A 113,028-nucleotide genomic window follows, 5' to 3' on the forward strand; every position below is an offset into this window, starting at 1 on the left:
TCGGCCTATGCGGGCGCAGGCTCGTCCAGCAACGGCGGCACGACCATCGGCGGCTCCACCGCCATCGGCAACCAGTTGAACGTGGTGGTCCAGGGCAACCGCAACACCGTCATCGTCAACTCGACCCAGACCAACACCGGCGCGATCAACGCCGGCACGGCCCTGAACGGGAACATCAACCTGCCATGAGCCGCCGCCATCTCATCAAAGGGGGAGCCGCTGTCTCGGCCGTCGCCCTGCTGCTCGCCGGCTGCGTCAGCCCGGTCGCGGGTCCGTCGGGTCAATATGCGACCCCGATCGGCAATGCGCCGGTGACGGCCAACCCGACCCCTTATTCCGCCGCGCTCTATTGCCTGGCCGACTACGCCCGTCGCTACAACCTGCCCTCGCCGCGCATGGCCGTGGGCCGGATCAGCGACTACACCGGCACGGTCTCTTCGGATGGCGGCCGCCAGATCACCGGCGGCGCCTCCCTGATGGCCAACTCGGCCCTGGCCAAGGCCGGCGCGCGGATCGTCGAACGCTACGACACCTCGGTGTCCGAGCTGGAACTGCGCTACGCCAACAACAAGCTGATCGGCGACCAGGCTCCTGACGCCCAGGGCCCTGAGGACACCCAGTATCGCCGCATCCTGGCCGGCCAGGTGCCCGGCTCGGACTTCTATGTCGTCGGCGGCATCACCGAGGTGAATTACAACATCCGCTCGGGCGGCATCGACATCGGCCAGGGCGAGATCAACTCCGCCCGCCCCGGTTCGACCATGCTGAACCACCGGGTCTATGTGATGAACATCGCCATGGACCTGCGCCTGGTCCAGACGACCACGCTTGAGGTCGTCGATGTCGTCTCCTATCAGAAGCAGATCATCGGCCGCGAGATCTCGGCCGGCGTGTTCGACTTCCTGAACGGCAACGTCTTCGACATCTCGGCAGGCACGGGCGGGATGGAGCCGACGCAGTTGGCCGTCCGCGCCCTGGTCGAACGGGCCACGGTCGAGTTCATGGCCAACCTCTATGGCGCGCCAGGCCCCGAAATCTGCCTCAACGCCGCCAACGATCCGCTCGGCGATTCCACCGTTGGTCCGACCGGCGGTTATTATCCGGCCTATCCCACTCAGGACACGAACAATGGCCAGACCCGCGCCGATCCGTCTCGCTGGAATGATAGCCGCGACGGCGACGTTCGCCGCACTCGCCACTGAAGCGAGCGCGCAGCAGACGCCGGCCTGCGATCCGCAAGCCGGCGAAGCCTGTTCCAGCACCCAAATCCAGACCGGCGACGTCACCGGCCTGGTGGACTTGAACGTGTCCGTAGATCAGCTGACCGTCAGCACCAGCGCCCAGGGCAATTCGCTCGTCGGCGGCGTCACCGGCACGTCCGCCGGTCTGGTGTCGCGTCAGACCATGAATGGCTCTGCCCGCCCCAACAGCGTCTTGGTCGTGAACGGGGAGGCCGACGGCCAGCTCAGCGTCCAGACCACGGCACGCGGCAACTATCTGGGCGTCACCACCAACGGCGCGACCTTCGCTGTCGATGCGACCCAGTCCGCGACCGGCGATCAGGTCCGGGCCGGAACCTATGTCCAGGCGCCGGGCGGCCGCGTGCTCCAGGGCGGCTTCGCGACCAGCGCCGCCGTCGCCAACACCGTCGCCATGGGCGGCCCCTCCTCCTCACTGACCGGCGCAATTGACCAGACGGCCCAGACCACCGTCTTCGCCGAGACCGTCGCCGACGTTCAATACATCCCCGCGCCCGCGACCTTCTCGTCCCAGGCCGTCGCCAATGCGGTTCAGACCAATACGACCGGCGCCTCGCATCAGGACCTGGCCATCCGTCAGTCCAACGGCCCCTCGACGACCGAGGCACGCACCGACGTCTATGTGGACAATGCCTGGGACCTGACGGTCGGCGCAAACGCCGGCGCCAACCAGGCGATCACGGCAAACGCCGGCGGCTCCATGCTGATCGCGACGGACCAGACCAACGCCGGCCGCGTTCGCGCCGACGCTAGAGTCAAAACCCCTCTTCAGGGCCAGACGGTGCTGGCCGCCCGCAGCGTCGCCAACGAGACCGTCGCCGGCAACAACGACATCTATCTGAAGCTGGACAACACCCAGCTGAACTCCGGCGGGGTCGAGGCGAACGCGACCTACGTCGGCGTCAACGGCTACGACGCCTATGTCGGCGCCGACGCGGTCGGCAATGCCGTTACGGGCTACGCCTGTACCCAGTGCGGCGGCGGCGACGTCAACATCACCAACAACCAAACCAACAGCGGCAATGTCACCGCCACGACCAGCGCCACGGTCGCCTCCGGCCGCACCGCCGTCGTCGGCGCCAACGCCGTCGGCAACACCGCAACCTTCTACGTCAGCCGCCCAGGTGGCTGATCCAAACATGACAAGTCGGTAAGGTTTGTCCGTCCACCTTGCCGGGAAGGCAAGGTCACTTTACACATCCGACGCCGCTCCATCGGGGGTTGCGGTTTCGGAGTGATATCATGCGTTCTGCGCGCCATCTGCTGCTCGTCGCCGTCTCGGGACTGGCCCTGACCACAGGGGCGTTCGCCGCTCCTGCTTTCGCCCAGACTGCTGCTCCCGCCGCCTCGGCCGGCCAGGTCGCGCCGTCCGCCCCCTGGGCCCAGGCCGCCAGCGACATTCCCGCCGATCCCGCCGTCCGTTACGGCCTGCTGCCCAACGGCATGCGCTACGCCCTGCTGCACAATGCGACGCCTCCGGGCCAGGCCTCGTTCCGCCTGCGCATCGACGCCGGCTCGCTGATGGAGCGTGACGACCAGAAGGGTCTGGCGCACTTCATGGAGCACATGGCCTTCAACGGCACCAAGGACGTGCCGGAAAACGAGATGCTGCGCATCCTCGAACGCCTGGGCCTGGCCTTCGGCGCCGACACCAACGCCTTCACCAGCTTCGATCAGACCGCCTATATGCTGGAGCTGCCAAACACCAAGGACGAGACGGTCGATCCCAGCCTGCACATCCTGCGTGAGATGATGTCGGCGGCTCTGATGGCGCCGGACGCCATCGATTCCGAGCGCGGCGTCATCGTCGGCGAGGAACGCACCCGCGACACGCCGCAACTGCGCGTGCTGAAGACCCAGCTGGGTCTGCTGGCGCCCGGCCAGCGGCTGTCCGAGCGTCTGCCGATCGGCGACCTCGACATCATCCGCAATGCCCCGCGCCAAAGGTTCGTCGACTTCTATGACGCCTATTATCGCCCCTCGCGCGCTACCTTCATCGCCGTGGGCGACTTCGACGTGGACGCGATGGAGGCCAAGGTCCGCGCGGCCTTCGCCGGCTGGACGCCCACCGCCGCCGACGGTCCCGAGCCCGACCTGGGCGCCGTCGCAGCGCGTCAGCCCCAGACCAGCATCATCGTCGAGCCCGGCATCCAGTCCTCGATCCAGATCAACTGGATCAAGAACCCCGACCTGGAACCCGACACCGCCGCCGAACGCGCCGCCGACATCCGTCGCGGCCTGGGCCTGTCCGTGCTGAACCGGCGCCTGGGCGAGATCGCCCGCGCCGACAACCCGCCCTTCATCGGCGCCGGCGCCGGCTATCAGTCGCTGTTCGACAGCCTGGACGCCGGCACCCTGTCGGTCGCCTTCAATCCCGGCGGCTGGCAGCGCGCCCTTGAGACCGTCGAACAGGAAAGCCGTCGTCTGGCCGAATACGGCGTGACCGACGCCGAGCTTCAGCGCGAGATCGTCAACACCCGCACTGCGCTTCAGAACGCCGTGGCCTCGGCCGCGACCCGTTCGACCCCCGCCCTGGCCACCGGCCTGCTCGGCGCCGTCAACGACGACCAGGTCTTCAGCGCGCCCCAGACCAATCTCGACCTCTTCAACAAGGCGGTCGAAGGTCTGACCGTCGATCAGGTCAACCAGGCGGCCAAGGCCGTGTTCGAGGGCCAGGGCCCGCTGGTGCTGTTCAGCTCACCCGTCCCGGTCGAGGGCGGCGAAGCGGCCGTCACCGCCGCGCTGGAGGCCTCGCGCAACACCCCGATCCAGGCCCGCGCCGTCGAGGCCGAGCTGAAATGGCCCTATGACAACTTCGGCGCTCCCGCGGTCCCGGCCTCGCGCACCGAGGTCGCCGACCTGGGCGCCACCCTGGTCCGCTTCCCGAACGGCACGCTGCTGAACATCAAGAAGACGGACTTCCGCGCCGAACAGATCCTGGTCAGCGCCCGAACCGGCATCGGCGAATTGGGCCTGCCTGCAGACACCCTGTCGCCCTTGTCGATGGCCAGCACGGTCCTGACGCCCGGCGGCCTGGGCAAGCTCAGCCTGGACGAGATCAACCGCGTCCTCAGCGGCCGCACCTACAGCGCCTCGGTCAACCAGGCCGGAGACGCCTATGTCTTCTCGGGCGCGACCAAGCCTGCCGACCTCCAGCTGGAGCTTCAGGTTCTGGCCGCCTATCTGACCGATCCCGGCCTGCGCGCCGCGCCGTTCGAACAGACCAAGGCCATGTTCCCGCAGATTCTGGCCCAGCTGGGCGCCACGCCCCGCGGCGTGTTCCAGCGTGACGCCTCGGGCCTTCTGGCCAGCGGCGATGCGCGCGAGATGACCCCGACCGCCGAACAGATCGCCGCGATCCAGATCGACGACGTGCGAAGCGGCATCCGCTCGGCCCTGGCCCAGGGTCCGGTCGAGATCACCGTCGTCGGCGACGTGGACATCGACGCGGTGATCGCCGCCGTCGGCTCGACCTTCGGCGCCCTGCCCTCGCGCGGCGCCGAACAGACCCCGCCCGCCGGCTCGACGCAACGCAAGTTCCCCGCACCCGTCGCGACGCCGGTCCAGCTCTACCACACCGGCCCGGCCGAACAGGCGTTGGGCTTCGTCGCCTGGCCGACCACCGACCAGGTCACCGACCGCAAGACCGCGCGTCAGCTGTCGATTCTGTCGGACGTGCTGCAACTGCGCCTGAACGACGAGATCCGCGAGAAACAGGGTCTGGCCTATTCGCCCAGCGCCGGCTCCAGCGCCTCGGACGTCTATCCCGGCTACGGCTTCATCTCGGTGACGGCGGAAACCCCGCCGTCCGCCCTGCCGAAACTGTTCGAGACGGTGGACGCGATCGCCGCCGATCTGCGCGACAACCCGGTCAGCGACGACGAACTGAACCGCGCCCGCCGCCCGGCCGTCGAACGTCTGCGCCGCAGCATGGCCGACAACGGCTACTGGATGACCCAGTTGGCCGAGGCCCAATCCAACCCGGCCACGCTGGACCAGACGCGCAACCAGGTCGCCACGCTGGAAGCCGTCACCGCCGCCGACCTTCAGACCCTGGCCCGCCAGTATCTGAAGCCCGACGCCGCCTGGCGCGCCACCGTCACTGCCCAAGCTCCGGCTCAGTAAGCGCCCAAGAAAAAGGCCCCGGTTCTTGAACCGGGGCCAGTCATCAGGATCGTCGACGGAGAGCCGACGGTCTTGTTATCTCACGTCCCGCCTGATCGGCGGCTGAATGGACCTGTTCGGCTTCCGTTCAGAACACCCGGCCGCCGACGCCGCCGTCCAGAGTGATGACCCCGGTCAGCACGGTCGCGCTCTCGACCTGTTCCTCGCGGTATTCGGTGTATTCCTCTTCGCGGTACATCGTCAGGATCTTCACCCCGGCGCCGTAGCGACGCAGCAGCGAACGCTCGTTGCAGTCGCGCTCGGGCCTCTCGGGACGGCATTCCAGCTTGCCGCCGGGGCCGTACCACAACGCCTCGTGCTTGCGGCAGGTCAGGGTCGTGCCGTGATCGAAGCTGATGTCGCCGTTATAATCCGCGATGGTCGCCTGCAGCCAGGTGCCCGACAGGCAGCGATAAAGCTCGCCGTCGAACCCGTCCGCGATCTCGCGATCCGGCCGCACCTGCGAGGCCGGGTGCGGCACCTGGCGGTCGTCGATACATACGGCCTGGATCACGACCCGCTTCATCATGCTGCGGAAGGCGCTGTAGGGCGTGCGGATGGTCTGGGCGACAATGCCCTCGACGGCCAGGCCCTGGATCGTGGTCGGATAGGGCTGATCGACGCTGACATAGGCCGCGCCGCCGCCCCCGCCATAGCTGCCCGAGAAGCCGCCGGCCCGCGCGTTCAGAAACGACCGCGCGCCCGAGTTGGCGTTGGCGCCCGCGTTCGCATTGGCGTTTGCGCCCAGGTTCACGTTCACATTGACGTTGGTATTGATGTTGCCGTTCCAGTTTCCGCCGCCACCGCCGCCGCCAGGACCGCAGTTTCCACCGCCGTTGCAGGGCGGCGGCTCGGGCGGAGGCGGCGGCTCGCACGATGTGCAGGGCGGCGGCTCGCAGCCGGACGTGCATTGCGCCAGGGCCGCGCCGGCGCCCGCCGAGACGGCGAGGCCGGCCGCCAGGCCCAGCATCCATTTCGTGATCCGCAGCCGCATCGGCGGGAACTCCCAAACGTAGATTTCGTGTCGACCAGACAAGACGCCGGCCGATCCTGCATTCACCAAAACGACAAAAGCCTTTCGTTTCCGTTGATGCGCCGCATCCTTCGGGATGGCGCAATGCCGCATCCGTCTGCTAGACCGCCCGCATAATGACCGTCCGCGTCTCCATTCGCCTGATTTCGATTAGCCGCCCGGCGTAGCGCTGCAGGGGTCAGCCCCGCGCACGCCGGGAAGACCGCCCACCTGTTCGGGCGAACGAAGACAGCGACATAACTTTCACGACGCCGAGACTGCTCCAATGGCCGACGCCCCCGAATCCACCGCCCGCGACTATCGCGACACCGTCTTCCTGCCCGAGACGCCCTTCCCCATGCGCGGCGGCCTGCCCCAGAAGGAGCCGGTCATCCTGGAACAGTGGGGCGACCTCTACGGAACCCTGCGCGCCGAGCGCCAGGCGCAGAACGCCCCGCTGTATGTCCTGCACGACGGCCCGCCCTACGCCAACGGCGACATCCACATCGGCCATGCGCTGAACAAGACTCTGAAGGATTTCGTTGTCCGCAGCCGTTTCCTGCTGGGCTACGACGTCGACTACGTCCCCGGCTGGGACTGCCACGGCCTGCCGATCGAGTGGAAGATCGAGGAACAGTTCCGCGCCAAGGGCCGCCGCAAGGACGAGGTGTCGAAAGACGAGTTCCGCGCCGCCTGTCGAGAATACGCCGGCAAATACATCGACCTGCAACGCGACCAGTTCAAACGCCTGGGCATCACCGGCGACTTCGCCAACCGCTACGCCACCATGGATTTCAAGTCCGAGGCGGCCATCGTCGCCGAATTCCACAAGTTCAAGAACACGGGCCAGCTCTATCGCGGCTCCAAGCCCGTCATGTGGTCGCCGGTCGAGCGCACCGCCCTGGCCGACGCCGAGATCGAATACCATGACCACGTCAGCCCGACGATCTGGGTCAAGTTCCCGGTCACGGCCATGTCCGACGACCATCCTGACGACCTCCTGGCCTTCCGCTCCAGCACCCCGTCCATCGTCATCTGGACCACCACGCCCTGGACCATCCCGGCCAACCGCGCCATCTCTTACGGCCCCGAGATCGCCTATGGCCTCTATGAGGTCACGGCCATGGAAGAGGGCCTGGAGTTCGCGCCCTGGGCCAAGCCCGGCGACCGCCTGATTCTGGCCGACAAGCTGGCCGAGGACGTGTTCAAGGCCGCCAAGATCGCCGCCTGGACCCGCGTCTACGACATCAATCCGTCGGGCCTGGAGACCGCCCACCCGCTGGCGGCTCTGGACAGCGGCTACGGCTTCTCCGTGCCGCTGCTGGCCGGCGACCACGTCACGGACGACGCGGGCACCGGTTTCGTCCACACCGCGCCGGGCCACGGCGCCGACGACTTCGAGGTCTGGAAGGCCCACGGTCATCACGAGGTGCCCGACACCGTCGATCCCGACGGCGCCTACTACCCCGGCGTCCCCCTGTTCGCAGGCCTCAAGGTGCTGGAGACCGAGGGCAAGAAGACCGGAAAGTTCGGTCCCGCCAACGGCGCGGTGATGGAAAAGCTGATCGAGGCCGGCAACCTGCTGGCGCGCGGCCGGATGGAGCACTCCTATCCCCACTCGTGGCGCTCCAAGGCCCCGATCATCTTCCGCAACACGCCCCAGTGGTTCATCCGCATGGACGAGCCCCTGAAGACTGAAGGTCAGCAGTCCGGCGACACCCTGCGCGAAACGGGGTTGAAGGCGATCGACGACACGGCCTTCCACCCCGCCGCCGGCAAGAACCGCATCCGTTCGATGGTCGAGTGTCGTCCCGACTGGCTGGTCAGCCGCCAGCGCGCCTGGGGCACGCCGCTGGCCATGTTCATCGACAAACAGACCGGCCAGCCCCTGCATGACGCCGAGGTCGACGCCCGCATCGTGTCGGCCGTCGCCGAGCACGGCGCCGACATCTGGTTCACCGCGCCCGACGCCGACTTCCTCGGCGCCCACGACCCGGCCCGCTACGAAAAGGTCGAGGACATCCTCGACGTCTGGTTCGATTCCGGTTCGACCCACGCCTTCACCCTGGACCCGCGCACGGCCGAGCACGGCTACACCGGCGACCGGCCGGCGCACTGGCCCGCCGACCTCTATCTGGAAGGCTCCGACCAGCACCGCGGCTGGTTCCAGTCCTCCTTGCTGGAAGGTTGCGGCACCCGTGGCCGCGCCCCGTTCAAGGCGGTCCTGACCCACGGCTTCACCCTCGACGAGAAGGGGGAGAAGATGTCCAAGTCCAAGGGCAACACCACCGATCCCCTGACCATCATCAAGGAGAGCGGCGCGGACATCCTGCGTCTGTGGGTGTCGCTGGTCGACTATTCGGAAGACCAGCGGATCGGCAAACAGATCCTCCAGACCACGGTCGATGCCTATCGCAAGCTTCGGAACACCGTCCGCTACCTGCTGGGCGCCCTGGCCGACTTCGACGAGGCCGAGCGGCTGCCGCTGGACCAAATGCCGCCGCTCGAAAAGTTCATCCTGCACCGCCTGCACGAACTCGACGCCCAGGTCCGCACCGCCTACACGGAATATCGCTTCCAGGACGTCGTCCGCCCGGTGCTGGAGTTCTGCTCCAACGACCTGTCGGCCCTTTATTTCGACATCCGCAAGGACGCCCTCTACTGCGACCGCCCCGACAGCCATCGCCGCCGCGCCGCCCGCACCGTGATGGACGAGGTCTTCATGCGCCTGACGGCCTGGCTGGCGCCGCTGACGCCCTTCACGATGGAAGAGGCCTGGACGACGCGCTTCCCGGATGCAGGCACCAACTGCGCCCGGGTGATCCCCGAGACGCCGGTGGAGTGGGAGAACCCGGCCGAGGCCGCGCGTTGGGGAAGCATCGAACAAGTTCTGCTCGTCGTCACCGGGGCTTTGGAAGAAAAGCGTCGGGAGAAGCTCATCGGTAACGCGCTAGATGCGGACGTGACGGCTTATGTCAACAATTCCAACACACTGGATGCGTTCGAAGGGATCGACGCTGCAGAGGTTTTCCGTACCAGCGTTGCACGCATAATAGACACCGGCTCCAAAGAGTTTGCCTCCGCAGTCCGAGAGGGAAATGAACCCCGTAGAAGCGAACGTTTCGAACGTCCTGAGGTTACAGACACTCCCGTAACTGTGACAGTCGCCACCGCAAACCACCCCAAATGCGCCCGCTCCTGGCGTCGCGTCCCCGACGTCGGCTCCGACCCCGCCTACCCCGACCTCTCGGCCCGCGACGCCGATGCGGTTCGGCATTGGGACCAGACGCACGGCTGACGAATCCTTCTCCCCTCGGGGGAGAAGGTGGCTCGCGGAGCGAGACGGATGAGGGGGCTGTTTCCGCAACCTCGCTCTTGCCGTTTCGGGGTGCCTGCTCCTCGTTTTTTAGTCCGTCATCCTCGGCCTTGTGCCGAGGACCCACGGTCAGGCGAACTCGACCGTGAAAGAATGCGCGCAACGGTTCGTGCGCCACGCTCCATGATCGTGCGGCGGACGGGTGGGTCCTCGGCACAGGGCCGAGGATGACGGATATTGAGAAGCGTGAATTGCACCCCAGCCATCACAATGTCGCTGGTTCATTCTCTGCGATTTCAACCGCTTGCCGATTTATGTCCCCATTCTCCTGCCCACGGGGTCAAACCGCCCCATAATACACCCGTCTCGTCGCATGGAGGGCTCGCTTGGCCTGCGACCTTGCGGCGGCGGGAGCGGATGGAACGGGAGCGGGGGTGAAATCCCTCCGCGCTGACATCGACTCTTGGAGCGGTGTCGGAGGGTCGAGGGGGATACTCGATCGCACTCGGGACGGGGTTTCGCAGACCCCGCCGACCCGTCGCAGGCTTATGGGGTTAGGCGATAAGACCGCCACCGCTCGACGCCCCGAGCTTGCAGGCCAACCAACCGCGCGGAGCGTCATACCCTTCGTCGAAACGGTAACAACACAAATCAACTCCGGGCGAAGGCCCGGCGCTCCGCCCAGCCCTCCACCCAACTTCGCAGCGAAAGCGCGAAGATGGAGCCGTTTTCCGCCCCGCGCGACACTGCGTCATCTTGTCAAACCGCCCCTCGCGCCCCAACTGCAAAGCCTAGCCAAAATCACACCTTCGCTCGCGACAGGAGCCCTGATGCCGCATGCCGACAGCCTGATCCTCACCCTGGTCGGGGGCTTCGTCCTCGCCTTCGTGTTCGGCATGCTGGCGCATCGGCTGAAACTGTCGCCCCTGGTCGGTTATCTGGTCGCCGGAGTCGTCGTCGGCCCCTATACGGGCGGCTTCGTCGCCGACACCGAACTGGCGCCCCAGTTGGCCGAGATCGGCGTCATCCTGCTGATGTTCGGCGTCGGCCTGCACTTCTCGCCAAAGGACCTGATGCAGGTCCGCAAGGTCGCCATTCCAGGCGCCCTGGTTCAGATCACCGTCGCCACCGTGCTGGGTTGGGGTCTCGGCCGGTTCGTCCTGGGCCAGGGCGATGTCGAGGCCCTTCTGATGGGCTTCGCCCTGTCCGTCGCCTCCACCGTCGTCCTGCTGCGGGCGCTGGAGGAGCGCAAACAGGTCAAGGGCGAGATCGGGCGCATCGCCGTCGGCTGGCTGATCGTCGAGGATCTGGTCATCGTCATCGCCTTGGTCATGCTGCCCATGATCCTTGTTCCGGCCGGAACCCAGACCGACTTTGCGGCGCTGGGAACGGACGTCGGCCTGACCCTGCTCAAGGTTGTCCTCTTCGTCGTCGGCATGCTGGTCGTCGGCGGCAAGGTCATTCCGTGGCTGCTGATCCGCATCGCCCACACCAAGTCGCGCGAGCTCTTCACCCTGGGCGTTCTGGCCATCGCCCTGGGCATCGCCTGGCTGGCCTATTTCCTGTTCCACTCGTTTGCCCTGGGCGCCTTCCTGGCCGGCCTGGTGATGAACGCCTCACCCTTGGGTCACAATGCGGCCGAGCGGTCCCTGCCGCTGCGCGACGCCTTCGCCGTGCTGTTCTTCGTTTCCGTCGGCATGCTGTTCGACCCGATGATCGTGGTGCGCCAGCCCTGGGCTGTCCTGGGCGTGCTGGGCATCGTCATCGTCGGCAAGTCGGTCGCCGCCCTGGTCATCACCAAGACGTTCAAGCTGGACCGCCCGACCGGCTTCACCGTCGCGGCGTCCCTGGCCCAGATCGGCGAATTTTCCTTTATCCTGGCCGCCCTTGGCGTGTCCCTGGGCGCCATGAGCCGCGAGACCCACGACCTGATCCTGGCCGCCGCCCTGCTGTCGATCTCGTTGAACCCGTTCGTCTTCCTGTTCACCGACCGGATGGGCGGCAAGCCCAAGTCGCCCCCGTCCGGCGCGACCCGCCCGCCTGCCGCCGACGGTCCGATCACGGATGCGGTAGCCACGACCTGAACCCTTTTCGCCCCGGCCGCCGCCCGCTATCGTTCGATCATGGATATGACCGCAGCAGACCAGGCCGTTCTTCACTATGGCGACGGCGAGTTCGCGGTGCTGAAGCCCGGCCGCTTCGTGCGCTGCGCGGTGACGGACAGGCCGATCCCGCTGGAAATCCTCCGCTACTGGAGCCCGACGCGCCAGCAGCCCTATTTCGGGCCCGCCGAATTCATCGCGGCCCAGCAAGCCCCCACATGATCCCGTCGCGCCGCGCCCTGCTGACCGGCGCGGCCGCCAGCCTCATCGCCGCGCCGCTGGCGGCCCAAAACCTTCGGGAACAGGACCGCAACGCCCTGCCGCTGGCTCTGAACGGCGCCTGGCGTCAGGGCGGCTACGCCTTCGGACGCACCGCGCCGAGCGCCCTGATCTTCGTCGATGGCGAGGCCCTGACCACCGCCTCGGCCGCCGGCCTCTTCGTGATCGGCTTCGACCGCGACGCCGTCGCCAGCGTCCAGATCGAGGCCCGCGCCGGCGACCGCTCGGCCCGCCGCACCCTCGACATCGCCCCCTACGCCTTCCCCTCGACCAGCGTGAACGGCCTGCCGCCCTCGACCGTCGAGCCCAGCGACCCCGCGCTGCTGGCCCGCATCCAGCAGGAAATCGCCCTCAAGACCGAGGGCTTCGCCAGCCGCATCGACGCCGACGAATTCAAGTCCGGCTTCATCTGGCCGCTGGAGAGCTACCGCGTCTCCAGCGCCTGGGGCGCCCAGCGCATCCTGAATGGCACGCCCGCCCGGCCCCACTACGGCATCGATCTCGCCGCACCACAGGGCAGCGTGATCCGCGCCCCCGCCGACGGCCGCATCGCCTTCGTGCGACCCGACATGCATTTCGAGGGCGGCCTGACCCTGATCGACCACGGTCAGGGCCTGATCACCTGCTACCTGCACCAGTCGCGGCTGGATGTGGAACAAGGCCAGCGCGTACGGCGCGGCGATCCGCTGGGTCGCGTCGGCATGACCGGCCGAGCCACCGGCCCGCACCTGTGCTGGCGCATGAAATGGCGCGACCGCAATCTGGACCCATCGCTGATGGTCGGCGCCCGCGCCCCGGAAACGCTCGCCTGATCAATGGCTCCGCTTGCGGGACTACGCACATCCCCTTAGCTTCGGCGATCTACCTGCCGGGGCCCGATGTTTTCTCTCAAGTCGCTGAACGTCCTGCTCGTGGACGACAATCAGAACATGCGCGCCATCGCCGCCGCCGTGCTGCACTCGGCCGATATCCGCAACGTCTACGAGGCGGCCGAGGGCGCGACCGCTTTCGATCTGCTGCGTCGCCACGCCATCGACCTGGCCATCGTCGATTTCAACATGTTCCCGCTGGACGGGGTCGAGTTCACGCGCCTGGTCCGCACCAGCCCCGACAGCCCCAACACCTTTCTGCCGATCATCATGATGACCGGCCATTCCGAACGCAGCCGCGTCTATGAGGCCCGCGACGCCGGGGTCACCGAGTTCATCGTCAAACCCATCACCGCCAAGGCCGTGCTGGACCGGATCAACGCCGTCATCATGCGGCCCCGCGCCTTCATCAAGACCGACGACTACAACGGTCCCTGCCGCCGACGTCGCCAGGCGCCGGACTACGCCGGTCCGTTCCGCCGCTCGTCCGAGGCTGGACGCTCCAACGCCGCATAAACCTTGTCCGGCCAGCGCTTGTGGACCCAGAACCAGTCCACGGGACGCTCCCGCACCCGATCCTCGACGAAGCGGTTGGCGGCCTGAATCCCCGCGAGGGTATCCGCCGCCTTGTCCTCGCTTTGGCTGACGACGATCGGCTCGTGCGCCGTCACCCGGAACCGGACGCCCGGCAGCCGCACCACCGATAGTGGCAGCATGACCGTATCGAACTTCAGCGCCAGCCTCGCCGCCCCCGGCGAGGCGTTTACCGGCTGACCGAAGAACTCGACCTCCGGCCCCTGATTGTATTTCTGATCGACCAGCAGGGCGATGGAATCGCCGCGCTTCATCCCCGCCATCAGCTCGCGCGTCCCGTCGCCCTTGGGTGCGAACAGGCGGATGCCGTATCGCTCGCGGCTCTGGCGGATCAGGGCGTCGACATACGGATTGTTCGCGGCGCGGTAGGTCACCTGGCACGGCACGCCCGAGGCCATGATCACCGCCGCCATCACCTCGAAGTTGGCCAGATGGCCCGAGATCAGCACTGCCGGCCGGCCGCTGTCGCGCAGGGCGTGCAGCCGCTCCATCCCGACCACCTCGACCCGCCCGCCCTCGGGCGTCAGCCGGTCCATGACCGCCAGCTCGGCGAAGGTCCGGCCCGTCTGGTCCCACTGAGCCAGCGCGAGCGCCTCACGCTCAGTGGCGCCCATGTCGGGAAACGCGATCCGCAGATTGCGCATTACCGTCTTCTGCGTGCCGGTCAGCGGCCCCAGGGTGCGCAGCAGCCAGCCGCCCAGCCCCGACGCCCGCTCGACGCCCAGCAGGCGCAGAAACCCGAACAGCGCCTGGAAGCCGAAGGCCTCCAAGCGCCAGATCAGATCCTGCCGCACATCTTTTGCGCTACCGCCCGTCGGGCGGCTTGAGCGCGTCTCTTCACCAGGCAATCGTCAATCCACCGTCCACCACAAGCGTCTGTCCGGTCACATAGGCCGACGCAGGGCTGCACAGATAGACCGCCGTGCCCGCGATTTCATCGGGCTGCCCGATCCTTTTCAGCGGCGCGGGCTCGGTGACCGTCTTCAGCAGCTCGGGATTCTCCCACAGATATTTGGCGAAATCGGTCTGAACCAGGCCCGGCGCGATGCAGTTGACCCGCACGTTCGACGGTCCCCACTCCACCGCCAGGTTCCGCACCAGCTGCATGTCCGCCGCCTTGGAGATATTGTAGGCGCCGATCAGGGCGTTGCCGCGCAAGCCCCCGATGGACGAGATCACCAGGATCGCCCCGTCTTTCCGCTCCACCATCTGCGGCGCGACCATCTGGATCAGCCAATGGTTCGAGATGACGTTATTTTGCAGGATCTTCTCGAACTGGTCGTCGGCGATGCCCGCCATCGGCCCGGCATAGGGATTGGTCGCGGCGTTGCAGACCAGGATATCGACCTTGCCGAAGGCGGCGTTGGTCTCGTCCACCAGACGCTGCAAATCCTCTTTGGAGGCGATGTTGGCAGGAACCGCGATGGCGCGTCCCTCGCCGTACTTGCCGTTGATCTCTGCGGCGACCTCGTCGCACGGCCCGGCCTTGCGCGACGAGATGACGACCTTGGCGCCGTGTTCGGCCAGCCGTTCGGCGATCGCCTTGCCGATTCCGCGCGACGATCCGGTGATGATTGCGACCTTGCCGGTCAGATCGAACAGTTCCATTGCGTTTCCCGTGGTTCTGGCGGGGATATTTATCGTCCCGCTCTAGCCGAATGACATTGATAGCCTGATACTCGGGCGATTCCATCCGGGAGTGGCCGACCGCCAGCCGATGCGCAACGTAACAACGGGCTTTCTGTATTTCGCCTATCTGTTCCTCGGCATGACCGTGGGCGCCTTCCTGTGGCGCGCCGGTCTGGGGATCGGCGCAGGCGTGGCCGGAACGCTCGGCGCGCTGGGTCTGCTGGGCGCCTTTCACGGCATCGTCACCGGAATCGCCGAACGCCGCGTCCTGAAAAAGGAAATCGGCCAGGTCCGCGAGGCTCACCGCCTGCTGGCCGATGCGATGGAATCCACCCAAGGCGCCCTGACCGAACTGGCCCACGCCATCGAGAGCGGCGTCCTGTCCGACACCGACGCCCTGACCGGCGAGGTTCGCATGCTGGAATCCCTAGTCCAGCAGATGAGCGAAAGCATCGACGAACGCCTGTCGGCTGCGCCCCACATCGGCGTCGAGACCTTCGAGGGCCGCCGTATGGCCCAGTCCAACGTCCTGCTGCGCACCATCCATGAGGCGCTCAGCGAAGGCCGCGTGGATCTGTATCTCCAGCCGGTCGTCTCCCTGCCCCAGCGCCGGACGCTCTTCTACGAGAGCTTCACCCGCCTGCGGGATTCGACCGACCGCGTCATGATGCCGGCGGAATACCTATCCATGGCCGAGGGCGAGGGCCTGGTGCCGGCCATCGACAATCTGCTGCTGTTCCGCTGCGCCCAGATCGTGCGACGGCTGGCGCGCCAGGACCGCAAGGTCGGCGTCTTCTGCAATGTGGCCCTGACCTCGCTGGGCGACGACACCTTCTTCCCGCAGTTCCTGGATTTCCTGTCCGAGAACCGCGACCTGAACCAGGCCCTGATCTTCGAACTGGGCCAGGCCACTTTCGACGCCCGTGGCGCCATCGAGGCCCGCAACATGGCCAAGCTGGCCGACCTCGGCTTCCGCTTCTCGCTGGACAAGGTCCAGACGTTGGACCTCGATTTCGCCGACCTGCAACGCTCGGACGTCAAGTTCATCAAGGTCTCTGCCGACCTGATGATCGAACAACTGCTGGATCTGGACGGCGGCGCGCCCCTGCGCTCCATGCCCGACATCCAGGCCGCCGACTTCGCCGCCCTGACCCGTCGCTACGGCGTCGAGGTCATCGCCGAAAAGGTCGAGAACGAACGCCAGGTCGTCGACATCCTCGAACTGGACGTCGCCATGGGCCAGGGTCACCTGTTCGGCGAACCCCGCGCCATCAAGGAACAGGTCCTGGCCGAAACCGACCCCCCGGCGGAGTTCCTGCGCTCCACACTGCGCAGCGCCGAACAGCGCCGTCGGTTCAGCTAAATACTTGGCTGTCTCCTCTCCGCTTCGCGGGGAGGTGGCGCGGCGCTTCTTCAGCGCCGTGACGGAGGGGTTCTTCACCGCATCACGGCCGCCGGTGAGACTTCAAGAGCCCCTCCACCACTTTGTGGTCCCCCTCCCCACAAGTGGGGAGGAGACTTTCGCGTTGGGCCCCAAACCGCTACTTGCCTCTCATGACCCTCCCCCACGCCCTGCCTCACCTCGGCGCCGTCGCCGGCGACTACGACATCCTGCTCTGCGACGTGTGGGGCGTGATCCACAACGGCCGCGAAAGCTGGGCGGCGCCGTGCGAGGCGCTGAAGCGGTTCAACCGCGAGGGCGGTCACGTCGTGCTAATCTCCAACTCGCCCCGCCCAGCCTCGGACGTGATCGCTCAGTTGGACGGCCTGGGCGTGCCGCGCGAGGCGTGGAAGGCCTTCGTCACTTCCGGCGACGCGACCCGAGCCGAACTGGCCAAGCGCGCGCCCGGCCCGGCCTGGATCGTCGGCCCCGAACGCGACGCCCCCCTCTACGCCGGCCTGGACCTGGAACGCGCCGACAGCGCCCAGGACGCCGCCTTCATCTCCGTCACCGGGCCGTTCGACGACACGGTCGATACACCCGAGGACTATCGCGATCGGTTCGCCGTCGGCGCGGCGCGCGACATTGAACTGATCTGCGCCAACCCAGACCGCGTGGTTCAGCGCGGCGACCAGTTGATCTACTGCGGCGGATCGCTGGCCGATCTCTATGAATCCCTGGGCGGTCGCGTCGTCATGGCGGGCAAGCCCTTCGCCCCGATCTACGACCTGGCCCTTCATGAGGCGCAAACCCTGCTGGGCCGCGCCGTCGATCGCTCACGCGTCCTGTGCATCGGCGACGGCGTCGTCACCGACGTCATGGGCGCCAACGCCCAGGCGCTGGACTGCCTGTTCATCGCCCAGGGCATCCACGGCGACCAGGCCAAGGGCGAAGACGGAACCCTGGATCCCGCCCGCGCCGCCACCCTGCTGAAGGCGGAAACGACCTATGCGCGATACGCCGCGCTCGAACTCGCCTGGTAAGGCTCGCCATTTTGTCGCACCGCCGCTAAAGCCTCATCCATGGTCGAATTGGTTCAACAGCATCCGTCCGGTGGTTACATCCTGGACGAACTTCACGTCGGCATGGCCGCCGAGAAAATCGTGGTCGCGACGGAGGACCGCATCCGGCTGTTCGCCGAGGCGTCCGACGACTTCAATCCCGTCCACCTGGACGAGGCCTTCGCGTCCAAGACCGCCTATCGCGGCCGGATCGCCCACGGCCTGCTCAGCGCCTCGTTCGGCTCTGCCGTGGTCGGCACCATGCTGCCGGGCGCGGGGTCGATCTACATCTCCCAGACCCTGGCCTTCCATCAGCCGGTGCGCATCGACGACGTCGTTCGCATCCTGATCACCGTGATCGAGGTCGAGCCCGAGAGCGCGCGGGTCAAGCTCAGCTGCGAAGGCTTCGTCGGCGAGACCATGATCATGGACGGCGTCGCCGTCGTCCGCGTTCCCCGCCGGCGCAAACCCTCCCAGCGTTGATGCAGATTGCGCGTATTTGGCGCGACTGGCGCGGCCTGCCTGACGCGCTCAAGGGCGCGGCGGTCGCCGTCGGCGCCTTCGACGGCGTGCATCGCGGCCACCAGGCCGTCATCGCCGGTGCCCGTCACGCCGCCGAACAACTGGATGCGCCCCTTGGCGTCGTCAGCTTCGATCCCCATCCGCGACGCTGGTTCCAGCCCGAGGCCGCCCCGTTCCGTCTGCTGACCGCCGACCAGATGGCCGAGGCCCTTGCCCCGCTGGGCGTGGACATCCTGTATCTGCTGCCTTTCGACGCCGAGATGGCCGGTATGACCGACGCCGCCTTCGCCGAACGTGTGCTGTCCGACGGCCTGGGCATCCGCCATGCCGCCGTCGGTTTCGACTTCACCTTCGGCAAGGGCCGGTCCGGCTCGCCCGAGGGTCTGCGCGCCTATGGCGAACGGCTGGGCTTCACCGTCTCGGTCGCCGAACGCCTGGACGACGCTGATGGCTTGAAACTGTCGTCCAGCGCCGTGCGCGAGGCCTTGAAGGCCGGGGACATGGCCCGCGCCGCCGCCATCCTGGGCCGCCCCTTCGCCATCCGGGGCGAGGTGATCCACGGCGACAAGCGCGGCCGCACCATCGGCGTGCCGACCGCCAACATACCCTTGAACGACTACATGCGCCCCGCCTACGGCGTCTATGCGACCCGCAGCCGCCTGCCGGACGGACGCATCATAAACGGCGTCGCCAGCCTCGGTTTGCGCCCCATGTATGCGCTGGAGACCCCGCTGCTGGAGGTCTGGCTGTTCGACTTCGACGGCGACCTCTACGGCCAGACGCTGGATACCCAGTTGATCGCCTGGCTGCGCGGCGAGGAAACCTTCGACGGCCTCGACGCCCTGAAGGCCCAGATCGACGCGGATGCGGCAGCGGCGCGGGCGGCTCTCGCGACCTGAGGGTCAGACCGCCCTCAACTCCGCCGCAAACCGCTTCCAGTTCTGCACATAGTGCTCGGCCGACATCTGCAGCACGGCGATGTGCGCGGGATCACGTTCACGCACCACCTTGCCGGGTTGACCGACGACCAGGCTGTTGTCGGGAATGACCTTGCCCTCGGTGATCAGGGCGTTCGCGCCGATGATGCAGTTCTTGCCGATTTTCACCCCGTTCAACACCACCGCCCCGATGCCGATCAGGCTGTAATCCCCGACCTCGCAGCCGTGCAGCATGGCCTTGTGCCCCACCGTCACGCCGCGCCCCAGCGTCAGGGGCGATCCCATGTCGGTGTGCAAGACGCTGCCGTCCTGGATGTTGCTGTCATGACCCACTGTGATGGGATCGTTGTCCCCGCGCAGCACGGCGCCGAACCAGACGCTGGCGTTGGGATGCAGAATCACATTCCCTATCACCGACGCACTTGGAGCCACCCAGTATTCGCCCTCAGGCGGAAGCTGAGGTTTGCTGTCGCCCAATGCGTAAATGGTCATCAGTACACCACCTAATCTTTGAAAAATGAGGGCTTTAACGGATCGCTAACCACGATAGCATCATTCTGTTGATGCGATTCGTGGGTCGCCATTTCGGCCCCGGATCCGAAACCGGATCAAGCCCGATCCGGTCATTGTCGGGGCTTTCGCGTGGCGCGTTGGGATCCTGGTTCGGTTGTTCGGCGGCGGGCCTGTCCCGTTGCAGACGGCCCTGCTGTCGATCCGGGCGCCTGCTGCGCAGGCCGTGACCCTTTCCTCCCCAAGACCATCCAAGGCGGCGCCCATTCGGGTCCGCCTTTTTTCATGCCCTGGAGGCGTCCATGACCAAGCGTGCTGCAACCAAGCGTCAAACGCGTGAACACGGAATCCTGGATTCGCGCGACTTCATGGAGGAGTCGAAAGTTCGCCGGCTCCATGCCCCGCATAACGAACGCCATCGCGAAGGTTCAGGGGGCTGGTCGCCCAGCCCGTCAAACGACGACCGGGAACAGGGCTACCTCAAGACCCTGAAGCCGAAGTCGGAGGGCCAGATCGAAATGATGGAGGCCATCGACCACCACAACCTGGTCATGGCGCTCGGCCCCGCAGGCACCGGCAAGACCTATCTCGCCGTCGCCAAGGCCGTCGAAGCGCTGGAGGCCGGCAAGGTCGGTCGCATCGTCCTCAGCCGTCCCGCCGTCGAGGCCGGGGAATCGATCGGCTTCCTGCCCGGCGACATGGAGGACAAGCTGGCCCCCTATCTGCGCCCGCTCTACGACGCCCTGTCGGATCGCCTGTCGATGAAGCGGGTCAAGGCCCTGATGGCCGAAGGCCTGATCGAGATCGCGCCCATCGGCTATATGCGCGGCCGCACGCTGAACAACGCCTTCATCGTCGTGGACGAGGCGCAGAACTGCACCTACGTCCAGCTGAAGATGCTGCTGACCCGCCTGGGCTGGCATTCGACCATGGTGGTCACCGGCGACCCGCAGCAGTCCGACCTGCTGCCCGGCATCTCGGGCCTGTCCGACGTGTCCGCACGGCTGGAACCCGTGCCGGACATCGCCGTGGTTCGCCTGGCCGAGCGCGACATCGTCCGCCACCCTCTGGTCGCCTCGATGATCGGCGTCCTCTAGCCGCCCCACTGCCTGCGGCCGGCGTTACGAGGCGTCGGCTGCAGGTCCGTTGCACCCGGAAACCAAAAGCCATTGTCCCCATGCGCACCGCCCCGCTAAAGGTCGGCTCGCCGCTGATGAGGGATTTCGATGCGCGTAGCGATGATTGGGACGGGTTATGTGGGCCTGGTGTCCGGCGCCTGTTTCGCCGACTTCGGCCATGTCGTCACCTGCATCGACAAGGACCCGTCCAAGATCGAACGGCTGGAGCGGGGCGAGATCCCGATCTTCGAGCCGGGGCTGGACGATCTGGTCGCCGCCAACGTGCGCGAGGGCCGGCTGTTCTTCACCCTGGACGGCGCCGATGCCATCCGTAAAGCGGACGCCGTCTTCATCGCCGTGGGCACGCCGACGCGTCGCGGCGACGGCCATGCCGACCTGACCTACGTCCACGCCGCCGCTGAGGAGATCGCCGGCCTGATCGAGGGCTTCACCGTCATCGTCACCAAGTCCACCGTCCCGGTCGGGACGGGCGACGAGGTCGAGGCCATCATCAGAAAAACCAATCCGAGCGCCGACTTCGCCGTCGTCTCCAACCCAGAGTTCCTGCGTGAGGGCGCCGCCATCGGCGACTTCAAACGCCCCGACCGCGTCGTCATCGGCGTCGACGACGTCGACGGCGATACAGGGTCGCGCGCCCAGAAGGTGATGAGCGAGCTCTATCGTCCGCTGAACCTGAACGAGAGCCCGCTGCTGTTCGTCGGCCGCCGCACGTCCGAGCTGATCAAATACGCCGCCAACGCCTTCCTGGCGATGAAGATCACCTTCATCAACGAGATGGCCGACCTGTGCGAGGCCGTCGGCGCCGACGTGCAGCAGGTCGCGCGCGGCATCGGCCTGGACAAGCGGATCGGCTCGAAATTCCTGCACGCCGGCCCCGGCTACGGCGGTTCGTGCTTCCCCAAGGACACCATCGCCCTGGTCCGCACCGCCCAGCAGTACGGCGCCCCGACCCGACTGATCGAAGCCACGGTCGAGGTCAACGATGCGCGCAAGAAGGCCATGGCCGACCGTGTCGCGACGACACTGGGAACCAGCGTCCAGGGCAAGACCGTCGCCCTGTTGGGCCTGACGTTCAAGCCGAACACAGACGACATGCGCGACGCGCCCAGCCTGGACATCGCGCCCGCCCTGATCGCCGCCGGCGCCAAGGTTCAGGCCTTCGACCCCGAAGGCATGCACGAGGCCGCCAAACTGCTGCCCGACGTCGAGATGAAGGACAGCGCCTATGATGCCGTCGTCGGCGCCGACGCCGTCGTCCTGGTCACCGAATGGGACCAGTTCCGCGCCCTGGACCTGGACCGGATCAAGCTTCTTATGAAGCAGCCGGTCCTGGTCGATCTGCGCAACATCTATCGGCCCGAGGACATGAAGAGCCGCGGCTTCCGCTACATGGGCATCGGGCGCGGCTGATGGGGACGCCGATCCTCGTCACCGGTGCGGCCGGCTTCATCGGCATGCATGTCGCCGAACGCCTGCTGGACCGTGGCGAACAGGTGATCGGCGTCGATGTCTTCAACGACTACTATGATCCGCGCCTGAAGGCGGCCCGCGCCGCCCGGCTGGAAGGGCGCGACGGCTTTCGCATGGTCCGCGCCGACATCGCCGATCACGAACAGATGCGCGCCCTTGTCGCGGACGCCGGCGTCAAGCGGATCGTCCATCTCGCGGCCCAGGCGGGGGTTCGGTATTCGCTGGAGAATCCCTTCGCCTATGAGCGGTCCAACCTGGCCGGCCACCTGTCGATGCTGGAGGCCGCGCGGCACAATGGCGTGACCCACATGGTCTATGCCTCGTCCAGCTCGGTCTATGGCGACCGGTCGCTGGAAGGGTTGGGCTTTCGCGAGGATGACCCGACGGTCAATCCCGTTTCGCTCTACGCCGCGACCAAACGCGCGTGCGAACTGATGAGCCAGAGCTACGCCAAGCTTTACGGCTTTCCCCAGTCCGGCCTGCGTTTCTTCACCGTCTATGGCCCCTGGGGCCGGCCCGACATGGCCTATTTCAGCTTCACCCAGAAGATCGTGCGCGGCGAGCCCATCGAGGTCTATGGCGAGGGCCGGATGGCGCGCGACTTCACCTATATCGACGATATCGTCGACGGCGTGGTCGCCGTTCTGGACCGCCCGCCGGCTCAGAACGTGCATGAGGTCTACAACATCGGCGACAGCCAGCCGGTCGGCCTAATGGAGATGATCTCAACACTGGAAGCCGCCCTGGGCGTCGAGGGGAAGAAGGTCATGCGTCCGATGCAGCCGGGCGACGTGACAGCCACCTATGCCGACATCTCCAAACTGAACGCCCTTTGCGGCTATCAGCCCAAGGTGCCGCTGAAGGCTGGGCTGGAAAAATTCGTCGCCTGGTGGCGACAGTACGAGAACGGTTGAAGCGAAAGGCGGGGGCCGATGCGACGCGACATCCTTCCGGCCGCCGCCGCACTGGCCCTGTTCGGCGGGTCCGAGGCTTCGGCCCAGTCCCTGCGCACGGCCCAGGATCGCACGGCGGACCTGTTCGCTCGTGACCGCGCCGTCGCCGTGCGCGACCGCCCTCAACCCGCCTATGACGCCCTGGGCATCCGCACCGGCGGCTTCACCGTCTTTCCACGGCTTCAGCTCGACGTCGTCCAAGACGACAATGTTTTCGCCAGTGACGACGCGCCCCAGGCCGCCACGACTTTCCGCCTCCGACCCGAGATCGTCGCCAGGTCCAACTGGTCCCGCCATGCGCTTCAGGCCCACGGCCGCGCCGTCATCGATCGTAACCTCGACTTCGACAGCGAAAACACCACCGACTGGGGCCTGGGCGCCGCCGGCCGCCTGGACGTGGTTCGCGGCGCCGAGATCGTCGCCGGCGCCGACTACGCCAAGGCCCACGAAGCGCGCACCGCCGCCGGCGTCGATCCGATCACCCAGCGGCCCGTCGCCTTCGACCTGGCCTCAGCCCATCTCGGCGCCGAACGGGCCAGGGGACGCCTGCGCGTCTCGGCGCGAGCCGCCGTTCACCGCTACGACTACCGCGACGGCTTCAGCGAAACCGGCGCCGTGATCGAACAGGACGACCGCGACCGCACGGTCTTCACCCTGACCGGCCGCGCCGACTATGCCCTCTCCCCTGCCACGGCGATCTTCCTGCAGGTCACCAGTGACGACCGCGACTACAACCGCATCGCCGGACGTCCCCTGCGCTCCTCGTCCGGCTATCAGACCCTGGCGGGCGTGGATTTCGAACTGGGCGCCCTGGTCCGGGGCGAGATCGCCGCCGGCTATATCCGACAGGACGTCGAGGATGCCGCGTTCGGCGACCTCCACGGTTTCGGCGGCCGGGCGAAACTGTCCTGGTTCCCCACGCAACTGACCACCGTCACGGCGGCGGCGGCGCGAACCGTCGAGGATACGGGCGTCATCGGCGCGGCCGGCGCCCTGCGCACCGACTTGTCGCTCACTGTCGATCACGAGCTGCTGCGTAACCTGATCCTGACGGCCCAGGCGACCTATGCCGACGACGCCTACAACGGCCTGGCGCGCACCGACACGCGCTTCGGCGCCGGCGTCAGCGCGATCTATCGGATCAATCGCCGCTACGGCTTCACCGCCGGCCTGACCTGGCTCGACCAGTCCTCGTCCGGCGCCGCCCAAGGCCCCAGCTATCGAACCACGCGGCTCTACGTCGGCTCGACCGCCCAGTTCTAGGGCGCGCGAAGATTGACAACCTGAAGGCGACGCCGCACCACTGACACGGACGATCACCGTTCGATGGCGCGATGACACAGACGAACGACCCTGCTTTCGGGACCATGCCTTCCGACGACGACGTCGACCTCCAACGCTACGTCGCCGCCTTCCGCCGTCGCGCCGGCCTGTTCATGGCGGTAGCGGCGGTCGTCGCTCTGATCGTCCTCGCCCTGATGCTGGGCCAGACGCCGGTCTATACCGCCACCACCAATCTCCAGATCAACACCCGCAAGGAACAGGTCGTCGCCGGTCCCGCCGTCCTGTCCGCCCTCGACGCCGAGGCCGCCATCGTCGACACCGAGGTCGAGGTGCTGAAGTCGCCTCAACTCGCCGCCGGGGTCGTGGACGCGCTGAACCTGACCCAGGATCCCGAGTTCAACGCCCGACTGCACAAATCTCCCTTCACGGCCCTCACGAACCGGGTCGGCCGCGCCGCGATCCCCGACCGCGAAATCCAGCGCCAACAGGTCATCGACGCCGTCAGCCGCCGCCTGACCGTGCGACGCGTCGGCCTGACCTATTCGATGGCGGTCGGCTTCACCTCCAACAGCCCGACCAAGGCGGCCCGCATCGCCAACGCCTTCGCCGAAAGGTACCTCCAGTCCCAGCTGACGGCCAAGTTCGACGCCAACAGCCAGGCCAACGCCTTCCTCGGCGAGCGGCTGGAAGACTTGCGCCGACAGGTCGAGACCGCCGACGCCGCCGTCTCCACCTACCGGATCGACAACGGCCTGCTCAGCGCCCAGGGCGCGACCCTGACCGAGCAGGAAATCTCGGTCTATAACCAGCAACTGGCGACCGCCCGCGCCCAACAGGCCGAGCAGGACGCGCGCCTGCGCACCGCCCGGTCCCAGATGGCCGCCGGATCGAACGGCGACGATGTCGGCGAGGCCCTGACCTCGCCCGTGGTCCAGAACCTGCGCGCCCAACGTGCGGCGATCAGCACCCGCGTCGCCGACCGGTCCGTCCGCTACGGCTCCCTGCACCCCGACATGATCCGCGCCCGCCAGGAGCTGGCCGACATCGACGCCCAGATCCAGGCCGAGATCCGCCGCGTCGTCTCCAATCTGGACGCCCAGGCCCAGGTCGCCCGCCAGCGCACGGCTTCGGTCGAGTCAAGCCTGAGCACCGCACGCGGGACCTTGGCCGACAACAACGCCGCCTCGGTGCGCCTACGCGAACTGGAGGGAGAAGCCGAGGCGGCCCGCGCCATCTACCGCGCCTTCCTGGACCGCTATCGCGAAACCAGCGCCCAGACCGGCGTCGAACAGGCCGACGCCCGTATCGTCTCGCGCGCCACCTCGCCGACCTCGCAGAGCGCCCCGAACCTGATGCTCAGCCTCGCGCTGGGTCTGGTGCTGGGCATCGGCGCGGGCGCGTTCGCCGTCATCATCGCCAATACGATGCAGACCGGCCTGGGCGGCCCCGAAGACATCGAACGCAAGCTGGGCCTGGCCCCTATCGGTACGATCCCGCTCGCCTCGTCCGTCGCCGCCCTGGAAGACCGCGACCTGCATCCCATCGACCTGGTGCTGCAACGGCCGCTGTCGGTCTTCACCGAGGCGTTTCGAGCCTTGCGCACCTCGATCACCCCCATCGTCAGCGTCGTGGGCGAACCGGCGGGCCGCATCGTCGCCGTCACCTCCGCCCTGCCCGGCGAGGGCAAGACCACCGCCGCCGTCTGCCTGGCGCGTGTGGCGGCCCGGTCTGGCGGACGTGTCCTGCTGATCGACGGCGACCCGCGTCGGCGCGGCGTCACGCGGATGCTGGGTCTCGATCCCGATGCGGGTCTGGCCGAGGCGCTGCACGGCGCGGCGTCCTGGCGAAACCTTCTGGTATTGGACCCCGCATCAGGCGCACACGTCCTGCCGCTGTCGGGAGCCGGCCTGTCGGCGGACGATCTCTTCGCCGCCCCGCCCATGGACGCCCTGCTGACAGAGCTGCGTCAGGCGTTCGATCTGATCGTCATCGACACAGCGCCGGTGCTGGTCCTGGCCGACGCGCGCGTCCTGGCGGGCAAGGCCGACAGCGTCCTTCTGCTGGCCCGCTGGCGCACAACGCCCGCCCGCGCGGTCGCCGCCGCCGTCCGCATCCTGAACCAATCCGGCGCACGCATCCTGGGCGTCACCCTGACCCAGGTGGACGTCAGGGCCCAGGCCAAACAGGACTACGGCCAGGCCGGCTACGACTATCAGGCCTACCGGAAATACTACGCCGCCTGACGCCGGGTCTCAGCTCGCGTTTCGCAGGAAGGGCGCGGAGGCCAGGACCGCCTGGCTGCGGTTATTGACCTCCAGCTTCTTCAGGATGGCCGAGACATGCTGTTTCACCGTCCCCTCCGTCAGGTTCATGTCGCCCGCGATCTCCTTGTTCAGCTTGCCCTCGGCCAGCGCCCGCAGCACCCTTAGCTGAGCGGCGGACAGGCGGGCGACGCGGCGATGGAAATCGATGGCGACCGGATCGGCGGCGGTTTCGGTCGGGAACAACTGCTCGCCCCGCATGATGGCCCCCACGCCGTTGACCAGGGTCTCGACCGGCGCCGCCTTGGACAAATAGCCCTTCACGCCGAACGCCCGCGCCATCGCCACCGAATGGGCGTCAACCCGCGCCGACACCATGACGAAGTCCGCATCGGGCAACAGCAGTTGCAGGCGGAGCAGCGCATCGAATCCCGTGGCGTCCGGCAACAGCAGATCCAGCATCACCAGCTTGATCCGACCACCCAGGGTCTTGGCGCAGGCTTCGGCCTCCTTGGCCGACAGCACGCGCGCCACGTCCAGGTGGGCATATGCGGCGCGGATCGACAGCTCCAGCGCCTGGCCGATCAGGGGATGGTCATCGACGATAAGAACGGTCCAGCGCATCGTTTAGCGCCTCCAAGCTATGCCTTTGAGTTGCTACGCCACAGGTCATGATTGCAGCCCAGGAGGTTAACAGCGCGTTTGGCTTACAACCCAGGCCAGTAAACGCAGCATGCTAACGAATTCGCTCTCCGGCTATAACTTTGGTTATGTTTAGGCCGTTTTGCACGTCCGGCTTGTGGACTCCTCTGCGTTTCGGGATGATTTGGCTCTCCAACGACGACGCCCAGCCGGCGCCGTCACTCAGTTGGAGCTGATGATGAAAACGCTGATCGCCGTCGCCGCCCTCGTCCTGACCGCCGTCGCCGCTCCGGCCATGGCCCAATCCTCGGCCACCGGGTCGGGTTCGATCACCGTGATCCGCCCCCTGACCATCACCAAGACGGCCGATCTGAAGTTCGGCACAGTGGTGCGTCCCGGCACGGGCTCCGGCACGGTCGTGGTCAGCGCGGCCGGCGCGCGTTCGGTCACCGGCGGCGTGGTTGGCCTGACGTCCGGCGATACGCCTGCCGCCGCGGCCTTTTCGGTCGCCGGTGAAGGCGGTCAGTCGGTGTCGGTCACCATCCCCGCCACCTTCTCGATGGCGAACGGGTCCGACACCCTGACGGTGACGACCTCCAACAGCCTGACCGGCTCTGCCGCCAGCCAGACCCTGTCCAACGCCCTGGGCTCAGCCGGTTCGCTGGCCTTCAGCGTTGGCGGCTCGGTCCCCGTCGGTTCGACCACCACGACGGGCGCCTATACCGGCACCTTCACCGTCTCGGCCGCCTACAACTAAGACCATGTATCCGCTCCAGGTCGATTCGCCCGAGCGGACCGCGCTTAACGAAGCGGAAGGCTTGAAGGATCATCGTCGCTTCGCGCCACCGTTGCGTTGGCTCGGAGTGAAGATGTTTCGTTACCTGCTGCCCGCCGTCGCCTTCCTCGCGATCGCCGATCCGGTGTTCGCGCAGGTGGGGGCCGACCTGAACATCTCGCCCAAGCGGGTGGTGTTCGGCCCCGGAGAACGCAGCGCCACGGTCTATGTCTTCAATCAGGGCGACCAGCCCGCAACCTATTCCGTCGAACTGATCGACCGGGTGATGACGGCGGACGGCCAGATCGTGGCCGCCGCCGACCATCCCGAGACGACGCTCGATTCGGCGCGCGACCTCGTGCAGTACACGCCGCGCCGCATCACCCTTCAGCCGCGCGAGAGCCAGGCCATCCGCGTGCGCGCCCGCCCCGGCGGCGACGGCGAGCACCGCAGCCACCTGACCGTCACCGCCCTGCCGCCCGAGAACGCCGGCTTCACCGTCGACCAGGCCGCGGCCGGCGGTGACGACGTGACGCTTCAGGTCGTGGCCCTGTTCAGTGTCAGCATTCCGGTCATCGTCCGCGACGGCGCCGTGGACGCCCGCGCCGGCATCGACCGCGTCACCCTGACCAAGGATGGCGCCCAGACCCTGCTGTCGCTGGATCTGGTGCGCAACGGCGCCAGCTCGGTCTATGGCGACGTTGAAGTCTTCGTCGAGGACGCGGCCGGACGCCGTCCCCTGACCGCCGTGCGCGGCGTCGCCGTCTATCCCGAAGTCGCGCGCCGCACGGTGATCGCCGCCCTGCCGCAAGGCGTGGCGCCGGGCCAGACCCTGACCATCATCTATCGCGACGACGACGCGGAGAAGGGCCAGGTGCTGGCGACCACGACCCTGATCGCTCCGTGACGGTGGCGCGCTCCACCGGCGCGGCTCTGATGGCGTTGGCCACGTCGGGCATCGCCTGGAGCGCGACGGCCCAGGACAGCCTGGTGCGCAATCTGGTCATCGCCGCCGATCCCCAGCCCTTCAGCGCCGACGACCTGCTGTGGATGGAGGTGGACGCCGGCGGCGTCGCCCTGACCGATTCCATGAACGTCTATGCCTCTCGGGCAGGCGTCTTTGTACCGCTGGGCGAATTCTCGCGCGTGCTCGACCTCGCCGTTGGCGTCTTCCCAGCCCAGCGCCGTGCCGAGGGATGGGTGCTGGATCCGTCCAATCGCATCACCGTCGATTTGGCGACGGGCGAAGCCAAGGTCGCCGGACGCACGATCCGGTTCGGGGCGGACCAGGCGGCCATCTATGACGACGACCTCTATCTTCGCACCGACCTGATCGAACAGCTGCTGCCGGTGAAGCTGAAGGCGGACACCAGCGCCCAGATGCTGACGGTGACCACCACGCGCGCCCTGCCGTTCGAACAGCGGGCGGAACGCGCGCGTCGCCAGGCGGCCGCCGGTGTCATAGACGCCGAGGACGATGTGGTCCGCCAATCCACCCCTTATCGTCTGGCCAGCCCGCCTGCCTTCGACGTCAATATCGGCGGTCAGGTCGCGCGCGACGGCGTCGACAACGCCAGGCGCTACGACGTGCGCGCGGCCGGCGACCTGCTTTATGCGGGCTTCGAAGGCTACGTCGGTTCTGACGACGAGGGCGCGATCAACGCCGTGCGCGTCGCCCTGACGCGCAAGGATCCCTACGGCCACGCCCTGGGGCCGCTGGGCGGCACACGCGCCAGCATCGGCGACGTCTTCTCCCCCTCAATGCCCATCGGCGTCTCCGGCGTCGCCGGACGCGGGGTCTATTATTCGTCGGCGCCTCTGGAAAACCTCGACCTCGCCACCCCGCTCAATCTGCGCGGCGAACTGGCCCTGGGCGAAGAGGTGGAGCTGTATGTCAACGAGGTGCTGCAACGCGCCCAGACCTCGCCGGTCCAGGGGCGCTACGAGTTTCTGGACGTGCCCCTGGCCTTCGGCCTGAACACGATCCGCTTGGTCTTCTACGGCTCGCAGGGGCAGATTCGCGAGGTCGTGCGCCGCATCAACTTCGGCTCGGGTCAGTTGGAACCGGGCCGGTTCGTCGTGCGGCTCAGCGCCGTCCAACAGGGGCTGACCGTCTTCGATGTGGGCGATCCCATCGGCGGTCAGGATGTGGGGGCGTTGCGCCTGGTCGCCACCGTCGATTACGGCCTCTCGCCGGGCCTGACCCTCAGCGCCGGCGCCGCGCGCTATGAACCTCTAGGGCGCGACAGCCGCACCCTCGGCACGGCCGGCGTCCGCAGTTCGCTGGGGCCCGTCGCCGCCCAGATCGACGCCGCCCTGGACGACCAGGGCGGACGCGGCGTCTCCGTCGGCCTGGCCACGCGCGCCTATGGCGTCTCCCTGATCGGCCGGCACTCCGAATATGGCGCAGGCTTCATCGACGAGACGCGTCAGCTCGGCGCCCTCGATCAGGCGCCCCTGTCACGCGCCACCGACATTCGCGCCGACGGCCAGTGGACGGCGCCCGGCGGCCTGGTCGTGCCGATTTCGCTGAACGCGCGCCGCCTGGTTCGCACCGACGGCGTCAACCTGACCACCGCCGAACTGCGCGCCTCCGCCCCCATCGGCCGCTACTACGCCTCCAGCAACATCGCCTATGAGGCCGAAACCACCGTAGGCGCCGATCGCCGCCGATGGCTGGGCGGATTCGATATCAACACCCTGATCTCAGCGCGACTTCAGACCCGCGCCGGCCTGACCTATGAGATATCGCCGGACCCCAGCCTGGACACGGCCTATGTCACCGCCGACTGGCAGCTCAGCCCCACCGCCGCCTTGCGCTTTGGCGCCATCCGCGCCTTGGGCCCGCAGGCGTCCACGGCTGTGCAAGCCTCGCACCTGTGGCGCGCGCCCCGTTTCGACCTCGCCCTGAACGTCGCCTATGAAACCCGTCGGCAGGACTGGCGGATCGGCCTGCAGCTGGGCTTCGGTTTCGGTTACGATCCCGGTCGAGACCGCTATCGGCTGACGCGACCCGGCGTAGCCGGCGGCGGATCCGTCGCGATCAATGCCTGGGTGGACGAGAACGGCGACGGCCTGCGCCAGGTCGGCGAGCCGGGCGTGCCGGGCATCGTCGCCGACACCAACGCGGGAGGCGTCACCACCGACGCCGACGGCCGCGTCTACGCCACCGGCCTGGGCGACGTGCCGACCGCTCGTATTCGCCTGACGACCGAAGGGATCGACGATCCCTTTCTGGTCGGTGGCCCCACCGACATCCAGATCGTGCCGCGTCCCGGTCAGGCGGCGCAGATCGACTATCCGATGCAGCGCAGCGCCGAGGTGCAGCTTCTGGCCCTGCTGGTGCGCGGCTCTAGCGAACCGCGTCCCCTCGCCGCCCTGGCCATCGAACTGGTCCCGCAAGGCGCCGGCGCGCCCATCGCCGGCCGCAGCGATCACGCCGGGGTGCTGTTTTTCGAACGCGTGCGGCCCGGCGTCTATGATGTCCGGCTGGACGGAGATCAGGCCCACGCCCTGGGGGTTTCTCTGGTCGAAGGCGCCCGCGTTGTCGTACCTGCGAAGGGTGGCTTCGTGGACGCAGGCCGCTTCCTGGTCCGCATCGAAGGCGAGGTCCGGCAATGAACCGTATCGCCATCGTCCTGCTCATCGCAATGAGCCTGCTTTTCGCAGCACCACGTCAGGCCTTGGCCCAGTCCGACGCCTCGGTTACCCGATCACCCGCGACGGCGCCCACCCTGGGGACGACCATTCGCGGCACGTCTGCGACGACCTTCAGCATCTCCACCGCCGGCGCCGTGACCCGCACCAGCGGCGACGCCATTCGGCTGACATCCGGTTCGGTGACGACGCCGACCCTGTCGATCAACTGCGGCCTGTTGAACCTGTCGGGCCTGTGCGCCCTGCGCTACATCCGCGTCACCATCACCCCCGTCACCGGCAGCGGCCCCGCGACCATATCCCGGCTGAGGGTCGGCGGTTTGAGCGGCGCCACCTATCGCGCCGGATCGGCCCCGACGGAGGCGGCCAGCCTGACCTTCGACCTCAACCCCATCGGCCTGCTCAGCACCGCCACCCTGAAGCTCGGCATGGACGTCGTGCTGTCTGCCAACGCCGCCAGCGGCGTCTACAGCTTCGACTACATCGTCACGGTTCAACTGGTGTCATGACACCCCTTCGCGTCCTCATTATCTCCGTGCCGCTCCTCGTCCTCGCCTTACCCGCGCTGGCGCAGGAACCGGCGCGCGCCACGATCAGCATCCAACGTAGCCTCAGCATCGTCTCCGTCCGCCCGATCCAGCTCTCGCCCGAGCAACGCGTCGCCACCCTGTCGCTCAGCGCCGACATCCAGCCCAATGCGCCTGCGGTGATCCGCGTCACCGGCGATCCCGGCCGGGTCTATCGCATCCGCGTGCCCCGCACCCTGACCTCCAGCGAGGGCGTCGCCCTGGTCGAGGATCTGCAAATCTGGAGCGAGAACACCGGCGACGTGTCGGTGACCCGCACCTCGCACATGGACCTGGACGGCCGCGACATGCTGCGGGTTTCCGGCCGCCTGCGCCCCGCCAATGGCGCGTCCGAATCCGTCGCCGCCCTGCCCCTCAGCATCGACTACGAATAGATCAGGGCAAGGCGTCCAGCGCCGCGATCAGTTTGTCAGCCGCCGCCGCATCCAGCCCTCGCCCCGACGCGAACCCATCGTCCACCGCCAGCGCCGCCGCGCCAATATCGGAAAACCCGAACAGCCCGGCCGATCCCGCCAGACCGTGTGCGACCCGCTCCACCCGATCGGGATCACCCACCGCCAAAGCCCGCGCCAACACGGCCCGATCCTCGACCGCCCGGACGCAGAACTCGGCCCTCAGCGCCGCCAGCGGATCGTTGCTCATGCGTCCGCCGCCGCCAGAATGTCCCGCAGTTGCCTCGCCAGGGTCATCGGATCGAATGGCTTCACCACAACGCCTATGGCCCCCAAGGCCTTCAGTCGCTCGACCTCCTCGCTCTGGGCGCGCGCCGTCATGAAGACGACCGGCGTCTTCTCCAGCCCTTCGATCTCGCGCAGACGCGCCAGCAGGCTGGGTCCATCCATCGACGGCATCATCACATCCAGCAGGATGATGTCCGGCGCCGGCCCCGTCTCCAGATGCGCCAGCGCCTCCGCCCCAGACCCCACGCTGGTCAGCACCAGGTCGGGGTCCAGCTCCAGCGCGAACGCCGCCACCTCGCGGATGTCCGGTTCGTCGTCGATATGCATCACCGTCAGCGGCATGGGCTTTCCTCTCAGCGATCACGTGGGGTGAAGGTCAATCGCCGCACCGTCCGGGCCAGATCGGCCAGCGACGCCGACGACTTGACCAGCACCGCCTCGACACGCTCGCCAAGCGCGGCATCCATGTCCTGCGCGGAATAGACCACGACCGGGATCCCCTTGGCCCCCTCGCCCAGGTCGGGCAACAGCTCCAGCCCCGACCCGTCCGGCAGCCCAAGGTCCAGGATCACCAGATCCGGCCTGGTCCGCGCCAACACCTTGCGCGCCTGCGACAGGCTGGTCGCGTGGGTGATCTCGGCGATCCCCGCCAGGGTCTCGGCGGTGACCTGCAGAATGTCGGGGTCGTCGTCCACATGCAGGATGACCGGCGCCTGACGCCCCAACCGCTCCAGCACCGCGGCGATGGCGCTGCGCAAACGCTCCTGATCGAACGGCTTCTCCAGCCAGTCGATCACCTCCAGCGACCGCCCTCGCGCACGGCCTCGGGCCACATCGGCCGAGACGACCACGACCGGCGTGTCCACCGTACCGGGCCGTTCGCGCAGGGCCCGGATCAGGCCGATCCCATCCGCGTCCGGCAGTTGCAGATCCACCAGAATGGCGGCGAACCCCTCGTCCTCGACGGCGTCCAGCGCGGCGGCGGCGCTGCCGGCGACCAAGGCGTCGAAGCCGTCCTGCGCCAGCATGATCCGCAGCACCTCGGCCGCATCGGGATCGTCCTCGACGATCAACAGGCGCGGCCCGTACGTCGTCTGCGGCGCGGCGTCGCCGACGGTCATCGGCAGGTCCAGATGGAAGGTCGCCCCCTCGCCCGGCGCCGATTCGAACCACAGCCGCCCGCCGTGCCGCTCGGCGATCTCCTTGGCGATCGCCAGCCCCAGGCCGGTGCCGCCGCGCTGGCGCGTGTCCGATCCGTCGGCCTGGGCGAACTTGGTGAAGATGCGCGCCCGGAACGCATCGGGCACGCCCGGCCCGTGATCGCGCACGCTCAGCCGCACGATACGCGCCTCGGGCATGACCGCGACCTCGACCGTGCCGCTCTCGGGCGAGAATTTGGCCGCGTTCGACAACAGATTGACCACCACCTGCACCAGTCGATCTACATCCCCCATCACGGGCGCCGCCGGCCCATCGGCCAGCTCCAGCTTGACGCCCAGCCCGTCGGCGTATCCTCGCACATTATCCAGCGACCGGATCGCGACCTCGCGCAGATCGATGGGCTGAAGTTCCAGATTGATCTGCCCGGACTCCAGCTTCTCCACATCCAGAATGTCGTTGATCAGCCGCACCAGCCGCAGGCTGTTGGAATGGGCGATGCCGATCAGGCGACCTGCACGCTCCGACAAGCTGCCCGCCGCACCACCCGCCAGCAGGCCCAGCGACCCGGCGATAGAGGTCAGCGGCGTCCTCAGCTCATGACTAACGGTCGAGACGAACTGCTTCTTCAGCTCCTCGACCCGACGCCGATCCGTGATGTCGCGCACCACCGCCACCAGATGCACGCCGGTCGGCAGTTCCAGCGGGCTGAAGGCGACATCGACCGGAAACGCCTCGCCGCTTCGCCGCCGTCCCGTCAGTTCCTGCACCAACCCACCCGTCGCATCGGCCCCGCCCGCGCGGATCCGCGCCATCAGTCCCTTGTCACCCTGGTCGCTGGCCTCCAGCAGCACGGCCACGTCACGCCGGCCCAGTTCCTGCGCCGACCAGCCGAACATCCGCGTGGCGGCGGCGTTCATCGTCTCGATGGTGCCGCTGGGGTTCAGCGTCAGTATGGCGTCGATGGCGCTGTCGAAGATGGCTTCCTGGCGCGCCGCCGTGGCCCGCACCTCGGCCAATAGCGTCCGCCGCGTCGTCACATAGCGCACGAACAACCATGCCGACCCAGCCACGACGAGGATCAGCGCCAGGAACAGCGCCGTCACCATCGTCTCCGTCACCTGCGACCGCGCCTCGACCCGCCCCGTCAGCGCCGTCAACGCCCGCGCATCGATCTCAGTCATCCGGTCGATGGTCGCGCGAATACGATCCATCGCCTCTTTGCCGCCGCCGGTGGCGACGGCCGTCAGCCCCGCCTCGCGGCCGCGCCGATCATGGGCCTCCAGCGCCTCGCGCATCGCCGCCTGCTTGACCGCGATCCGTCGTTCCAGCTCGGCGATGTTGGCGCGCTGAACCGGATCGCCCACATAGGCCGCCCTCAGCTGCGGCAACTCCCGGCCCAGGCGCTCGGTCGCGATCGTATAGGGGACCAGAAAATCGGGATCGCCGCTAATGATATAGCCGCGCTGCCCCGTCTCGGCGTCCTGCATCAGAGAGAAGACGGTCTGAAGCTCCTCGCGCGCCTTGTGCGACTGCGCCGTCTCCTGACGCAGCGCGCGAACCCGCTCGAAATCACGCCGCATCTCCAGCCCGACGCACGCCAGACCGACCACCAGCGCCACAACCGCCAGGCCCAGCCCCCACCGCCGACGTGATCCGCGCACCATCCCGCCCTCTCGACCTCAGCCGACGCCGCCACCCCGACGTGCATCGGCCTTCACCCCGACGGTCCGACATCCCGCCTCGATAGGCAAGACCATCCCCGCCCCTGCGACCAAACAACTTCAAGGCGATAAGGTTAATAGAGGTGAAGGCGAGCTCACGCCGGATTGACGACACGGCAAGAGGACGGTCACCTCAGCCGCAAATCCTCAGCGGGTTGGTTGGCGCTGCGATTGGAGATCATGCCGTTCACAGCACGCACGCTTCATTCTGACCTATCCTCGCCTCTGCGCCCCCGGAAGAAGAACAGAACAAGCAGTCCCGCCAACATCGCCAAGCCCAAGCGTGCGATCATACAGCGCAAGACGGAGATGGCGGACATCGGCGCGACATCGTCTGAAGAAGGATTGGCCGCCGGGCTTTCGCCCTGACCCTTTCAAGCTGGAACGAAACCAGCCTGCGTCAGCCGCAGCTGTCTAAGATCGACGCCCATTTCGTTTCTGAACCGCGTGACGGCCGCATCGCCCAAACGGCGCGCCATGGCGTTGTCGCCGCGCTGCATGGCGTCCACATAGGCCGCGTGCTGTACGAGGAAGTTCAGCATCAGCACTTCGGCCATCTCTTGACGACCGGCGTCGTCGAGCCTCGCGATCGGTCCGCCTGCGATCGAGCGACGAACCTGGTCACGAACCGCCAGGGTCTGGGCGCGGTTATTGTCGCCCTGATTGGCGATGACCCAGTTCATCACCCAATAGGCGGCCATGACGTCCGCAACATCGCCGGATCGCAGGCCATCGGACCGGACGATGCCTGACCAGCTGCCGACGGGATCACCGTTCATGAGCACGGATCGCACGCGCTGCTCTGCCTCGCGACCGGAATTTCTGCCGACGAATTCCGCAAACTGAGACCTGACCCGCGTGGAGACGGCAGGCGAGGCGCGATAGGTCGTGCTGACCACGGCCCCCGACGGAGCCGCAAGAGCGCGAGCGGCCCGTCTGGCAGACGAAGCCGAGCCATCGCCCGAGGACATCATGTTGTCCCGCATCGCCGCGTGCATCTGGTTCATGGCGTCTGAGGTCGCGAAGCCCTGAAACGCATAGTCCTGAGCCCCGGCAGGGCTCCCCAGCACCGCCACAGTCGCGACCATCATGGCGAACCGTATTTTTGCGTGATGCGAACGCTTCGTCATTGGCCTTATCTCCGACTTCGACGTCCCAAGAAGAAAAATAGGGCAAACAGACCCGCCAACGTGGCCAGGCCCAAGCCTACGATCACATAATGGAAGACGGGGAAGGCCGACGGCGCTTCATCGTCCGTAGAAGGATTGGCCGCCGGGCTTTCGCCCTGACCCTTTCAAGCGCTGGGGGTGAACCCCGTGTTGGTGAGCCGAATGCTGCGTAGATTGACGCCCATCTCGTTATTGAAACGCGCCACCGCGGCGTTCTGCAAACGACGCTGCATGTCTGCGTCGTTTGCAGCCATAGCGTCCTCATAGGCGACGCTTTGGGCGATGAAATTCAAAATCATCGCCTCGGCCATCTCCTGCTTCTGAGCGTCGTCCAGACGCGAGAATCCTGGGTTCCCTCCCAGAATGGATTGGACTTGTGAACGGACGGCAGAGACTTGCGAACGATCGACTTCGCGGACGTCATTGGCAATCTGCCAGTTCAGAACCCAATAGGCGGTCATCGCATCAGCGACGCTTCCGCGTCGCAGGCCATATTGCGACACATGACGCCCCCAGCGCGCGAAAAAGTCTTCACGCTCCATGGCCGCCGCGATACCGGCCTGGTCGCCGCCTGTGGATCCCACGAAAGCGGCGAACTGGCGTTTGACACGCGATGTCACTGCGGTCGAAGCCCGATAGGCGGTCGAAACCGCGCCTGCCGCCCCGGAGGCAGCAGGGCTCCTGGCCGAAGACGACGAAGAAGATGAGGCACGGCCGCGACGGGAGTCCCGCTCCAGCTGATTCCCAACCATCGTGTTGAGAGCCATATTGGCCTGAAAATCAGGGGTATAGGTCGGCATGAAGTCCTGAGCGGACGCCGATGAGGCGACAAGAACCGTAGCGATGACAGTAACGACGGAAAGACGCTTGACCATGGAGATACTCCAATCTTCGAGACACGCTGAATAACGACAATCGGGCGGCGAGAATTTCCCTCGCCGTCCGATTTCATTCGCCTCGACGTCAGCCTTGCTTGCGGGCCAGCGTGGAACCGGCTTCGCCTATCGACTTGATGACGTTGTTCAGCGCCTGGGTGATCAGGCTGATCTCCTGACCAACGGCCGTCATCTCGGGGTGCTGTCAGTCTAACGCTAACTTGTCTCCACTTCAGACCGCCTAATGGCCTGATCGGAGATCGCATTTCGTGAAGCCACTATCGTTCAAGCGCCATCGCTTCCCCGCCGCGATCATCCGCCAGGCCGTGTGGCTCTACTTCCGCTTCAGCCTCAGCCTTCGTGACGTCGAAGAGCTGATGGCCGCGCGAGGGATCGATGTGAGCTACGAGACGATCCGCTGCTGGACGATCAAGTTCGGACCTCAGATCGCACGACGACTGAAGAAGCTTCGCCCCTCCCCGTCGCCCCGCTGGCACCTCGACGAAGTCGTTTGCTCGATCGGCGGAAAACGCATGTTTCTATGGCGCGCCGTGGATGACGAAGGTGAGGTGCTGGATGTTGTCGTCCAGCGCCGGCGAGACACCGACGCGGCCTTGAAGCTGCTGCGGCGGCTGCTGCGAAACCAGCCTGTCGAGCCCGAGAAGATCGTGACCGACGGCCTCGGGTCATACCAGGCGGCTTTGGGTCAGCTTGGCCTGCGTCACCTGCATTCCCCCGGCCGGCTGCGAGAAAACAATCGAGCGGAGAACTCCCACTTGCCGATACGCCGGCGGGAGCGACAGCAGCAGCTCTTCAAATCTCAGGCTTCAGCCCAGCGCTTTCTCACAACTCACGCCGCGATCCACAACACCTTCTACACCCAACGACATCTCATAAGCCGACCGAACCTCCGCCGTTTCCGCGCCGGGGCGAATGCGGCATGGGCCGTCGCTGTCGCCTGAGATTTCGTCGGGTTGCGCAAGTTGCAGTGCTCCTCGATTAAACTCACAGCACTGTCCCATCAAAGCTTGGCTTTGCAATAAAGCCCTGCAAAATCGCCAAGCTGGCGATTGGCAGATCAACCGCCGCTCGATAACAACCCCATGGGGCAATCGAAGGGGAAGCGCGTGGGTCTGGGAACGGTCGTGAGGGCGCTGATCTTCGGCAAGGACGCCGACCGCAAGCGACGGTCCGCCAAGGCCGCCCGCATCCGCAGCCTGCCGGACCGGCGCGTGATGGCCGACAGCTATGTTCCCGCCCTGGCGGTCGATGGGGGGCGCATACTGTGGGTCGGTTGCCGCGAATATACGTTGGACGACTATGCCGCGCTGGAAGCCCACGGCGGCGAGGTCTGGACGACCGACATCGACGCGGCGGCGGCACGCTGGGGCCGCGAAGGTCGGCACCGCACAAGCGACGTCTGCGAGGCGGATCGGTTTTTCTCCGACATGACGTTCGACGCAATCGTCTGCAACGGCGTGCTGGGCTATGGCGTCGATAGTCCCGAGCAACAACGAATGGCGTTGAAGGCTCTGGCCGCCATCCTGCGTCCCGGCGGGCGGCTGCTGCTGGGCTGGAACACCGACAAGATCGACGATCCGGTCGCCGCCGGCCTGACCGAGGCCGACTTCGAGCCGACGCCGCTGGGCGACCAGCCGACACGCGTGCGGTTCGATGCGGTGACCCACGTTTACGACAGCCTCGTCCGCAAGGCTTAGGCGCCTATCCCTGAAGTCTGGGCTGCGACCCGTGTCGCGGCAGGAACCACGACCAGCGGGCCTTCGCCGCCGAACGGCTCGACAGCGACCGGTCGGCCAAGACCTCGCGCAGGGCGTCCAGTTCGGCGGCGCGGGCGCTGGGGGAATGCACCCGCTCCACGAAATCCTGTCCGCTGCGCGCCAGAGCCAGCCGTTCCGCCGGATTCTCGATCAGGCGGTTCATCGCCGCCGTCAGGGGCGCGGCGTCCTCGACCTCGACATAGACCGCGTGTTCGCCGCTCGCTTCGCGCAAACCGCCACGACCCGACGAGATCAGGGCCGCGCCCGCCGCATGGGCCTCCAGCGCCGCCAGTCCCAGGGCCTCGCGAACGCGTGACGGCGTCACGGCGATGGCCGCGCGACGCGTCACGTCTCTGACCTCGGCCAGGGACGCCGATTTGTGGATCTCGACCCGGTCGCCGAACCGATCCAGCGCCCTAACCAAAGGCTCGGCCCAGTCCTGATGCTTCTCCCAATCGCCCAGCATCAGCGCGCCACGCCAGTCGGGATGACGATCCAGCGTCTCGGCCAAGGCCGCGCAGAACAGGTCCAGCCCCTTGTCCCGCATAGCGCGGCCGGAGAACAGGATCAGGTTTTCGCGGACGTCCGGCGATGCACGCCAGGCCTCGACCTCGATCGGATTGCACACCGAAGACACCCGCCCGGCCAGACGCGGATAGTCCGTCGCGAACTCCTGTCCCGCCGCCTGGCTGACGAACACCAGCCGGTCGAACCGCGCCAGGCGGCGACCGTAGCGGAAGGCCTCGATGGGGTTCTTGGCCGGCTTGATGCGGGTGTGGCGATAGAGGACGTGGGTCGCGCCAGGGAATTGACGCGCCAGTTCGGACGCGGCCTTCAACTGCTGATGATATTCGACGATGTCGGGCGACAGCGCCTTGAGGATGGCCGCCACCGCTTCGTTGCGCGCCTTGCGGCCCAAACCGGCCGGCGCCGTCAGCATGTTCAGGTCCGCACGCGGCGTCGCACCCGCATCGCAGATCAGGGTGACCGAACGGTTCAGGCGGCTGTGCGGCGACAGGGTGCGCACCACCGTCTCCATCGAGTTGGCCTTGTCGGGACAGAAGCTGCAGCCACGGGGCAGAACGACGGCGATACGCATGGTCTAGCCTTCCTTGCGAACGGAAGCGGGCGAGAAAATCTGGGGATGAACGGCGGCGCCTGTCGCACGACGACCGCGCGGGCCGTTGAGACCTAACAGGCGACGCGCCTTGAACCCGGCCTTCAGCCAGGGTTCCGCCGGCGACTGTCGGATGCCCTTCACGTCGATGAAGGTGATGTCTCCATGGCCCGACAGGGTATGGAAGCCGTCGCCGAAGCCCTCGATCAGATCGCCCGCCTCGAACCGCTTCCCCACCGAGGCCGAGAAAATCCCCGGTGTCAGGGCGTCGATCCGCAACAGATTGATCGCCGCGCCATAGGTTCCCGCGCAGTCCTGAACCGGCAGATGCAGAGCGCCGTCACGCAGGAAGGCCGAACCGCCGGGCCGCGAGGTCTGAAATCCGCTCAGCACTGGATTGCCGGAATGCGCCGTCCAGGGCCCGGTCAGGCTGTCGGCCCAGGCGATATGAAGCTCGCGCATCGCCCGGTCGTCGGGTCCCGGCAGGGCGTGGAACATCCACCACCGACCGTCGTACTTCACCACCGTCGCATCAATGGCCGCCGCCTCGCCGACGCGCGCAACGGCCTCCCATTGGTCGGGGAAACGCATGCAACGATACAGGATCAGCCCGCCGCTCTTGTAGCCCTCGGGCAGCATGTAAAGTTCGCCGCCGTCCTCGATCAAGGTCGGATAGGACAGGTGCCAAGGCTCGGTCAGGGCGACGCCCTGGCCCACCAGCCGGTCGTCGGCGTCGTACTGGCGATAGTGAATCTCGCCCCGGCGCACATGATAGTCGAACGCCTCGACGAAGACGGTCAGCACCCCGTTGCGCGTTATCCCGAACGGGTCCGCCAAATAGGCGTGCGGCCCGCAATCCGGCAGCCAGACCACCTCGTCGGCGCGCGGCGCATGGTCAAGGAAACTGCTTAAGGGACGGCGGATGAAGCCCGAGCGCCAGATGTCGAACATGACGACGCCCTAGCCGACCAAATAGGCCGGAGCCGCAGTGCCGTCGTGTCCTGCAAACGCGCGCATCTGGATCCTGCTCGTCGGCGCTGCACGGCGCCTTCATGACAAGGACGCCGCCGACCGGCCCTTGCCTCAGGAAAATCGTCACGGCATTGAGGGTCACGACCCGCGACGGTCGCATGAGAGGATTTCGCCTGCTTGACCGCGCCCGCCGCGCATCCCCTGGTCGCCGCCTACCTGGAGCAGCGCGAAGACCTGGCGCGGTTCTGCCGGGCGCGGCTGGGCGGCGCATCCGGCGATGTCGATGACGTGCTGCAGGACATCTACCTCAAGGTCTCGGCGCTCGATCCCGATCCGCCGCCCGACAATCCGCGCGCCTTCCTTTTCCGGCTGACCTCCAATCTGCTGATGGACCGTTGGCGCTCCAGCCAGCGGGCGACCAACCGCGACACCCAGTGGCGCCAGATCAACCACGAGGTCGGCGCGGCGGAAGATCTGGACGCCGCCCCCTCCGCCGAGGCGGTCGTGGCGGGGCGCGAGCGGCTGGCCCGCCTGGTCGCCGCGCTGGAAACCCTGCCGCCCAAGACTCAGACAGTCTTTCGCCTGCACAAGTTCGACGGCGTCAGCTACGCCGACATCGCCGCCCAGTTGGGCGTTTCGCGCAGTTCCGTCGAGAAACACATGATGGACGCCCTGCGCGTTCTGGCCCGAAAGGTTCAGCCATGAAGACGTCCTTTTTCACCTTTTCAGGAAATCAATCTGGAGGTGCGGCCTTCGCGGCGACGTCTGGTTATCAGGAAGTCCGTTGCACGGCGGAACTCCAGGCTGGGATCGGATGACCGCAGAGACCGACATCAAGGAAAAGGCGCTGCACTGGTTCGTCACACTGCGTGACGAGACGGCGCCCCAATCCGCGTGGCTCGATTTCCAGTCCTGGCTGGAGGTCTCGCCCGCCCATGCGCACGCCTATGACGCCGTCGAACGGCTTTGGGTTGATCTGGATGCCGCAAACCTAGCCCCGGTCACGGCGGCGCCCGTCATCGACCTGTCCGCAGCCCGCGAACGCCGCGCCAACCGTCGCTCGCCCTGGTTGGGCGCAGGTCTCGGCATCGCCGCCAGCGTCACCCTGGCGGTTGGCCTGTGGCTCTGGATGACACCCACCGGCCAGACCTACGCGACCACCGACGCGCCGCTTTCGGTCGCCCTGGAGGACGGCTCGCACGTCTATCTGAACCGCTATTCCACGCTGAACGTCCGTTTCGACGACGACAGGCGGTCGGTGTCGCTCACCGAGGGCGAGGCCGCTTTCGACATCGCCCACGATCCTGCCCATCCCTTCGTGGTCGCCGCCGGCGATCATCAGGTCCAGGTGCTGGGCACCGCCTTCAACGTGTTGAACCATGGCGACAACTTCGCCGTGACGGTTCAACGCGGCGTCGTCGCCGTGACGCCCGCAAACGCCCCGGCGCCCGTGCGCCTGACGGCAGGCCAGACCCTGGAACAAAGGGGCCAAGCGGAGCCGCGTATGAGCAACGTCTCACCGGATCGCGCCTCGGCCTGGCGCAGCGGCGTGCTGGTCTATCGCGACCGCCCGCTGAGCGATGTGGCCGACGATCTTTCGCGTTATCTCGACAAGCCAGTCGTGCTATCGACGCCCGTTAAGGCGCTGCGTTTCACCGGCGCCCTGCGTGTAGGCGACGAGGCCGTGATGTTGCAGCAGCTCCAGGATTTCGCACCCGTTCGCGTCGAGGCCTCGACGTCCGAAGTGCGCATAAGCGCGCGTGGCGCCCGCTGAGGCCAGGCGGCCTCTAACCTCCGGCCATCCCCGGTCAAGCGCCGCTGCCCTGATCCCCAGCCTTGGGCTGATTTTGACGACGGCCCTGTCGGCGCCGGCGCAGGCGGCCGATGCGCGAACGCTGGACTTCTACGTCTCCCGCCAATCCGTCGATGGCGCGCTGCTCGACCTCGCACTTCAGGCGCGCGTGTCGCTGGGCGGCAGTCTGAGCGCCTGCGAGGGAACCAGCCCGGCGCTTCATGGCCGCATGTCCCTGGATACCGCCCTGACCCGCATCCTGGCGGGATCGGGATGTCGACATGTCATCCGGGCAGACGGCGCCGTGATCATCAGCCGCGCGCTGCCGCGCCCCTCGTCACCAACTGCCCCGCCGCCCGCGCGAGGCACATCCCCTCGCCGCGAGTCGACCGAAGACGTGGCTCAGGTCAGCGAAGTCATCGTCACCGCCCCTCGCCGGCCGGAGCTGATCCAGAATTCGTCATCGGCCATGACCGCCGTCGCCTCCGAGCGCATCGCCCGTTCCGGCGTCACCGGCATGCAGGGGCTTGATAGTCTGATCTCCGGCATGACGGTGACCAACCTCGGTCCCGGCCGAAACAAGATCCTGCTGCGCGGCATATCCGACGGCGTCTTCACCGGCCTGACGCAATCGACCGTGGGCCTGTATCTGGACCTGACGCCTGTGACCTACAGCGCGCCGGACCCGGACCTGAAGCTGATCGACGTCGACCGGGTCGAGGTGCTGCGAGGCCCTCAAGGCACGCTCTATGGCACCGGTCCCATAGGCGGCGTCGTCCGCATCGTCACGCGTGCGCCCGAGTTCGGTCAGGAGGAGCTGTCCGTCGCCCTTACCCGCTCCCATACCAGGGGCGGAGGCGCGAACTCCGACTATTCGCTGATCGCCAACCTGCCGCTGGCGGGGGATCGCGCGGCGATCCGGGCGGCCATCTATGGCGAGACATACAGCGGCTATATCAATGACGTCGAACTGAAACTGCGCCGCGTCAACGACGGCACGCGGCGTGGCGGACGTGTGTCGGCGGCGCTGCAGATCGCGCCCGGCTGGACTGCGCGAGCAGGCGTCGTTCATCAGTCGATCGTGACCGAGGACACTCACTATGTGTATCGCGGTCTAGGGCCGCTGCGACGCGCGAATCTGGTGCGCGAACCCCACCAGAACCGCTTCGATCAGGCCTCGCTGACGCTGGAAGGCCGGGGAGCCTGGGGGCATATGAATGCCTCGCTCGCCGTGGTCGAACATGGGTTCAAGAGCCGATACGACGCCTCCAGCGCCCTGCGTCGCTTTGGGTCGCCTTGGCGGATCGGCGCCCTGGACGAGAACAAAGACATTCATCTGATCGTCGGTGAAGCCAACTTCGCATCGCCCGACGTGGGCCGTTGGCGCTGGCTGGCTGGCGGCCTGGTGTCGTCCAGCACCACCCGCACCAACCCCGTCCTGTCCGCTCTGCGGCCGGCGCCGCTGACCGTCTATTCCGAGGCGCGCCGCGACAGCCTGAACGAGGCCGCCGTCTATGGCGAGGCGTCGCTGCACCTGACGCCAAAACTGAGCCTGACCGCCGGCGCCCGCTATTACGCCCTCGACTACGAGACGACCTCCGAGGTGCGCCAGGGTTCGCGGCGGCGAGCCTTCGACGGGAGCGGCGCGTCCTCCGGCCTGACGCCCAAGATCGCCTTGGCCTGGCAGCCCAGCGAACGTCTGAACCTGTCGGCCCAGATCAGCCAGGGTCACCGCGCCGGGGGCTTCAACACCGCAGGCGTCATCGGACAGGACTTCAGCGGCCTGGCGGACTCACCGGCGCGCGAATACCAGCCGGACTCGCTGTGGAACCTGGAGTTCGGCGCCAAATACCGTTCGCCCGATGGACGCGCCCGAGTGCGTGCGGCCGTCTATGCGGCGCGCTGGCGCGATGTGCAGAGCGATCAGTTTCTGCCCAGCGGACTAGCCTATGTCGTCAACGTCGGCGACGGCGCCGATCTGGGGTTTGAGATCGAGGCGAACTGGAAACCGACCGAGACGCTTGAGCTGTTCGCCAACGGCCTGGTCGCCGATCCCCGCATCACCGATCCCAGCGATCAGTTCGATTCCCGACGCGACGCCGGTCTGCCCGGCGTGCCCAAGGCCTCGGCCAATCTGGGTTTCACCTGGCGTCGGCCGCTGGGGGATCGCCTTCAACTGCTCGCCGACGGAGGCCTGTCCTACGTCGGTTCGTCCCGTCTGACCTTCGACGGCCGCCAGCAGCATCGCATGGGCGACTATGGCACGGGTCGGTTCGCGCTGGGCGTGGAGGCCTCGCTCTGGGTCGCGACCCTGTTCGTCGACAACCTGTTCGACACCGAGGCCAACACCTTCGCCTACAGCGACCCCTTCCGCCTGCCTGACGCCCAGGCCGTCACTCCCTTGCGCCCCCGCACTATCGGCGTCACGCTGAGGTGGACGCCTCAATAGCAGACCTTCGCCCACGACGTTCCCTCATAGGAATTCGGTGGAGGGAGGAAGGCGGATCTCTACCCGCAGTCCAGCTTCCGCGAATGGCGTTTAGGCGCAAAGCACCCTCTCCTTGCGTGACCTGGCAAGTCTGCAAAGCGCCACAAGCGGCCCTTAGGATCACTCCAGATTCCAGACCTCCCGACGCTAACAGCGATGTCCGACCCCAAAGGCGTGACAAACCGATTTGAATGTCCGCTCAGCCCCCGCGCGACGTTGATCGCCGCCTGGCGAGCGACTACGCAGGAGCGCCGATCCCGCCCCAAGCGCGGTCAAGGACAGACTCGCATGATCGCTATCACTGTGTTCCCGCCGTCCCGGACCAATCCGCCGAAGTTCGACGGGTTGGCCTTGCAACAGGACGCCTGGAACGATTTTAGCTTTCAAACGCAATACCATCTGTTCGCCTCGACACCTGAGTTCACGGGCCTGATCGGGCTGTGAAGATCCTCAAACGCGGCCAGACCGCGAGCGACGTTCTGCAGCTTCCGCCAGGACCTCTGGATCCGCTTGGCCCAGACTTCGTCTTGCTCGGCCAAGATTTCGACTATTACGAGCGTCTGGCGGGACTGCCGCTGGATTTCCGCGCCGAGGTGTTGGCGTCCTTGAGAGACGCGCTCGTCCAGCCTGACCACGCCGCGACGTTCTCCGATGACGAGGGTTGGACCGTATCGGTACTTGCTATGTCAAATGGGAAAGCTTCCAGCGTTACGCCTCGGTGCTGCTGGATCGCGACTATGACCGCGTCGCGCGGCTAGGACTGGAACTGTCGTTCCAAGTCACGGGCTGGGTGGACCCGGCTGTGTTCAAGTTCGACGCGCCAAAGGACCAATTGATCTGAGTGTTGTCAGTCTAACGCTAACTTGTCTCCACTGCAGGGCCGCCTAAGGGTCTGATCGGAGATCGCATTTCGTGAAGCCGCTCTCGTTTAAGCGCCATCGCTTTCCTGCGGCGATAATCCGCCAAGCTGTGTGGCTCTACTTTCGCTTCAGCCTCAGCCTTCGTGACGTTGAAGAGCTGATGGCCGCGCGTGGAATCGATGTGAGTTACGAGACGATCCGCTGCTGGACGATCAAGTTCGGACCCCAGATCGCACGGCGGCTAAAGAAGCTTCGCCCCTCCCCTTCTCCACGCTGGCATCTCGACGAGGTCGTTTGCTCAATCGGTGGGAAGCGGATGTTCCTATGGCGCGCCGTAGATGATGAAGGCGAGGTGCTGGACGTTGTCGTCCAGCGACGGCGGGAGACCGACGCGGCCTTGAAGCTGCTCCGGCGTTTGCTGCGCAACCAGCCCGTCGAGCCCGAGAAGATCGTCACCGACGGGCTCTCATCATACCAAGCGGCCTTGAGCCAGCTTGGCCTGCGGCACTGCATTCCCCTGAGCGCATGCCAGTTCGACCGCGGGAATCACCACGGTCTTGAAGTAGTCGGCCGCGTCATCGACGAGGCCGCTGATTGGAGTGATGTGTGGTCCCGCTGCGCTACTATTGCGTGCCGTCACTGCGGTCCCCAACCGTTGCGGCGCAAACCGCCTCAGACACGTCGATCTCTATCGGCGCCTCTTGGCCGATCAGCATGTAGGAGTAGCGGAACGTCACGCCGCGCCGCATCTCTGGGCGCATCACCGCATCCTCACAAACTCTTGTCAGCGTGTTTTTTGCGAAGAAGTCGCGCATCTGTTCGGGCGTGCCACGTTCCGAAATTTCGTAGTCATAGATCAGGACGCGGCCAGACGAGCGAACGCCGACCAACTTGGTCGAAGGGTCGATCTGCTGCGGCACCGTTCGGCCGATTTCCACTGCTGCGTCGGCGACTTCTTGTTCGAGCGTGTAAGCATCTTGCGTCGCTGCCAAGGGCTTCCCCGACATCATCGCCGAGAGTGAAACGAACATCAGCGCAGCTATCGCAAGAGTCAGACCGCCAGTCTCAGCAATGCGTCGCAGCAGTGGCACGTTGCTGGTCACTTCGGCGTGCGCTGGCGGTTGCCGCGCGGCTTTTCGCATCTGGCTGACAATGAGGACCACGCCGATCAGGAAGACGATCCAGAAGCCTACGCCCAGCAAGGCGACTTCAGCACCGTCGTTGGTTGCCCGACGCACCATCCCGGTAATCAACCCATCCCCTTGGGGTTGGTCGAGGGTGCCACCCGCAGCGAAGAGAAAGTCGGCAACCGATTGCCAAAGAAACATCGCGACGACCCACTTCCAGAATCCCCAAAAGCGATACCGCCAAATCCCGGCAAGCGCCGGAATATAAACAAGCAGCCACATGATCGCCTCCCCCTGATCTGCCATTGAACGCACGGTTGTTTGAGCGGCGCAACACTGTGCCGGGAGTGCGCCACGGTGTGCCGATGTCACTTGAAGGCGTCAACTTCGACACGCCGCAGGTGCGCCGCACCGCACACTTGGCAAACGGCAACTAAGCGATTGTTTTAGCTGAGGCGGGGTGGCGGACAGAGAGGGACTGCCGCCACAATCAATGAAATCAACCACTTAGCGGGAACCGCCTGCTACATGTTTGAGGTCCGAGTGTAACAATCCGCCACGCATTTACAAGGATCGCCTGAGACGCGTTTTCACTGGTTGAGTTCAAAGCCGACGTATCGAGAAAACTCCTCGGGATACTGGACCATCACCATTGTCAGATGCGCGAGCGCAGCGGCTTCATAGCGATCGGTTGACGGAGGATTGGCGCTAGCCTTAACCGCCTCGTCATATGCTTGAAGCCCTGCGAGATACATGTCCGAGCCATCACCGAGCGCATAGACCGCTCCCCATCGCGCCGACATGCGTTGCTGCTCTGTCGCTTCGTCACCAACACTCTTTGCAATTAAGTTAGTGGCCTCAAGCCGTAACTGTGTCGCCTCCAAATAAGGCTTGGCCATGCGAGTAGATTGGACGGCGGCATAGCCTTTAGCGGCCATGTGTAGGTCGGGCTTGAGATAGCCGTCGTCGCCAGCCTCGATCCCAGCCTTCTTAGCAGCATCTAAGGCGGCCCCCTCTCTGGCGCGCCGTGCCTCTAACGCAGCAGCGATCCTTTGCCTTGCGTCTGACGATCCAGCAGCTTGCACGACCATTGGGCTCATGCCCTGTTGAAGCATCCGACGCGACACGCCTGCGGTAGCGTCAAGAGCGATCAACAAGTCTTGGAACTCGCCGGGGCTCAGTTCACTCTGAGCGGCAGCGACCTTAACCCTCACGTCGTCATCGAACATTTGGACTGAGGCTGCGCGTTGCGCCTGCCGCTTAGCTTGGTTCATGAACCACCAAACTATCGCCCAAACGATGGCACCACCAATGACCCAACCCAGCATCTCGATCTCCAACTAACCCGTGAGCTTCACTCGCGGCAAAGTGGTTAAGCTTAGGTGTCTGCTGTTATGCTGAGGGGGTGACAAGGCAGTCTGTTCTTCCTACGTTCTTTGAAGGACCGCGAGGCAAGCATGACCATCTTTGACCATTTCCCGAAGACGCCTATCGACATCGTAGCGCCAGACGGCACGCTTCGCTGTTCCACGACGGGCATTATCAGCACGAACGAAATCCAGGTCCCTGATGCATCGATAGACGTTGAGGCTGGCGATGAAGTCAGACGGCTCCTTCCAAACGGAAAGGAGGAGGTCTTCATCATACGTGACGCTGTTTATTCCGACGGATTAGGCCCCATACCGCCGCACTATAATCTTAAGGTGTTCAGGAAGGGCTCGTTTGCGCGGCACACAGGGGGTCACTACATCAATGTTTCAGGTCACAACGCTCGCGTTAACTTGAACTCCACTGACAACTCAACGAATGTCGTCAACACCACGTCGATCTTTGCCCAGGTCGCATCCGCCATTGAGCAGGGAGTGGACGACGCGGCTGAGCGAGAGACCCTGCTAGAAGCCCTGAAAGCCATAGAAACGAGCGATAGCTCGGAAGGAAAAGGGCAAGCCTATCAGCGGTTAATCGCTAATGCTGCCAACCACATGACCATCCTTGCGCCGTTTCTAGGCCCCCTCACCCAAGCGCTTTCACAATAAGCACGGCCGAAATCCGACTTGGCTATGCGAGGGGAGCCCTCCGATCCTAAGAGGCACTGGCTCCCCCGGTATCCCCTCCCGGCTGGCCGGAAATAATCATGCCGCCGACGGAATGCCTGCCCGCCATCAAGCCCACAGCGCCACCGCGTTCTAAATGCCAAGGCCTTCGCTGCCGCCAAAAAGATAGGCTCACAAGTTGTAAGTTAAGCGCCCGGCTCATTAGGTAGGTTGACAGATGCATTGAGCCGGTCATATGAGCCAGCCTATAACATCACCTAACTTATGAGCCAGCGATGCACCGCATTGCCTACTACCGGGTCAGCACCGGGGACCAGAGCATAGAGAGCCAGCGCCTCGCCCTCGGCGGGGACTTCGATCAAGAGTTCAGCGACGAAGGCATAAGCGGCGGGACGCTCGCGGCTAACCGGCCGGGCTTCTCCGATCTGCTAAGCAAGGTCCGGCCCGGCGACACAGTCCATGTCTATGCCGTTGACCGCCTCGGCCGAGACGCCTTGGACGTTCAGGCCACCGTTCGCCGCCTTATCGACGAGGGCGTCACCGTCCATGTCCACGGCCTCGGCCCCATTGGTCGCGGTGTCGGGGAGTTGATCCTCGCCGTGCTGGCCCAAGTCGCGGACATGGAGCGCCAGCGGATCAAGGAGCGGACGCAAGCTGGCCGGGTCGCCGCTCGGGCCTCTCTCGCTGCGACAGGCCGGACGCACAGGGGCAAGGAAAGCCTCGGCCGTCCGAAGGCTCAGGACGCCGCCGCCGTAGTCGCATGGCGCGAGGACAATGACGCCAGCATCACAGAGACCGCCTGTCACTTCGGCCTCTCTCCGGCTACCGTGAAACGCTACAAGGCGGCAAAGGCGTAGGCTTGGCAGCGGAAACCGAGTGCGGCCGCTTAGCCTTCATTTTAGCAGCGACGCGTGATGGTCGGACTAGCAAGTGGTGGAAGTTGAGAAGCATCCATCCGGCCTCGCTAGCACCGCCACCCCGCTAGAAGGCACGCTGAGCTGCGCTGGTTTTTGTGCCGACGAAAGTATCGATACCGCCACGCACAGAGAAACCCAGTGGCGCGTTGTATCTATTTCCGGGGAAGCCAAGGCTGGAAAGCCAAGGGGAGGAAGCCGAAGAGTGTCCCTAGATGAACCAAGCAGTACGGCTAACTAGGGAAAGGCGGCAGCGACGATAGCGCCCCAAGAGGCGGCTGTGGGTTGGATGGACCAAGAGCCACTGATCGAAGGGTCCAAGAAGCAAGGAGACCCACGACCAGTCAGCATGCCAAGGGCCAGGGAACCGCAAGCTGGTCAGGACTGACAAAGGGTCAATAAGAAGGAAGCATGGTGAAATCCTCCCTCCGCAGGTAGCGGGTAGCATGAGCAGACACACAAGAAGCTATCTAGGCAGAGCCTTCCCGCAAGCCTCATAGACCCGAGCGATAGCTGCCGCTGATCCCGCGCCGGGAAAGCTGGTGGTGTAGCCGGAGTAGCCCGCCTCCAGAGGTTCGACCCTGAAAGCGATCCGACTGGATGCTGATGCCGCCCGCGTGAACTGTCTGACCCAGACATCATCCGTCAGAATGGCGGCACCACTCCCGCCTTCGGACCAAGGAGCGTTAGAGATCGCCCCCTGATCAAAGCGATGGGTTATAGTGGAGGCATTCATGTTTATGCCACGCGGAAACATTAGCGATACGTAAACTCTATGCGTCGAGTAATCGCACTTAACTACCAACGTGTATCTGTCCAAGCCATGTATTCTGGCAGGAGCTGTAGCCATTACGAATGACGTAGGCACATTTGCAGTCGTAACGCCCGCTGGTGAGCTACTTTCTACTGTAGCTATGCCTCGCCGCCTGTCTGTCATTGGGTCAGTAGTGACCCTCACGTTCCATCCGGGCGCACCAGCATACGCTGTCGTAACGGCTCCGCATGCCACGCTGAGGCAACTCAGCACCACCGCCCCAAATACCCTAATGACCGGCAAATCTCGAACCTTTCAAACGTGATCGCCATCCTCAGGGCATGCGTGCGAACGCGGACCTGCAAATGGGTGAGACATTTTTGAACGTGAGCGGGCCGCATATTTTGAGCCGCCGTGAGGAGGGCAATCCACATCACGGCTCAGCTCTACCATCGCTAAAATAGGTCGTAAATACCGTGGCCGTATATACCACAAGCGGCCCAGATCGCGCCTATGGGCCGCATCTCTGGACAGCAGGATGAGGGCGGCGATCTCGCCGCCTTAGGTCAAGCCATCCGCGCCCGGCGACGCGAAATGTATCTGTCTCAAGAAGCGCTTGCGCATGCGGCAGGGATCGACCGCTCTCACATGGGCAAGATCGAACGCGGCGAGCGCAATCTGACGATGCTCAACGTGCTGAGGATAGCGAGCGCCCTCGGTTTCTCTGCCGCTGAGCTCCTCGCAAAAGCGGAGCTTTGAGACCCGCACTCGCACTTGGCCGGGCAAACCCAAGCGGAGTATCCGATCACGCTCAGCGCCTCGCTTTTCGGCACTCTCGCCGCCACTCAGCCCCGAGGAGGGGGCGGCAGCACGAACCCGGGAATTCGGTAGCGCGCCATCGCATCGACAAGGGGTGCAAGGGGGAAATCGAGCGAGCCGTATTTATCAGCTACATCCCCGGTTTCGTGACCCGTGATGGCGTTGTGAACCGCCGTGTCCAGCATGCAAGCTCGGGCGTAGTCTTTGAAGCTGTGTCGCAACGAGTGGAAAACCACCCTCGGATCAGTGACCAAGCAAGTCTTACGCAAGTATCGACCGTACCATTTTGACCAGTTCCCCATAAGCTCTCCCGAGCTGGCAGGCCTGATGGAGTGGAAGATACGCTCCCTACCCTGCGCGCGCGCAGTAGCGACTACTTGCAAAAAGCCTAGTCCGATCAGGTCACTATGAAGAGGAACGCGTCGCTCGCTTCCCTCTGTTTTTACTTTTTGACCACGCGCCTCGTTTTCGACAATCCGCACTACCCAGGCAGAGCATTCATTGCCATCGATATCATCGTAGCGCTCTTGGCAGACGTTCTCGGGATGCAACTGGCCCAACTCAGTTTGTCTTGCACCGGTATAAAGCGACAAAAGCGGAAGCCAGTACGCAGCCTCGCCGCCGCCCCCTACTGGCCGATCTCCCTGAGAATGAACAGGTCCTCTGAACAACGATGTAAGTTCGTCCCTAGTGTATCCGCGACGCTTGTCACCCGAGCGAGCCTTATCGAGCACGCTTATGCCTTTAGCCGGATTGACCTCAATCAGATCGTTTGCCACAGCAAAATTGAATAACGTTCCAAGAAACGGAATTATGACATTAATGTTCTTAGGTGTGCTTCCGTCTGCGAGAAGAGCATCTTTAAATGCTATGACGTGCTGCTTCTTCACATCTTGAATAGACAAGACGCCAACTACATTTTCGAACCGCCTCACGCTTCTCTGGAGGTCTTTTACGGATCTGGGCTGTGGCCTCCGCTCCTTCTCCCATCGCACCAATAGTTCGGACAAGGTCAATCGTGGACCAGCATCTCTATTGATTGATGGCTTATTCGAAACACTCGCCAGCGCTGCCGCCCCCTCGCCGGTGAGGAGAGCTCGCGTAGCGATCCTCATTCCTTCAGCTTCGGCAACCGACAAACCAGTGAAGTCTCCGTGCTTTATGGTGCCATCGTAAACCCACATGGCGTCGTCGGTCTCAGCATTGAACTGTTCCAACTTCCCAGCGGCGATGTAGTTGGCACGCCTTTTCCTCAATCCCACTAAGGCCCGCGCGGCGTAGGCATTTATATCGATCGGCTCAGATATGGCGGGGGCGTCAACCCGTTCTACGTCTACGACGCGTCGCAAGGCTCGCGCAGCAGCGAACTCCTGATCAAAAGCGGCCCATAGCACCACGTGCCGACGCTTCGCCTCAGCCGGGTCCGCCGTTCCCAATGCCCTGACGATATCCCGCTTCCCGCCGTATGCGGGACGGAGCTCTAAGGGGATGATGCGGCGCGTGGAATACCGCCCACCCTCGCGTCTGATAAGACCAGTCAACACGTCTGCTTTCTCCGTATCGAGTGTAGCAGACATTCGGCCCATCACCATTTTAAGTGACTGATTTCACAAGAAACTCTTTCAGAACAAGAGCTTGTAGCACCGTGGCGGACAGAGAGGAAATCGTTTCTTCTTGTGAATTCAAGGCCTTACCTCGCCTAACGGCGTGTAAGGCGCATATTGAAATCCCTAGGGATTTTTCCCGTTTGGCTAACCCCTCGGGACGTCTCTCGGACACGAAAAACCCCGCCAGCGTTGCAGCGCTCGACGGGGTTCGAATGGGCTTGGCACAACACTCAAGGCCGAAGGCATCATACCCCCTGCCCGACTCGCCTGCAACGCCGGAGGTTCGCTCATGAGCCGCCGCCTCGCCCCCGAGAACTTCGTCGCCGAAAAACTGGCCTGGCATCAGCGGATCGCCAGCGATCCCAAGATCAGCCTTCAGGCCAAGGCCGTCGCCGGCTTCATCCTCCACGATCTGAACCCTTGCGAAGGTGGCGCCTGGCGCGGCCAGGAGAGCATGGCGACCAGCCTAGGCGTCAGCCCCCGGCAGCTGCGACGCCATCTCAAAGATCTGCAGGCCGCCGGCTATCTCGAAGTGGAGGTCCGCAGAGGGTGCGGCCGGACCAACATCTGTCGCGCGACCCTGCCCGGCGAAGCCGCTAAGGCACAGCAAAACCGGTCATCGGCGACCGATCAAACCCACGAAAAGCGGACGCAGGCGACCACTCAAACGCCAGAAAACCGGACATCAGCGACACGAAAACCGGTCACCGGTGACCGACAATACCTTTATGAACCCATTAAAAGATTTCGCGCCACCGAAAGCCGACGACCAGATGGCGGCGCCGGGACGCCGGCGAGGCTCCTCCCGTTCGCCCAGACCGACATCCGCCAGGCGGTCGTCAAAATCGCGGGGGAAGGCGCGGCGGTGAGTTACCTAGATCGCGCCAGATGGGAGCCCGACGAACGGCGCATCCTCTGCACTAGCCCCATTGCCTTCACCCGACTGACGGATCTCGTGGGCGAGCCGCTGGCGGCGAGAGGCGTATCCATCGCGCTGCAGCCCTGTGGCGCCCGGCAACTCGCGGCCTGATCGAGAGGGATGCAGCCAATACACCCGATATTCACCGCACAATTTGCGTCGATTACGTCTTGCCCTTGCGGCGAATAGCCTACACATTCACCGCAGAAAGCGCGGCAAATATGACCTACATCCACGAACTGGCTGATTGGCCCAATCTGACCTGGGACGACAGCGCCCTCGCCCAACCGCTCGCCGCCGTCCGCCATCGCCAAGGCCGGCTGATCGGACGGATGGAGGCCTTGGGCTTTCCGCTCCGCGAGGAAGCCGTCCTCCGCACCCTGACCGAGGACGTGCTGAAGTCCAGCGAGATCGAGGGCGAAGTCCTGGACCGAGACCAGGTCCGCTCCTCCATCGCCCGCCGCCTGGGCATGGACGTCGTCGGCCTGGTCCTGGCGGATCGCAACGTCGAGGGCGTCGTCGAGATGATGCTCGACGCGACCCAGAACTACTCCAAACCGCTCACCGCCGACCGCCTATTCGGATGGCACGCCGCCCTCTTCCCAACGGGTCGCAGCGGCATGAGCCGGATCACCGTCGGTGCCTGGCGCACGCCGCACGGCGACCCGATGCAGGTCGTCTCGGGACCGGTCGGCCGCGAACGCGTCCACTACGAAGCTCCCGCTGCCGACCGTCTCGACGCCGAGATGACGGCCTTCCTGCAATGGTTCGAGACCGCCACGCCCGACCCGGTGCTGAAGGCCGGCGTCGCCCACCTGTGGTTCGTCACCAACCACCCGTTCGACGACGGCAACGGCCGTATAGCCCGCGCCATCGCCGACCTCTCCCTGGCCCGCGCCGAAGGCACGCCCCAGCGCTTCTACAGCATGTCCGCCCAGATCCGCGCCGAGCGGAAGGCCTATTACGAGACGCTGGAGGCGACCCAGAAAGGCGATCTAGACATCACCGCTTGGCTGCTGTGGTTCATCGACTGCCTCGACCGCGCCTTCGACGGTGCCGAAACCATCCTAGCCAGCGTCATACGCAAGGCCAGCTTCTGGGAAGCCCTGGCCGATCAGCAGCTGAACGAACGCCAGAGGAAGGTGCTCAACCGCCTGCTCGACGGGTTTGAGGGCAAGTTGACCAACGCGAAGTGGGCGGCTCTGGCCAAGACGTCGTCGGACACCGCGCTGCGAGATATAAACGATCTCGTGCAGCGCGGGGTGCTGGAGAGAGACGAGCGTGGTGGGCGGAGCACAAGCTATTCGGTCGCACTCTGACTTCTCAAACGCGCAAGCTGAATGCGACGAGGTTCTGCGAAAACAATGCCATGGTCGCGCCGCTCCGGGACCGGAGACAACGTCGTATTCGCGCCAGCAGCGGACATGGGCTCCCGGTCGGAAACGCGACGTTGAAACCAACATCGAATGTCCGCTTGTTGGCTGGGAGCCAGCCGTCCCTTACTCAGGGCGCTCCAAGCTCATCTTTTAGGAAATCAGCCACGGTCGCGCCTGCGTTAACTGCCTCCAGAATTTTCAGGCTACCCTTGGGCTTTTTGTTAGCGAACGTGACGTGACCCCCGTTTCTCATCCAGCCATAACGAGAGTCCTTTGGTGATCTGAACTGGGGTTGGTGGGGTTGGCAAGAGGCCGGTCAGCGCAGCCTTCAACCAGCGCAGCGGACCGGCCGATCTTTCCGCTGAGCGCATCTGCGTAAGCCTGCGGCGTCAGCCATCCCAGCTTTGAGTGCGGCCGGGTTTCATTGTAGTCGCGCCGCCAGGCTTCGAGCACGACACGGGCGTGCGGCAATGATCGGAACAGCGTCTCGTTCAGCAGCTCGTCACGCAGGCGGCCGTTGAAGCTTTCGTTGAAGCCGTTCTGCTGGGGCTTGCCTGGCGCGATGTAGTGCCAGCCGACCCCGGCCTCGTCCGCCCAGGCCAGAATGGCGTTGGACGTATATTCCGTGCCGTTGTCGCTGATGATCGTGTCCGGGCGCCCCCGTCGCAGGATGATGGCGTCCAGCTCGCGCGCCACCCGCCGGCCCGACAGCGAGGTGTCGGCGACGAGTCCGAGGCACTCACGTGTGCAGTTGTCGATCACTGTGAGGATGCGGAAGCGCCGCCCATCGGTCATCTGATCGGACACGAAGTCCAGCGACCAGCGCTGGTTTGCGACCAGAGGAATCTCCAGCGGCCGCCTTGTGCCCATGGCGCGTTTGCGCCCGCCGCGCCGACGCACCGTCAGCTTCTCTTCGCGGTAGATCCGCTGGACCCGCTTCTTGTTGACCGCATGCCCCTCGCGCCGGAGCATCACGTGCAGACGTCGATAGCCGAACCGCCGACGCTCCTGGGCCAAGGCCTTCAGCCGATCGCGCAGGGCGCCATCGTCCGGTCGTGTCGCCTGATAGCGCACGCTCGTCCGATCCACGCCCAGCACCCGACAAGCCCGCCGCTCGCTCATCGCGTAGGCCGACTGCAGGTGCGCCGCCGCCGCTCGATGCGCAGCGGGCGTCACCACTTTTTTCCCAGCAGATCCTTCAGCGCGACGTTGTCCAGCATCGAGTCCGCCAGCATCCGCTTCAGCTTGGCGTTCTCGTCTTCCAGCACCTTCAGGCGCCGGGCCTCCGACACGTCCATGCCGCCATATTTGGCTTTCCACTTGTAGAAGGTCGGCGAGCTCAGCCCGTGCTTCCTGCACAGGTCCGCCACCGGGACACCGGCCTCCTGCTCGCGCAGGATCCCGATGATCTGCTCTTCCGTGAACCTTGATCGCTTCATTCTGTCCGTCCTTTCGAGGAGCGGACTCTAGCTATTCCTGGAGGAGTTTCAGGGGGTCACGTCATAACTTGTCTCCACTTCAGACCGCCTAATGGCCTGATCGGAGATCGCATTTCGTGAAGCCGCTCTCGTTTAAGCGCCATCGCTTTCCAGCGGCGGTGATCCGGCAAGCCGTGTGGCTCTACTTCCGTTTCAGCCTCAGCCTTCGCGACGTTGAAGAGCTGATGGCCGCGCGCGGGATCGACGTCAGCTATGAGACGATCCGCTGCTGGACGATCAAGTTTGGGCAAGTTGCGGCCCGCCTCGATTAACCTGACAGCGCTGACGTGTTGGAGGCCCGGCGGCTGAAGGCGCTGGGCCTCCAACACGTCCAAGCTACATAAGCACGTGCTTGACAGCCTCTGCCACTAGTTCCGGGGTTACTTTGAACCATTCAGTGGAACTGTAAGATCGTCCGTCCGCCCCCGTCACCCGCAAAGCTATATGATAAGGTCGAAGAGCCCGGTGGATGAGTTGTTCAACCTCCTTTGCCGAGTGGCCGACCAACTCATACGTTTCTACGATCGCCACAGGCGCGAACAGGAATGTCGACTGCGTTTCGGCGTGCGCTATGCGGTCCTCGACCGCTGCTGATGTGGTGCCGACCTTGAGCAGTCCTTGGACCTCGGGTTTCTCTGATAGAGAGCGCAGGACGTATACGAAGCCCGTCCGAGCTCCGCTAAACAGGGGCCCCGCGTCCTTCGTCCCGACTCGGCGGGCATCTTTATCCTCGTAAAGCCGTCGTACGAGCGACGACATCAGCAGATTTGATTCCGTGCCGTTGTCGAAGATCACACGCAATCGGGCGTCAAGTTTGCCATTGCGCTGGTGCTCGTCGCGAAGGTCCGCCACATGGACGAGTTGGCCCTTGAGGACAAAGAACTCGCCTAGCTCGAGACGCTCCTGCCGGAAAGGTTGGGGCTTGCGCGTCCCTTGATCAACGGCCGCTCGAATGCTCCGAAACAGCGGCTCGAACCGTTCAAAGTCCGGGCATGGGCGTCGGTCGGCGACGAAGTCTGGTCGTGCCATCGGCCTCAGTTCTTCCCGCACCTCGAAGATGTCGAGGCCATCGGAAAGCAGCGGATCATCGAGAGGATCGGTGGCGATGGCCTCGCCGAACACAAGGTTGCGAGTATCGTAAGGCACAAGCTCAGAGAGGTCCGTCTTTGATGCCCGTAGTCCACTCAGTTCGTTGGCGAGCATGCGCTCTCGAACACTGCGCCCTGGCTCAGAGACCGGCTCGGCACCTGCTTCGTCTATAAAGGCATTGATCCGCTCGATCACCTCGACTGCGCGATCAATGAGGGGCGTTCGCGCCGCCTTCGGCGCTTCGTCAGGTGTGAGCAGAAGCTCGTCATTGAGGTAGTCAATCTCTTCAGGCATCGACTTGCCCTTCGTCCGCACCAGCCATGGCAGCGCGTTTCTCCCGCGAAAGTTTGCGCAAGAATGCCAAGGCATCTGCCAGCCTCACCTCGCGGCCATTGGGGGAATTCAGATTGGGCTCGCGGCCCTCTCGCTGGACGAATTCCTTGACGCGTGAATAGAGCTTTTCCGCTTCTTCCTGCGTCATGCTCACCTTCAGTGCACGAACCTCGCCGTGCAGGCGGGCGAGCAGTTCTTCAGAGAGTTCCTTGGATAACAGTTCATAGGCATCGTCGAAGTCGCGGCGGCCGCCGAGCAGATCGACCTGCAACTCCCTTACGTTTATGAACCGCGCGGCTTGCTGCACGAAACGGTCGCCGGCGTTTGGTCCTGCGGTGTCGCGACCGCCATCACCTTCGTCTGGTCCGGTGAACATCGGCTGCTCCCCTTCAGAAACTCCTGACGTCTGGATGATGCTCGGGTCTTTGGCGACTTCGCGACCCAATCCAGCCCGCACACCGAACAGCCCAACCGTATCCTGCACCTGTTCTGGTGAGAAACTAGGATAGCGGCGCTTGATCACGTCAGTGACCACTAGGTCGTACATCACGTCCGTGTGGTGATCGTCAGGATTTATCATAACCGTCAGCGTGCGCGGGTCGCTTTGCACATCAGCGAACAGGTCGTTGAAGTCGTTCTCGATCGCTTCGACAGCTTTCTCGTCGATCTCCGGCATGCCGACAATTTCGATCTCGCCCGCATTTGTCACCGGCTCCAACTTCGACTTGTCGCTCGGCGAACCATCGAATTGGTCAGCGCCCTTGTGCGTGCGGAACTTGAAGACAGGGGCCATGACCTGCTCCATTAAGAGCGACACCGAGATAGCCTTCAGCATGTCGTTCACAGCACGGCTTACAGCGTCGTCCTTTGCGAAGGGAGCAGAGACGAGATTGGTGAACTGCGCCTCCTCTTTGCCCGGCGCATCGCGCGTCGCTCGGCCGATAATCTGCACGACTTCAGTCAGCGAGCCTCGGTAACCGACCGTGAGAACGTGCTCACACCACACCCAATCGAAGCCTTCCTTGGCCATGCCAAGCGCGATGATAATGTCGACATCGTCACGGTCCTTTACGGCGCGCAGGCTCGCCAACACTTTCTCGCGGTCGGTACTATCGTCCACGAGGTTGGCGATCTTGAGCGTACGATCGCCAGCGGTAAGGCGGACAAAACCGGTGGCGGGGTCAATGCTGGTTTTGGGACTGTCGCCCAAGCGGTCGCCGATCGCATCAACGATGGCGTCCACCGCAAACATCTTGTTCACTCCACTCCCCTCAGCCGAACCGACATGCGGGATGTGCACGATCGTCTTCATATGCGGATCTAGGGCGCCGCCGATCGCGTCTAGATATTTCCCCTGATAGAAGCGGAAGTTGATGCGCAGCGTCTTGAGGTACTCGTAGCCGTTAAGCTGCTCATAGTAGGTGTAAATCACCTTCTCAAAACGAGCCTCGTCTTGGGGGTGTAGCACCGCCGTGCCATCGCCGCGAAAGTAGGACCCGGTCATGGCGAGGATGTGCGCGGCGTCGTGGCCCGCCTCGCCAGCCCGGTCGACAAGACCGCGCAACAAGTTGCCGAGCCTGCTGTTCTCGTCAGAAGAAGCATGGTGCAGTTCGTCAACGCAGATAAGCGCACGGTCAAACAACGTCACGTCATCGGTCTTGGCGTAAGCGGCGCGCAAGGTGGAGTGGGTGCACAGCGCCGTTTGCCCGCTGCTCTCGCCGCGCAGGAAGCTGATCAGCTCTTCCACCTTTCGGCCCGTCTCAGAGCCGACAGTGCAGAGGTCAAGGTCAAGCCGCCAGTCCGAGTGGAAGCCGCCGGCTTTGAGGCCTGTGTTTCGGAACGAGGAGCCGATGGATCGCTCGGGCACCGCGATCACCACGCGGTCCACAACGTTGGTGCGAAGCTTCTCCAGGCCCACAAACATCGCTGCGCGGGACTTGCCGGATGCGGGTGGCGATTTCACCAGTAAATGCTGCGCATCCAGCTTATCCCAAACCCTAGCCTGCATGACGCGCATGCCGAAGTGGTTGGTCGCCTTGGAGGCACCTGTACCGCCATAGTTGAGCGTGATGGAGCCGAGGCCGTTCTCGCCCGCCTTGTTTGCCGCCTCGCTCATGCATTCACCCTTTCTGCGGTGTGGGCTAAATTCTCTTCTCCCGCAGCCAGTCGCGCGTAGAGTTGCAGCATGTGCTCGACACGGTCAGCGTCCGAGCGGTAGCGACGCGAGCCGAAAATCGTCTCAACCGTTTCGTCTAAGTCTTCATGGGCGCGGCGCAGGGCGTTGGACATCTTTGCGGGGACGTAAAGCTCGCCTAGAGAGCGGCCGAATCCGGCTTCCTTACGCACCTCGTCGATTGTCCACCAATGTTCCTCGAGCTCCGCCTTTCGGCGCTCTGAAAGCGACGGCAATGGAAAAGTATTCCAGACTAATTGGTTTGAGTAGGACGGATCCTCTTTCATTCGACCACCCACTGTTTCTAGCCAAAGCCGGTGCATTCGAGAGGATAGAATCGCAGCTTGCCAAATTGATCCGTCAAAGAGTCCATAAATCTTGTTATTTATTATATTCTGGTTATCCATCACCGCAACAGGAAGCCAGCCTCGATCTTCGGATGTGATCGCCGGCACCATGATCGTATGCGAAGCTGCGGCGCCCGGCCGCTGAAGAAAACGATGGGGCCGATCCCCGAACGCCTTGGAAATGTCAGAGGCATTTTCCTTGGATCGGTCCCGAGATACTGCCTCGAATCGTCGTGCCAATTCAGGAAAAGCCTTCGCCTCCTCAACCTCTTCGTCCCCTACCCACAAACAATACCGTTCAATGCCCTTCATCAGCTCTTGAGAACCGTAGAGCCGGCGTATGAAGCGGACTGCGGCTGGATGCGCCTCCAATAGCGAGTTGCGCTCGCTGCGGTCGAGAATCAGATTGCCGCCATCAGTAGGTTGGTTGCCGCGAGTCATCTGCTCGAGATCGGGGGCAAGCGGCTTGCTTGTCTTGGCTACGATCGTCGTGGCACCGGGCGCGAGGTAGGGACCTATTACTTCCACGTCGCGCACGGTTTCACCGTCGAATAGGCGCTTGGGCGCGGCGACAGGCAGGCCCATCCCGATAATTACGCAAGTCACGCCCGCGTTGTTGGCCGCGAGATTCGACCACTTGAATGAACGATGGGCGAAACGAATTTCGAGGTCTTCCAGCAGATGGGGCCAAAGCTCGGGCACCTGCACACCTTGCACAATCGAGTTGGTCGCCACAAAGGCGAACGGCGCGCCGGTCGCTAATGCATAGTCGCGCGCCTTGGCGAACCAAAGTGCCACGTAGTCAAGATTGCCCCAATTTTTTACCCGCCCCTTAAACACGCGCGCCATGTCCACCTTTTGCTCGGGTGACCAGTATGATGATCCACGGAACTGCGGGTTTCCGACAACGAGCGTTTCTGCTCCAGCGACCGGAGGACAAACCGCGAGCCAGTCGATCTCGGAGGAGTTGCCCTTCACAATCACTCCAGCCTTCTGGAGCGGAAGGAAGTCAGTGCGCTGACCGAGGTCCAGTTCAAGTTGCTGGTCGCACTGATACTTGGCGATCCACAGGCCCAGCCGTGCTGCCTGGCAGGCGAAGTCGTCGATCTCGATTCCGAAAAATTGTTCCAGTGCGATGCCCGACAGGCGGGGCGTGGCGAGGCGGCGGAACGCCTCCGTTTCCAGCGCCCGCAACTCCTTGTAGGTGAGGATCAGAAAATTGCCGGAGCCACAGGCTGGATCGAACACGCGGATATGGCTGAGCCGTTCTAGGAACGCGCGCAGCCGCACTTTGTTGACGCCCGCCTGATCCAACTCACGTTTCAGAGCATCAAGCAGAAGGGGCTCGAGCACCTTCATGATGTTTGATGGGGACGTGTAATGCATCCCCAGTTCGCCACGCTTGTCCACGTCGACAACGGCCTGAAGCATAGAGCCGAAAATGTCAGGATTGATGAGCTTCCAGTTCAATCCGGCGCAGTCGAGAAGCAGTTTTCGGCAACGCCCGTCCATCGCAGGCATTGCCACATCTTCCTCAAACAGAGAGCCGTTGACATAGGGCAGCCTGGACCACCCCCTCGTTTCGGCCGGCCGCTCGTCCAGCTTCGTGTCCATGTGCCGGAATGCGCTTTCAAGGAAAGCAGCGAGGTCCGCCCCCCCAACCTCCGTCGACCTGCGCACGGCGGTTTCGAAAGCATCCTTTTCAAAAATACCGACATCGTCCGAGAACAGGCAGAATAATACGCGCGCCATGAAGATATTGAGCGCGTGTCGATCCGCTTCTGTCGTCCAGCTCGGGTTGGCGTCGCGGACCGCATCGTGGAAGCGTGAAATAAAGCGCGTGGCCCGAACGTCGGCCAAGCGCTCTTTCTTAGGTACGTAGCGCTCGTGCCCGCCAAGCGGGAAGAACACATCGCCCTCCAACGAGAGCATATCGAGGCCGACGCGTAATGGCTCTTCATCGAACTTCGGACTGGTGTCGATGGCTGCAATTCGTTCGCCATCATAAGCCAGCAGCACACGAGGACGACGTCCCTTGGGCGAGCCCTCCGCCTCTGCACGCATCCGATCCAGCGTCGCGTCCGCCCCCCCAGGCTCCGTCGCCTCGAAGCGGAGCATCCTGGTCCAGGTGAACGAACCGCCTTGCGCTGCATCCCGAAGCTTCGTGATCGTAGAGCGAGGGGCACCTACTGCCTCCATCAGCGCCAAACCGAACTCCCCTCCTGCAGGAGGATTGGCGGCGAGCTCGTCTAGATTGGAGTATATTTCTCCTGGGGTCAGCATGTCGTCCGATTTCGTTCAGCGCAAAACCTCGCTCCCATCAGGCACTTCGTCTGGAGGCAAAGCTCCACTCCGGTTGGCCGTCGATCTTGGTTAGAGGCTTCGGCCGTCATAGCTGATATTTGCCGCTATTAGGAACAGCTGATGGGGTCGGGGGCGAAGGCGCTCAGCGGCCGGACTGCTCAAGGAGCCTCAAGAAGGTTTTCTGCTGGCGCCCCCGAACGCGATCGCTCCAGTTAAGGGTCTTCGCGGTAGGGCGACGACGCCCTGCATCAGTGAAGATGTCGATCTCGCCGTACTCATCCCGCAATCTGATGACAGCCTCCGAGACAAGATCGAACGTCAGCGGCGTCTCGTTGCAGTTCGCGCGGAAGAGGTCACCGATCGTGACCGGGGTCGCGACATCCGCCGCGTCGTCCCGGATCATCCTGGGCAACTGATCCATGGCGGCGGCGAGGGAGTCTGCCCGGGCATCGGAGCCGAAATCGAACTCCAGCGTCTTCTGATTTGGATCGAAATTGGGGTCGAAGCCTAGGGCGTTGAACCCCGCGTCTCCCGGATGGACAAAGATGTTGCTCTTGTCCCAGTGCAGGCGGGCCATCTCGTCGCGGGCGCGACCGTGCTTTGAGAGGTGCAGCAACCAGTAGGACCTGCGGCTGTCCGCTGAGCGGATGAAGAAGGGCGTGTAGAAGTCCGCGCCCGTGCTGCTGATGATGTGCTTGTACAGCATACCTTGAATGACGTGCCGCTGACCCTGCTCGGTCTTCAAGGCCTTGATAACCTCGCCCATGGCTGGGTCGAGTTCAATCGCCTGGCCACCGGCCGTGCTGGCAGTCTTGCCGGAGAAATAGTCGATCAGGGAATCGACCGAGAAGGTAATCAGCACCTCCGGATTCTTCAGACCCGCGAAGATCTGGCGGATGGTCGCGAACGCCACGCTGCTCCAGCCGTACTGATCGAGGAAGAAAAGCGCGCGGTGGCTGGGTCCGCGATCCTTAATAGCCTGGATGATGCCTGGAGCCTCGTCCTCGAACGATCCAGTCGCGAGCGAGATGGAGTGGCCGACCTCGGCACTGAACTCGGATTGCCGCAGTTCGTGGTTCAGGAACTCGACGTGTTCCTTCTGTTTGTCGACGAAGAAAAAGCGGGACTTCATGGTGAAGCCGTTCTGCCGCGTAAGCGTCAGCCGCGCACCGGAGGCCTGGACGGCTCGAAGCACCCTTAAAGGCGAGCCGGCGATGATCTCCGCACCCTGCTGATAGGCCCCGCCGCCGCAGAAGCCGTCCACTATCGTCAGATTCAGCTCCCGGCGCCGCGGGTTCGACGACAGGATGTCGATGTATCGCTCTATGTAGCTGGCGAAGACATCATGCTTGGCGACACTATGGGCACCAATCTTGGGAGGGGGCTGGCCCAGCTTCCAGTCGTAGTGTTTGACGGCCATTCGGCTCGGATGCTCTCCGTCTTGCCCCCGCCCAATGCGGGCCTCTGAGTGCCTCAACTCGCCTCTAATCCAGCGGGCATCTCGTTCCATACCTGCCCGCGGTACTCGCGCCCATTGGCCTTCTTGGAGCGCTTTTTGTTGTCCTTGCCCCACGTTCCCCACTGCTTAAAGAAGAACGCAGTTTTGTAAGTAGCGCACTGCTCATAGATCAGGTCAATCCAATCTTCTCGGATAGGTCGCGCGTTCGCGCCGCTCTCGCCTCCAACGATCGCCCAGTCGATACCGGTCAGATCGACATCTCCGACGCAGCCGATAAGCGGCTCGAATGAAATAAATCGGATGGCCGCCGGAGCGGAACGGAGGTGGTCGATGCGATCGATCACCGCTGCGTTCTCCACGCTGGTGCCCAACCAGACGTTGGGAAGCACGTCCGGAACGCGTCCGGACACGAACGCGGCCATGCGCTCAGGCCGTTTCGTGAGTATCTGGTAATTATGATGAGGCGTCTCCCGCATCACTTTCCAGACCGACAAGATGAAGTCGTCGCTGACGGCCTCATGGAAGAGATCGCTCATGGAGTTGACGAAGACCTTCCGTGCCTTGCGCCAGCGGTAGGGAATCTCAAGCGCCGAGGGGTCTTCGCGGACGACGCCGTTCCAGATTGTGCGCCCCCCACTCGTTCGCGTCAGCCCCTCGTATTTTGGGACGCCCATCGCCTCGAGCCGCCTGGCCATCTGCATGGCGTAGCAGTTGGTGCAGCCAGCAGTGATGATCGCGCAGCCCGCCACCGGATTCCAGGTCGCGTCCGTCCATTCGATCTGTGTCTCGGCCATCGATCACACCTCGCTGGAGCAGCCAATCGCTCGTCTTGGGCGTCCGTCGCGTCTGGACCTGAGCTCCAGATATCAGATATCTCGACTAAGCGAGCCCGTCGATCCACTCACGAGGCGCCCGCGTCCGATCTTGATCGTAAACCCTAGCTTCTTTCTCACCCATGAAGGCTAAGGGCAGCGGCTTTTCTGAGATGTGCGAAGGCCAGGCATAGAAGGAAGATATCCAAGCCTATTCCTTGATCCAAGCGATCGCCTGGGGAATGGCAACGTCGTACCAGTTCTCGTGCGCCTTCCGTCCGCCGTATCCGTAGAGCGCCCGCCCGTCCTTGTCCCGCCCGAATAAAAGCCGCACGTTATTGCTCCCGTCAAACCAGGCGCGGATTTCGAAGACCGAAGTGGAACCCTTTGTCTTAAGCTTCTTCACCAAATCGCCGTCCAGATTGTAGGAGTTCGTGTGGGCGATCGCGACACTGCGCATGATGACCTGCTCAAGACCTGGCGATTTTCTGCACTCGGCGAACCAGTCGTCGATTTGCGGCGCGCGGGTCGCATTGCCGGTAAGCGCATCCCAATTCTCGAACAGATATTTATGTCGGGCTGCATCTGCCCGCTCCACAACATTTTCGGACGTCCTGCGATCACATACATTGTCGACTTCCACGACCCGCAGGCCGCCCGTTTTTGTCATCAGCTCGTAGCCGACCCGGTCCCCACGCCATCGGTCGCTTTTTCCCAGACTTAGAAGAACGCCGTCGTCCAATGCACACGCGACGAGCGCGGAAGAGGCGTCGTCGTCAAAAGGCGTTGTCAGGGTCTCGTCGACGAGATGGGGATCCATCTCCGCCTGCAGGTCGGCGCTAAGCGCACTTTGCGCTGGCGACTGTTGGTCCAGGACAGTCAGAAAAAAGAGGATGGTGTCGCGGTGACGACCTTGGTCCACCTGCATCCCTTGGGCCAAGGTCTCATATTCGGACGACAGGGCGAGCTGACGCATGCGGACGCTGCACATCACCGGGAAGGCGATGGCCTGCCGCTCGACGAGATGCGCAATCCCAGCTCTGAGTTCGCCGAGAAGAACGAGTGACTCCGCCAGAGTCGGCGCTGGGAAGCTGACGCTGTTCAGATAAGCACGGGCCATTCAGGATAGCCGGAGCAGATCTGTCATTGCCTGGTCGAAGAAGCCTCCCGGCCAATCCTCGAGCGTGCCATCCGGCTGGACATCGATCTTCTTCGACCGGCGACCCATGTCGTCCCGCTCGCCTCCGAAGAACTGGATGGCAACCCGCTCGGCGGGAATGGTGTTCTGCCGCACCGCCAACCGCACACCATTGACCAAGTGATCGCTGTGGCTTTCCACGATGATCTGGACATTCCGGGCCGCGAAGTGAGCGAGAACACCTCCCATGGCGGATTGCGCACGCGGATGAAGATGAGCTTCGGGACTGTCGATAATGATGATCTGGCCAGGCTCGGCGCAGACCAGAGCGACAATGATTGGGAAGGCGTAACTCAGACCATAGCCGACATTCGCAGGGCGCCGGAGCTCGTTACCGCCATCCAGGGCGAAGCTGGTCTTTGTGAGCATTAGGCCGGCCAATCGCTCAGCATTTACTCGGGCTTTCGGGAAAAGCTCGGACATCCATGCATCGACCTGCCCCCGTACGGTTTCCCGGCTCTCCGTCGGATGTCGTCTTTCGTTAGGTACGAGATCGTCCGCCAGCTTGGCATACCAATAGCCAGCCCATTGCCCTTCGGCACCGACGTCGCCTGGCGCGATCGACGCACTGTCTGGCAAGGGCTGCGCTTCGCCATGAGCGCCTCGGGTGGCCCCTAGGAAGATCACGTTCCGAATTGCGTGCAGGAGGCTGTGGGTGTCACCTTCCGGGGCCCAAATCGCCTTCGACGAAACTCCAAACGAGAAGCGGCTCGAGATTAATCGTAGCTCGCCGCGCTCCAAGCTTCGGTCATGCGCGAAACTCCAAGCGGCATTTTCATTCCCGTCATCGGCAAATCCAAGAACCATCTCACCACTGACTTCCTCGGCCACCACATCGCCAGCGCTGCCGAGATGAGTCAGGGCACCGTTCAATGACAGGATGGATGTTCTCGGCGCTTCACGAAGGGCCTGAGCCATTAGGAGTAGCGGCTGCAGACTGCTCGATTTTCCCGCTCCATTGAAGCCGGTCAGCAGGGTCAGTGATTTCAACTCCAAATCATATTGCAAGAAACACTTGAAGTTGCGGATTTCTAGGGTCTTCAACATCATTTAAGCCATTGCAGAAGTGTGTCAGTGAGCATGCTGAACCGACTTCGGACCTGGCTGGTGCCGTTTGTCGACAAGCTAATCGCCCAGTTGAACCCCTCCTGGCTGAGAAGGTTTTTGACCTTTCGACGGATCTCGTGGCTATCGGCCTGGATTTGCGTGTCGTCGGCTCGGGACAGGATGACGGAGAAGGCATCAAACATCGAGATATTGATGACAGATCGGGCGGCGTGCTCGCCCCCGTCGATCAGAGATTTTCGAAATGCATGTTTGCCGAACAGGTATTCATTGAGGACCATGGACTTATAGAAGGCATCGGTGAGCTCTGAGAGCTTCTCCGGGGCGCGATTGATCGCCGACAATCCTTTAGCGAGAAACAAATCCATATCACCGCCATAGGCGTCCGATCCAAGGATCGAGAAGGCGGCGAAGCGGTTGATCGCCTCGCGATCGCGCATAGAATTTTGGGCGAGCGAGCCTCCCGTCGCCGACAGGAAATATGGCTGCTGCGCCATGTCGGCTAACCACTGGGTCGCGGGGCCATTGTGAAGCGCATTGCGCATCTGTTGGCGGCTTAGAGGGATGCCGCTGTTCACCCGGTCAAATATGTCCAGTCGCGCCGCTTCAGGGGCGGCCTTGTCTAGAATATATAGGGTAAGTGGGGTGTCCTCGATCCGCTCTTGCAGATTGATCGGCAGGTCACTGAAGCGCTTTCCTTCAAGAGGGTGACCCTCTCCGAGCCCGGTTAGCTTGAACCTGTTGCCCAGGTAAGCCTGAAACGTACTCAGACGTTGCAAACCATCCACGACTGTGATGCGCCCGTCTTCACCTTCGGCCACATAGAATACGGGCAAAGGGATGCGCATGACGCAGCTCTCGATCAGCTTGCTTTGCTTCGCTAGAGGCCAGACGAAGTCGCGCTGGAAGTCTGGATGCATCGCGTACCGACCAGCGTCGATGCGTTTGACCACGTCCCCGACGTTGCGGGTGTCAGTCCGGACCATGATCGATTCAAGCGGGTAGTGAGCCAGCACCGTACGATCCACGCCCTCGTCGAATCCTTCAATCCCCTCGGGACCGTCGATCATGCTCATGGACAGCCTCTCAGTCGAATGGTGCGCGCTTCAAAATATCGCCTAGCGCGGATTCTGTGGTGGGTCACCTTCCCTCTGCGCTGGCCGGCCTATTGCACTCCAGCATCAAGGCCCAGATCAACCAAGGACTCTCAATTCTGGCTGAACGAGAAACGGGATTCACGTCAATGGCGATGCTCAAATATCGTCGCAAGGGGCGAACTCCGTATGCTGACTTGGCTAGGTAAACAGATCGGATGGCGCACACTCCAACCCAACGGCCAGCGCAAACACCGCCTTAATCCCGACGTTGCGTTCCCCGCGCTCGATGCCGCCGATGTAGTTCCTATGCAGGCCCGCTCGGTCGGCTAGCTCCTCCTGGCTTAGCCCCAGCGCAGTGCGACGGCGCCGCACGGCTTGGCCAAAACTCAAAAGATCAGGGTCAACTTCCACCTCATGGACTTGCGGTGGACGCAAATCGTTCTCTACACACTATCAGTGTGATTTTGAGGACGACCCGAATGACCGGCTTCGCCGACATCTCCGAGATGAGCCCCCAGCTTCAGCTGATGATCGGGACTGGATCGCACCTGGATCCTGCTGAACTCGATCCGCTGATCATGCTTGCGTCGCTTACGGTCATGCAGAGCGCCGCTCGTGCCTGCCTGGATGACGACGCCCTAACGACGCTTTCGCTGCTGCTGATGGTCTGGGCTCGCCAGCTGAGGGACAATCCCGACAATGGAGGGTTGGTGAAGACGACCGCCGAGGATTTGGCTGATCTCTCTGGCTGGTCAGTCGATCGAATTCTGACGGCCTTGCAGGCGCTAGCGCCGCATATCCTGATTGATGACCTCGCGCTGTTCGCCGAAGGGGATCTAGAGATTGGCTTGGCGCCCCTGCTGCATCAGGACGGCGCCGACTGCGGCGATCTGCTGATCCGGTATTGGACGGCTCACTATGTGATGAGAATGGGCCCCAAGCTCGAGGCTGCCGAGGAGACCGTCGCGGGTGGATTGACGCGAGCGAAGACCCTTGCCGGCGCCGGGGAGCGCGTGGCGAGGCTCAAGGTCCGTTGGGATGCCTATCGAGCCCAGCGAGAAGGTGTTGCTCACTACACGGTGTACGGCGCCGGCGCAGACCTGGCCGCCTTCGTGGATGATGTCTCGACCCTTGAGGCCTTGCACGATGCAGTGGTTGGACTAATCGACCCAGCCGGCCATGGGCCTAGGACCTTTGCTCAGGAATGCGGCCTCCTTCCTTGCACCAAGCTTCAGGCTCTCGCGATCAGTGCGGCTGAGCTGCAGCTGAACCCCGTCGCGGCGAAGGGTGTTCGGCACTGAAAGGCTGGGCATTCGGACGCGTGCACTTGTCGCCGTATCGCACCGCAGCTTTGGTCACACGAGATGCTGCCGTATACGAGAGCCACAGGCTTTGCTGGGAGGCGCCTTATGATGGATGTTCTGATATTCATGGCCGGTGGGGTCACCGCATTGATCATAGGCTGGTTGGTGAAGCCCATAATCGGAGGGTTCATCGAAGGTATGAACGGTGGGACCAGGCGGAATAAAGACACGTCGGATTAGCGGCTGGCTCCGCGTGTCGGTCGATATCGCGCCAGCGCGTTCTTTCGTAACGGGGGATATGCACTCCTCGCGGCAATAGCCCTTCGCCTCCTGAACGAGCGCAGCCGGATCGACGCGTGAAACTTAGGTCAGGATGGCGTGCTTGGCTCGTCATGATCGCTGGCGCGGACTTCTCGATCACACAGCGCTCGCACCATTTTGGAGATCACCGTCTTGATGGCGAGGATCGCGACAATGGACACCGAGAACATCAAATGCATCTGCAGAAAGTTCATCTGAAGGGCATGCAGCTGGGCGTCGTTCATCGTCGTTCTACCGACTGGTAGGGCTGCCAATATTCCGTCTCGAGCGCCATCCTAAACACAGCCTAGGGGGGCAATAGCCCTGTGTTCGAGGCAATGAATCCCGACAACAAAAATGTCCGACCCCAGTTGGGGGCCATTAGGAATATCATCCTGTGGAGGATGATGCACACCTTACGCACACCTGCGGCCCACCTAAACACCTGTTTTAAAACGACAAAACTCGGGCGCAGCCGACACCAAAGTGGCGCCAACACCGTCGTACTTCCTTCATATTCCGAATACCTCAGTAAAGTCATACACTTGGCCAGCGCCAACTTGGCGCCAACTTCGCTGCAGATCACTGCGTTAGAAGCGCGTAAAAAACGACGGCAGGTGGCCCAGCTCTGGCTTTGGCGCGACCTCTTTCGAGGCTGTTTCCGGCATCGGTGACGTCAGGTCCGCAGTCATACCCTCCCCCTCATGCTCCGAACGTTCCGGGACGGTTTGATTGGGCGCCTCGGCCGTGTCGGTTTGGACGACCTCCGTCCTCGGCGAAGGGCACGGCGGCTCCGCAGCCGGCTCCAAAGGTCCAGTTGCTTCGACCAAGACCTCCGGCGGCAATGGGACATAACCCTGGCCCCTACCCTGGCGCCGCAGGACCTTTGACCGCGCCCCTACTACGGCGAGCGACCCGAGACGCAACAACCCGTTTACGGCGCCCGTGACACCCGCTTCGAATTGGTCAAGTGCGCGGTCAATGCGGACACGAAACTGAGGATCCGTCTCTGACCTTTGTCGCCCCAAATAGGCGAGCGACCCCAGCCAGATCAGAACCGACAGCCAAGCGCCCTGGACGAAGCAAAGACTGGCCCAGTCGAGGTGAGGCGCGATCCAATAGGCGGATCGCAGTTCCTCCGCAGTGAGCTCGACTACCCCTCCATAGGGATGGCGAAGTGGAACGGTATGGAGCGGCGCGCTGCTCAGCAGCGACTGCAGATCGGCCTCAAATGCGCGAAGGCTAAAGCCGATCGCCGTCGCTCCAGCGCGCCACGCTACGACGCCCCAGACCATCACCAACCCTACGCGCAGCCACCGTGTGGCCTGGCGCTTCGCAACGACGTAGGACCGCATGATCAACGAACGTCGAGGGAGCCCACATGGTCTCCGCGCTTCAAATGGTGGGCGGCGAAAGCGTGGTACAGGCTCCAGAGCCGTTCATCGCCATCGGTACAATACCATCTGAACGGCGACGTGGGTTGCGGCCCGAACATCTTCTCTGCGGCTCTGGTTATGTCCTCTTTAATGCCCGTGAGCGGACCGGTTGGCGCCAGTTCCGGCTCAAAGAGCTTCGCTGCAATAATTAGCGACAGACTTGCGTTCACGAAGCCGAAATAGGCGGCGCTCTTGGTGAAGTAGTTCTCCTCCGTCGCGCGATATTCCCGGATGATGAGTTCGGCGAGCTCGCTGATGGTGCAGTGGGATTTCGCGGAATAGCCGCGAAGGAAGTCCGCACTCTCGGCCGAGAGGCGGAGGTTCACGCGTTGCTTGTGCAGCTTTCTGGATGGCTTTGGCCCCATGGGCATGAATGTGTCCTGCGAAGAGAGTGTTGGCACGACATGCATAGCCGCCCCCATGTCGGAAGCAAAACGTAATTTTGTTTTCTTGACCCCCTCCCATTCGCTGCTAAAGTCCTCCCATGACCGCATATTTCCCTCTCTCACATTTGCAGGAGACGCTCTTCACAGCGTCGGAGGCTTGGAAGATTACGGATGTTAATCCACCGGTTCAGAGGGACTGGAGGACACGAGGTTTGTTGGCGAAAAACGATGGTTGGACCCGTTTCGCGCCTGACGATCTCATTCACGTCGCTCTTCGAGATGCGATGAGGCACCTTGGCCTCCCGCATACGAGTCCGAACGTCGATCTCCGCGATGCTGCATTGCAAGCACAATACTGGGCTGCAGAATGTCCAAGTGCAGTAGGCTACAAGATTGGGGCGAACTCCGAGGACCATCCCCTTAAATCATTGATGCCGACTGCGCAGTTCCGGTTTGCTGCAGCGATCACGCCTTGGCAGGACGGTTCTTCCCTTCAACTCTTTGCGGATTTCGACGACCTGCGGGAAACGCTCACGGCCGAAGACGATAGGTCTGGCGTTGCAATTATAGATTTGAAAGCAGTCGGCCTCAAGGTTGCAGAGAGGGCTGGAAAATGTCTTTGGCTTATTGCCCGTGGACCATCAGCTAAAGCCATAGCTTTGGCTCGAGACGCCGCTCGTAGTGGAGATGAACTTGCTAAAGAGGCGCTTCGAGACGCGGGTTTTAAGTCGGATTTCTCAAAGTGACTGGCAGACGTACCCCAGCGCCATCGACCATTTTGGAGCCACGTGGCCTAAACCGCGAGCAAGCCAGCCTCTATATTGGCATTAGCGCGTCCAAGTTCGATCAGCTCGTCCACGACGGCCGAATGCCGGCGCCCAAACGGATCGACGCTCGGAAGGTCTGGGACCGACATGCCCTGGATACCGCATTCTGGGCTCTTCCGGACGATGGACCTGACCGCAACGACAATCCCTGGGACGCGGCAGCGTGAAGAAAAAGCCGAAGAACGTCAGCCTCTATCGCGACGCACGAGGCAAACCCCGATGGCGCTTTCGGCGTGTCCGCTGTCCCGAGTCACAAACGACTGAGCCGTTCGGATCGGAAGCTTGGTGGGCATGGTATGCCGCCGCGTCCAAGGCTCAACCCAAGCCGATTGCAGAAAGCCGCAGCACGCAGGGCTCCATCCATGCTCTCGGTGTCGCCTACTACGCGTCGGCCGATTTTAACGGGCTCCGGCCGAACACCCAGCGTACCTATAGGGGCATCTTCGACCGGTATCGCGACAAGTACGGTGCCAACCCGGTCGCACTCCTCGAGCCCCGGCACATTCGCGGGCAGATGGACGCCATGGCAGCGACCCCTGCCGCAGCGAACAACATGCTGAAGGTTCTTCGGGCCGTGATGCGCTTTGCGGTGGATCGAGGCATTGTTCGCACCGACCCCACGAGCGGCGTTCGAATGCTTCGATACAGGAGCGAGGGCTTCCACACCTGGACGGAGCCTGAGGTCGCTGCTTTCGAAACCAAGTGGCCCGTTGGCAGCAAGGAGCGGCTTGGGTTCGACCTGCTGCTCTACACGGCTCAACGCTCAGGTGACGTGCGTCAGATGACCGTCCACCAGGTCCGCGACGGTCGTGTCCTGGTGCGCCAGGAAAAGACGGGACAGCTGGTCGACATACCGCTTCACCCCCGGCTTCAAACCTCGCTGGCGGCGCACAAAATCGAGCACCTGGCGCTGCTGACGACCAAATACGGCAAACCCTTCACAGAGAAGGGGTTCGGAAACTGGGTGAGCAAGGCGGCGGAACGCGCCGGCCTGCCGCACTGCTCGGCCCACGGCCTTCGGAAGGCAGCGGCCCGCCGATTGGCGGAAGCCGGATGCTCAGCCCATGAAATCATGGCGATCACCGGCCACCAAAGCCTCAAGGAGGTCGAGCGCTACACGCGTGAGGCCGGCCGACGTAATCTCGCCGATTCTGCGATGAAGCGGATCGGCTGAGCCAACGAAACAGGAACAACTTTGTCTAACAACGACCGTGCGGGTTAGACAACTCAGGAGTTATCAGATTGATTATGCTTGGAAAAATTAAGTGGGTGGCGGACAGAGAGGGATTCGAACCCTCGGTAGGCTTTCACCTACACACGCTTTCCAAGCGTGCGCGATCGACCACTCCGCCACCTGTCCGTTTCACGCCACGTCTTGCGCGCCGCCGGAGGTCGATCCGGCGGGAGGCGGGCCTGATAGAACACCCTCGCCCCCTCGGCAAGCGCCTCTCGCATCCCCATATGGACTTCAACGCCATTTTCCGATGAGGGAGCCGCAAATGCTGTTCAAGAAAAGCCCCGAAATGCCCACGACCGAGACCGCCCTGCCCGGCCGCGCCGAGCCCCTGGCCACCGACGCGAACCACTACGTCAGCGGCAATCCGCTGAAGGGCCCCTATCCCGAGGGTTTCCGGACCGCCATCTTCGGCATGGGATGCTTCTGGGGCGTGGAGCGGATCTTCTGGCAACTGCCGGGCGTCTGGGTGACATCGGTCGGTTACGCCGGCGGGATTACGCCCAATCCGACCTATGAGGAGACCTGCACCGGTCGCACAGGTCATACCGAGGTGGTCAAGGTCGTGTTCGATCCGTCCGTCGTCACCTATGGCGAACTGCTCAAGGCCTTCTGGGAAAACCACGATCCGACCCAGGGCATGCGCCAGGGCAACGACATCGGCACCACCTATCGCTCGGCCATCTATACCCTGAACGCAGAGCAGCAAGCCGAGGCCGAAAGCTCGCGCGACGCTTATCAGGCCGCCCTGACCAAAGCCGGGCGCGGAGCCATCACCACCGAGATCGAACCGGCCGGCGAATATTTCTACGCCGAGGGTTATCACCAGGGCTATCTGGCCAAGAACCCGGCCGGATACTGCGGCATCGGCGGGACCGGCGTGGTCTGCCCGATCGGGGTCGGCGTCGACGCCTGACGCTTCCATGCGGCCGCCGGGTTTCAACCGGCGGCCGACCGGCCTATGAGCGACGAAAAAGTGGGAGCGATCATGTCCGCCTTCGTCCATCCTGACGAGATCCGCAGCCGGTTCTCGGCCGCCCTGTCCGCCCTGTACCGGGCCGAGGTGCCGCAATACGGCGACCTGCTGACGCTGGTGGCCGACATCAACGCCCAGGCGATCAAGGCCGATGCGAGCGGGGCGGACCGTCTGGCGGCGTCCGGCGAACTGGCGCGATTGTCGGAGGAACGCCACGGCGCCATCCGCGTCGGCACGGCGGCCGAACTGGCCACCATCGCCCGCGCCTTTGCGGTCATGGGGATGGCGCCGGTCAGCTATTACAACCTGGCGCCGGCCGGGGTGCCGGTCCATTCGACCGCCTTCCGCCCCGTCGATCCGGCGGCCCTGGCGCGCAATCCGTTCCGGGTCTTCACGTCGCTGCTGCGGCTGGAGCTGATCGAGGATGCGGCCCTGCGGGCCGAGGCGGCCGAGACCCTGGCCCGCCGCGACATCTTCACCCCCGGCGCACGCGCGCTGATCGAGACGGCCGAGAGCGCCGGCGGTCTGGACGAGGACCAGGCCGACCGATTCGTGTCCGAACTGCTGGAGACCTTCCGCTGGCACGCCCAGGCGACCGTCAGCGCACAGACCTACGAACGCCTGGTCGCCGCCCACCGCCTGATCGCCGATGTGGTCAGCTTCAAGGGCCCGCACATCAACCACCTGACCCCGCGCACGCTGGACATCGATGCGGCCCAGGCGGCCATGCCCGCGCGCGGCATCACGCCCAAGGAAACCATCGAGGGCCCGCCCGCCCGCGCCTGTCCCATCCTGCTTCGCCAGACCAGTTTCAAGGCGCTGGAGGAAGCCATCGCCTTCCCCGGCGCGGAAGGCCCAAACCCTGGAGAAATGACCGCTGGAACCCACACCGCCCGCTTCGGCGAGATCGAACAGCGCGGCTGCGCCCTGACCCCCGCCGGACGCGCGCTGTATGACGCCGCCCTGGCGTCAAAGGATTTCTCGGCCCTGCCCGACGACTGGGACTCGCTGCGACGCGGCGACCTGGCCTGGTTCCGCTATCGCGCGACGCCGCAAGGGCTGGCTGCGCGGGCGGAGACCGCCGACCTTGAAGACCTGATCGCCCTGGGCCACGTCGTCGCCGAACCGATCACCTACGAGGACTTCCTGCCCGTCAGCGCCGCCGGCATCTTCCAGTCCAACCTGGGCGCCGAGGCGCGCGAAACCGCCTACGCCGTCGATCCGGCCAAGGCCGATTTCGAACAGGCCCTCGGCCGCCCGGTCCAGGACGAAATGGCCCTGTACCGCGCCGAACAGGACGCCTCCATTGCCGCGACGTTGAAGGCGTTGGGACTGACCGTTTCCGCCTAAACACCCGTCAACCGTCACTTGACACGCGTCACTTTCAAAGTGACATTGCCTCGTGCAGATCGAGAGCATCAGACACAAGGCGCTGCGGCAGTTCGCGGAGACCGGGAGGGGCAAAGGCCTGCCCGGCGCCCTGATCGGCCGTATCACCAATATCCTGGCCTATATCGACGCGATCGCAACGGAAGACGAACTGCTGGTCCCGCCCAACTTCGGGGCCCACAGAATGACGGGGGATCGAACGGGAACCTGGTCTCTGACGCTCACCCGGAACTGGCGGCTGACGTTCCGTATCAACGCGGCCCTCGGCGTCGAGGACATGGACCTGGAGGATTATCACTGATGGCCATCCAACTTCATTCCACCTTCTCGGTTCATCCAGGCGCCTGGCTGCGTGACGAACTGGTCACACCCAGGGATCTCAGCGTCACCGCCCTGGCCGAGGCGCTGGGCGTGACGCGTCAGGCCGCCAGCAATCTGCTGAACGGCAAGGCAGGCGTATCGGCCGAAATGGCCATCCGGTTCGAGAAGCTGTTCGGCGTCAGCGCCGACACCCTGATGCGCATGCAGGCCCGGCACGACCTGTCCAAGGCCCGCGCCCACGAACAGGACATCAGGGTTCGGCCGCTGGCCGCCGCCTGATCCCCAGGCCCGCTTCCCACCGCCCGCGTCCATCCGGCGTCTTGCCTGATCCGCGTCCCCGGATCATAGACGCGGCCGTGAACCCGTCCGCAGCCCCGTCCGTGCGCCGTTATGATCTCGACTGGATCCGGGTCGGCGCCTTCGGTCTGCTGATCCTGTATCATGTGGGCCTGGTCTACGGGGTCTACGACTGGCACATCCACAGCGCCCACACCTTCGAATGGATGCGCGAAGCCATACTGATCACCAATCCCTGGCGGCTGACCCTGCTGTTCCTGGTGTCGGGGGCGGCGCTGCGGTTCATGACGTTCCGGCGCACTCCGCGCCAGGTCGCCCGCACCCGGTTCGCGCGTCTGGTCCCGCCGCTGATCTTCGGAGCGCTGGTGCTGGTGCCGATCCAGTCGTGGATCGAGTCTATGGACAAGGGCGGCTGGCCCGGCGGCCTCGCGGGCTATGTCGCCTGGCTGGGACATGAGTTCAGCTGGAGCGGCATCGCCGACGGCATCCCCGTCAACCACCTTTGGTTCATCGTCTATATCGCGGTCTACAGCCTGGTCGCCGTCCTGTTGTGGCGCGTGCCGGGCCTGATCGAGCGGCTGGGCGACGGGCTGGAAAAGGCGCTTCATGGGCCGTGGCTGCTGGTCCTGCCGATCCTCTATCTGATCGCCATCCGCATCGGCCTGTTCCCCTGGTTCGGCCTGACCAACACCCTGCACAACGACTGGTACAATCACGCCCTGTCGCTGGTCGCCTTCCTGTTCGGCTTCAGCATCGTCAGGCGCGAGAGCCTGTGGCGCACGATGGAGCGCTATCGCTGGGTCGCCCTGGCCCTGGCGGCGGTCGCCCTGCCGATCATGATGATCCAGGTCTGGCATCCGGGCGGCCGCGCCTTCTGGGGCGTGCCCAAGGCGGTCGTCTATGGCGTCGACCAGTGGGCGGTGATTGTCGCCATCCTGGGCTTTGGCAGCCGGCATTTGCGCGACAGGGGCGGTCCGGTGCTCAACTATCTGACCCAGGCCACCTTCCCCTTCTATCTGGCGCACCAGACGGTGCTGGTCGCGGCGGTCTGGATCATCCGTCCCGCCAACCTGCCGGCGCCCATCGAGCTGCTGTCCCTGATCGCCATCACCTTCGTCGGCAGTCTGGCGGTCTATGAGGTCGTGCGGCGCATTCCCGTCATTCGTCCGCTGTGGGGGCTGAAGCCGCTGGACGACCGGCCCTGGCCGCTGGACCTCCAGGCCCTGCTCAAGCCCCGACTGCGCTATCACCGCCGGCGTCGCCTGCTGGGCGTGGGCGTCGCCGCGCCGCTTCTGGCCCTGACGGTCGTGGCCGCCGCCATCCTGGCCTACCCCGGCTTCAACAACGCGACCCAGTATCTCAGCGAACTGGGCGGGGCGACCGCGCGCGCGCCGATGATCTTCAATGGCGGGGTCTTCGTCGCCGGGGTCATGGCGGCGCTGGCGGGCGTCGGTTTCGGCCTGGCCGTCTATGCCCTGACCGGGGCGCGGGTCGCCGGGGCGGTCATCGCCGTGGTCTTCGTCCTGGCGGGGGCGGGCATGTCCGCCTCGACCCTGTGGCCCTGGCCCGATCCGCGCCACATGGTCATCAACCTGGCGCTGGGCATTCAGTTGGCCCCGGTTCTTCTGCTGTGGGGTCTGGCCAAACGCCGCGACCTGCCGCGCCTGAAGATCTTCCTGGCCGCTACCTTCGTGATCATGGCCATCCTGACGGTCCTGACCAAGCATCTGGTCCTGCCCGGCACGGTCAACGACGCCAACGTCGGCTGGTGGGAACGCCTCTACGCCATCGTCCTGGTTTGTTGGGTAGGGGTTGCGGCCTGGGTTCTGGACCGTAAACTGCTGTCGGTCGCCACGGAATCGTCGGCTCCTCGCCCGTCTTCCGCCGCGATCGAAGCTTCGCTGTAGATTTTCCCCCTCTTTTTTTGCCCATATCAACATTGCGTGATTGAAAATCGCGCGAATGTGATCGATTATGCAGTTCGTGTTGCAGTGCAGCACTCCGCGTCTTCCCCAGCCCTCGGGAAGACATCCGGTTCACACGGGGGCGTCCAGAGCGGCATGAACAAGCTGGCGATCCGGCCTGTCGAACAGGCTGAAATCGAGACGACGAACCTGGCTTCCGGGCCCGCCTGGTCGTGGCTGCCCGACGAGGCGCCGCTGGCCATGCCGGTCCAGTCCCTGGCCGCGCCCGACGCCGTCGCCGACGTGACGCCCGCGACCTCGCCGCGCACGGTGGCCATGCGCCGCCTGATGCTGCTGGCCGGCACTATCGTCATGACCGGCCTGTCGGCCATCACCCCCTTCTACCTGTACGCCCGCAAGGGGTGGGACGGGACCGAGATCCTGGCCTTCGGCATCTTCATGGTGCTGATCACCGCCATCTCCTGCTGGTTCGTCAGCGGCCTGATGGGTCTGTTCGTCATGCTGCGCGGCAAGGACCAGGCGGACCTCGCCTTCTCGCCGCACCCGCCCCTGCCCCGCACCCGCACGGCTCTGTTGATGCCGCTGTATAACGAAGACGCCCGCGCCTCCTTCGCGCGCCTGGCCATGATCGACCAGTCGCTGGCCCGCCTGGGTGCCTCCTCGGCCTTCGACATCTTCGTGCTCAGCGACTCGACCAAGGAAGACGCCGCCAGCGCCGAGCGCTCGGTCTTCCAGTCGTTCCGCCTGGCCGCCAACTCCAAGGCCTACTATCGCCGCCGCACCGACAATGCCGAGCGCAAGGCCGGCAATCTGGCCGAATGGGTCCGTCGTTTCGGCGGCGCCTACGAGAACATGATCGTCCTGGACGCCGACAGCACCATGGCCGGCGAGACCCTGCTGCGCATGGTCGACGCCATGGAACGCAATCCGGGCGTCGGCCTGATCCAGACCGCCCCGGTCATCATCAAGGCCCGCACCATCTTCGCGCGCGTGTCTCAGTATTCGGTGCGCCTGTACGGCCGTGTCGCCGCAGCGGGTCTCGCTTACTGGACCGGCTCGGAATCGAGCTACTGGGGCCACAACGCCATCCTGCGCACCCGCGCCTTCGCCGCCTGCTGCGGCCTGCCGCACCTGAAGGGCCGCAAACCCTTCGGCGGCCACGTCATGAGCCATGACGTCGTCGAGGCCGCCCTGATGCGCCGCGCCGGCTGGGCCGTCCACGTCACGGCCTCGCTGGACGGTTCGTGGGAAGAGACCCCGCCGTCGATCACCGACTTCATCCGTCGCGACCACCGCTGGTTCCAGGGCAACCTTCAGCACCTGGGCCTGATCACGGCCAAGGGCCTGTCGCCCATGAGCCGCCTGCAACTGGCCATGGGCTGCATGGCCTATCTGTCCTCGCCCCTGTGGCTGGCGTCGCTGATGGTCGGCCTGTTCATCCAGATGTTCTATCCGGTCGACTGGACCAGCTTCTTCTACATCCTGAACCCCCAGTTCACGCCCTTCATGCTGGCCTCCTTCCTGTCGGGCGTGCTGCTGATCGGGCCCAAGTTCATGGGCGCCGCCCTGGTTCTCAGCCGTCCGGCCGAACTGCGCGCCTTCGGCGGCCGCCGCGCCATCGCCAAGGGCATGGCGGCCGAGATCGCCCTGTCGGCCATCCTGGCCCCCATCCTGATGGTCGCCAACACCAAGGCCTTCATCCAGATCGTCTCGGGCCACGACACCGGCTGGACGACCCAGCAGCGTGAGGCCGACGGCCTGGCCTGGTCCGACGCCTTGCGCGCCATGCGCTGGCAGATGATCGCCGGCGTCGGCTTTATGATCCCGCTGTGCGTTCGCCCCGACCTGGCCACCTGGTTCGCCCCGATCGTCCTGCCGCTGCTGCTGGCCGCGCCGATCACCGTCTGGACCTCGCGCGTCCGTTCGGGCGACGCCATGGCCGCCAAGGGCTATCTGGTCACCCCGGTCCAGGACGGCGTCAGCGTCTCGCCGGCCGTGCTGCACACGCCGCGCTCGCCGCTGCGTGCGGTCGCCGGCGGCGTCCTGGCCCCCGTCGCTGCGCCTGCGATGGTCCCGGCCCGCGCGCCCGAGCTCTGATCGATCCAAAAGCGATGCGTGGCGGCCACAGCGCCGCCACAACCGTTACAGCCACGCTCGACGTGCGACGGGATCGCGTCCACCTTCGACTTTCAGCTCCTGCTGTGGACCCGATTCCATGACCAACAAGACCAACACCGACGCCAAGCCTGACCTGCGGATCGTGGAAACCGAGTCCGCCGTCTATGACCTGATGCGCGCGCCCGAGACCACCGCCGACCGCGTCAAACGCCTCCAGATGGAGGCCCACTCCCTGGCGCTGGAAGAGATCGAGGCGCTGGAGAAACTGCTGCTCGACGCCGCCGCCAAGGCCAGGGCCATCGCCGACGGTGGCGACGCCTATCCCGTCGGCGCCCGCGAGATCGCCTCGCGTCTCGCCGCCGACCTGCCGACCAAGGCCGAGACCATCAAGACCATCGTCCACCGCGTCGGCTAAGCGGCGTCAGCGACCTCAGGCCAGAACGTCGTCGTAATCGGGATGCCGCTTGTGCCAGGCGACGGCGTAGCTGCAGCGCGGAAACAGCTTCAGCCCCGTCTCGCGCGCATGCTCGGCCATTGCCTGCATGAACCGCCCCGCCGCGCCCGATCCGCGCAGCGACTGTTCCGCCTCGACGTGCAGGATCATCCGCGCGTCGCCCTTCACGGCATAGTCGGCCCAGACCAGGCCTGACCCCTTGTCGTCGTCGAACGCCTGCTCGAAGCGGTTGTCGCTCTCGACGTCTTTGAACTGTCCCATGCGTCTCTCCTTCGACGGATCAACCGCCAAGGCTGCGAGGGCGTTCCGTAAGGCTCAGATGGGCTTGTCGTTCAGCAGGTTCAGCAGGCCGATCACGCTCTTGATCGTGAACCATACGCTCAACAGGAACCACGCCAGGAGGAACAGCAGCAGGAAGGGAATGCCGATCAGCACGACCGAGGCCACGGCGCTGACCGCGATCCCCACCCAGGCGGCGATGGTCCACCAGAACACCGACCAGAACAGGGCGATCTGCGCGTCGATATGCTGACGCGCCACGCCCGTCGCCGTCCCGCGCGTGACATAGGACACCACCAACCCGATCAGGACCAGCACGTTCGCGCTGGGGATCGACAGGATGAACAGGCCCCAGGCGATCAGCGCCCCGACCTTGCCCTCGGACTCCTGTCCGGCGATGAAATTGGGTTCGTTCGTCATCGTCGGTCCTTCAGAACAGCCAGCTGCGAGGATTGGGAACGGCCTGACCGCTCTTCAGTTTCAGCACCCCGAACGCGCCGCGCGCCAGCACCCAGATCGCCAGGGCGAACAGCACCAGCACGCCGACATTGACCACGATCAGCACCGCCCCCAGCACCGCCGCGATCACCGCGCCCCACAGGGTCCGTTTCTGATAGACGAAATGGCTGGCCTCCAGCGCATCCTGCCCGTCGTCGCGCCGCGTCACCGCCAGCAGGGCCACCAGGCACGACAGGCCCAACGTCGGCACCGCCAGCAGGATCAGCACATAGACCGCATACAACCGCATCGGCACGGCCGGCGCCGCCCGCCTCTCGGTCTCGACCAGCCGCTCACGCACGTCACGCGTCACTGGCGCCTCGGGCTGCGGCTCCGGCTTATGCGCAAACGGCGCCGTCGGCCGCGTCATCTGTCCCGACAGGTCGAAAGGCCTGGGCTCCGGCGGATCGAACAGGTCCGGCTCGCGCACGTCCTCAGCGACCGGCTCCGGCGCCCGCGCACGCCCGGCCAGCGACGCCGGCGAGACGAAGCCGACCTGGGCGTCGTGATCGTGATCGTCGTTGGGGACCGCAGGGTCTTTCGGATCGCCGGGCTCGGCCATGAACATCGCTTCTCACACGCCGGACGCCCGGCTGGACTCAAGGCCGCGACAATGGCTGTGAGGCTGACCGGAAGCAACCTAGCTTTCGTCATCCTCCGGGCCGCGCAGCGGAACCGGGGGACCCAGCGGCGCGCGCGAGCGCGAACCTGTCGCAGAGTAGATATCCCAGCATCGTGCGACGGATGCATCGCCTTCGGCGCCGCTGGGTCCCCCGGTCTGCGCCGCAGGCGGCTTGCCGGAGGATGACGAAAGAATGGGAGGGATTACCGCCCCAGCACGATCTCGCACCCCGGCGCGATCACGGCCGTCAGCGCCCCCGGCTTCTCGATCCGCACCGTGGCCCGCAGCACCCGCCGATCCTCCAGGCACGCCCGCGCCAGCCGTTCGGCGAAGGTCTCCACCAGCCCGACATGCCCCTCGGCCGCGATGGCCCGCGCCGCATTGGCCACGGTCTCATAGTTGATGGTGTCGCCCAGCCGCTCGATGGGCCGCGGCTCAAGCTCCAGCGTCACATCGATCACCAGCCGCTGCAGCCGCCCCTGTTCGTGGTCATAGACCCCGATCCCGGCCTCGACCTCCAGCCCGCGCACGAACACGCTCAGGCGCTCGAAACGCAGCGGCTCTTCCGCCGGAAACGGCGTCACGTGAGAGGAGGAAACCACGCGCTACTCCTGGATGTCGGGGGTGCGCCAGGCCAGGTGCTGGCCCCCATCGACGGCGATCATCTGGCCCGTCACCATCCGGGCGTCAATCAGCCACAGCACGGCCTGCGCCACCGCCTCGGGGCTGCCGGGCGTCTGCAACAGTGTGGCGCGCGCCTCGGCGGCGAAATCCTCGGCCGTCTGATGGATCGACGGCAGGGTCGGCCCCGGCCCCACCCCATTGACCCGGATGCCCGGCGCCAGCGCCTGGGCCAGGGTCTGCGTCGCCCACCACAGCCCATTGCGCGACAGGCTGTAGGAGAAGAAGCGCGGATCCGGCTTCAGCACCTTCTGGTCCAGCAGGTTGACGATGGCCCCCTCGACAGTCTGGGCCGCGAACGCCTCGGCCAGCACGATGGGCGCCCTCAGATTGGTCTCAAGATGCAGGTCCCAGCTGTCGCGCGTCAGGCCGCCGACCCGGTCGTCCTCGAACACCGAGGCGTTGTTGACCAGCACGCCGACCGGCCCCAGCGCCTCAACGGCCGCCGGAACCAGCGCCCTCACCCTGGCCTCGTCCGTCAGGTCCGCCTGCAACAGGCACGCGCGCCGCCCCAGGCCCGCGATTTCGTCTGCCAGGGTCCGGGCGTCCTCGCCCGACGCATGATGATGGATCGCCACGTCGAACCCGGCCTGGGCCAGCCTCAGACAGATGGCCCGCCCGATCCGCCGCGCCCCGCCCGTGACCAGCGCGACGCCGCGAGGTGAGTCAGTCAACCCGACCGAACTCGAACGCATTGAAAGCCGCAATGACGGCGATGAAGCCGAAGATGATGCCGAGAGCCAGCATGGGATGCTCCTATTGTCCGTCCCCGATTAGAGCGGACCGGGGCGGGGTTCAAGCGGGGCGGGTTAGGGAGGCGTGTTGGACTAACTCAGAAGGGGGTGGGAAAGCTCCCACTGAAACACAGGATATTCTACGTTCTAAATTGTCGGTCGCCGCAGGTGGAGGTGCGTGTGTTATTTATCATCAATACCGAGCCAGCGCCGAAGACGCTGTCTAATTAGGTTACCAATGCCTGCCATAGGCCCATGAGGTGGCGGAGCGACACTCGCCTTCGGCGTTGGAGGTTTTCGCTTTTCCTCGGGAGGCATTAGCGACGCGGCGGCGATTTCCTTCGCGTTTACAGCAAACTGTCGAGGTTCACTCGGGCCACCGCTTCGAATAACTGCGATTACATTCCCTTCGCGATCCACAACTGGCCCGCCAGACATGCCTTGCGACAGTTGCTGAGTAACTTCGACGAACGGGACACCAAATTTCGCCGTTAGAACAGTCACCTCTCCCGGTCTAACGTTAAGGCGCTCACCGGGACCCCAACTTGGATAACCGAGAGCCACAACTCGATCCATTGTGGTGACTGCTGTAGTGGCTAACTCCATCTCGTAAAAATCAGACTTTGGGATCGCGGACGTATCTAAGATCGCCAAGTCCCTGTGTTCATCGCGATGCAGAACCGCAGCAGGAAAGATTGTCGTGTGTTTCGATGGATGAAGCACCCCAACCGCCATCACGCCCGTTACGCAATGCGCTGATGTGACCAGTCCAACACCTTTCAGAAAGAAGCAGGTACCGTGGTCGTGTTGATTGTCGATAACCCACACAGATCTGTCGCGGCGCTCCTCTAGAGTTGGCTCCAGGCTGATTTTCGACTTCTTAAAGCTTTGATTGTAACGATTTATAAGTGAACGCACGACCGGGTCCGCGCGCCCCTTTAGATGTGCTACATACGAAATTTTTCCGCGCAAATGGTCGGCGAGCCGTCCTTTCCCTCCAGCGCTCGAATATTTTGTTTGCGCCGTGGCTAAGTCAGATTTTTCGATAGAGTGAAGCACAGCCCGTATTCGGCGGATGTAGCGGCGATCTACGTTTAGCCCTGCGTTGATCTTCACCCCCGTGACGATCCGGCGAGAGTTGCGGTCGGCGTAGTGCGCTTTTTCGCCGTTTACGACAAAGCCGTTGGCGCTGATGGCTCCCCGAAGGTTTGTGGCTAGTAGCTCAGGCGAAAAGCGACCAACAGGCGGCACGGCCCCTTCAAACAGTGGTGCAGGCGGTTGATAGCTAGAGAAGGTAATGTCGTCCGCGTATCGCGTGTAAATAGCTCTAGATGCCTTGGCGATCAGCAGAAGATCTGTGTCCAATCGAAAGCAGATCATATTAGAAATGACAGGGCTTGTCGGCGCTCCTTGAGGAAGTTTCCCTCCACGGCAACAAAGCCTAGCAATTATTTCAGACACACGATTCTGGACGCCGAGTGACACCAGCAGCCCGGTAACTCGCGCTTCCGTGATTGAACCGAAGAAGTCCTCCAGATCAAGATTCACAACATGCCGACGATCACCATGGGATTCGGCGTTGGTCTTGACCGACTTGTCTGGAACGAATGCGTGAACTGGATTTCGAACGCGGTAGAGTTGGTCGAGAAGCGACACAATTCTACGTTGGATCATTTTCAGCCGCCGATCCGGCGCTGTGATTAGCCGATTTTTGCCCGAGGTTTTCGCAATGTTGAACTCACTGTACATCTGGTCACGGAACCACCAGATTTTCTTAAGCTCGGCGGGTGAAACTTCGAGATACGCAAGGAGATCCGACTCACTCGCCATTTCGGCGGGTATGAGGATCGTGACATTCTTCCCAAAGAATCGACGCCAAGAGTGCACGAGGTCTTCCTTCCAATCCCGCCATTCAAGCCGAACCATTTGGCGCGGACGTTACTGTCCAGACATTCGCTCTTAGGCCGCAGTTGCACAGCCCGTATGCGAAGGAAAACCCCGTGCAAGAGCGAGTTAGCACTCGCGCCTTGGATGTTCCATAGGCGAGAAAACGAGCCTAGCTCGTCCTGCTGATTCTGCTTTTCATCACGCACCCAAAAAATGATCGAACATCCCGTCACATCCCGCAGCCGGGAACGGACACAATGACCTGGCGCATCCACGTCGAACCCTTCATCCGCCCCCTCTTCTTCGCCTGGTCGCGCCTGACGCGCGGCAAGACGCTGGGCGTGCGGGCGGTGGCGGTGGATGCGCAGGGGCGGGTGCTGATGGTGCGGCACACCTATCTGGCCGGCTGGTGGTTGCCGGGCGGCGGGGTAGATCGGGGCGAGACGACCCAGGCCGCCGTGGTGCGCGAACTGCTCGAAGAGGCCGGGCTGATCGCGCGGGCGGCGCCGCGTCTGGTCTCGATCCATTCCAACGACCGCTTCTTTCCCGGCGATCATGTCGTCGTCTTCCGCCTGGACGACTTCGACCGGGGCGAGCGCACCAGCCATGGCGAGATCGCCGAGGTCGGCTGGTTCTCGCCCTCCGACCTGCCCGCCGATACCAACCGGGGCTGTCGCGCGCGTCTGGCCGAGATCTTCGACGGCGCCCCGGTCGATCCGAACTGGTGAGGCCCGACTGGTGAGAGACGTCCGCATCTGACGCAGGCGCGTGCCAGCGTCCGCCCATGACCCAAGCCGCCCCCGTCTATCGCGTTCGTTCGCAGCAAGTCTGGGACCGGGCCCGCGACGACTATCTGGCGGGCGAGCCGGCGCGCGTCGTCTGCCGCCGCTACGACCTGGGCATTTCGGCCTTTCGCGTTCGCGCCCGCAAGGCGGGCTGGCGACTACAGGATCAGGACGATCCCGATATGTACGATCCCGCCGTCGAACTTGAGGACGTCGAGGACATCGACCTGTCGGCCATGGCCCTGTCGGCGCGCCGTCGCCTGCAACTGTCGCTGATGGACGGCGAGGCGACCGAGGCCCTGCGCTGGCTCAAGATCTTCGAGACCCTGTCGTCCCTGGCGGCCGAAACGCCCGCCGAAACCCCGGATGTGCACAGATTGCATCCTGAATTTTCGTCCGCACCGTCCGATCTGGACGAAGTGCACAGATTGCACCCCGTTTTCGACGACGCCGCGTCCGATCTGGACGAAGTGCACAGATTGCACCCTGTTTTGACGCCGCCCGCCCCTCAACCCCTGAACCGCGCCGAACGCCGCCGCCTGCGTCGCGCTGGCCGTCTCAAGCCGCCCTCCGCATCCGGCGAAAGCCGTGCTAGCCAGGGGCCATGAACCCGTCACTGCTCGCCATCCTGATCGTCGTCCTGGCCGGCGGCGCCACCGCGCTCCAGGCGCCGACCAACGCCAAACTGGCCACGGCCGTCGCCTCCCCGGTCAACGCCGCCTTCATCTCCTTCGCCGTCGGGACCACGGTACTGGGTGTGCTGGCGGCCATCCTGCACACCCGGCCGGACTTCGCCGCCACGCGCGCCCTGCCCTGGTACGCCTGGCTGGGCGGGGCCTACGGCGCCTGTTTCGTGGTCGCCGCCGCCTGGGGCGTGCCGCGCCTGGGCGTGGCCATGACCATCACCCTGATGGTCGGCGGGCAGCTGTTGCTCAGCCTGGCGCTGGACCATTTCGGCGCCCTGGGCGTGCCGCGCCAGCCGCTGAACCTCGGCCGCATCGCTGGCGTCGGGCTTGTTCTGGCCGGCGTCCTTCTGGTTCGCCGGTCGTAACTCTCACCTCCCCATTCGCGAAGGCGAATGGGGAGGACAGGCGGTCGCGTCAGCGAGCGCCAGGCGGGGGCGACTCGGTGTCTGACGCTGGCAGGGTCATCACCACTGCCCGAGTCGCCCCCTCCTGATCGCTGCGCGATCTGTCCTCCCCCCGCGCCTTCGCGCGCGGAGAGGTGACGCAAACGCCGTTGCCCCCCTATATCCACCCCGATGACCGAGGAGACACGCGATTCGAACCTGACGGCCGCCGCCCTGATCGCCGACGAGGCGCGCCGGGCGCCGGACAAGCCGGGCGTCTATCGCATGTACGGCGAGGACGGGTCCTGCCTCTATGTCGGCAAGGCCAAGTCGCTGAAGAAGCGCATTGTCCAGTATGCCCAAGGCCGCTTCCACACCCAGCGCATCGGCCTGATGGTGGCCCAGACCCGGTCGATGGAGCTGGTGGTCACGGCGTCCGAGACCGAGGCCCTGCTGCTCGAATCCAACTTCATCAAGAAGCTGAAGCCGCGCTTCAACGTCCTGCTGCGCGACGACAAGTCCTTCGCCGAACTGATGATCCGCAGCGACCACCGCGCCCCCCAGGTCAGAAAGCATCGCGGCGCCCACACGACGCCGGGCCACTACTTCGGCCCCTTCGCCTCGACCTGGGCGGTCAATCGCACGCTGAATACGCTGCAGAAGGCCTTCCTGCTGCGGTCCTGTTCCGACAGCGTCTACGAGACCCGCACCCGCCCCTGCATGCTGCATCAGATCAAGCGCTGCTCGGCCCCCTGTACCGGCCTGATCTCGCTTGAGGACTATGGCGAACTGGTCACCGAGGCCGAACAGTTCCTGCGCGGCAAGTCCCGCGCCGTCATCGGCCGCCTGTCGCAGGAGATGCAGGCCGCCTCGGACGAGATGGACTTCGAACAGGCCGCCCGCGTGCGCGACCGCATCCGCGCCCTGTCCGCCATTTCGATGGAGAACTCCGTCAGCGCCGACAGCGTGGCCGAGGGCGACGTCTTCGCCCTGCACTCCGACGGCGGCCAGGCCTGCGTCCAGGTCTTCTTCTACCGCGCCGGCCAGAACTGGGGCGGCCGTGCCTATTTCCCCCGCGTGGACAAGACCGATACGGACCCGGAGATCCTGGCCGCCTTCCTGGGTCAGTTCTACGAAGACAAGCCGATCCCGCGCCTGATCCTGTCCAACGTCCGCCCGCACGAGCTGGAGCTGCTGGAAGAGGCCTTCTCGATGAAGGGGGACCGCAGGGTCGAGATCGTCCGCCCGATGCGGGGCGAAAAGCTGGCCCTGGTCGATCACGCCCTGACCAACGCCCGCGAGGCCCTGGGCCGGCGCCTGGCCGAGAGCTCGGCCCAGGGCAAGATCCTGGACGAGGTCTGCGAGGCCTTCGGTCTGGAGACCCGGCCCGAGCGGATCGAGATCTACGACAATGCTCACATTCAAGGGACGAATGCCGTGGGCGGCATGGTCGTCGCCGGCCCGGACGGCTTCCAGAAGTCGCAGTACCGCAAGTTCAACATCCGGGGCGAAGACCTGACGCCCGGCGACGACTACGGCATGATGCGCGAGGTGATGCGCCGCCGCTTCGCCCGCCTGGTCAAGGACGAGGAAGAGGGCGAGGACGCCATCCGTCCCGACCTCTTGCTGATCGACGGCGGCGCGGGGCAACTGGCCGAGGTGCTGGGGGTCCTGGCGGACCTGGGCCTGGACGACATCGCCGTGGTCGGCGTGGCCAAGGGGCCGGACCGCGACGCGGGGATGGAGAAGTTCTTCATGCCCGGCAAGCCGCCCTTCATGCTGCCGCTGAAGTCGCCGGCTCTCTATTACCTCCAGCGGCTGCGCGACGAGGCCCACCGCTTCGCCAACGGCGCCCACGCCAAGCGCCGCTCGATGGACATCAAGAAGAACCCGCTGGACGAGATCGAAGGCGTCGGCCCCGGCCGCAAGAAGGCCCTGCTCCACGCCTTCGGCTCCGCCAAGGGCGTCGGCCGCGCCTCGGTGTCGGACCTGGTCAAGGTCGCAGGCATCAACCAACCCCTCGCCGAACGCATCCACGCCTTCTTCAGGAAGGCCTGAACTGTGTCACCACTCCAGCAGCTTCAGACCGGGAATGTCGCGAAAGTCGTCGCCGTTGCAGGTCACCAGAGTCGCTTCATCGACCAAGGCCTGGGCGGCGATCATCCGGTCCAGCACCTTGCGTCGCGAATATCCGGTGCGCGCTATGATCCGTCCGTATGCGGCGGCGTCGCGACTGTCGAAAGCCCTGTAACCGATCGTCTCAAGCAGCGCAGACAGGCGAGCGCGCCTGACTTCCGCCTGCCCGTCCGGAAAACCAGCTTCCAGCTCGACCACTGTGATGACGGAGAAAGCCAGGGTGTCGCCGACGTCCTCCATCCGCGCACGTATGGTCGGATCGCCATCCCGCAGGTGGATGGCGACGCTGGTGTCCAGCATCAACAACGATCAAAGCCCTTTGCGGATCGGCGCGATGAAAGGCGGGCGCTTTCCAATGCTGGAAGGCTTTGGCAGCGCATCCAGCTTGGCCAACATTTCCTTCACCGAAGGTCGCTTGGGTGTCAGGGTCACGACATCGCCCTTGCGCTCGATCTCGACCTCGACGCCCGGCCCGAACGAGATTTCCTTGGGCAGGCGAACGGCGTCGCTGTTGCCACTTCGGAATGTTCGACTAGTGACGGGCATGACGGCCTCCTTCGTATAGACACGTATACACGATTTATCGGCAGCGCTCAAAGCGCTACAGGCGCAGCATGAGTGACACCGAAGACGAACTGTCCGCCGGCTATCGCCGCTTCCGGGCCGAGCACTGGCCTACGGCCCATGCGGAATATGAAGCGCTGGCCCAGGGGCAGAAGCCACACACTCTGATCGTGGCCTGTTCCGACAGTCGCGCCGATCCGGCCCTGATCTTCGATGCTGCGCCGGGACAGTTGTTCGTGGTCCGCAACGTCGCCAATCTGGTGCCGCCCTATGAGCCGGACGGCCGGCTGCACGGGGTTTCGGCGGCGCTGGAATTCGGGGTCAAGGTGCTGAACGTCAAGCGGATCGTGGTCATGGGCCACGCCCACTGTGGCGGGGTCAACGCCATGCTGCACGGCGCGCCCGACAGCTGCGCCGACTTCGTCGCCCCCTGGGTCGCGCAAGGCACGCCCGTGGTCCAGCATGTCGCCGAGACCGTCTCGCCCGATCAGCTGGAGCGCGCGGCCGAAGAGGCCATCGTGCGCCTGTCGATCCGAAACCTGCGCACCTTCCCCTGGATCGCCGAACGCGAGGCCAAGGGCGAGCTTGAACTCAGCGGCCTGCACTTCGGCATCGCCGAAGGCGCCCTGACCGTCATGACGGACAAGCCGCGGTTCGAGCCGTTGGCTTGAATGTCAAGGTTTGATATGGTGGGCGCATGGGAACCAACGTCCATCTTACCGCCGAGTTGGAGAAGTTCGCCCGAGATCGGGTGAACGCGGGCCGCTACAACAATGTCAGCGAAGTCGTCAGGGACGGCCTGCGTCTGCTGCAAGATCAAGAGATCGCGCGACGCAGCGCAGATGCGGCGCGCATCGAAGAAGAACGGCGCCTTCAGATCGAAAGTCAACGCCGCCAGGCCGCCCTTCGCGCCATGCTCGACCGCTGGGCAGCCCAACCGACCATCGACATCGGCCCCTGGACCCGCGACGAGCTCTACGATTGAGGATCGCGCTCGACACCAACATTCTCGTCTATGCTGAAGGCGTGAACGGGCCCGAACGCCGCGACATGGCCCGTCGCATTGTCGATCATCTTCATATCGAGCATGAAATCGTGGTCGCCGTTCAATGCCTGGGCGAGCTTCATCGCGTCCTGACCGGCAAGGCTCGGATGCCGTCGCCCTTGGCGGCGGAGATGGCGCATGGATGGCGGCGGCTGGCGAACGTGGCGCCCAGCACGGAAGCCGTTCTTGTCGCCGCCTATGATCTGATCGACGGCCATCCGCATCAGATCTGGGACGCCATCATCCTCGCCGCCGCCGCCGAAGCCGGGTGCGGCCTTCTGCTTTCCGAAGACATGCAGGACGGCTTCGTCTATCGAGGCGTCACCGTCGCCAATCCGTTCGCGGAGACGCTGCATCCCCTGCTCGCGTCCCTGCTGGAGACCCCGTCATGACCGCCCACCGCGCCAATCCCATCCCCAACATCCTGACCGGCGCGCGTCTGGCGGCCGGGGTGGTGATGTTCGCCATGATGGCCGGCGCGGCGCCGGGCGCGCTGGAAGCCTGGCTTTCGCCGGAAACCCAAGGTCGGTTCAGCGTCTGGGCGTTCTGGATCTTCGTCATCGCCGCGTCCACCGACTGGGTCGACGGCTTTTTGGCCAGACGCTGGAACTCCACCACGCGGTGGGGGGCCATCCTCGATCCAATCGCAGACAAGGTGCTGGTGACCGGCGCCATCCTGGGCGTTCTGGCCTCGGGATCCCTGCCGGGCATCGCCCTGCCCTGCGGCCTGATCCTGTTCCGGGAGTTCGCCGTTTCCGCGCTGCGCGAGACCATGGCCGGGCGGATCGAACTGCCGGTCACTTTGGCCGCAAAATGGAAGACGACGGTGCAGATGGTCGCTCTGGCCGCCCTTCAGTTGACCCTGTTGTGGGACGCCCTGGGCCTGCAGAATCCTGACGGCTCGCCGCTGGCCTGGCAGCCGGCGTTCGAAACCTTCGCCATCTTCCTGATCTGGTTCGCCGCCATCATCACCCTGTGGACGGGCTGGCAGTATTTCAGCGAAGCGCGTCGTCAGATGAGGGACCTTTAGGGTCTGAGCGTCAGTCCCGCCGGCGTCGCCTCGAAGGCCGACAGCCGGCCCAGATAGCTCATGCCCAGCAGGGAGTATTCGAGGCCCTGCTCCACGACCAGGGCCTCGACCCCGTCCACGCGCGCCCCGGCGACCGAGACCGATTTCAGCTGCACCGGGGCGGCGCGCACGACGCCCGAGGCGGTCTGGACGCGGCCAGTGAAGTCCTCGGGTTCGGGATCGACGCCCAGGCGCAAGGCGTCCGCCCGCGTCAGGGCCACGACGCTGGCGCCGGTGTCCACCAGCACCCGCACCGCGCGACCTTCGATCCTGGCCTGGGCCCAGTAGTGACCGTCAGCGCCCTTGACCACCTGGGCGTCCGTGCCTGAGGCCTTGGCAGTCGAAGCCGCGATCACAGGCGTCGCCGCCTGAGCCGCGCCGTCCCCCTCCAGATGCCGGATCGTCAGCGCCGTGCCGAACGAGGCCGTAAGGGCGACGCCGAGCACGATGACGGACTGGAAATCGATGCGAACCATACCCCCTGTCTAAGGGGTCGTCGTTTGGATGCCGTGAAACGACGTGGCTGACAAAAGCTTAAACCCCGAACCGCGCTAGCCCAGCTTGGCCGGATCGACCTGGGGCCGCCGTGTGGGCAGGTCGGCCATGACCGCCGCGCGTTCGGCGTCGCTGAGTGCGCGCCAGCCGGCGATCTCCTTCAGGGTTCGAAAACAGCCCAGACACAGGCCGCTCTCGCCGTCGACCGCGCAGACCATGACGCACGGCGTGGCGATGGCCTTGGGCGGTCCCGGCCTGGTCGGAGGCGGGACACTCATTGTGACACAGAAGCGAAAAACACTCCGACTCCTGACGAATAAATTTGCAAATTCATCAAACCGTCTTATATTGACCTCTGACGCGAAACGACTGAGGGTGGAATCCCCATTGGTACGACGCGTCTCTTTTCATCGTTCTGCGAAAGGAGACGCCAAGATGAACGATAAGGAGCGTAACCTCCAACACGCCATGATGTCCTTCGCCCTTTGGGGCGGGATGCTGGTCAACAGCCGGCATATGCCGTCGAACTCAAGCCGGGTGGTCAGCCATCCGTCCAACTTCGTACCCTATACGATCAAGAAACGCTGACGGCCATTTTCGGGCCCAGCCTGAAAAGCCCCGGTCTCGACCGGGGCTTTTGCAATTCCGGACTTGCCTGACGCGGCGTTCGCAGCCGATGACGGGCGCGAACACGGAGACGACGCATGGGCCTGATCGCCGAAGAACGCCAAGGTGCGATCCTGATCTGGACGCTGGATCGCGAGGCGCGGCTGAACGCCCTGCCCGACCTGGGCGACGGGGACGAGGTGGCGGCGGCGTGCGAACGGGTCAACGCCGATCCGACGATCCGCTGCGTGGTCCTGACCGGCGCCGGGCGGGCGTTTTCAGCGGGCGGCGATCTGACAGCGATGCGGGACAGGCGCGACCTGTTCGAGGGATCGGGCGCCGCCATCCGCGAACGCTATCGCCGCGTCGTCCACCGGATCGTGCGGTCGCTGTATGGGCTGGAGGTTCCGCTGATCGCCGCCGTCAACGGGCCGGCGATGGGGCTGGGCTGCGACATCGCCGGCCTGGCGGATATCCGCATCGCCTCGGATCGCGCCAGCTTCGGCGTGCCGTTCCTGAAGCTGGGCATCATTCCCGGCGACGGCGGATCCTGGCTGCTGCCGCGCAACATCGGATACGCCCGCGCCGCAGAGATGCTGTTCACCGCCCGCTCCATCGACGCCGCGACGGCTGCCGAATGGGGCTTGGTCAATCGCGTGGTCGCCAATGACAGCCTGATGGCCGAGGCCCTGACCACCGCCGCCCAGGTCGCGGCTCAGCCGCCCCAGGCCCTGCGCATGGCCAAGACCCTGCTGCGCCAGGGCCGAGACATGAACTTCGACCAGATGCTGGAGATGTCGGCGGCTATGCAGGCCCTCGCCCACCTGACCGATGACCATCAGGAAGGCGTCGCCGCTGTGCTGGAAAAGCGGCCGGGCGATTTCTCAGGCAGATGACCCCTCGCGGAAGCTGAAGCTCAGCGCGAACATACAAAGGCAAATCACGCTGCTGACCGCCAACGCCATGTTCTGCGACATATCCATGGCCAGCGCATAGCCCGCAGGCGCTGCAGCCTGAACGTAGCGAGCGGGAGTCAGGATCAACGCCTGCCGCAGGCCATACCTTTCAGCCCCGAATACCTTCAACGGGAGGGCCCCTGAGGCCACTGACAAAAGCCCGTTGCCCATGCCTTGGCCGACAGCCAACGCTGGCGCTCCCACAGGCCCGGTCAGAAAGGCGATCAAGGCTCCCAGAGGATGAAACAGCGCAGCAATCCGCGCCGTCAGGATCGGGTGCGAGCGGTGCAGCACAGTCATGTCCAGCAGACGCACAGCCATTGCGCTGACCGACATGAGACCCGCCGCCCAAGCCGCACGCTCCAGCGTCATGCCCATATCGACCAACAGGCGGGGCAGATGCGCCGCCATGGCTGACGCCACAGCCCAAGCACCGGCGAAGAATATCGCCATGCGGATCATCGTAGGTGTCCAACACATCGCCGTCGTATCGACCACCGCCTTCGCGCGTAAGCTGGGTTGGGGTAGAACAGTCAGGGCGATCGGCAGACAGACGCACAGATGCAAACCCGCCCAGAAGACGAACACGACGCGCCAGCCCGACAAGTCCAGCAATTCGCGGCTGATTGGCCAACCCAATGCCCCGCCAAGCGCTCCTAGCAGGGATACCGCCGCAATCGCTCGCCGCGCACCTTGGCCCTGCATCTCCACAAGAACCGCAAATGCCGTGCCGTAGAGACCCGCCGCCATGCCGACACCCAGCAGCGCGACGCCGACACAAAGGACCAGCGGATGCGGTGCGGCTGCCATCAGCAAAAGAGCGATGGCGAAGGCTAGGTTGGATACCGCCAGCACCCGTGCCCCACCGATCCGTTCGATAGCCCGACCCACAAATGGCGTTAAGACTGCCGACACTAGGAATGCGCCGGAAAGCGCCAGAAACACCGGCCTTACGCTGATCCCCAGCGCCACAGCGGCCGGATCAGCCATAACGCCCAAAATATAATAGCTGGAGGCGAAGGTTACCGCTTGGCCCAGGCCGAGCACCGAAACGATCATACGAGTAGGCATCGCCAGTGAATGGCGCAGTGTCCTGCGCACATACAATCGAGTTTCAAGCTCGCTCTATGTGCAATAAACTCACAGATCGATAAGCCTCAACCCACAGACAAATGAAAAAGCGGCCGGGATCGTGCCTGGCCGCCTTTTTATTTCGTCGCTTGCAGTCTTGTTCTACTGCGTCTTCATCGCCTCGTTGGGCCCGACACCGGCGGCGACGGCGCGCTTGGCGCCGGCCGTCTCGCCGGGCTTCATGAACTTGACCAGGACACGCTGGCCGATCAGCAGGGGCGCGTCGCCGGCCGAGGCGACCACTTCCACCACCCGCTCGTCGGTGCGTTGCGAGGGGTCGTCCGAGGCCAGCTTGCGGGCGCCGAACACGGCGGCCCGACGCATCACCGCGCCGATATAGACCTTGGTGGCGTCGCCCTCGGGGCTGATCTCGACGGCCTGACCGTCGGTCAGGTTGGGCAGGTCGCTCTCGACCACCTCGGCGCGGACGATGCGCGGGGCCTCGGGCTCCAGGTCGAACATGTTCGAGACGTTCAGCGTCGAGGCGCCGGCGCCGGGGTTGGCGTAGCGGCGCACGATCCGGCCGTTGCTGGGCGCACGGATGATGGTCAGTTCCTGGTTGTAGCGGGCCTGATCCAGCTGGGCGCGTGCGGTCTGGACGGCGGCGGTCTGGGAGCCGAGGCGGGCCTGAGCCGTGGCGATGGCGTCCTGGGCCTGGTCCATCCGCTGGGCGGCGACGAAGTTGGTGGCGACCAGGCGTTGCAGACGTTCCTGCTCGCGCTGTGCGGTGCGGATGTCGACGCGGATCTGGGCCAGCTGGCTTTCGGCCTGGGCCACGGCGGCCTGGGCGCTTTGCACCGCCAGACGGGGTTCGTCATCTTCCTGACGGGCCAGAATCTGGCCGGCGACGACGCGGTCGCCTTCCTGCACCAGCACTTCGCGTACGATGCCGCCGCGACGGGCCGCGATCTGAATGATACCGCCCTCGACATCCACCTTGCCGTTGGCGATGGCCGCATAGGGGCTTTCGACCTTGGTGGCCGCAGCCTTCTCCTGCTCGGCCTTCTTTGTCTTGGCGGCGGACTGGAACAGCATGAAGCCGACCGCCAGAACGATCACCAGCAGCAGGCCGATCCAGGTACGTTTTTTCTTCAGAAAGCCGGGCATTGGCGTGTCGTCCTAAGAGGAGAATTCGTCGTGTCGGTTAGTGGGACGCCAGGATGGCGTTCGGATCGGGGATGCGGCGCTGGTCGTCCAGGATCTTGCCGTCCTCGATATGGATGACCCGGTCGGCCCAGGCCTCAAGGCGCGGGTCGTGGGTCACGCAGATCACGGCGGCGCCGTGTTCGGTGGCGGCGCGACGCAGCAGCTTGATGACCACCTGGCCGTTCTCGCCGTCCAGGGCCGAGGTCGGTTCGTCGGCGAACAGGATCTTGGGATCCTTGGCCAAGGCGCGGGCGATGGCCACACGCTGCTTCTCGCCGCCGGACAGGGCCGCAGGCCGCTGGTGCAGGCGATGGCCCAGGCCGACCTCTTCCAGCGCCGTCGTGGCGCGCTTCCTGGCCTGACCCGTCGTCAGCCCCTGGAACTTCAGCACGGTCTCGACCTGCTGCAGCGCCGTCAGGGCGGGGAACAGGTTGAAGCCTTGGAAGATGAAGCCGCAGTTATCCAGCCGGAACTTGTCGATCCGCCCCGAGGACAGTTTCCACAGGTCGTCGACATCCAGCACATCGACCCGACCCTCTTCGGGTTTCAGCAGGCCGGACAGGGCCGCGATCAGGGTGGACTTGCCCGAACCGGACGGTCCCATGACCATGGTCAGGTCGCCGTGTCTGGCGTCGAAATCGACGCCCTTCAGCACCTCGACCCAGGCCTTGCCGGACTTGAACCGCTTGACCAGGCCGTTGGCCTCGATGGCGAAGTCGCCGTGCTTGCCGTGAACCTTTGTATGCCCAAAAGACGTATCGGTCATCGCAGCAGGTCCGCCGGTTGGCTGTTCTTGAGGATGCCCAGCGACAGCAGGCCGGACACCATGGCGATGGCGATCAGGCCGATGCCGACCACGATCAGCAGCGACAGCGGCAGGGCGATGATCACCGCTCCCATCTTGGCCAATAGCGACACCAGCCATGTCAGTACGATGGCCGCGATCACGCCCACGACGCCGACCCAGAAACTGAGTTCGACCACGATCCGGCGCAGCGATCCCATGCTGACGCCCAGCGCCCGCAACGAGGCGAACTCCTTGATATTGGCCATGATGGCGCCGCGCAGGGTCTGCCAGGTGATGGCGACGCCGATGATGATCCCCAACACGACGCAGCCGCCGATGATGATGACCAGAATGCCTTCTTCGAACATGGCGCCGGCGTTGGCGTCGGCCAGTTGCTGCTTGGTCCAGGCCTTCCACTGACCGTTGCCCATCTGGTTCAACTGAGCGACCACGATTGGCGCGCGGGCCGGATCGCGCAGCTTGATCATCAGCGGACCGACACGCGGTCCCGTTGACGCCTGACCCAGCATCCGCAGGGTGTCGCGCGACATGACCACGCCGGGCTGCATCATGTTGGGATAGCCGCGGGTCACGCCGACGACGGTGACGGTCTGGCCGTTGTACAGCGCCTTGTCGCCCAGCTTGACGCCGAGGGTCGTCAGCGCCGTCTCGTCCACCGCGACGGTGTAGGGCTGGCGCAGGGCATCGACCAGTTCCTGCGAATAGTCGGTCGGGATGGTGACCGAGCCGGGACGGGTGTCGATGATGCTGGCCTGGACAAACTTCTGGCGCGGCGCGCCCTGGTTGGCGTTGTCGGCCTGGCTCTTGGTCGGATCGACGTTCTTGATGTTCTGGAAGGTGCCGCCATCGCCGTCCAGCGGCATGACCTCGACGACCTCGGGGTGGTTGTAGGCCAGCGGGATGAAGCGACGCGGCACGCCCGACGGTCCGCCGATCAGACTCTTGGCGCCGGGTTGCATGATGAAGACGTCGGCGTTCGACCGTTCGATGGTCGCGGTGAAGCCCTTGCCGATGCCGATGAAGACCCCCGTCATCGCCAGGACCAGCAGCCCCGACAGGGCCAGGGCCATGACCGCAGCCATATAGCGGCGCCACTCGAACAGCAGCGTAGATAGCGCAAGCGACATGGTCGTCGATAAACCCCCGGTACGTCCGCCTATCTGAGCGCGCGTCGCCTCACGGCCAAGTTAAATCGGGGTAAGGGTTCCGCCTCACGGACATTGCGGGTTTGAAATCCGGGGATTAAGGGCGATGCAGCCTCTTGGCGCCGGCCCTTCGTCGGCGCTAGTTACAACATAACAGATGGGACAGGCCGTCCCACGCTCCGGGAAACACGCCTCCATGTCCTTGCCCTCTCTTCGTCTCACCGCCTCGCTGGCCGCCCTCGGCGCCGCGACCGCCGTCCTGTCGGCCCCCGCCACCTCGGCCAAAGCCGACGAGGGCATGTGGACCTTCGACAACTTCCCCATCGCCACGGTGAACGAGAAGTACGGGACCAACATCGACCAGGCCTGGCTGGACCGGGTGCGCAACGCCGCCGTTCGCCTGCAAGGCTGCTCGGCCTCGCTGGTGTCGAACGAAGGTCTGGTGCTTACCAACCACCACTGCGTCGTCTCCTGCGTTCAGGACCTGTCCACGGCCGACAACGACTACGTCAAGAACGGCTGGATGCCCGCCACCCGCGAGGAAGAGAAGAAATGCCCTGGGCAGACGGCCGAGATCCTGACCGACATCGTCGATGTGACCGACCGCGTCACGGGCGCCGGCGCCGGGCTTGAAGGCGCCGCCTTCGTCCAGGCCCGCGCCGCCGAGATCGACAAGATTCAGAAGGAGACCTGCGGCGACGACCAGAAGCTGACCTGCCAGGTCATCAGCTTCTATCGCGGCGGTCAGTACAAGCTGTACAAGTTCCGCAAGTATGACGATGTGCGCCTGGTCTTTGCGCCCGAGTTCCAGGCGGCCTTCTTCGGCGGCGATCCGGACAACTTCAACTTCCCGCGCTACGCCCTGGATGCCGGTTTCCTGCGCATCTACGAGGACGGCAAGCCGGTCGCCACGCCCAATCACCTGACCTGGAACGCCAATGCGCCCAAGGACGGCGACGTCACCTTCGTCGCGGGCAACCCCGGCTCGACCTCGCGTCTGCTGACCATGGCCCAGCTGGAGGTTCTGCGCGATCAGCAGATGCCGCTGACGCTGATCCAGTCGTCGGAACTGCGCGGCCGTCTGCTCGAATATTCGACCACCGGCGAAGAGGCCAAGCGCGTCACCGTTGATCCGCTGTTTGGTTTGGAGAACAGCTTCAAGGTCTTCTACGGCCAGCAGGGCGCCCTGACCGATCCGGCCTTCATGGCGACGAAGCGTTCGGAAGAGCAGGAACTGCGCCAGCGCGTCGCGGCCGACCCGGCCCTGGCCCAGCGCATCGGCGATCCCTGGGCCGATCTGGAGCGCGTCTCGACCGCCCAGCGGGACCTCTACCTGCCCTACCGCCAGCTGGAATCGGCGGCGGGTCAGCGATCGCAACTCTACAGCTACGCCAAGTCCATCGTCCGCGCCTCCAAGGAACGCGCCAAGCCGGTGGCTGAGCGCCGCGCCAGTTATTCGGACGCCGACATCGCCTCGCTGGGCCGTCGCCTGGCGACGGAAACGCCGATCTCGACCGATCTGGAGAAGATCTTCGTCGATTTCTGGCTGTCCAAGACCCGCGAATATCTGACCGTCGACAATGCGAACGTGAAGGCGCTGCTGGGCAAGGAAAGCCCCGAACAGGTCGCCGCGCGCCTGATCGACGGCACGCGTCTGGCCGATCCGGCCTTCCGCGCCCAGGCCCTGGCCATGACGCCGGAGCAACTGGCCGCCTCGGGCGATCCGCTGATCGCCTTCGTCCTGGCCAACGACGATGCGGCCCAGGCCGTCCGCACCCAGTGGGAATCGGCCGTGTCCGGCCCGACCAGCCGCGCCGGCGAGAAAATCGCCCAGGCTCGGTTCGCGGTTTACGGCACCAACCTGTACCCGGATGCGACCTTCAGCCTGCGCCTGTCCTATGGCCAGGTGAAGGGCTGGACCTATCGCGGCGTGACGGTCGAACCCTTCACCCAGATCGGCGGCCTGTACGAGCGCAACACCGGCGCCGAACCCTTCAACGCGGCCGAGGACTGGCTGGCGGCCGAGGACAAGGTCAACAAGTCGACCGTCTATGACTTCGTCTCGACCAACGACATCATCGGCGGCAACTCGGGTTCGCCCGTGATCAACGCCAAGGGCGAAGTCATCGGCGCGGCCTTCGATGGGAACATCCACTCGCTGGGCGGCAGCTTCGGCTACGACCCCGAACTGAACCGCACGGTGACGGTCTCGACCGCCGCCATCACCGAGGCCCTGCGCAACGTCTACAACCAGCCGCGCCTGCTGCGCGAACTGGGCGTGCGTCGCTAGAAGACGCACAAACGCCTCTCCCTCCCCGCTCCGGGGAGGGTGGTCGCGAAGCGACCGGGTGGGGAGGGCTCGGCGATCCATCACAGGACCGAGCCCTTGTCGCCCTGCCGCCCCCACCCGTCTGGCGCTGCGCGCCAGCCACCCTCCCCCGACGGGGAGGGAGAGTTTGGATTATCCCATGCGCCCTCTTCTCCTCGCCTCCGCCGCCGTCCTCGCTCTCGCCGCCACTTCGGCGCACGCCGAAGAGGGCATGTGGACCTACGACAACTTCCCCATCGCCCGCGCCAACGCGACCCTGGGCACGAACATCGACCAGGCCTTCCTGGATCGGGTTCGGCTGTCGTCGGTGAAGTTCGGCGGCTGTTCGGCGGGGGTGGTGTCGGGCCAGGGTCTGGTGATGACCAACAACCACTGCGTCGCCACCTGCGTCGCCAACCTGTCCACGCCGCAACAGCAGTATGGCGAGACCGGCTTCACGCCCAAGACGCGCGAGGACGAGCGCAAATGTCCCGGCGCGACGGCCGAAATCCTGACTGACATCTCCGACGTGACCGAGCGGATGCACAAGGCCGGCGAGGGTCTTGAGGGCCAGGCCTTCACCCAGGCGCGCGAGGCCGAGGCCGGCCGGATCGAGACCGAAGCCTGCGGCAATGATCCCAAGATCCGCTGCCAGGTCGTCAGCCTGTATCGCGGCGGCCAGTTCAAGCTCTACAAATATCGGAAATACAGCGACGTCCGTCTGGCCTGGGCGCCGGAAGACCGCGCCGCGACCTTCGGCGGCGATCTGGACAACTTCTCCTTCCCGCGCTTCGCCATCGATGCCGCCTTCATCCGCCTGTACGAGGACGGGAAGCCGGTCGAGACGCCGACCCACTTCGTCTGGAACGCCGACAAGCCGACCGAGGGCGAGGTCGTCTTCATCTCGGGCAATCCCGGCGCGACGCAGCGCCTGCTGACGATGGATCAGCTGGCCACCATTCGCGACGTGGTTCTGCCGCTGGATCAGCTGATTGCGTCGGAGTTGCGCGGGCGGCTGATCCGATACGCCGAAGAGGGCGAGGATCAGGCCTTCATCGCGATGGATCCCATCGTGGGCGTCGAGAACACCTACAAGCGTGGCCTGGGCCGGATGCGCGCCCTGACCGACGCCAACTTCATGACGGCCAAGGCGGCGGCCGAGGTCGACTTCATGCAGCGCTACGCCGCTACGAACGGCGCTGCCCCTGATCCGTGGGGCGCGCTGAAGGCCGTGCAGCCCATCGCCCGCGAACTCTACGCCCCCACCGCCCTGCTGGAAGGCGGCACGGCCATGGGCACGACCTCGGTCGCGGGCGGATCGCAGCTGTTCCAGTGGGCGCGGGCCATCGTGCGCGGCGCGCAGGAACGGGCCAAGCCGTCGGACCAGCGTCTGGCCGAGTTCGCCGACAGCCGCTTGCCCGGCGTCGAATCCGGCCTGTTCGCCGAACGTCCGACCTATCCCGAGCTGGAGCAGATCCGGCTGGAATGGTGGCTGTCCAAGACGCGCGAATGGCTGACGGTCGACAGCCCGCACGTTCGCACCCTGCTGGGCAAGGAAAGCCCCGAAGAGTTGTCGGCCCGCGTCGTCGCCGGCACCAAGCTGGCCGACCCGGCCGTGCGCCGCGCCCTGTGGACCGGCGGTCTGGCGGCGGTTCAGGCCTCGGACGATCCGCTGATCCAGTATGTGCTGTCGATCGACGCCGACGCCCGCGCCGTTCGCGCCGAGTGGGAGAACAAGGTCAAGGCGCCGACCGACCGCGCTTCGGAACAGCTCGCCGTCGCCCGTTTCGCCGCCTATGGCGACGCCGTCTATCCCGACGCCACCGGCACCCTGCGCCTGACCTATGGCCAGGTCGAAGGTTCGGACGTGCCGGGCCAGCGGTTTTCCGCCTTCACCACCTTCGCCGGCCTGTGGGACCGGGCCACCGGCGCCGAGCCTTTCGCCGTCGCGCCCAAACTGCTGGCGGCCAGGGACCGGATCGACCCGAACGCGGTGATGGACATGGCGGTCTCGACCGACACCATCGGCGGCTCGTCCGGCTCGCCCGCCATCAACGCCAGGGGCGAGATCATCGGGGCCAACTTCGATTCCACCGTCCTGACCCAGCGCAACGCCTATGGCTACGACCGCGCCGTGAACCGCAGCGTGATCGTAACCACCCAGGCCGTGACCGTCGCCCTGCGCGACGTCTACGGCATGGACCATCTGGTCGAGGAGCTGGGCGTAACCCGGTGAGCGAGGTCGTCTTCCGCGCCGCGACGCCCGACGATGTCGCCGCGCTGCACCCCCTGATCGAGCGCGCCTATCGCGGCGACACGGCCAAGGCGGGATGGACGCACGAGGCGGACCTGTTGTTCGACGACCGGACCAGTGCGGACGAGCTGACGGCCCTGATCGCCGATCCCGACCGGGTCGTCCTGCTGGCGCATCGCGACGATGTCCTGATCGGCTGCGTCCAGGTGGCCCGCGTCGGCGAAGACCGGGCCTATCTGGGCATGCTGACGGTCGAGCCGACCTTGCAGGCGTCCGGCCTGGGCCGCCGCCTGCTCGCCGCCGCAGAGGCCGAAAGCATCGCCCGGTTGGGCGCGCGCCGCATGGAGATGACGGTCATCCGCCGCCGCACCGAACTGATCGCCTGGTACGAGCGACGCGGCTATGCCCCCACCGGCGAGACCCGCCCCTTCCCCGTCGATCCGCCCCAGCCGGAACTGGCGTTCGTGGTGCTGGAGAAGGCGCTCTGACGTGATCCTTCTCCCGTTGGGAGAAGGTGGCCAGAAGGGTCGGATGAGGGTCGGCTGGTGGGCCAGGTCGTACGGCCGACCCTCACCCTTTCACGCCAGAACGACGGCTGTCGCCGCCGTGCGCTCAAGCCCTCTCCCAATGGGAGAGGGAAGATGCACGTGACCTCTTGAAAAACGGACACCATTGTCCATTTAAGCGCGTCACCATGTCGCGGCTCGCCCCCAAACTTGTCCGCAAGGACGCCGTCCTCAACCGCGCCGCCGTGCTGGACGCCGCGCGCGCGGTCTTCGCCGACCAGGGTCTGGACGCGCCGCTGGACCTGATCGCCGAAAAGGCGGGGGTCGGGCGCGCCACCCTGTATCGTCATTTCGCCGACCGCACCGAACTGGCCCTGGCGGTGCTGGAGGCCGATGTGGCGGACCTGGGCCGGCGCACCGCCGAACAGGGGGAGGATCCGTCCGTCTTTTTCTGGTTTCTGGATCGGCTGGCCGAGGACATGGTGCGCAATGCGGGGCTGGCGGGGGTCGTGCGGAACGTGCGGTCGCCGGATGCGCTTACCCCCTTGCGGCAGAGCTTGATGGAGGCGGGCGCCGCACCGCTGGCGCGGGCCCAGGCCGCCGGTCTGGTGCGAGAGGATTTGCGGCCGATGGACATCCGTCTGATCGCCACCCTGCTGGGCGCCGGCTTCCAGGGCGCCGACGCGGCCGAACGTCAGGCCGTGTCGCTGCGCACCCGCGCGATCATCCTCGACGGACTGAAGCCTCGCGGGGGGCCCCGCTGATGGCCCGCAACAACTGGCACCTGCCGTGGGAACAGTATGTCGAGACGCTGAAGCCGCACGAGCGGCCGATGATGCCCGGCTCGCCCGCCACCCCCGACCATTCGTGGCCGATGCGGATCCAGTACGCCCTGACCGGCCTGCTGGTCGCCATGGTCGGGTCGCTGGGCAATGCCGCCGTCACCGCCAACATCCAGAACCTGCAAGGGTCGCTGGGGATCACCATCACCGAGGCCGCCTGGTTGCCGGTCGTCTTCGTCATGACCAACGCCTGCATGAACCTGATCCTGGTCAAGTTCAGGATGCAGTATGGCCTGCGCCTGTTCACCCAGATCTTCCTGGGCGCCTTCGTGCTGGTCTGCGCCGCCCACCTGTTCGTCGACAACTATCAGTCGACCCTGCTGGTGCGCGCCATCGCCGGCATGGCGGGCGCGGGCCTGAGCAGCCTGGGCTTCCTCTATATCATCCAGGCCTTTCCGGCGGCGCACCGGCTGAAGGGGCTGATCATCGGCATCGGCCTGGCCAGTTTCGCCGTGCCCATCGCGCGGCTGATCATGCCCAGCCTGCTTCAGCTCGGCGACTGGCGCGCCTTCTACATGTTCGAACTGGGCATGTGCCTGGTCGCCTGGGGCGCGGTGCAGGTGGTCAAGCTGCCGCCGTCCGAGCGGCTGCGCGTGTTCGACCGGCTGGACTTCCTGACCTTCGCCCTGTTCGCGCCGGGGGTGGCCCTGCTGTGCGCCTCCCTGGGCCTGGGGCGGATCGTGTGGTGGACGCAAGCCCCCTGGATCGGCTGGGCCCTGGTCGGCTCCATCGTCCTGCTGACCGCCGCCTTCCTGGTCGAGCACAATCGGAAAAACCCGCTGATCAACACGCGCTGGCTGACGGGGCCGGACCTGTTGCGCCTGTTCGGGGCGATCCTGTTGATCCGTATGGTGCTGACCGAACAGACCTCGGGCGCGGTTGGGTTCCTGACGGTCGTCGGCCTGGGACCGGACCAGTTGCATGGGCTGTTCGTCGTCATCCTGCTGTCGATGATCGCCGGCACCCTGGTCAGCGCCTTCACCCTGAATATGGAGAAACTGAACAAGCCGATCGCCATCGCCCTGGCCCTGATCGCGGTCGGCGCCTGGATCGACAGCCACTCGACGGTCCTGACGCGTCCGGCCCAGCTCTATTTCAGCCAGGCCCTGATCGCCTTCGCCTCGGCCATGTTCATCGGCCCGGCCCTGATGATCGGCATCGCCAAGGTGCTGACCCAGGGCAAGCAGAACCTGATCAGCTTCATCGTCATGTTCAGCGTGCTTCAGAACGTGGGCGGTCTGGCCGGCGGCGCCCTGACCGGGACGTTGCAGATCGTCCGCGAGAAATACCATTCCAACCAGTTGGCGGCCGGCATCTCGGCCCTTGACCCGCAGGTCGCGCTGCGCCTGCGCCAGCTGTCGGGCGCCTATGCGTCCACCATCACCGACCCGGCCCTGCTGAACGCCGAGGGCGCGGCCCTGCTGAGCCGACAGGTGACGCAACAGGCCAATGTGCTGGCCTACAACGACGTCTTCCTGGTCATGGCCGTGATCGCGGCCCTGGGCTGCGCCTGGGTGACCGTCACCCACCTCCGCCCGCGCTGGAAGGCGCGCCGCGACGCCAAGAACAACAATGCTGACGCCGCGGCCCAGGCCGCCGCCGTCGCCGCCGCAGATTGAACCGAGACCCGCCATGACCGACGCCGCCCCGCCCGCCCCCACACCTCAACCGGCCCCGGCCGCGCCGGCGTCTGCGCCTGCGCCCAAGAAGAACGTGCTGTGGACCGTCATCGCCGCCGGGGTCGCCCTGCTGGGGGTGCTGCTGGTGCTCTACGCCTGGCAGTTGCCGCCGTTCAGGGGCGCGATCCAGCGCACCGACAACGCCTATGTGCGGGGCCAGGTCACCATCATCAGCCCGCAGGTGAACGGCTATGTGGTCCAGGTGCCGGTCCAGGACTTCCAGACCGTGCAACAGGGCGCGGTGCTGGCCCAGGTCGACGACCGCATCTATCGCCAGCGGCTTGAACAGGCCGAGGCCAGCCTGCATTCGGCGCAGGCCGCCCTGTCCAACTCGACCCAGACCCAGGCCTCCGCGCGCGGTTCGGTGGCCCAGCAGCGCGCCTCCATCGCCGCCGCCGAGGCGACCCTGACCCGCGCCCAAGCCGACGCCAATCGCGCTCGCACCTTGAAGGCCGGCGGCTGGGTGGCTCAGGCCAATGTCGACATCGCCGAGGCCGCCCTGCGCAGCGCCCAGGCCCAGGTCGCCCAGGCCCGCGCTGCCGAGGGCATCGCCCAGACCGGCGTCACCTCGGCCGTGGTCGGCCGCGACAGCCTGGCCGCCGCCGTCGAGAACGCCCAGGCCGCCGTGCGCCTGGCCCAGATCGATCTGACCAACACCCGCATCACCGCTCCCCGCCCCGGCCGCCTGGGCGAGATCGGCGTGCGACAGGGCCAGTATGTCACCGCCGGCACCCAGCTGATGGGCCTGGTCCCCGACGTGGTCTGGGTCACGGCCAATATGAAGGAGACGCAGATGAAGAACATCCGCGTTGGCCAGCCGGTCGAGATCACCGTGGACGCCCTGGGCGGCCAGACCCTGCGCGGCCACGTCGAACGCATCGCCCCCGCCGCCGGCAGCGAGTTCAGCGTCATTCGCCCCGACAACGCCACCGGCAACTTCACCAAGGTCGCCCAGCGCATCCCCGTCCGCATCCGCATCGATCCCGGTCAGGAAGCCGCCGGGCGTCTGGCGCCCGGAATGTCGGTGGTGGCCAAGGTGAATACCGCGGGTTAGGTCGAGGCCGCCCTGCGGGGCGACAAGCTGGCGGCCAGTAGATGCACGTCGTGCGTCCGCATCCGCTCGAAGTTACCCAGCCCCAAGGCCAGGGCGCGCATGATCTCGGTCTGGCGCGTGTGTTCGGGATGGGCGGGCAAGGACGATTCCGCCCGCGCCAGCTCTGCATCCAATTCCGCCATCATATGGGCCAGTATCCCGTCGTTCATCTGATCCTCCATCGCGCCGCCGACCGCCGAAAACGGTTAGAGCACGGCGAGAACAAATGCGGAACAAAATGTTCGCAAGAACTGTGGACGAACGAAAAGGGCCGGGCGATGCGTCGCCCGGCCCTTCGTCATTTCCGCTGTCGCGAACCGGTCAGCTGTCGGTCTGCCAGCCGCCGGCCAGCGCCCGGAACAGGGCGATCTGGTAGGTGGTGACCAGGGCGTCGGACTGGGCCAGGGCGGCGTCGGCCGCCGCCTGGGTGCGTTCGGCGTCCAGCACCAGCAGGAAGCTGTCGGCGCCGGCGTTGAAGCGCAGGCGCGACAGGTCGGCGGCGCGGGCCGCCTGGTCGCGCGCCTCGGTCAGGGCGGCACGGCGGTCCAGCTCGTTGGCGTAGTTGGACAGGGCCGTTTCCGTCTCCTGCAGGGCCGTCAGCACCGTCTGGTCGAAGGTGGAGAGCGCCGCGTCCGAACGAGCGCCGGCGGCCTTGATCTGGGCGCGGGCGGCGAAGACGTTCGGGAACGACCAGCTGATCAGCGGACCGAAGCTGAAGCGCGTATTGCCAGAATCGCCCAAGCCGTCGGCGTCCAGCGCCGTCGAACCATAGGAACCGCCCAAGGTTATCCGCGGATACAGATTGGCGGTGGCCACGTTCACACGGGCGGCGGCGGCGGCCAGGTTGGCCTCGGCCTGACGCACGTCGGGACGACGCGCCAGCAGAGCCGCGCCATCGCCGACCGGGATCGGTTGGCTGAGTTGCGGCGGGCGAACGCAGGCGGCGGCGGCCTGGCTGGCCTCGGCGGGGGTGACCCCGGTCAAGGTGGCCAGGCGGAACAGCGCCTCGTTGCGGGCCGCGCGCAGGGTCGGCAGGGTCGAGGCCGTCTGAGCCAGGGCCGCTCGGGCGCTGGCCACGTCCAGACCGGTGCCGGCCCCGCCGTCGAGCAGGGTCTGCGTCAGGTTGGCGGTGTTGCGTTGCAGCTCCAGCGTCCGTTCGGCCACCGCGATCTGCGCATTGGCCGAGCAGGTATCGGCATAGGCGCGGGTCGTCTCGGCCGCCACCGTCACCTGGACCGTGGCCAGGGCGGCCTCGGCGGCGCGGGCGTCGGCGCGGGCGGCGCGGATGGTGGATTCCACCCGGCCGAACAGGTCGACTTCATAGGAAGCCTCGATCCCGACGTCATAGGTGTCGATCTCGGGGATCGTCGTGCCGGCGGGAATACCGGGCTGAGCCGCCAGACTGGCCGACGAACCCTGCGACCGGGTGACCCCGCCACTGGTCGTCGTAGTCGGGAAACGGCCCACGCGGGCCTCCGACAGCGACGCCCGAACGGCGCGCAGGTTGGCGAAGGCGGCTTCCAGCTGGTTGTTCTCGGCGAAGGCCTGCTGGATCAGGGCGTCCAGCGTCGGGTCTTCATACAGCCGCCACCAGTCGTCGCGCGCCGCAGCGGTCGAGACGGTGGGGCTGGCCGAGCCGACGAAGCCTCCCGTCCCGGCGACGGGCAGATCGGCGACCGGCGCCTTGGGCCCGACCGCGCAGGCGGCGAGCAGGGCGCTCGATGCCGCAGCGGTCAGGAAGCTGAGGGTCTTGTTGCGGGCCATCAGATGTCCCCTCCCCGGCCGGTCGCGGGCGCCGGAGCGTTCGGATCGGTCAGGTCGCTGGTTTCGTCGTAACGCACGGCCGTATCTGGGGTCGTGGTCGGCTTGGGCTTGGGCTTTCCACCTTGCGGCAGCTTCGAGGACAGCCAGCGGCTGACCACATAGAAGACCGGCGTGAAGATCAGGCCGAAGAAGGTCACGCCCAGCATGCCCGAGAAGACGGACGTGCCCAGCGATTGCCTCATCTCCGCGCCCGGACCCGTCGCCAGCATCAGCGGCACGACGCCGAGGATAAAGGCGAACGAGGTCATCAGGATCGGACGCAGACGGGTCTTGGCGGCGGCGACCGCTGCCTCGAACCGGTTCATGCCCTGGTCTTCTTCGGCCTGTTTGGCGAACTCGACGATCAGGATGGCGTTCTTGGCCGCCAAGGCGATCAGAACGACGAGCCCGATCTGGACCAGGATGTTGTTGTCCAGACCCCGCAGGTTCACCCCGATGATGGCCGCAAGCAGACACATCGGCACGATCAGAATGACCGCCAGAGGAAGCGTGAACGCCTCATACTGAGCCGCCAACACCAGGAAGACGAACACCACGGCCATCATGAAGATCATGGTGGCGCCGGAACCGGCCGCCTTCTGCTGATAGGCCAGACCCGTCCATTCGTAGGAGAAGCCCTGGGGCAGGGTCTGCGCGGCCATGTTTTCCATGATCTGCAGCGCCTCGCCGGAAGACACCCCGGCTGCGGCGTTGCCCTGAAGCTCGGCCGCCGGGAACAGGTTGTAACGCACGATCCGGGCCGGACCCGAGTCGTTCACCAGATTGGCGACCGAACCGATCGGCACCATGGCCCCCGACGTGGACTTGGTCTTCAGGTTGGCGATGTCGGCGATGTCGTCGCGCGACGTCGGCTCCGCCTGCGCCGTCACCCGGAAGGTGCGGCCCAGCATGTTGAAGTCGTTGACGTAGGACGAGCCGAGATAGACCCCCAGCGTGTTGAACACGGCGCCGGGCTGGACGCCCAGCATCAACGCCTTGTCGCGATCGACGTCGGCGGTGATGCGCGGCGAGGCGGTGTTGTAGATCGAGAAGACCTGGCTGACCTGGGTCGGCGCCTGGGCGGCGGCGCCCATCATGGCGAAGGTCGCGCCTTCCAGCGGACGATAGCCGGCGCCTTGGCGATCCTGGATCATCATCGAGAAGCCGTTGCCGGTGCCCAGACCCTGCACCGCGGGGGGAGCGATGACGAAGATCTGTGCGTCCTCGATCTGACCGGTGGCCTGGGTGATGGCCCCGGCCAGCGCCGTAGCCGCCTCTTCCTTGGTGCGATCCTCGAACGCGTTCAGACGCACGAAGATGGTGGCGGCGTTGGAGCCGAACGAGAAGCTGGAGCCGTCCAGGCCGGCGAAGGCCACGGTGCCGTTCACCCCGGGCGTGCCCTGGATGATCTTGCTGGCGCGTTCCATCACCGCCTGCGTGCGATCCAGCGAAGCGCCGGCCGGCAGTTGGATGACGCCGATCAGGAAGCCCTGATCCTGCTCGGGAATGAAGCCCGAAGGCGTGTCGATCAGGCGCCAGGCCGTCAGGCCCAGCAGACCGGCATAGATGATCAGCACCAGGCCGACCGTGCGAACCAGACGCGCCGTCAGGCGGCCGTAACGGTCCGACAGCCAGTCGAAGCCTTCGTTGAACTTACGCCCGGCCCAGCCGGCGTAATAGACGATCGCGCCCAGGACGCCCGGCTTGCGGGCATGCACATGGTCCTTCTTGTGCGGCTTCAGCAGCAGGGCGGCCATGGCCGGCGAAAGGGTCAGGGAAATGAACAGCGAGATGATCGAGGCCGAGGCGATCACGACCGCGAACTGGCGGTAGAAGATGCCGGGGATGCCGGGCACGAACATGGTCGGGATAAAGACCGAGATCAGCACCAGACCGATGGCGATCAGAGCGCCGGAAACCTCCTGCATCGATCGATAGGCGGCCTCCTTCGGACTGAGGCCTTCGCTGATGGCCCGTT

At 64.9% G+C, this 113,028-nt stretch carries 106 protein-coding genes, 1 tRNA gene and 1 pseudogene (2 of these 108 cut by a window edge); 64 read left to right on the forward strand and 44 right to left on the reverse strand.

Annotated elements, in window-relative coordinates; translation table 11 throughout:
- The 4 genes from hfaA to AC3ISA_RS01600 form a co-directional block, all read left to right on the forward strand.
- Positions 1-189, forward strand: the 3' end of a protein-coding gene (hfaA, locus tag AC3ISA_RS01585) for a holdfast anchoring protein HfaA (RefSeq protein ID WP_489179036.1). 252 nt of this gene lie to the left of the window's left edge; only the last 189 of its 441 coding nucleotides appear in the window; its start codon lies off the left edge, out of view; the stop codon is at positions 187-189.
- On the forward strand, positions 186-1,202 hold the full coding sequence (gene hfaB / locus AC3ISA_RS01590) for a holdfast anchoring protein HfaB (RefSeq protein ID WP_489179037.1): 1,017 nt from the start codon (positions 186-188) through the stop codon (positions 1,200-1,202). The genes hfaA and hfaB overlap by 4 nt, the downstream gene beginning before the upstream one ends.
- Positions 1,162-2,391: a holdfast anchor protein HfaD gene (hfaD, locus tag AC3ISA_RS01595; RefSeq protein WP_489179038.1), complete on the forward strand. Its 1,230-nt coding sequence runs from the start codon at positions 1,162-1,164 to the stop codon at positions 2,389-2,391. The genes hfaB and hfaD overlap by 41 nt, the downstream gene beginning before the upstream one ends.
- Before the next feature lie 110 nt (positions 2,392-2,501).
- A complete protein-coding gene (locus AC3ISA_RS01600; RefSeq protein ID WP_489179039.1) occupies positions 2,502-5,384 on the forward strand; it encodes a M16 family metallopeptidase in 2,883 nt (960 codons plus the stop codon).
- A 127-nt stretch (positions 5,385-5,511) separates the two neighbouring features.
- On the opposite strand, the gene AC3ISA_RS01605 is transcribed toward AC3ISA_RS01600, so the two are convergent.
- Positions 5,512-6,417, reverse strand: coding sequence for a hypothetical protein (locus AC3ISA_RS01605; protein ID WP_489179040.1), 906 nt, complete (start codon positions 6,415-6,417; stop codon positions 5,512-5,514).
- Between the two features lie 304 nt (positions 6,418-6,721).
- On the opposite strand from AC3ISA_RS01605, the gene ileS reads away from it, so the two are divergent.
- The 5 genes from ileS (at position 6,722) to AC3ISA_RS01630 (ending at position 13,517) form a co-directional block, all read left to right on the forward strand.
- Complete coding sequence (ileS, locus tag AC3ISA_RS01610; protein WP_489179041.1) at positions 6,722-9,733, forward strand: isoleucine--tRNA ligase; 3,012 nt, start codon at positions 6,722-6,724, stop codon at positions 9,731-9,733.
- 848 nt (positions 9,734-10,581) lie between these two features.
- Positions 10,582-11,835, forward strand: coding sequence for a cation:proton antiporter domain-containing protein (locus AC3ISA_RS01615; protein WP_489179042.1), 1,254 nt, complete (start codon positions 10,582-10,584; stop codon positions 11,833-11,835).
- A 39-nt stretch (positions 11,836-11,874) separates the two neighbouring features.
- Entirely contained in the window at positions 11,875-12,075 is a 201-nt protein-coding gene (locus tag AC3ISA_RS01620; protein WP_489179043.1) for a DUF2093 domain-containing protein, read from the forward strand.
- Positions 12,072-12,944, forward strand: a complete 873-nt coding sequence (locus AC3ISA_RS01625) for a M23 family metallopeptidase (protein WP_489179044.1) — start codon at positions 12,072-12,074, stop codon at positions 12,942-12,944. Before AC3ISA_RS01620 ends, AC3ISA_RS01625 begins: the two co-directional genes overlap by 4 nt.
- A 66-nt stretch (positions 12,945-13,010) precedes the next feature.
- Positions 13,011-13,517 (forward strand): response regulator, encoded by a 507-nt coding sequence (locus tag AC3ISA_RS01630; RefSeq protein ID WP_489179045.1) that lies wholly within the window; start codon positions 13,011-13,013, stop codon positions 13,515-13,517.
- Here the strand turns inward: AC3ISA_RS01630 and AC3ISA_RS01635 are convergent.
- Together AC3ISA_RS01635 and AC3ISA_RS01640 are read right to left on the reverse strand one after the other, a co-directional pair.
- Positions 13,463-14,389, reverse strand: coding sequence for a lysophospholipid acyltransferase family protein (locus AC3ISA_RS01635; protein ID WP_489179046.1), 927 nt, complete (start codon positions 14,387-14,389; stop codon positions 13,463-13,465). The two genes, AC3ISA_RS01630 and AC3ISA_RS01635, sit on opposite strands and share 55 nt — an antisense overlap.
- Positions 14,390-14,432: 43 nt before the next feature.
- Entirely contained in the window at positions 14,433-15,203 is a 771-nt protein-coding gene (locus tag AC3ISA_RS01640) for an SDR family NAD(P)-dependent oxidoreductase (RefSeq protein ID WP_372694883.1), read from the reverse strand.
- A 109-nt stretch (positions 15,204-15,312) separates the two neighbouring features.
- On the opposite strand from AC3ISA_RS01640, the gene tipF reads away from it, so the two are divergent.
- The 4 genes from tipF to AC3ISA_RS01660 all read left to right on the forward strand — a co-directional run bounded on the left by tipF (position 15,313) and on the right by AC3ISA_RS01660 (position 19,087).
- Positions 15,313-16,587, forward strand: a complete 1,275-nt coding sequence (gene tipF, locus AC3ISA_RS01645) for a flagella assembly cyclic-di-GMP phosphodiesterase TipF (protein ID WP_489179047.1) — start codon at positions 15,313-15,315, stop codon at positions 16,585-16,587.
- A gap of 191 nt (positions 16,588-16,778) precedes the next feature.
- Positions 16,779-17,648 (forward strand): TIGR01459 family HAD-type hydrolase, encoded by an 870-nt coding sequence (locus AC3ISA_RS01650; protein WP_489179048.1) that lies wholly within the window; start codon positions 16,779-16,781, stop codon positions 17,646-17,648.
- A 39-nt stretch (positions 17,649-17,687) separates the two neighbouring features.
- On the forward strand, positions 17,688-18,149 hold the full coding sequence (locus AC3ISA_RS01655) for a MaoC family dehydratase (protein WP_267514220.1): 462 nt from the start codon (positions 17,688-17,690) through the stop codon (positions 18,147-18,149).
- A complete protein-coding gene (locus AC3ISA_RS01660) occupies positions 18,149-19,087 on the forward strand; it encodes a bifunctional riboflavin kinase/FAD synthetase (RefSeq protein WP_489179049.1) in 939 nt (312 codons plus the stop codon). The genes AC3ISA_RS01655 and AC3ISA_RS01660 overlap by 1 nt, the downstream gene beginning before the upstream one ends.
- A gap of 3 nt (positions 19,088-19,090) precedes the next feature.
- Here the strand turns inward: AC3ISA_RS01660 and AC3ISA_RS01665 are convergent, their stop codons facing one another.
- Positions 19,091-19,618 (reverse strand): gamma carbonic anhydrase family protein, encoded by a 528-nt coding sequence (locus AC3ISA_RS01665; RefSeq protein ID WP_489179050.1) that lies wholly within the window; start codon positions 19,616-19,618, stop codon positions 19,091-19,093.
- Between the two features lie 308 nt (positions 19,619-19,926).
- On the opposite strand from AC3ISA_RS01665, the gene AC3ISA_RS01670 reads away from it, so the two are divergent.
- The 5 genes from AC3ISA_RS01670 to AC3ISA_RS01690 all read left to right on the forward strand — a co-directional run bounded on the left by AC3ISA_RS01670 (position 19,927) and on the right by AC3ISA_RS01690 (position 26,725).
- Positions 19,927-20,733 carry a PhoH family protein gene (locus AC3ISA_RS01670; RefSeq protein WP_489180066.1) on the forward strand — a complete coding sequence of 269 codons (807 nt, stop codon included), beginning with the start codon at positions 19,927-19,929 and terminating at the stop codon, positions 20,731-20,733.
- Between the two features lie 129 nt (positions 20,734-20,862).
- Positions 20,863-22,185 (forward strand): UDP-glucose dehydrogenase family protein, encoded by a 1,323-nt coding sequence (locus AC3ISA_RS01675; protein WP_489179051.1) that lies wholly within the window; start codon positions 20,863-20,865, stop codon positions 22,183-22,185.
- Positions 22,185-23,159, forward strand: coding sequence for an SDR family NAD(P)-dependent oxidoreductase (locus tag AC3ISA_RS01680; RefSeq protein ID WP_489179052.1), 975 nt, complete (start codon positions 22,185-22,187; stop codon positions 23,157-23,159). The genes AC3ISA_RS01675 and AC3ISA_RS01680 overlap by 1 nt, the downstream gene beginning before the upstream one ends.
- Positions 23,160-23,177: 18 nt before the next feature.
- The gene (locus AC3ISA_RS01685) at positions 23,178-24,461 is read left to right on the forward strand and encodes an outer membrane beta-barrel protein (RefSeq protein ID WP_489179053.1); all 1,284 of its coding nucleotides are present in this window, start codon (positions 23,178-23,180) and stop codon (positions 24,459-24,461) included.
- A gap of 71 nt (positions 24,462-24,532) precedes the next feature.
- Positions 24,533-26,725 carry a GumC family protein gene (locus AC3ISA_RS01690; RefSeq protein ID WP_489179054.1) on the forward strand — a complete coding sequence of 731 codons (2,193 nt, stop codon included), beginning with the start codon at positions 24,533-24,535 and terminating at the stop codon, positions 26,723-26,725.
- Positions 26,726-26,734: 9 nt separating this feature from the next.
- On the opposite strand, the gene AC3ISA_RS01695 is transcribed toward AC3ISA_RS01690, so the two are convergent.
- A complete protein-coding gene (locus AC3ISA_RS01695) occupies positions 26,735-27,367 on the reverse strand; it encodes a LuxR C-terminal-related transcriptional regulator (protein WP_489179055.1) in 633 nt (210 codons plus the stop codon).
- 256 nt (positions 27,368-27,623) lie between these two features.
- Between AC3ISA_RS01695 and AC3ISA_RS01700 the strand changes: the two genes are divergently transcribed.
- The 5 genes from AC3ISA_RS01700 to AC3ISA_RS01720 all read left to right on the forward strand — a co-directional run bounded on the left by AC3ISA_RS01700 (position 27,624) and on the right by AC3ISA_RS01720 (position 32,778).
- The gene (locus tag AC3ISA_RS01700; protein WP_372694861.1) at positions 27,624-28,142 is read left to right on the forward strand and encodes a DUF4402 domain-containing protein; all 519 of its coding nucleotides are present in this window, start codon (positions 27,624-27,626) and stop codon (positions 28,140-28,142) included.
- A 112-nt stretch (positions 28,143-28,254) separates the two neighbouring features.
- Positions 28,255-29,067, forward strand: coding sequence for a fimbrial biogenesis chaperone (locus tag AC3ISA_RS01705; RefSeq protein WP_489179056.1), 813 nt, complete (start codon positions 28,255-28,257; stop codon positions 29,065-29,067).
- A gap of 2 nt (positions 29,068-29,069) precedes the next feature.
- The gene (locus AC3ISA_RS01710; protein WP_489179057.1) at positions 29,070-31,781 is read left to right on the forward strand and encodes a hypothetical protein; all 2,712 of its coding nucleotides are present in this window, start codon (positions 29,070-29,072) and stop codon (positions 31,779-31,781) included.
- Positions 31,778-32,326: a hypothetical protein gene (locus AC3ISA_RS01715; RefSeq protein ID WP_372694855.1), complete on the forward strand. Its 549-nt coding sequence runs from the start codon at positions 31,778-31,780 to the stop codon at positions 32,324-32,326. Before AC3ISA_RS01710 ends, AC3ISA_RS01715 begins: the two co-directional genes overlap by 4 nt.
- Positions 32,323-32,778 (forward strand): hypothetical protein, encoded by a 456-nt coding sequence (locus AC3ISA_RS01720; RefSeq protein ID WP_489179058.1) that lies wholly within the window; start codon positions 32,323-32,325, stop codon positions 32,776-32,778. The genes AC3ISA_RS01715 and AC3ISA_RS01720 overlap by 4 nt, the downstream gene beginning before the upstream one ends.
- 1 nt (position 32,779) lies before the next feature.
- Here AC3ISA_RS01720 and AC3ISA_RS01725 read toward each other — a convergent pair whose 3' ends face one another.
- The 5 genes from AC3ISA_RS01725 to AC3ISA_RS01745 all read right to left on the reverse strand — a co-directional run bounded on the left by AC3ISA_RS01725 (position 32,780) and on the right by AC3ISA_RS01745 (position 38,010).
- Positions 32,780-33,046 carry an Hpt domain-containing protein gene (locus AC3ISA_RS01725; RefSeq protein WP_489179059.1) on the reverse strand — a complete coding sequence of 89 codons (267 nt, stop codon included), beginning with the start codon at positions 33,044-33,046 and terminating at the stop codon, positions 32,780-32,782.
- Positions 33,043-33,426 (reverse strand): response regulator, encoded by a 384-nt coding sequence (locus tag AC3ISA_RS01730; RefSeq protein WP_489179060.1) that lies wholly within the window; start codon positions 33,424-33,426, stop codon positions 33,043-33,045. The genes AC3ISA_RS01725 and AC3ISA_RS01730 overlap by 4 nt, the downstream gene beginning before the upstream one ends.
- An 11-nt stretch (positions 33,427-33,437) precedes the next feature.
- On the reverse strand, positions 33,438-35,909 hold the full coding sequence (locus AC3ISA_RS01735; protein ID WP_489179061.1) for a response regulator: 2,472 nt from the start codon (positions 35,907-35,909) through the stop codon (positions 33,438-33,440).
- Positions 35,910-36,340: 431 nt separating this feature from the next.
- Entirely contained in the window at positions 36,341-37,057 is a 717-nt protein-coding gene (locus AC3ISA_RS01740; RefSeq protein ID WP_489179062.1) for a DUF6683 family protein, read from the reverse strand.
- Between the two features lie 203 nt (positions 37,058-37,260).
- Positions 37,261-38,010, reverse strand: coding sequence for a DUF6683 family protein (locus tag AC3ISA_RS01745; RefSeq protein ID WP_489179063.1), 750 nt, complete (start codon positions 38,008-38,010; stop codon positions 37,261-37,263).
- Positions 38,011-38,279: 269 nt separating this feature from the next.
- On the opposite strand from AC3ISA_RS01745, the gene AC3ISA_RS01750 reads away from it, so the two are divergent.
- Both AC3ISA_RS01750 and AC3ISA_RS01755 read left to right on the forward strand, forming a co-directional pair.
- Positions 38,280-38,972: an IS6 family transposase gene (locus AC3ISA_RS01750; RefSeq protein WP_489179064.1), complete on the forward strand. Its 693-nt coding sequence runs from the start codon at positions 38,280-38,282 to the stop codon at positions 38,970-38,972.
- A 141-nt stretch (positions 38,973-39,113) separates the two neighbouring features.
- On the forward strand, positions 39,114-39,728 hold the full coding sequence (locus AC3ISA_RS01755) for a class I SAM-dependent methyltransferase (protein WP_489179065.1): 615 nt from the start codon (positions 39,114-39,116) through the stop codon (positions 39,726-39,728).
- Positions 39,729-39,732: 4 nt separating this feature from the next.
- Here AC3ISA_RS01755 and AC3ISA_RS01760 read toward each other — a convergent pair whose 3' ends face one another.
- Positions 39,733-40,887, reverse strand: coding sequence for a glycosyltransferase family 4 protein (locus AC3ISA_RS01760; RefSeq protein ID WP_489179066.1), 1,155 nt, complete (start codon positions 40,885-40,887; stop codon positions 39,733-39,735).
- Between the two features lie 3 nt (positions 40,888-40,890).
- Complete coding sequence (locus AC3ISA_RS01765; protein WP_489179067.1) at positions 40,891-41,856, reverse strand: glucosamine inositolphosphorylceramide transferase family protein; 966 nt, start codon at positions 41,854-41,856, stop codon at positions 40,891-40,893.
- A gap of 198 nt (positions 41,857-42,054) precedes the next feature.
- On the opposite strand from AC3ISA_RS01765, the gene AC3ISA_RS01770 reads away from it, so the two are divergent.
- From AC3ISA_RS01770 to AC3ISA_RS01800, 7 genes are all read left to right on the forward strand, one after another.
- Entirely contained in the window at positions 42,055-42,582 is a 528-nt protein-coding gene (locus AC3ISA_RS01770) for an RNA polymerase sigma factor (RefSeq protein ID WP_489179068.1), read from the forward strand.
- 109 nt (positions 42,583-42,691) lie between these two features.
- The gene (locus tag AC3ISA_RS01775; RefSeq protein WP_489179069.1) at positions 42,692-43,651 is read left to right on the forward strand and encodes a FecR family protein; all 960 of its coding nucleotides are present in this window, start codon (positions 42,692-42,694) and stop codon (positions 43,649-43,651) included.
- A 73-nt stretch (positions 43,652-43,724) separates the two neighbouring features.
- Entirely contained in the window at positions 43,725-46,118 is a 2,394-nt protein-coding gene (locus AC3ISA_RS01780) for a TonB-dependent receptor (RefSeq protein ID WP_489179070.1), read from the forward strand.
- A gap of 327 nt (positions 46,119-46,445) precedes the next feature.
- Positions 46,446-46,601 (forward strand): hypothetical protein, encoded by a 156-nt coding sequence (locus AC3ISA_RS01785; protein ID WP_489179071.1) that lies wholly within the window; start codon positions 46,446-46,448, stop codon positions 46,599-46,601.
- 217 nt (positions 46,602-46,818) lie between these two features.
- Positions 46,819-46,998, forward strand: a complete 180-nt coding sequence (locus tag AC3ISA_RS01790) for a hypothetical protein (RefSeq protein WP_489179072.1) — start codon at positions 46,819-46,821, stop codon at positions 46,996-46,998.
- A gap of 71 nt (positions 46,999-47,069) precedes the next feature.
- On the forward strand, positions 47,070-48,167 hold the full coding sequence (locus AC3ISA_RS01795) for an IS6 family transposase (RefSeq protein WP_489179073.1): 1,098 nt from the start codon (positions 47,070-47,072) through the stop codon (positions 48,165-48,167).
- Positions 48,127-48,453 (forward strand): hypothetical protein, encoded by a 327-nt coding sequence (locus AC3ISA_RS01800; protein WP_489179074.1) that lies wholly within the window; start codon positions 48,127-48,129, stop codon positions 48,451-48,453. Before AC3ISA_RS01795 ends, AC3ISA_RS01800 begins: the two co-directional genes overlap by 41 nt.
- A gap of 281 nt (positions 48,454-48,734) precedes the next feature.
- Here the strand turns inward: AC3ISA_RS01800 and AC3ISA_RS01805 are convergent, their stop codons facing one another.
- Positions 48,735-49,484: a hypothetical protein gene (locus AC3ISA_RS01805; RefSeq protein ID WP_489179075.1), complete on the reverse strand. Its 750-nt coding sequence runs from the start codon at positions 49,482-49,484 to the stop codon at positions 48,735-48,737.
- A gap of 117 nt (positions 49,485-49,601) precedes the next feature.
- Between AC3ISA_RS01805 and AC3ISA_RS01810 the strand changes: the two genes are divergently transcribed.
- The 3 genes from AC3ISA_RS01810 to AC3ISA_RS01820 all read left to right on the forward strand — a co-directional run bounded on the left by AC3ISA_RS01810 (position 49,602) and on the right by AC3ISA_RS01820 (position 52,625).
- Entirely contained in the window at positions 49,602-50,180 is a 579-nt protein-coding gene (locus tag AC3ISA_RS01810) for a hypothetical protein (protein WP_489179076.1), read from the forward strand.
- A 293-nt stretch (positions 50,181-50,473) separates the two neighbouring features.
- The gene (locus AC3ISA_RS01815) at positions 50,474-51,055 is read left to right on the forward strand and encodes a recombinase family protein (RefSeq protein ID WP_489179077.1); all 582 of its coding nucleotides are present in this window, start codon (positions 50,474-50,476) and stop codon (positions 51,053-51,055) included.
- A gap of 1,324 nt (positions 51,056-52,379) precedes the next feature.
- Entirely contained in the window at positions 52,380-52,625 is a 246-nt protein-coding gene (locus tag AC3ISA_RS01820; protein WP_489179078.1) for a helix-turn-helix domain-containing protein, read from the forward strand.
- Positions 52,626-52,711: 86 nt separating this feature from the next.
- Here the strand turns inward: AC3ISA_RS01820 and AC3ISA_RS01825 are convergent, their stop codons facing one another.
- Positions 52,712-54,262 carry a DUF6538 domain-containing protein gene (locus AC3ISA_RS01825; protein ID WP_489179079.1) on the reverse strand — a complete coding sequence of 517 codons (1,551 nt, stop codon included), beginning with the start codon at positions 54,260-54,262 and terminating at the stop codon, positions 52,712-52,714.
- Positions 54,263-54,581: 319 nt separating this feature from the next.
- Between AC3ISA_RS01825 and AC3ISA_RS01830 the strand changes: the two genes are divergently transcribed.
- Positions 54,582-55,322, forward strand: coding sequence for a hypothetical protein (locus tag AC3ISA_RS01830; protein WP_489179080.1), 741 nt, complete (start codon positions 54,582-54,584; stop codon positions 55,320-55,322).
- A gap of 110 nt (positions 55,323-55,432) precedes the next feature.
- The gene (locus AC3ISA_RS01835; protein WP_489179081.1) at positions 55,433-56,530 is read left to right on the forward strand and encodes a Fic family protein; all 1,098 of its coding nucleotides are present in this window, start codon (positions 55,433-55,435) and stop codon (positions 56,528-56,530) included.
- A 306-nt stretch (positions 56,531-56,836) separates the two neighbouring features.
- On the opposite strand, the gene AC3ISA_RS01840 is transcribed toward AC3ISA_RS01835, so the two are convergent.
- Positions 56,837-58,026, reverse strand: a protein-coding gene (locus AC3ISA_RS01840) for an IS3 family transposase (RefSeq protein WP_489178357.1) whose coding sequence is annotated in 2 segments (ribosomal slippage) — positions 56,837-57,768 and positions 57,768-58,026 — 1,191 coding nt in all. Because the reading frame shifts where the segments join, the coding sequence is not laid out codon by codon here.
- A gap of 116 nt (positions 58,027-58,142) precedes the next feature.
- On the opposite strand from AC3ISA_RS01840, the pseudogene AC3ISA_RS01845 reads away from it, so the two are divergent.
- Positions 58,143-58,316: pseudogene (locus AC3ISA_RS01845) on the forward strand (IS6 family transposase); the annotation flags it as partial.
- A gap of 85 nt (positions 58,317-58,401) precedes the next feature.
- On the opposite strand, the gene AC3ISA_RS01850 reads toward AC3ISA_RS01845, so the two are convergent.
- The 9 genes from AC3ISA_RS01850 to AC3ISA_RS01890 all read right to left on the reverse strand — a co-directional run bounded on the left by AC3ISA_RS01850 (position 58,402) and on the right by AC3ISA_RS01890 (position 70,353).
- Positions 58,402-59,448 (reverse strand): GIY-YIG nuclease family protein, encoded by a 1,047-nt coding sequence (locus AC3ISA_RS01850; RefSeq protein ID WP_489179082.1) that lies wholly within the window; start codon positions 59,446-59,448, stop codon positions 58,402-58,404.
- Entirely contained in the window at positions 59,441-61,603 is a 2,163-nt protein-coding gene (locus tag AC3ISA_RS01855; RefSeq protein ID WP_489179083.1) for a DEAD/DEAH box helicase, read from the reverse strand. Before AC3ISA_RS01855 ends, AC3ISA_RS01850 begins: the two co-directional genes overlap by 8 nt.
- Positions 61,600-64,290 carry a DNA methyltransferase gene (locus tag AC3ISA_RS01860; RefSeq protein ID WP_489179084.1) on the reverse strand — a complete coding sequence of 897 codons (2,691 nt, stop codon included), beginning with the start codon at positions 64,288-64,290 and terminating at the stop codon, positions 61,600-61,602. Before AC3ISA_RS01860 ends, AC3ISA_RS01855 begins: the two co-directional genes overlap by 4 nt.
- A 163-nt stretch (positions 64,291-64,453) precedes the next feature.
- A complete protein-coding gene (locus AC3ISA_RS01865; RefSeq protein WP_489179085.1) occupies positions 64,454-65,731 on the reverse strand; it encodes a three-Cys-motif partner protein TcmP in 1,278 nt (425 codons plus the stop codon).
- Between the two features lie 53 nt (positions 65,732-65,784).
- Entirely contained in the window at positions 65,785-66,564 is a 780-nt protein-coding gene (locus tag AC3ISA_RS01870) for a DUF5131 family protein (RefSeq protein ID WP_489179086.1), read from the reverse strand.
- A gap of 229 nt (positions 66,565-66,793) precedes the next feature.
- On the reverse strand, positions 66,794-67,702 hold the full coding sequence (locus AC3ISA_RS01875) for a hypothetical protein (protein ID WP_489179087.1): 909 nt from the start codon (positions 67,700-67,702) through the stop codon (positions 66,794-66,796).
- Positions 67,703-68,830 carry an AAA family ATPase gene (locus AC3ISA_RS01880; RefSeq protein ID WP_489179088.1) on the reverse strand — a complete coding sequence of 376 codons (1,128 nt, stop codon included), beginning with the start codon at positions 68,828-68,830 and terminating at the stop codon, positions 67,703-67,705.
- Entirely contained in the window at positions 68,827-69,921 is a 1,095-nt protein-coding gene (locus AC3ISA_RS01885) for a DUF262 domain-containing protein (RefSeq protein WP_489179089.1), read from the reverse strand. Before AC3ISA_RS01885 ends, AC3ISA_RS01880 begins: the two co-directional genes overlap by 4 nt.
- 219 nt (positions 69,922-70,140) lie before the next feature.
- Positions 70,141-70,353 (reverse strand): helix-turn-helix domain-containing protein, encoded by a 213-nt coding sequence (locus AC3ISA_RS01890; RefSeq protein ID WP_489179090.1) that lies wholly within the window; start codon positions 70,351-70,353, stop codon positions 70,141-70,143.
- A 68-nt stretch (positions 70,354-70,421) separates the two neighbouring features.
- On the opposite strand from AC3ISA_RS01890, the gene AC3ISA_RS01895 reads away from it, so the two are divergent.
- Positions 70,422-71,243 carry a hypothetical protein gene (locus AC3ISA_RS01895; RefSeq protein WP_489179091.1) on the forward strand — a complete coding sequence of 274 codons (822 nt, stop codon included), beginning with the start codon at positions 70,422-70,424 and terminating at the stop codon, positions 71,241-71,243.
- A gap of 371 nt (positions 71,244-71,614) precedes the next feature.
- On the opposite strand, the gene AC3ISA_RS01900 is transcribed toward AC3ISA_RS01895, so the two are convergent.
- The gene (locus tag AC3ISA_RS01900; RefSeq protein ID WP_489179092.1) at positions 71,615-71,791 is read right to left on the reverse strand and encodes a hypothetical protein; all 177 of its coding nucleotides are present in this window, start codon (positions 71,789-71,791) and stop codon (positions 71,615-71,617) included.
- A gap of 1,112 nt (positions 71,792-72,903) precedes the next feature.
- Positions 72,904-73,476, reverse strand: a complete 573-nt coding sequence (locus tag AC3ISA_RS01905; RefSeq protein ID WP_489179093.1) for a hypothetical protein — start codon at positions 73,474-73,476, stop codon at positions 72,904-72,906.
- On the opposite strand from AC3ISA_RS01905, the gene AC3ISA_RS01910 reads away from it, so the two are divergent.
- Together AC3ISA_RS01910 and AC3ISA_RS01915 are read left to right on the forward strand one after the other, a co-directional pair.
- Positions 73,467-74,114 (forward strand): hypothetical protein, encoded by a 648-nt coding sequence (locus AC3ISA_RS01910; RefSeq protein WP_489179094.1) that lies wholly within the window; start codon positions 73,467-73,469, stop codon positions 74,112-74,114. The genes AC3ISA_RS01905 and AC3ISA_RS01910 overlap by 10 nt on opposite strands.
- A gap of 244 nt (positions 74,115-74,358) precedes the next feature.
- Positions 74,359-75,369: a tyrosine-type recombinase/integrase gene (locus AC3ISA_RS01915; protein ID WP_489179095.1), complete on the forward strand. Its 1,011-nt coding sequence runs from the start codon at positions 74,359-74,361 to the stop codon at positions 75,367-75,369.
- A 96-nt stretch (positions 75,370-75,465) separates the two neighbouring features.
- On the opposite strand, the gene AC3ISA_RS01920 is transcribed toward AC3ISA_RS01915, so the two are convergent.
- Positions 75,466-75,555, reverse strand: a tRNA-Ser gene (locus AC3ISA_RS01920).
- Between the two features lie 139 nt (positions 75,556-75,694).
- Between AC3ISA_RS01920 and msrA the strand changes: the two genes are divergently transcribed.
- The 7 genes from msrA (at position 75,695) to AC3ISA_RS01955 (ending at position 82,870) form a co-directional block, all read left to right on the forward strand.
- On the forward strand, positions 75,695-76,345 hold the full coding sequence (gene msrA / locus AC3ISA_RS01925; protein ID WP_489179096.1) for a peptide-methionine (S)-S-oxide reductase MsrA: 651 nt from the start codon (positions 75,695-75,697) through the stop codon (positions 76,343-76,345).
- 45 nt (positions 76,346-76,390) lie between these two features.
- Positions 76,391-77,755, forward strand: a complete 1,365-nt coding sequence (gene hglS / locus AC3ISA_RS01930) for a 2-oxoadipate dioxygenase/decarboxylase HglS (protein ID WP_489179097.1) — start codon at positions 76,391-76,393, stop codon at positions 77,753-77,755.
- A 52-nt stretch (positions 77,756-77,807) separates the two neighbouring features.
- Complete coding sequence (locus AC3ISA_RS01935) at positions 77,808-78,095, forward strand: type II toxin-antitoxin system RelE/ParE family toxin (protein ID WP_489179098.1); 288 nt, start codon at positions 77,808-77,810, stop codon at positions 78,093-78,095.
- On the forward strand, positions 78,095-78,394 hold the full coding sequence (locus tag AC3ISA_RS01940) for a HigA family addiction module antitoxin (RefSeq protein WP_489179099.1): 300 nt from the start codon (positions 78,095-78,097) through the stop codon (positions 78,392-78,394). The genes AC3ISA_RS01935 and AC3ISA_RS01940 overlap by 1 nt, the downstream gene beginning before the upstream one ends.
- Positions 78,395-78,471: 77 nt before the next feature.
- A complete protein-coding gene (locus tag AC3ISA_RS01945; RefSeq protein WP_489179100.1) occupies positions 78,472-80,319 on the forward strand; it encodes an acyltransferase family protein in 1,848 nt (615 codons plus the stop codon).
- A 153-nt stretch (positions 80,320-80,472) separates the two neighbouring features.
- Positions 80,473-82,434, forward strand: a complete 1,962-nt coding sequence (mdoH, locus tag AC3ISA_RS01950; protein ID WP_489179101.1) for a glucans biosynthesis glucosyltransferase MdoH — start codon at positions 80,473-80,475, stop codon at positions 82,432-82,434.
- A 118-nt stretch (positions 82,435-82,552) separates the two neighbouring features.
- A complete protein-coding gene (locus AC3ISA_RS01955) occupies positions 82,553-82,870 on the forward strand; it encodes a hypothetical protein (protein ID WP_489179102.1) in 318 nt (105 codons plus the stop codon).
- Positions 82,871-82,885: 15 nt separating this feature from the next.
- Here the strand turns inward: AC3ISA_RS01955 and AC3ISA_RS01960 are convergent, their stop codons facing one another.
- The 6 genes from AC3ISA_RS01960 to AC3ISA_RS01985 all read right to left on the reverse strand — a co-directional run bounded on the left by AC3ISA_RS01960 (position 82,886) and on the right by AC3ISA_RS01985 (position 87,649).
- On the reverse strand, positions 82,886-83,170 hold the full coding sequence (locus AC3ISA_RS01960) for a GNAT family N-acetyltransferase (RefSeq protein WP_489179103.1): 285 nt from the start codon (positions 83,168-83,170) through the stop codon (positions 82,886-82,888).
- A 54-nt stretch (positions 83,171-83,224) separates the two neighbouring features.
- The gene (locus tag AC3ISA_RS01965; protein ID WP_489179104.1) at positions 83,225-83,608 is read right to left on the reverse strand and encodes a hypothetical protein; all 384 of its coding nucleotides are present in this window, start codon (positions 83,606-83,608) and stop codon (positions 83,225-83,227) included.
- A gap of 10 nt (positions 83,609-83,618) precedes the next feature.
- Positions 83,619-84,248, reverse strand: a complete 630-nt coding sequence (locus AC3ISA_RS01970; protein WP_489179105.1) for a DUF4870 family protein — start codon at positions 84,246-84,248, stop codon at positions 83,619-83,621.
- A 263-nt stretch (positions 84,249-84,511) separates the two neighbouring features.
- A complete protein-coding gene (gene folB, locus AC3ISA_RS01975) occupies positions 84,512-84,910 on the reverse strand; it encodes a dihydroneopterin aldolase (protein WP_489179106.1) in 399 nt (132 codons plus the stop codon).
- A 3-nt stretch (positions 84,911-84,913) separates the two neighbouring features.
- The gene (locus AC3ISA_RS01980) at positions 84,914-85,663 is read right to left on the reverse strand and encodes an SDR family oxidoreductase (protein ID WP_489179107.1); all 750 of its coding nucleotides are present in this window, start codon (positions 85,661-85,663) and stop codon (positions 84,914-84,916) included.
- Between the two features lie 243 nt (positions 85,664-85,906).
- Entirely contained in the window at positions 85,907-87,649 is a 1,743-nt protein-coding gene (locus tag AC3ISA_RS01985; RefSeq protein ID WP_489179108.1) for a trypsin-like peptidase domain-containing protein, read from the reverse strand.
- Positions 87,650-87,867: 218 nt separating this feature from the next.
- Here AC3ISA_RS01985 and AC3ISA_RS01990 point away from each other — a divergent pair, with 218 nt between their 5' ends.
- The 4 genes from AC3ISA_RS01990 (at position 87,868) to uvrC (ending at position 91,522) form a co-directional block, all read left to right on the forward strand.
- On the forward strand, positions 87,868-88,338 hold the full coding sequence (locus tag AC3ISA_RS01990) for an NUDIX domain-containing protein (RefSeq protein ID WP_489179109.1): 471 nt from the start codon (positions 87,868-87,870) through the stop codon (positions 88,336-88,338).
- A gap of 56 nt (positions 88,339-88,394) precedes the next feature.
- A complete protein-coding gene (locus tag AC3ISA_RS01995) occupies positions 88,395-89,003 on the forward strand; it encodes a hypothetical protein (RefSeq protein ID WP_489179110.1) in 609 nt (202 codons plus the stop codon).
- Positions 89,000-89,446 carry a DMT family transporter gene (locus tag AC3ISA_RS02000; protein WP_489179111.1) on the forward strand — a complete coding sequence of 149 codons (447 nt, stop codon included), beginning with the start codon at positions 89,000-89,002 and terminating at the stop codon, positions 89,444-89,446. The genes AC3ISA_RS01995 and AC3ISA_RS02000 overlap by 4 nt, the downstream gene beginning before the upstream one ends.
- A 210-nt stretch (positions 89,447-89,656) precedes the next feature.
- A complete protein-coding gene (gene uvrC, locus AC3ISA_RS02005; RefSeq protein WP_489179112.1) occupies positions 89,657-91,522 on the forward strand; it encodes an excinuclease ABC subunit UvrC in 1,866 nt (621 codons plus the stop codon).
- A gap of 6 nt (positions 91,523-91,528) precedes the next feature.
- Here the strand turns inward: uvrC and AC3ISA_RS02010 are convergent, their stop codons facing one another.
- Positions 91,529-91,900: a PIN domain-containing protein gene (locus tag AC3ISA_RS02010; RefSeq protein WP_489179113.1), complete on the reverse strand. Its 372-nt coding sequence runs from the start codon at positions 91,898-91,900 to the stop codon at positions 91,529-91,531.
- Between the two features lie 9 nt (positions 91,901-91,909).
- Positions 91,910-92,197 carry an antitoxin gene (locus AC3ISA_RS02015; protein ID WP_489179114.1) on the reverse strand — a complete coding sequence of 96 codons (288 nt, stop codon included), beginning with the start codon at positions 92,195-92,197 and terminating at the stop codon, positions 91,910-91,912.
- Between the two features lie 17 nt (positions 92,198-92,214).
- Here AC3ISA_RS02015 and AC3ISA_RS02020 point away from each other — a divergent pair, with 17 nt between their 5' ends.
- The 4 genes from AC3ISA_RS02020 to pgsA are packed head-to-tail and all read left to right on the forward strand — an operon-like array spanning position 92,215 to position 94,239.
- The gene (locus AC3ISA_RS02020; RefSeq protein ID WP_489179115.1) at positions 92,215-92,835 is read left to right on the forward strand and encodes a carbonic anhydrase; all 621 of its coding nucleotides are present in this window, start codon (positions 92,215-92,217) and stop codon (positions 92,833-92,835) included.
- Positions 92,836-92,861: 26 nt separating this feature from the next.
- Entirely contained in the window at positions 92,862-93,149 is a 288-nt protein-coding gene (locus AC3ISA_RS02025; protein ID WP_489179116.1) for a type II toxin-antitoxin system ParD family antitoxin, read from the forward strand.
- A complete protein-coding gene (locus AC3ISA_RS02030; RefSeq protein WP_489179117.1) occupies positions 93,146-93,601 on the forward strand; it encodes a PIN domain-containing protein in 456 nt (151 codons plus the stop codon). Before AC3ISA_RS02025 ends, AC3ISA_RS02030 begins: the two co-directional genes overlap by 4 nt.
- Entirely contained in the window at positions 93,598-94,239 is a 642-nt protein-coding gene (gene pgsA / locus AC3ISA_RS02035) for a CDP-diacylglycerol--glycerol-3-phosphate 3-phosphatidyltransferase (protein WP_489179118.1), read from the forward strand. Before AC3ISA_RS02030 ends, pgsA begins: the two co-directional genes overlap by 4 nt.
- On the opposite strand, the gene AC3ISA_RS02040 is transcribed toward pgsA, so the two are convergent.
- Together AC3ISA_RS02040 and AC3ISA_RS02045 are read right to left on the reverse strand one after the other, a co-directional pair.
- The gene (locus tag AC3ISA_RS02040) at positions 94,236-94,754 is read right to left on the reverse strand and encodes a retropepsin-like aspartic protease family protein (protein WP_489179119.1); all 519 of its coding nucleotides are present in this window, start codon (positions 94,752-94,754) and stop codon (positions 94,236-94,238) included. The genes pgsA and AC3ISA_RS02040 overlap by 4 nt on opposite strands.
- 75 nt (positions 94,755-94,829) lie before the next feature.
- A complete protein-coding gene (locus AC3ISA_RS02045; RefSeq protein ID WP_489179120.1) occupies positions 94,830-95,051 on the reverse strand; it encodes a DUF1289 domain-containing protein in 222 nt (73 codons plus the stop codon).
- A gap of 157 nt (positions 95,052-95,208) precedes the next feature.
- Here AC3ISA_RS02045 and AC3ISA_RS02050 point away from each other — a divergent pair, with 157 nt between their 5' ends.
- Positions 95,209-95,361 (forward strand): hypothetical protein, encoded by a 153-nt coding sequence (locus AC3ISA_RS02050; protein ID WP_167762455.1) that lies wholly within the window; start codon positions 95,209-95,211, stop codon positions 95,359-95,361.
- 116 nt (positions 95,362-95,477) lie between these two features.
- Positions 95,478-96,275 (forward strand): crotonase/enoyl-CoA hydratase family protein, encoded by a 798-nt coding sequence (locus AC3ISA_RS02055; RefSeq protein WP_489179121.1) that lies wholly within the window; start codon positions 95,478-95,480, stop codon positions 96,273-96,275.
- Here AC3ISA_RS02055 and AC3ISA_RS02060 read toward each other — a convergent pair.
- The 4 genes from AC3ISA_RS02060 to AC3ISA_RS02075 all read right to left on the reverse strand — a co-directional run bounded on the left by AC3ISA_RS02060 (position 96,264) and on the right by AC3ISA_RS02075 (position 100,547).
- Positions 96,264-97,394, reverse strand: a complete 1,131-nt coding sequence (locus tag AC3ISA_RS02060; RefSeq protein ID WP_489179122.1) for an MFS transporter — start codon at positions 97,392-97,394, stop codon at positions 96,264-96,266. The genes AC3ISA_RS02055 and AC3ISA_RS02060 overlap by 12 nt on opposite strands.
- Positions 97,395-97,568: 174 nt before the next feature.
- Positions 97,569-98,573, reverse strand: coding sequence for an HlyD family secretion protein (locus tag AC3ISA_RS02065; protein WP_489179123.1), 1,005 nt, complete (start codon positions 98,571-98,573; stop codon positions 97,569-97,571).
- A gap of 37 nt (positions 98,574-98,610) precedes the next feature.
- Positions 98,611-99,378: an ABC transporter ATP-binding protein gene (locus AC3ISA_RS02070; protein ID WP_489179124.1), complete on the reverse strand. Its 768-nt coding sequence runs from the start codon at positions 99,376-99,378 to the stop codon at positions 98,611-98,613.
- Positions 99,375-100,547, reverse strand: coding sequence for an ABC transporter permease (locus AC3ISA_RS02075; RefSeq protein ID WP_489179125.1), 1,173 nt, complete (start codon positions 100,545-100,547; stop codon positions 99,375-99,377). Before AC3ISA_RS02075 ends, AC3ISA_RS02070 begins: the two co-directional genes overlap by 4 nt.
- Positions 100,548-100,761: 214 nt before the next feature.
- Here AC3ISA_RS02075 and AC3ISA_RS02080 point away from each other — a divergent pair, with 214 nt between their 5' ends.
- The 6 genes from AC3ISA_RS02080 (at position 100,762) to AC3ISA_RS02105 (ending at position 109,208) form a co-directional block, all read left to right on the forward strand.
- On the forward strand, positions 100,762-102,855 hold the full coding sequence (locus AC3ISA_RS02080; protein WP_489179126.1) for a S46 family peptidase: 2,094 nt from the start codon (positions 100,762-100,764) through the stop codon (positions 102,853-102,855).
- A 178-nt stretch (positions 102,856-103,033) separates the two neighbouring features.
- Positions 103,034-105,109, forward strand: coding sequence for a S46 family peptidase (locus AC3ISA_RS02085; protein WP_489179127.1), 2,076 nt, complete (start codon positions 103,034-103,036; stop codon positions 105,107-105,109).
- Complete coding sequence (locus AC3ISA_RS02090; RefSeq protein ID WP_489179128.1) at positions 105,106-105,615, forward strand: GNAT family N-acetyltransferase; 510 nt, start codon at positions 105,106-105,108, stop codon at positions 105,613-105,615. Before AC3ISA_RS02085 ends, AC3ISA_RS02090 begins: the two co-directional genes overlap by 4 nt.
- Before the next feature lie 206 nt (positions 105,616-105,821).
- Positions 105,822-106,397, forward strand: a complete 576-nt coding sequence (locus tag AC3ISA_RS02095; RefSeq protein WP_489179129.1) for a TetR/AcrR family transcriptional regulator — start codon at positions 105,822-105,824, stop codon at positions 106,395-106,397.
- Positions 106,397-108,094, forward strand: coding sequence for an MFS transporter (locus AC3ISA_RS02100; RefSeq protein ID WP_489179130.1), 1,698 nt, complete (start codon positions 106,397-106,399; stop codon positions 108,092-108,094). The genes AC3ISA_RS02095 and AC3ISA_RS02100 overlap by 1 nt, the downstream gene beginning before the upstream one ends.
- Before the next feature lie 13 nt (positions 108,095-108,107).
- On the forward strand, positions 108,108-109,208 hold the full coding sequence (locus AC3ISA_RS02105) for an HlyD family secretion protein (RefSeq protein WP_489179131.1): 1,101 nt from the start codon (positions 108,108-108,110) through the stop codon (positions 109,206-109,208).
- Here AC3ISA_RS02105 and AC3ISA_RS02110 read toward each other — a convergent pair.
- The 3 genes from AC3ISA_RS02110 to AC3ISA_RS02120 form a co-directional block, all read right to left on the reverse strand.
- Complete coding sequence (locus tag AC3ISA_RS02110; protein ID WP_489179132.1) at positions 109,205-109,417, reverse strand: hypothetical protein; 213 nt, start codon at positions 109,415-109,417, stop codon at positions 109,205-109,207. The genes AC3ISA_RS02105 and AC3ISA_RS02110 overlap by 4 nt on opposite strands.
- A 151-nt stretch (positions 109,418-109,568) precedes the next feature.
- Positions 109,569-111,011: an efflux transporter outer membrane subunit gene (locus AC3ISA_RS02115; protein ID WP_489179133.1), complete on the reverse strand. Its 1,443-nt coding sequence runs from the start codon at positions 111,009-111,011 to the stop codon at positions 109,569-109,571.
- On the reverse strand, positions 111,011-113,028 hold the 3' portion of the coding sequence (locus tag AC3ISA_RS02120) for an efflux RND transporter permease subunit (RefSeq protein WP_489179134.1). Its footprint extends 1,261 nt past the window's final position; the window shows 2,018 of its 3,279 coding nt (coding positions 1,262-3,279); its start codon lies off the right edge, out of view; its stop codon occupies positions 111,011-111,013. The genes AC3ISA_RS02115 and AC3ISA_RS02120 overlap by 1 nt, the downstream gene beginning before the upstream one ends.

This window comes from Brevundimonas sp. KH_058, from assembly GCF_057838505.1.

Excerpts from the sequence above, each read along its gene's own strand:
- pgsA (WP_489179118.1), top strand. The coding sequence starts at position 93,598 with ATGACCGCCCACCGCGCCAATCCCATCCCCAACATCCTGACCGGCGCG.
- AC3ISA_RS01705 (WP_489179056.1), top strand. The coding sequence starts at position 28,255 with ATGTTTCGTTACCTGCTGCCCGCCGTCGCCTTCCTCGCGATCGCCGAT.
- hfaD (WP_489179038.1), top strand. The coding sequence starts at position 1,162 with ATGATAGCCGCGACGGCGACGTTCGCCGCACTCGCCACTGAAGCGAGC.
- AC3ISA_RS01850 (WP_489179082.1), bottom strand. The coding sequence starts at position 59,448 with ATGCCTGAAGAGATTGACTACCTCAATGACGAGCTTCTGCTCACACCT.
- msrA (WP_489179096.1), top strand. The coding sequence starts at position 75,695 with ATGCTGTTCAAGAAAAGCCCCGAAATGCCCACGACCGAGACCGCCCTG.
- AC3ISA_RS01760 (WP_489179066.1), bottom strand. The coding sequence starts at position 40,887 with ATGCGTATCGCCGTCGTTCTGCCCCGTGGCTGCAGCTTCTGTCCCGAC.
- AC3ISA_RS01900 (WP_489179092.1), bottom strand. The coding sequence starts at position 71,791 with ATGAACGACGCCCAGCTGCATGCCCTTCAGATGAACTTTCTGCAGATG.
- AC3ISA_RS02025 (WP_489179116.1), top strand. The coding sequence starts at position 92,862 with ATGGGAACCAACGTCCATCTTACCGCCGAGTTGGAGAAGTTCGCCCGA.
- AC3ISA_RS01865 (WP_489179085.1), bottom strand. The coding sequence starts at position 65,731 with ATGGCCGTCAAACACTACGACTGGAAGCTGGGCCAGCCCCCTCCCAAG.
- AC3ISA_RS01720 (WP_489179058.1), top strand. The coding sequence starts at position 32,323 with ATGACACCCCTTCGCGTCCTCATTATCTCCGTGCCGCTCCTCGTCCTC.
- AC3ISA_RS02110 (WP_489179132.1), bottom strand. The coding sequence starts at position 109,417 with ATGAACGACGGGATACTGGCCCATATGATGGCGGAATTGGATGCAGAG.
- AC3ISA_RS02010 (WP_489179113.1), bottom strand. The coding sequence starts at position 91,900 with ATGCTGGACACCAGCGTCGCCATCCACCTGCGGGATGGCGATCCGACC.
- AC3ISA_RS01650 (WP_489179048.1), top strand. The coding sequence starts at position 16,779 with ATGACCCTCCCCCACGCCCTGCCTCACCTCGGCGCCGTCGCCGGCGAC.
- AC3ISA_RS01740 (WP_489179062.1), bottom strand. The coding sequence starts at position 37,057 with ATGATGGTCGCGACTGTGGCGGTGCTGGGGAGCCCTGCCGGGGCTCAG.
- AC3ISA_RS01820 (WP_489179078.1), top strand. The coding sequence starts at position 52,380 with ATGGGCCGCATCTCTGGACAGCAGGATGAGGGCGGCGATCTCGCCGCC.
- AC3ISA_RS02080 (WP_489179126.1), top strand. The coding sequence starts at position 100,762 with ATGTCCTTGCCCTCTCTTCGTCTCACCGCCTCGCTGGCCGCCCTCGGC.
- AC3ISA_RS01735 (WP_489179061.1), bottom strand. The coding sequence starts at position 35,909 with ATGGTGCGCGGATCACGTCGGCGGTGGGGGCTGGGCCTGGCGGTTGTG.
- AC3ISA_RS01615 (WP_489179042.1), top strand. The coding sequence starts at position 10,582 with ATGCCGCATGCCGACAGCCTGATCCTCACCCTGGTCGGGGGCTTCGTC.
- AC3ISA_RS01730 (WP_489179060.1), bottom strand. The coding sequence starts at position 33,426 with ATGCCGCTGACGGTGATGCATATCGACGACGAACCGGACATCCGCGAG.
- AC3ISA_RS01680 (WP_489179052.1), top strand. The coding sequence starts at position 22,185 with ATGGGGACGCCGATCCTCGTCACCGGTGCGGCCGGCTTCATCGGCATG.
- AC3ISA_RS01905 (WP_489179093.1), bottom strand. The coding sequence starts at position 73,476 with ATGCGGTCATGGGAGGACTTTAGCAGCGAATGGGAGGGGGTCAAGAAA.
- AC3ISA_RS02070 (WP_489179124.1), bottom strand. The coding sequence starts at position 99,378 with ATGACCGATACGTCTTTTGGGCATACAAAGGTTCACGGCAAGCACGGC.
- AC3ISA_RS01785 (WP_489179071.1), top strand. The coding sequence starts at position 46,446 with ATGATCGCTATCACTGTGTTCCCGCCGTCCCGGACCAATCCGCCGAAG.
- AC3ISA_RS01830 (WP_489179080.1), top strand. The coding sequence starts at position 54,582 with ATGAGCCGCCGCCTCGCCCCCGAGAACTTCGTCGCCGAAAAACTGGCC.
- AC3ISA_RS01685 (WP_489179053.1), top strand. The coding sequence starts at position 23,178 with ATGCGACGCGACATCCTTCCGGCCGCCGCCGCACTGGCCCTGTTCGGC.
- AC3ISA_RS01970 (WP_489179105.1), bottom strand. The coding sequence starts at position 84,248 with ATGGCCGAGCCCGGCGATCCGAAAGACCCTGCGGTCCCCAACGACGAT.
- AC3ISA_RS01815 (WP_489179077.1), top strand. The coding sequence starts at position 50,474 with ATGCACCGCATTGCCTACTACCGGGTCAGCACCGGGGACCAGAGCATA.
- AC3ISA_RS01885 (WP_489179089.1), bottom strand. The coding sequence starts at position 69,921 with ATGAGCATGATCGACGGTCCCGAGGGGATTGAAGGATTCGACGAGGGC.
- AC3ISA_RS01745 (WP_489179063.1), bottom strand. The coding sequence starts at position 38,010 with ATGGTCAAGCGTCTTTCCGTCGTTACTGTCATCGCTACGGTTCTTGTC.
- AC3ISA_RS01990 (WP_489179109.1), top strand. The coding sequence starts at position 87,868 with ATGACCTGGCGCATCCACGTCGAACCCTTCATCCGCCCCCTCTTCTTC.
- AC3ISA_RS01775 (WP_489179069.1), top strand. The coding sequence starts at position 42,692 with ATGACCGCAGAGACCGACATCAAGGAAAAGGCGCTGCACTGGTTCGTC.
- AC3ISA_RS01715 (WP_372694855.1), top strand. The coding sequence starts at position 31,778 with ATGAACCGTATCGCCATCGTCCTGCTCATCGCAATGAGCCTGCTTTTC.
- AC3ISA_RS01660 (WP_489179049.1), top strand. The coding sequence starts at position 18,149 with ATGCAGATTGCGCGTATTTGGCGCGACTGGCGCGGCCTGCCTGACGCG.
- AC3ISA_RS01630 (WP_489179045.1), top strand. The coding sequence starts at position 13,011 with ATGTTTTCTCTCAAGTCGCTGAACGTCCTGCTCGTGGACGACAATCAG.
- AC3ISA_RS01985 (WP_489179108.1), bottom strand. The coding sequence starts at position 87,649 with ATGGTTCGGCTTGAATGGCGGGATTGGAAGGAAGACCTCGTGCACTCT.
- AC3ISA_RS01665 (WP_489179050.1), bottom strand. The coding sequence starts at position 19,618 with ATGACCATTTACGCATTGGGCGACAGCAAACCTCAGCTTCCGCCTGAG.
- AC3ISA_RS02045 (WP_489179120.1), bottom strand. The coding sequence starts at position 95,051 with ATGAGTGTCCCGCCTCCGACCAGGCCGGGACCGCCCAAGGCCATCGCC.
- AC3ISA_RS02100 (WP_489179130.1), top strand. The coding sequence starts at position 106,397 with ATGGCCCGCAACAACTGGCACCTGCCGTGGGAACAGTATGTCGAGACG.
- AC3ISA_RS01640 (WP_372694883.1), bottom strand. The coding sequence starts at position 15,203 with ATGGAACTGTTCGATCTGACCGGCAAGGTCGCAATCATCACCGGATCG.
- AC3ISA_RS02050 (WP_167762455.1), top strand. The coding sequence starts at position 95,209 with ATGAACGATAAGGAGCGTAACCTCCAACACGCCATGATGTCCTTCGCC.
- AC3ISA_RS01960 (WP_489179103.1), bottom strand. The coding sequence starts at position 83,170 with ATGGGACAGTTCAAAGACGTCGAGAGCGACAACCGCTTCGAGCAGGCG.
- mdoH (WP_489179101.1), top strand. The coding sequence starts at position 80,473 with ATGAACAAGCTGGCGATCCGGCCTGTCGAACAGGCTGAAATCGAGACG.
- AC3ISA_RS01755 (WP_489179065.1), top strand. The coding sequence starts at position 39,114 with ATGGGGCAATCGAAGGGGAAGCGCGTGGGTCTGGGAACGGTCGTGAGG.
- AC3ISA_RS01860 (WP_489179084.1), bottom strand. The coding sequence starts at position 64,290 with ATGCTGACCCCAGGAGAAATATACTCCAATCTAGACGAGCTCGCCGCC.
- tipF (WP_489179047.1), top strand. The coding sequence starts at position 15,313 with ATGCGCAACGTAACAACGGGCTTTCTGTATTTCGCCTATCTGTTCCTC.
- AC3ISA_RS01940 (WP_489179099.1), top strand. The coding sequence starts at position 78,095 with ATGGCCATCCAACTTCATTCCACCTTCTCGGTTCATCCAGGCGCCTGG.
- AC3ISA_RS02115 (WP_489179133.1), bottom strand. The coding sequence starts at position 111,011 with ATGGCCCGCAACAAGACCCTCAGCTTCCTGACCGCTGCGGCATCGAGC.
- AC3ISA_RS01875 (WP_489179087.1), bottom strand. The coding sequence starts at position 67,702 with ATGGCCCGTGCTTATCTGAACAGCGTCAGCTTCCCAGCGCCGACTCTG.
- AC3ISA_RS01855 (WP_489179083.1), bottom strand. The coding sequence starts at position 61,603 with ATGAGCGAGGCGGCAAACAAGGCGGGCGAGAACGGCCTCGGCTCCATC.
- AC3ISA_RS01600 (WP_489179039.1), top strand. The coding sequence starts at position 2,502 with ATGCGTTCTGCGCGCCATCTGCTGCTCGTCGCCGTCTCGGGACTGGCC.
- AC3ISA_RS01895 (WP_489179091.1), top strand. The coding sequence starts at position 70,422 with ATGACCGGCTTCGCCGACATCTCCGAGATGAGCCCCCAGCTTCAGCTG.
- AC3ISA_RS01835 (WP_489179081.1), top strand. The coding sequence starts at position 55,433 with ATGACCTACATCCACGAACTGGCTGATTGGCCCAATCTGACCTGGGAC.
- hfaB (WP_489179037.1), top strand. The coding sequence starts at position 186 with ATGAGCCGCCGCCATCTCATCAAAGGGGGAGCCGCTGTCTCGGCCGTC.
- AC3ISA_RS01880 (WP_489179088.1), bottom strand. The coding sequence starts at position 68,830 with ATGATGTTGAAGACCCTAGAAATCCGCAACTTCAAGTGTTTCTTGCAA.
- AC3ISA_RS02085 (WP_489179127.1), top strand. The coding sequence starts at position 103,034 with ATGCGCCCTCTTCTCCTCGCCTCCGCCGCCGTCCTCGCTCTCGCCGCC.
- AC3ISA_RS01810 (WP_489179076.1), top strand. The coding sequence starts at position 49,602 with ATGACCATCTTTGACCATTTCCCGAAGACGCCTATCGACATCGTAGCG.
- AC3ISA_RS02055 (WP_489179121.1), top strand. The coding sequence starts at position 95,478 with ATGGGCCTGATCGCCGAAGAACGCCAAGGTGCGATCCTGATCTGGACG.
- AC3ISA_RS01870 (WP_489179086.1), bottom strand. The coding sequence starts at position 66,564 with ATGGCCGAGACACAGATCGAATGGACGGACGCGACCTGGAATCCGGTG.
- AC3ISA_RS01995 (WP_489179110.1), top strand. The coding sequence starts at position 88,395 with ATGACCCAAGCCGCCCCCGTCTATCGCGTTCGTTCGCAGCAAGTCTGG.
- AC3ISA_RS01765 (WP_489179067.1), bottom strand. The coding sequence starts at position 41,856 with ATGTTCGACATCTGGCGCTCGGGCTTCATCCGCCGTCCCTTAAGCAGT.
- ileS (WP_489179041.1), top strand. The coding sequence starts at position 6,722 with ATGGCCGACGCCCCCGAATCCACCGCCCGCGACTATCGCGACACCGTC.
- AC3ISA_RS01620 (WP_489179043.1), top strand. The coding sequence starts at position 11,875 with ATGGATATGACCGCAGCAGACCAGGCCGTTCTTCACTATGGCGACGGC.
- AC3ISA_RS01910 (WP_489179094.1), top strand. The coding sequence starts at position 73,467 with ATGACCGCATATTTCCCTCTCTCACATTTGCAGGAGACGCTCTTCACA.
- AC3ISA_RS02105 (WP_489179131.1), top strand. The coding sequence starts at position 108,108 with ATGACCGACGCCGCCCCGCCCGCCCCCACACCTCAACCGGCCCCGGCC.
- AC3ISA_RS01695 (WP_489179055.1), bottom strand. The coding sequence starts at position 27,367 with ATGCGCTGGACCGTTCTTATCGTCGATGACCATCCCCTGATCGGCCAG.
- AC3ISA_RS02095 (WP_489179129.1), top strand. The coding sequence starts at position 105,822 with ATGTCGCGGCTCGCCCCCAAACTTGTCCGCAAGGACGCCGTCCTCAAC.
- AC3ISA_RS01690 (WP_489179054.1), top strand. The coding sequence starts at position 24,533 with ATGACACAGACGAACGACCCTGCTTTCGGGACCATGCCTTCCGACGAC.
- AC3ISA_RS01700 (WP_372694861.1), top strand. The coding sequence starts at position 27,624 with ATGAAAACGCTGATCGCCGTCGCCGCCCTCGTCCTGACCGCCGTCGCC.
- uvrC (WP_489179112.1), top strand. The coding sequence starts at position 89,657 with ATGACCGAGGAGACACGCGATTCGAACCTGACGGCCGCCGCCCTGATC.
- AC3ISA_RS02075 (WP_489179125.1), bottom strand. The coding sequence starts at position 100,547 with ATGTCGCTTGCGCTATCTACGCTGCTGTTCGAGTGGCGCCGCTATATG.
- AC3ISA_RS02020 (WP_489179115.1), top strand. The coding sequence starts at position 92,215 with ATGAGTGACACCGAAGACGAACTGTCCGCCGGCTATCGCCGCTTCCGG.
- AC3ISA_RS01965 (WP_489179104.1), bottom strand. The coding sequence starts at position 83,608 with ATGACGAACGAACCCAATTTCATCGCCGGACAGGAGTCCGAGGGCAAG.
- AC3ISA_RS01605 (WP_489179040.1), bottom strand. The coding sequence starts at position 6,417 with ATGCGGCTGCGGATCACGAAATGGATGCTGGGCCTGGCGGCCGGCCTC.
- AC3ISA_RS02060 (WP_489179122.1), bottom strand. The coding sequence starts at position 97,394 with ATGATCGTTTCGGTGCTCGGCCTGGGCCAAGCGGTAACCTTCGCCTCC.
- AC3ISA_RS01955 (WP_489179102.1), top strand. The coding sequence starts at position 82,553 with ATGACCAACAAGACCAACACCGACGCCAAGCCTGACCTGCGGATCGTG.
- AC3ISA_RS01625 (WP_489179044.1), top strand. The coding sequence starts at position 12,072 with ATGATCCCGTCGCGCCGCGCCCTGCTGACCGGCGCGGCCGCCAGCCTC.
- AC3ISA_RS01655 (WP_267514220.1), top strand. The coding sequence starts at position 17,688 with ATGGTCGAATTGGTTCAACAGCATCCGTCCGGTGGTTACATCCTGGAC.
- AC3ISA_RS02040 (WP_489179119.1), bottom strand. The coding sequence starts at position 94,754 with ATGGTTCGCATCGATTTCCAGTCCGTCATCGTGCTCGGCGTCGCCCTT.
- hglS (WP_489179097.1), top strand. The coding sequence starts at position 76,391 with ATGAGCGACGAAAAAGTGGGAGCGATCATGTCCGCCTTCGTCCATCCT.
- AC3ISA_RS01675 (WP_489179051.1), top strand. The coding sequence starts at position 20,863 with ATGCGCGTAGCGATGATTGGGACGGGTTATGTGGGCCTGGTGTCCGGC.
- AC3ISA_RS02000 (WP_489179111.1), top strand. The coding sequence starts at position 89,000 with ATGAACCCGTCACTGCTCGCCATCCTGATCGTCGTCCTGGCCGGCGGC.
- AC3ISA_RS01725 (WP_489179059.1), bottom strand. The coding sequence starts at position 33,046 with ATGAGCAACGATCCGCTGGCGGCGCTGAGGGCCGAGTTCTGCGTCCGG.
- AC3ISA_RS01825 (WP_489179079.1), bottom strand. The coding sequence starts at position 54,262 with ATGTCTGCTACACTCGATACGGAGAAAGCAGACGTGTTGACTGGTCTT.
- AC3ISA_RS02065 (WP_489179123.1), bottom strand. The coding sequence starts at position 98,573 with ATGCCCGGCTTTCTGAAGAAAAAACGTACCTGGATCGGCCTGCTGCTG.